This window comes from Myxococcus sp. XM-1-1-1 (assembly GCF_020037095.1).
GTDB lineage: Bacteria > Myxococcota > Myxococcia > Myxococcales > Myxococcaceae > Myxococcus > Myxococcus fulvus.
The window spans coordinates 1-115,343 of the sequence record NZ_JAIQDH010000014.1; the positions used below are offsets into that span (position 1 = coordinate 1).

At 70.6% G+C, this 115,343-nt stretch carries 81 protein-coding genes and 1 riboswitch (1 of these 82 running past the window's edge); of the genes, 35 read left to right on the forward strand and 46 right to left on the reverse strand.

Features of this window, described 5'->3' with window-relative positions; all coding sequences use genetic code 11:
- Positions 1–591: 591 nt before the first annotated feature.
- From K8640_RS24950 to K8640_RS24960, 3 genes are all read right to left on the reverse strand, one after another.
- Entirely contained in the window at positions 592–3,198 is a 2,607-nt protein-coding gene (locus K8640_RS24950; protein WP_223749348.1) for a right-handed parallel beta-helix repeat-containing protein, read from the reverse strand.
- 243 nt (positions 3,199–3,441) lie between these two features.
- The gene (locus tag K8640_RS24955) at positions 3,442–3,882 is read right to left on the reverse strand and encodes a hypothetical protein (RefSeq protein WP_141332580.1); all 441 of its coding nucleotides are present in this window, start codon (positions 3,880–3,882) and stop codon (positions 3,442–3,444) included.
- A gap of 25 nt (positions 3,883–3,907) precedes the next feature.
- A complete protein-coding gene (locus K8640_RS24960; RefSeq protein ID WP_223749349.1) occupies positions 3,908–4,693 on the reverse strand; it encodes an alpha/beta fold hydrolase in 786 nt (261 codons plus the stop codon).
- A gap of 152 nt (positions 4,694–4,845) precedes the next feature.
- On the opposite strand from K8640_RS24960, the gene K8640_RS24965 reads away from it, so the two are divergent.
- Complete coding sequence (locus K8640_RS24965; protein WP_223749350.1) at positions 4,846–5,559, forward strand: site-specific DNA-methyltransferase; 714 nt, start codon at positions 4,846–4,848, stop codon at positions 5,557–5,559.
- Here K8640_RS24965 and K8640_RS24970 read toward each other — a convergent pair.
- From K8640_RS24970 to K8640_RS24980, 3 genes are all read right to left on the reverse strand, one after another.
- Positions 5,538–6,200 (reverse strand): hypothetical protein, encoded by a 663-nt coding sequence (locus tag K8640_RS24970; RefSeq protein ID WP_223749351.1) that lies wholly within the window; start codon positions 6,198–6,200, stop codon positions 5,538–5,540. The two genes, K8640_RS24965 and K8640_RS24970, sit on opposite strands and share 22 nt — an antisense overlap.
- A 66-nt stretch (positions 6,201–6,266) precedes the next feature.
- Positions 6,267–7,169, reverse strand: coding sequence for an alpha/beta fold hydrolase (locus K8640_RS24975; protein WP_223749352.1), 903 nt, complete (start codon positions 7,167–7,169; stop codon positions 6,267–6,269).
- Positions 7,170–7,429: 260 nt separating this feature from the next.
- Positions 7,430–8,329, reverse strand: a complete 900-nt coding sequence (locus K8640_RS24980; RefSeq protein ID WP_223749353.1) for a halocarboxylic acid dehydrogenase DehI family protein — start codon at positions 8,327–8,329, stop codon at positions 7,430–7,432.
- A 505-nt stretch (positions 8,330–8,834) separates the two neighbouring features.
- Here K8640_RS24980 and K8640_RS24985 point away from each other — a divergent pair.
- The 17 genes from K8640_RS24985 to K8640_RS25065 all read left to right on the forward strand — a co-directional run bounded on the left by K8640_RS24985 (position 8,835) and on the right by K8640_RS25065 (position 44,949).
- Positions 8,835–9,152, forward strand: coding sequence for a hypothetical protein (locus K8640_RS24985; protein WP_223749354.1), 318 nt, complete (start codon positions 8,835–8,837; stop codon positions 9,150–9,152).
- A complete protein-coding gene (locus K8640_RS24990) occupies positions 9,149–10,501 on the forward strand; it encodes a HAMP domain-containing sensor histidine kinase (protein WP_223749355.1) in 1,353 nt (450 codons plus the stop codon). The genes K8640_RS24985 and K8640_RS24990 overlap by 4 nt, the downstream gene beginning before the upstream one ends.
- Positions 10,498–11,235 carry a hypothetical protein gene (locus tag K8640_RS24995; RefSeq protein ID WP_223749356.1) on the forward strand — a complete coding sequence of 246 codons (738 nt, stop codon included), beginning with the start codon at positions 10,498–10,500 and terminating at the stop codon, positions 11,233–11,235. The genes K8640_RS24990 and K8640_RS24995 overlap by 4 nt, the downstream gene beginning before the upstream one ends.
- Positions 11,232–12,101: a cyclopropane-fatty-acyl-phospholipid synthase family protein gene (locus K8640_RS25000; protein WP_223749357.1), complete on the forward strand. Its 870-nt coding sequence runs from the start codon at positions 11,232–11,234 to the stop codon at positions 12,099–12,101. Before K8640_RS24995 ends, K8640_RS25000 begins: the two co-directional genes overlap by 4 nt.
- Positions 12,102–12,237: 136 nt before the next feature.
- Positions 12,238–12,459, forward strand: a complete 222-nt coding sequence (locus K8640_RS25005) for a hypothetical protein (RefSeq protein WP_223749358.1) — start codon at positions 12,238–12,240, stop codon at positions 12,457–12,459.
- Positions 12,460–12,526: 67 nt separating this feature from the next.
- Positions 12,527–15,763: a carboxypeptidase regulatory-like domain-containing protein gene (locus K8640_RS25010; protein WP_223749359.1), complete on the forward strand. Its 3,237-nt coding sequence runs from the start codon at positions 12,527–12,529 to the stop codon at positions 15,761–15,763.
- Between the two features lie 246 nt (positions 15,764–16,009).
- Positions 16,010–18,550: a carboxypeptidase regulatory-like domain-containing protein gene (locus tag K8640_RS25015; protein ID WP_223749360.1), complete on the forward strand. Its 2,541-nt coding sequence runs from the start codon at positions 16,010–16,012 to the stop codon at positions 18,548–18,550.
- Between the two features lie 82 nt (positions 18,551–18,632).
- The gene (locus K8640_RS25020; protein WP_223749361.1) at positions 18,633–21,890 is read left to right on the forward strand and encodes a carboxypeptidase regulatory-like domain-containing protein; all 3,258 of its coding nucleotides are present in this window, start codon (positions 18,633–18,635) and stop codon (positions 21,888–21,890) included.
- Positions 21,891–21,978: 88 nt separating this feature from the next.
- On the forward strand, positions 21,979–23,232 hold the full coding sequence (locus tag K8640_RS25025; protein WP_223749362.1) for a DNA repair exonuclease: 1,254 nt from the start codon (positions 21,979–21,981) through the stop codon (positions 23,230–23,232).
- Positions 23,229–26,777, forward strand: coding sequence for an AAA family ATPase (locus K8640_RS25030; RefSeq protein WP_223749363.1), 3,549 nt, complete (start codon positions 23,229–23,231; stop codon positions 26,775–26,777). The genes K8640_RS25025 and K8640_RS25030 overlap by 4 nt, the downstream gene beginning before the upstream one ends.
- Before the next feature lie 110 nt (positions 26,778–26,887).
- Entirely contained in the window at positions 26,888–27,574 is a 687-nt protein-coding gene (locus K8640_RS25035; RefSeq protein WP_223749521.1) for a 1-acyl-sn-glycerol-3-phosphate acyltransferase, read from the forward strand.
- Between the two features lie 60 nt (positions 27,575–27,634).
- Positions 27,635–30,955, forward strand: a complete 3,321-nt coding sequence (locus tag K8640_RS25040; RefSeq protein ID WP_223749364.1) for a carboxypeptidase regulatory-like domain-containing protein — start codon at positions 27,635–27,637, stop codon at positions 30,953–30,955.
- A 42-nt stretch (positions 30,956–30,997) separates the two neighbouring features.
- On the forward strand, positions 30,998–31,822 hold the full coding sequence (locus K8640_RS25045; protein WP_223749365.1) for a phospholipid scramblase-related protein: 825 nt from the start codon (positions 30,998–31,000) through the stop codon (positions 31,820–31,822).
- 100 nt (positions 31,823–31,922) lie between these two features.
- Positions 31,923–34,652, forward strand: coding sequence for a hypothetical protein (locus K8640_RS25050; protein WP_223749366.1), 2,730 nt, complete (start codon positions 31,923–31,925; stop codon positions 34,650–34,652).
- Positions 34,653–34,706: 54 nt separating this feature from the next.
- Positions 34,707–41,237: a HEAT repeat domain-containing protein gene (locus K8640_RS25055; RefSeq protein WP_223749367.1), complete on the forward strand. Its 6,531-nt coding sequence runs from the start codon at positions 34,707–34,709 to the stop codon at positions 41,235–41,237.
- Positions 41,234–43,078 (forward strand): GNAT family N-acetyltransferase, encoded by a 1,845-nt coding sequence (locus tag K8640_RS43220; RefSeq protein WP_223749368.1) that lies wholly within the window; start codon positions 41,234–41,236, stop codon positions 43,076–43,078. The genes K8640_RS25055 and K8640_RS43220 overlap by 4 nt, the downstream gene beginning before the upstream one ends.
- Positions 43,079–43,488: 410 nt before the next feature.
- Positions 43,489–44,949: a reverse transcriptase family protein gene (locus K8640_RS25065; protein ID WP_223749369.1), complete on the forward strand. Its 1,461-nt coding sequence runs from the start codon at positions 43,489–43,491 to the stop codon at positions 44,947–44,949.
- 53 nt (positions 44,950–45,002) lie between these two features.
- Here the strand turns inward: K8640_RS25065 and K8640_RS25070 are convergent, their stop codons facing one another.
- Positions 45,003–45,899: an alpha/beta hydrolase gene (locus K8640_RS25070; RefSeq protein WP_223749370.1), complete on the reverse strand. Its 897-nt coding sequence runs from the start codon at positions 45,897–45,899 to the stop codon at positions 45,003–45,005.
- A 168-nt stretch (positions 45,900–46,067) separates the two neighbouring features.
- Here K8640_RS25070 and K8640_RS43225 point away from each other — a divergent pair, with 168 nt between their 5' ends.
- The gene (locus tag K8640_RS43225) at positions 46,068–47,594 is read left to right on the forward strand and encodes a GMC family oxidoreductase (RefSeq protein ID WP_223749371.1); all 1,527 of its coding nucleotides are present in this window, start codon (positions 46,068–46,070) and stop codon (positions 47,592–47,594) included.
- Positions 47,595–47,649: 55 nt separating this feature from the next.
- Here the strand turns inward: K8640_RS43225 and K8640_RS25080 are convergent, their stop codons facing one another.
- The 5 genes from K8640_RS25080 to K8640_RS25100 all read right to left on the reverse strand — a co-directional run bounded on the left by K8640_RS25080 (position 47,650) and on the right by K8640_RS25100 (position 52,000).
- Complete coding sequence (locus K8640_RS25080) at positions 47,650–47,790, reverse strand: hypothetical protein (RefSeq protein ID WP_223749372.1); 141 nt, start codon at positions 47,788–47,790, stop codon at positions 47,650–47,652.
- Positions 47,791–47,987: 197 nt separating this feature from the next.
- Complete coding sequence (locus K8640_RS25085) at positions 47,988–48,401, reverse strand: hypothetical protein (protein ID WP_143097513.1); 414 nt, start codon at positions 48,399–48,401, stop codon at positions 47,988–47,990.
- A 95-nt stretch (positions 48,402–48,496) separates the two neighbouring features.
- Positions 48,497–49,654 (reverse strand): bestrophin family protein, encoded by a 1,158-nt coding sequence (locus K8640_RS25090; protein ID WP_223749373.1) that lies wholly within the window; start codon positions 49,652–49,654, stop codon positions 48,497–48,499.
- A gap of 154 nt (positions 49,655–49,808) precedes the next feature.
- Positions 49,809–51,440, reverse strand: coding sequence for an apolipoprotein N-acyltransferase (gene lnt, locus K8640_RS25095; RefSeq protein WP_223749374.1), 1,632 nt, complete (start codon positions 51,438–51,440; stop codon positions 49,809–49,811).
- Positions 51,437–52,000, reverse strand: coding sequence for a hypothetical protein (locus K8640_RS25100; RefSeq protein ID WP_267698721.1), 564 nt, complete (start codon positions 51,998–52,000; stop codon positions 51,437–51,439). The genes lnt and K8640_RS25100 overlap by 4 nt, the downstream gene beginning before the upstream one ends.
- Before the next feature lie 190 nt (positions 52,001–52,190).
- On the opposite strand from K8640_RS25100, the gene K8640_RS25105 reads away from it, so the two are divergent.
- The gene (locus K8640_RS25105) at positions 52,191–53,096 is read left to right on the forward strand and encodes a hypothetical protein (protein ID WP_223749376.1); all 906 of its coding nucleotides are present in this window, start codon (positions 52,191–52,193) and stop codon (positions 53,094–53,096) included.
- A gap of 94 nt (positions 53,097–53,190) precedes the next feature.
- Here K8640_RS25105 and K8640_RS25110 read toward each other — a convergent pair whose 3' ends face one another.
- Positions 53,191–54,279 (reverse strand): SGNH/GDSL hydrolase family protein, encoded by a 1,089-nt coding sequence (locus K8640_RS25110; RefSeq protein ID WP_223749377.1) that lies wholly within the window; start codon positions 54,277–54,279, stop codon positions 53,191–53,193.
- A 220-nt stretch (positions 54,280–54,499) separates the two neighbouring features.
- On the opposite strand from K8640_RS25110, the gene K8640_RS25115 reads away from it, so the two are divergent.
- Positions 54,500–55,819, forward strand: coding sequence for a chloride channel protein (locus tag K8640_RS25115; protein ID WP_223749378.1), 1,320 nt, complete (start codon positions 54,500–54,502; stop codon positions 55,817–55,819).
- Here K8640_RS25115 and K8640_RS25120 read toward each other — a convergent pair.
- Complete coding sequence (locus tag K8640_RS25120; RefSeq protein WP_223749379.1) at positions 55,804–57,639, reverse strand: putative metal-binding motif-containing protein; 1,836 nt, start codon at positions 57,637–57,639, stop codon at positions 55,804–55,806. The two genes, K8640_RS25115 and K8640_RS25120, sit on opposite strands and share 16 nt — an antisense overlap.
- Positions 57,640–58,361: 722 nt before the next feature.
- Here K8640_RS25120 and K8640_RS25125 point away from each other — a divergent pair.
- On the forward strand, positions 58,362–58,751 hold the full coding sequence (locus K8640_RS25125) for a hypothetical protein (RefSeq protein ID WP_223749380.1): 390 nt from the start codon (positions 58,362–58,364) through the stop codon (positions 58,749–58,751).
- A 126-nt stretch (positions 58,752–58,877) separates the two neighbouring features.
- Here K8640_RS25125 and K8640_RS25130 read toward each other — a convergent pair whose 3' ends face one another.
- The 4 genes from K8640_RS25130 to K8640_RS25145 all read right to left on the reverse strand — a co-directional run bounded on the left by K8640_RS25130 (position 58,878) and on the right by K8640_RS25145 (position 65,615).
- Positions 58,878–60,986 (reverse strand): putative metal-binding motif-containing protein, encoded by a 2,109-nt coding sequence (locus K8640_RS25130; protein ID WP_223749381.1) that lies wholly within the window; start codon positions 60,984–60,986, stop codon positions 58,878–58,880.
- A gap of 201 nt (positions 60,987–61,187) precedes the next feature.
- On the reverse strand, positions 61,188–63,452 hold the full coding sequence (locus K8640_RS25135) for a membrane dipeptidase (protein ID WP_223749382.1): 2,265 nt from the start codon (positions 63,450–63,452) through the stop codon (positions 61,188–61,190).
- 153 nt (positions 63,453–63,605) lie between these two features.
- Positions 63,606–64,964, reverse strand: a complete 1,359-nt coding sequence (locus tag K8640_RS25140; protein ID WP_223749383.1) for a CapA family protein — start codon at positions 64,962–64,964, stop codon at positions 63,606–63,608.
- A gap of 138 nt (positions 64,965–65,102) precedes the next feature.
- Complete coding sequence (locus tag K8640_RS25145) at positions 65,103–65,615, reverse strand: hypothetical protein (RefSeq protein WP_223749384.1); 513 nt, start codon at positions 65,613–65,615, stop codon at positions 65,103–65,105.
- 391 nt (positions 65,616–66,006) lie between these two features.
- On the opposite strand from K8640_RS25145, the gene K8640_RS25150 reads away from it, so the two are divergent.
- The gene (locus tag K8640_RS25150) at positions 66,007–66,318 is read left to right on the forward strand and encodes a helix-turn-helix transcriptional regulator (protein ID WP_223749385.1); all 312 of its coding nucleotides are present in this window, start codon (positions 66,007–66,009) and stop codon (positions 66,316–66,318) included.
- 226 nt (positions 66,319–66,544) lie between these two features.
- On the opposite strand, the gene K8640_RS42920 is transcribed toward K8640_RS25150, so the two are convergent.
- From K8640_RS42920 to K8640_RS25195, 8 genes are all read right to left on the reverse strand, one after another.
- Positions 66,545–67,978, reverse strand: a complete 1,434-nt coding sequence (locus K8640_RS42920; RefSeq protein ID WP_305070679.1) for an EGF domain-containing protein — start codon at positions 67,976–67,978, stop codon at positions 66,545–66,547.
- Between the two features lie 377 nt (positions 67,979–68,355).
- Positions 68,356–68,910 (reverse strand): MXAN_0125 family MYXO-CTERM protein, encoded by a 555-nt coding sequence (locus K8640_RS25165; RefSeq protein WP_223749386.1) that lies wholly within the window; start codon positions 68,908–68,910, stop codon positions 68,356–68,358.
- A gap of 420 nt (positions 68,911–69,330) precedes the next feature.
- Positions 69,331–70,605, reverse strand: coding sequence for a DUF4215 domain-containing protein (locus K8640_RS25170; protein ID WP_223749387.1), 1,275 nt, complete (start codon positions 70,603–70,605; stop codon positions 69,331–69,333).
- A gap of 164 nt (positions 70,606–70,769) precedes the next feature.
- Positions 70,770–71,408: a uracil phosphoribosyltransferase gene (upp, locus tag K8640_RS25175; RefSeq protein ID WP_141329226.1), complete on the reverse strand. Its 639-nt coding sequence runs from the start codon at positions 71,406–71,408 to the stop codon at positions 70,770–70,772.
- 31 nt (positions 71,409–71,439) lie between these two features.
- On the reverse strand, positions 71,440–72,651 hold the full coding sequence (locus K8640_RS25180) for a URC4/urg3 family protein (RefSeq protein WP_223749388.1): 1,212 nt from the start codon (positions 72,649–72,651) through the stop codon (positions 71,440–71,442).
- Positions 72,644–73,897 carry a GTP cyclohydrolase II gene (locus K8640_RS25185; RefSeq protein WP_223749389.1) on the reverse strand — a complete coding sequence of 418 codons (1,254 nt, stop codon included), beginning with the start codon at positions 73,895–73,897 and terminating at the stop codon, positions 72,644–72,646. Before K8640_RS25185 ends, K8640_RS25180 begins: the two co-directional genes overlap by 8 nt.
- A gap of 49 nt (positions 73,898–73,946) precedes the next feature.
- Entirely contained in the window at positions 73,947–75,431 is a 1,485-nt protein-coding gene (gene mmsA, locus K8640_RS25190) for a CoA-acylating methylmalonate-semialdehyde dehydrogenase (protein ID WP_223749390.1), read from the reverse strand.
- 251 nt (positions 75,432–75,682) lie between these two features.
- A complete protein-coding gene (locus tag K8640_RS25195) occupies positions 75,683–76,093 on the reverse strand; it encodes a hypothetical protein (RefSeq protein ID WP_223749391.1) in 411 nt (136 codons plus the stop codon).
- A gap of 266 nt (positions 76,094–76,359) precedes the next feature.
- Between K8640_RS25195 and K8640_RS25200 the strand changes: the two genes are divergently transcribed.
- The 3 genes from K8640_RS25200 (at position 76,360) to K8640_RS25210 (ending at position 81,710) form a co-directional block, all read left to right on the forward strand.
- Positions 76,360–79,353 (forward strand): serine/threonine-protein kinase, encoded by a 2,994-nt coding sequence (locus K8640_RS25200; RefSeq protein WP_223749392.1) that lies wholly within the window; start codon positions 76,360–76,362, stop codon positions 79,351–79,353.
- A 31-nt stretch (positions 79,354–79,384) separates the two neighbouring features.
- Positions 79,385–80,743, forward strand: coding sequence for a sigma 54-interacting transcriptional regulator (locus K8640_RS25205; protein WP_370640388.1), 1,359 nt, complete (start codon positions 79,385–79,387; stop codon positions 80,741–80,743).
- Positions 80,744–80,807: 64 nt separating this feature from the next.
- Positions 80,808–81,710 (forward strand): hypothetical protein, encoded by a 903-nt coding sequence (locus K8640_RS25210; protein ID WP_223749393.1) that lies wholly within the window; start codon positions 80,808–80,810, stop codon positions 81,708–81,710.
- Between the two features lie 110 nt (positions 81,711–81,820).
- Here K8640_RS25210 and K8640_RS25215 read toward each other — a convergent pair whose 3' ends face one another.
- The 3 genes from K8640_RS25215 to K8640_RS25225 form a co-directional block, all read right to left on the reverse strand.
- The gene (locus K8640_RS25215; protein ID WP_223749394.1) at positions 81,821–83,092 is read right to left on the reverse strand and encodes a hypothetical protein; all 1,272 of its coding nucleotides are present in this window, start codon (positions 83,090–83,092) and stop codon (positions 81,821–81,823) included.
- A 38-nt stretch (positions 83,093–83,130) separates the two neighbouring features.
- Positions 83,131–84,183, reverse strand: coding sequence for a hypothetical protein (locus K8640_RS25220; RefSeq protein WP_223749395.1), 1,053 nt, complete (start codon positions 84,181–84,183; stop codon positions 83,131–83,133).
- Positions 84,184–84,397: 214 nt separating this feature from the next.
- Positions 84,398–84,922, reverse strand: coding sequence for a GNAT family N-acetyltransferase (locus K8640_RS25225; RefSeq protein WP_223749396.1), 525 nt, complete (start codon positions 84,920–84,922; stop codon positions 84,398–84,400).
- Positions 84,923–85,169: 247 nt separating this feature from the next.
- On the opposite strand from K8640_RS25225, the gene K8640_RS25230 reads away from it, so the two are divergent.
- A complete protein-coding gene (locus K8640_RS25230) occupies positions 85,170–85,796 on the forward strand; it encodes a DUF3575 domain-containing protein (protein WP_223749397.1) in 627 nt (208 codons plus the stop codon).
- Between the two features lie 8 nt (positions 85,797–85,804).
- Here K8640_RS25230 and K8640_RS25235 read toward each other — a convergent pair whose 3' ends face one another.
- On the reverse strand, positions 85,805–87,052 hold the full coding sequence (locus K8640_RS25235; RefSeq protein ID WP_223749398.1) for a phosphatidylserine/phosphatidylglycerophosphate/cardiolipin synthase family protein: 1,248 nt from the start codon (positions 87,050–87,052) through the stop codon (positions 85,805–85,807).
- A gap of 151 nt (positions 87,053–87,203) precedes the next feature.
- On the opposite strand from K8640_RS25235, the gene K8640_RS25240 reads away from it, so the two are divergent.
- Together K8640_RS25240 and K8640_RS25245 are read left to right on the forward strand one after the other, a co-directional pair.
- Complete coding sequence (locus tag K8640_RS25240) at positions 87,204–87,932, forward strand: hypothetical protein (RefSeq protein WP_223749399.1); 729 nt, start codon at positions 87,204–87,206, stop codon at positions 87,930–87,932.
- A 176-nt stretch (positions 87,933–88,108) separates the two neighbouring features.
- Positions 88,109–88,279 carry a hypothetical protein gene (locus K8640_RS25245; protein WP_194869373.1) on the forward strand — a complete coding sequence of 57 codons (171 nt, stop codon included), beginning with the start codon at positions 88,109–88,111 and terminating at the stop codon, positions 88,277–88,279.
- Between the two features lie 101 nt (positions 88,280–88,380).
- Here the strand turns inward: K8640_RS25245 and K8640_RS25250 are convergent, their stop codons facing one another.
- The 11 genes from K8640_RS25250 to K8640_RS25300 all read right to left on the reverse strand — a co-directional run bounded on the left by K8640_RS25250 (position 88,381) and on the right by K8640_RS25300 (position 101,726).
- The gene (locus K8640_RS25250; RefSeq protein WP_223749400.1) at positions 88,381–89,604 is read right to left on the reverse strand and encodes an ABC transporter permease; all 1,224 of its coding nucleotides are present in this window, start codon (positions 89,602–89,604) and stop codon (positions 88,381–88,383) included.
- A 12-nt stretch (positions 89,605–89,616) separates the two neighbouring features.
- Positions 89,617–90,843: an ABC transporter permease gene (locus K8640_RS25255; protein ID WP_223749401.1), complete on the reverse strand. Its 1,227-nt coding sequence runs from the start codon at positions 90,841–90,843 to the stop codon at positions 89,617–89,619.
- Between the two features lie 97 nt (positions 90,844–90,940).
- A complete protein-coding gene (locus tag K8640_RS25260; RefSeq protein WP_223749402.1) occupies positions 90,941–92,089 on the reverse strand; it encodes a cysteine desulfurase family protein in 1,149 nt (382 codons plus the stop codon).
- 12 nt (positions 92,090–92,101) lie between these two features.
- On the reverse strand, positions 92,102–94,048 hold the full coding sequence (locus K8640_RS25265) for a lysyl oxidase family protein (RefSeq protein WP_223749403.1): 1,947 nt from the start codon (positions 94,046–94,048) through the stop codon (positions 92,102–92,104).
- A gap of 123 nt (positions 94,049–94,171) precedes the next feature.
- Entirely contained in the window at positions 94,172–94,504 is a 333-nt protein-coding gene (locus K8640_RS25270; RefSeq protein WP_223749404.1) for a hypothetical protein, read from the reverse strand.
- On the reverse strand, positions 94,504–95,700 hold the full coding sequence (locus K8640_RS25275; protein ID WP_223749405.1) for a thiolase family protein: 1,197 nt from the start codon (positions 95,698–95,700) through the stop codon (positions 94,504–94,506). The genes K8640_RS25270 and K8640_RS25275 overlap by 1 nt, the downstream gene beginning before the upstream one ends.
- Positions 95,701–95,724: 24 nt before the next feature.
- Complete coding sequence (locus tag K8640_RS25280) at positions 95,725–96,495, reverse strand: CoA-transferase subunit beta (protein WP_223749406.1); 771 nt, start codon at positions 96,493–96,495, stop codon at positions 95,725–95,727.
- A complete protein-coding gene (locus K8640_RS25285) occupies positions 96,485–97,393 on the reverse strand; it encodes a CoA transferase subunit A (protein WP_223749407.1) in 909 nt (302 codons plus the stop codon). Before K8640_RS25285 ends, K8640_RS25280 begins: the two co-directional genes overlap by 11 nt.
- Positions 97,394–97,404: 11 nt before the next feature.
- Positions 97,405–98,784, reverse strand: coding sequence for an acetyl ornithine aminotransferase family protein (locus K8640_RS25290; RefSeq protein WP_223749408.1), 1,380 nt, complete (start codon positions 98,782–98,784; stop codon positions 97,405–97,407).
- Positions 98,785–98,805: 21 nt separating this feature from the next.
- Entirely contained in the window at positions 98,806–100,365 is a 1,560-nt protein-coding gene (locus K8640_RS25295) for an aldehyde dehydrogenase family protein (protein WP_223749409.1), read from the reverse strand.
- Positions 100,362–101,726 carry an aspartate aminotransferase family protein gene (locus K8640_RS25300; protein ID WP_223749410.1) on the reverse strand — a complete coding sequence of 455 codons (1,365 nt, stop codon included), beginning with the start codon at positions 101,724–101,726 and terminating at the stop codon, positions 100,362–100,364. Before K8640_RS25300 ends, K8640_RS25295 begins: the two co-directional genes overlap by 4 nt.
- A 264-nt stretch (positions 101,727–101,990) precedes the next feature.
- Positions 101,991–102,205: riboswitch (cobalamin riboswitch) on the reverse strand.
- Between the two features lie 181 nt (positions 102,206–102,386).
- Here K8640_RS25300 and K8640_RS25305 point away from each other — a divergent pair.
- On the forward strand, positions 102,387–104,189 hold the full coding sequence (locus K8640_RS25305) for an MDR family MFS transporter (RefSeq protein ID WP_223749411.1): 1,803 nt from the start codon (positions 102,387–102,389) through the stop codon (positions 104,187–104,189).
- Positions 104,190–104,310: 121 nt separating this feature from the next.
- Here the strand turns inward: K8640_RS25305 and K8640_RS43230 are convergent, their stop codons facing one another.
- The 4 genes from K8640_RS43230 to K8640_RS25325 all read right to left on the reverse strand — a co-directional run bounded on the left by K8640_RS43230 (position 104,311) and on the right by K8640_RS25325 (position 109,214).
- Entirely contained in the window at positions 104,311–105,537 is a 1,227-nt protein-coding gene (locus K8640_RS43230) for an adenylate/guanylate cyclase domain-containing protein (protein WP_223749412.1), read from the reverse strand.
- A gap of 141 nt (positions 105,538–105,678) precedes the next feature.
- The gene (locus tag K8640_RS25315) at positions 105,679–106,455 is read right to left on the reverse strand and encodes a hypothetical protein (protein WP_223749413.1); all 777 of its coding nucleotides are present in this window, start codon (positions 106,453–106,455) and stop codon (positions 105,679–105,681) included.
- Positions 106,452–107,570 carry a hypothetical protein gene (locus tag K8640_RS25320; protein WP_223749414.1) on the reverse strand — a complete coding sequence of 373 codons (1,119 nt, stop codon included), beginning with the start codon at positions 107,568–107,570 and terminating at the stop codon, positions 106,452–106,454. The genes K8640_RS25315 and K8640_RS25320 overlap by 4 nt, the downstream gene beginning before the upstream one ends.
- A 144-nt stretch (positions 107,571–107,714) precedes the next feature.
- Entirely contained in the window at positions 107,715–109,214 is a 1,500-nt protein-coding gene (locus tag K8640_RS25325) for a M20/M25/M40 family metallo-hydrolase (protein WP_223749415.1), read from the reverse strand.
- 404 nt (positions 109,215–109,618) lie between these two features.
- On the opposite strand from K8640_RS25325, the gene K8640_RS25330 reads away from it, so the two are divergent.
- From K8640_RS25330 to K8640_RS25345, 4 genes are all read left to right on the forward strand, one after another.
- The gene (locus K8640_RS25330; protein WP_223749416.1) at positions 109,619–110,362 is read left to right on the forward strand and encodes a cyclopropane-fatty-acyl-phospholipid synthase family protein; all 744 of its coding nucleotides are present in this window, start codon (positions 109,619–109,621) and stop codon (positions 110,360–110,362) included.
- 250 nt (positions 110,363–110,612) lie between these two features.
- Positions 110,613–112,952 (forward strand): PAS domain S-box protein, encoded by a 2,340-nt coding sequence (locus K8640_RS25335; RefSeq protein ID WP_223749417.1) that lies wholly within the window; start codon positions 110,613–110,615, stop codon positions 112,950–112,952.
- Between the two features lie 47 nt (positions 112,953–112,999).
- Entirely contained in the window at positions 113,000–114,073 is a 1,074-nt protein-coding gene (locus K8640_RS25340) for an amidohydrolase family protein (RefSeq protein ID WP_141324563.1), read from the forward strand.
- Complete coding sequence (locus K8640_RS25345) at positions 114,070–114,444, forward strand: metal-sulfur cluster assembly factor (protein WP_223749418.1); 375 nt, start codon at positions 114,070–114,072, stop codon at positions 114,442–114,444. Before K8640_RS25340 ends, K8640_RS25345 begins: the two co-directional genes overlap by 4 nt.
- A gap of 32 nt (positions 114,445–114,476) precedes the next feature.
- Here the strand turns inward: K8640_RS25345 and K8640_RS25350 are convergent, their stop codons facing one another.
- Positions 114,477–115,028 (reverse strand): 2-oxoglutarate and iron-dependent oxygenase domain-containing protein, encoded by a 552-nt coding sequence (locus K8640_RS25350; protein WP_223749419.1) that lies wholly within the window; start codon positions 115,026–115,028, stop codon positions 114,477–114,479.
- 176 nt (positions 115,029–115,204) lie between these two features.
- Here K8640_RS25350 and K8640_RS25355 point away from each other — a divergent pair, with 176 nt between their 5' ends.
- Positions 115,205–115,343, forward strand: the start of a protein-coding gene (locus tag K8640_RS25355) for an MFS transporter (RefSeq protein ID WP_370640389.1). 986 nt of this gene lie beyond the right edge of the window; only the first 139 of its 1,125 coding nucleotides appear in the window; its start codon is at positions 115,205–115,207; the stop codon falls past the right edge of the window.

Below are 115,343 nucleotides of genomic sequence, written 5' to 3' on the forward strand. Positions count from 1 at the left end.
AAGTCCTCAGCGCCGCCCAGTGGCTTCCGCTGCTTTCTTCCGGAGGGGCGCGGCTTCTACCTCTTCGCCGCATCCCGTGTCAACTGCTGCTTCGTTGACCGCCCCGCCGCTCCTGCCCGCCTACCGCTCGGGTTTCTTCGTCGGGGGCGCGGCTTCTATCACCGCCGCGTCTCCTGTCAACTCGCTTCGTTGACCGCTGTATTCCGTCGATGTTCCTGCTCCCACCACGAAGTGCTCCGCGCCAGTGCGCGGCTTCGTTGCGGGGGAGCGGCATGTACCACTGATCCTGGAAACGCATCAACTTTTCGTGACAGGGCGCGTCGGATTTCTCCACCCCACCCCGTCCCCCGTTGGATCTCACCCGGGCACGGCTCCAGCCAACCTGCTGGAGGAACTCCCGCTGCGACCGTGAACCACCGGGCGCCGTCCTTGAATCCACGCCTCGGAAACGCTCGACCCTGGGAGCTCGGCGTGAGCCCAACCAAGAGAACGAGCCTTGGGTCGTCTACTTGTCCCACTGGCTCGGACGTCCGTTCCAGCTGCTCCATGCACCTACATGGAGACTGGGAGCCTCCGCTCCCTGTCGATGCATCACCGCACGCGCTGGAGCTGTGAGCCCGTCACGCCGTCCCCGCTCACCGTGAGCGTCAGCTCTCCCACCTGCGCCGCCTGGAAATAGAACGTCGCTTCCTGCTGCGTCCTCTCCAGCACCAGCGACCACCCGTCTCCCGAGGTCGCCAGCGGCGTCGTACAGGTCGCATCCGCGAAGAGGGACACCCCCGCCGCCGCCGGTCCCGTCCCTTCCAACGTCAGCGAGGGGGCCGCCAGTGCGGACAGGTTGCCTCGACTGTCCTGGCTCTGCACCACCAGCCCCTCCGAGCATCGGCCCACCGCGGTCTCTCGCGCCGGGGTCATGAAGAAGAGCTGGGAAGCCGCGCCCGCCACCACGTCCACATCGAAGGTGGCCCCAGGCTGCGTGCCTCGGTCATACCCGGGCCCGCTCACCTTGTTCTGGCTGATGGCGTTGGCGCCCCCCAGGTCGGAGATGCCCGCCTGGTACGGATAGCCGTTCGTCACCGGCCCGCGGTGGGTCACGGTGTTTCGCGACACCTGGAGCCGGGTCGATACCGCCAGTGGCCCTCCGCCCGCCTCTCCCTGAGACAGATTGATGCCGACGTCGTTGTCCTCCACCGTGTTCTCGAAGAGGACGATGTCCTCGCACAGCGCGAACCCGTAGTACGCCCCGCCCGCGACCAGGATGCCCGAGGCCACCGCGGAGTCTCCCGTGTAGGCGTGCCCCGTCACGCGGTTGCCCGTGGCCCGCCCCGTGGCCCCGTCGCTGAACTGGATGCCGTTCCTCGCGATGAAGGGCACGGGCCCACCGCCCTCGACACGGTTGTCCTCCAGGTTCAGCTCCACCTTGCCCGTGCCGACGATGCCCGCCTTCTGGTAACCCACCACGTGGTTGCGCAGCACCTCCACGTGCGTCACCGACTCGGCGTCGCGCGCGTTGCGCACCTCGATGGCCACACCCTCCTGACAGCCCCCCTCCCCTTCCTTCTGGTTCACGTCCCGGACCACGCTGTCGAGGATGGAGCCGCTCGCGCCGTCGAACAGGATGCCGCGCAGCCGGGCCGAGCCCGCGTCACACGTCAGCTCCGACAACCCTCGCGCCGCCACCGTCACGTCCCTCACATGCGCCGTCGTCCCCAGGCTGCTCAACACCGCGCCTCGGAAGCGGCCGTCGCGAGGGTCCACCGCCGTGAGCACGTGACCGCCACCGTCGAGCGTGTACCCGTCCGGAATCCACACCGTCTGCGCCGTGGTGCAGTCCGCCGTCAACGTCACCGTCGAGGCTCCCAACACCGCCGGACACGGCGCATGCTCGTCACACCACAGGTCTTCCCACTCCACCACCAGGACTCGCGTCACACTCAACCCGGAGGCATTCGTGACGGTCAGCGTGATGGTGGGCGTCACATCCCTCGGGGCGCAGGACAGCATCACCCAGTCCGCCGAGCCCGTTCCGGCCCCTCGCACCATGTTCCCCAGGAGCCCCGTGTTCGCCGTCCACGCGAAGGTCAGCGGCTCCCCCTGCGGGTCCGTCGCGGACGCGGACAGCCGCACCAACTGCCCCGCGAAGGCGTCCTCCGAGGACTGCGTCACCTCCGTGAGCGTCGGCGGCTGGGGGTTCGTCACGCACAGATTCAACGAGCGCACCTGCGAGGCCCTCGTCGCGTTGTCGGAAATCCTCACGCTCAACTGGCAATTGTCACACGCGACCTGGGGCGCCTCCATCGGCGTGAAGCGCGTCGTCGGTGAGGTCGCGTCCTCGAACTCGCCCTCGCAGGTGGACGTCCACGCGTAGGAGAGCAGGTCCCCATCGTCATCCACCGCCGTCACCTCCAGCTCCACCGGCGTGCCCACTCGCACCTGGGAGCCCGGCCGGGCGCCCAGCTCCGTCACCACCGGGTCGCGCTCCAGCGAGGCCTCGTGCGCAGCTCCCCACCCACCCCCGAGCGCCACGTCCACGGAGAACCGCAGCGTGGACACCGCCCCCTGCGCCCCCATGACCTTCAAGGTCAACGCATCCGGCCCGCGGCGCAGCGGCGCCGTCCACTCCGCATCCGAGACACCCTTGTCGGCGAACTGTCCCTCCACCGCCTCCCACGCATACGTCAGCGTCTCCGAGGGCTCCGCGCCCCGCGCCACCACCCGGAACCGGATGGACTCTCCCGGAGACACCGCGGCGCGTGAGCCCACCACCGCATCGATGATGGGCGCCGTGCTCCCCAACGAGGGATTCACCCGATGGGGAACCAGCACGAGCAGCGCGGGACGGTGCTTCTCCAGCTCCACGTCCGCCACGCTCACCTCTCCCACCACCCCGTCCGCGGCGTCCAGCACCCGCGCCCTCACCGTGCCCACGCGGCCCGGGGGCAGGCTCCTCATCAGTCCGCCCCAGGAGTCACCCGCGCCTTCGAGGACCGTCGAGACCGGCTCGCCCTGCGTCGGCGTCACCGTCACCTCCACCTTCGCCACCTGGTCCAATGGCAGCGAGCGCGGCAACACCGTCACCACGCGCAGCGAGCCCGTGGCCTCCGGGCTCACCCCCAAGGGCTCCTCGAGATGGCACCCCACGGACAGCACCAGCGCGCCAGCGAGCAGGGCCAGGCGCATCGAGTTCGCTCGGTTCATGGTGACGTCCTCTCAGCGATGTCGGGTGCCACACGATATCGACAAGCACGCGGCCTCCCAAGCAACCGGCCACGCTCCCCGCCAGGACCGCCTGCCCGGCTCCTGCCCCACACCTCCCCACGAGGCAGGTCCTCGTCAGGACGATGACACACACATCCCATGGGGAGCGTCCTCCCAGCGTCCATCCATGGGTGCTGGGAGGAAGGTGCGACAGGTGATGCGCCGGGCTCGGGCCCTCGCGCCTCAGACCTTGCCGCCGATGAAGCCACCGCCGAACGGAGACGGGCCCCGCTGACGCAAGGCCTCGCGCTCGGCCTTCAGCGCGGCGAGCGCCTCGTCTCGCGTCAGGTAGTGGTTCACCGCCGCGCCGTTGATGGCGCCACTGGTGAGCACGAACATGCGCGTCATCTCGTCACCACCGAAGCGGTACGAGCGGTGTGTGTAGCGCTCAAGCACCTCGCGGCGCTCCTTGCCGAAGACCCGGCCCGCGGTGAACTTCACCACCAACCCATCCAGGTTGATGAGCAGGTCCACCTTGCCCGAGCCCGCGTAGCGCGCGAGGTGCACCTCCACCTCACGCCGCCATCGCAGGACATCCTCCTCATTCACCAGGACGCAGTCCGTGAAGTTCGCCGTCACGACATCGTTCGGCGCGTCGTAGTCGAAGGACATGCTCCAGGCCATCGTGATGCCTCCCTCGAAGCCGGAATCAGGCGGGCGCGGAGCCGGCCAGGAAGGCGGACAACACCGCCGCGGTCTCCTGGGGGTGCTCCACGTGCGGATAGTGACCCGGGCCCGGAATGTGAGCCATGCGCGCGCGCCGGATGGGCGCCACCACGGCCTCCCTCAAGAAGGCCGGCGGCAGGAAGGCGTCATCCGTGGACACCACCAACGTCGGCGCCGCGATGCGCGCCAGCCGCTCCTGGATGCCACCCTTCGTCCACGCATCGAAGGCGCCCTCAATCGACGCCGCGCTCACCGCGCCCGCGTCCTTCAACAAGACCTCCAACTGCTCCGGCAGCAGCTTCTTGCACGCGAGCCCCAGGATGGTCTTCTGCTTCTCGCGGTCTCCCGCCGACGTGCGGAACAGCCCCGCCGCGTCCGGAGGCAGCGGCAACCCCGACGCCGGCACCGTGTTGAGCAGCAGCAACGCGTCCACCCGCGCGGGGACCTCCGACGCGACCCACTGCGCCAGCTGCCCACCCATGCTGTGCCCCACCACCGTGAAGCGCTCCGCACCGACCGCGTCCACCACCGTCAGCACATCCCTCGCCAGGCCCTCCAGCGTGTAGCCGCCGGCCGCCTTGCCCGACTGCCCCGTGCCTCGCGCGTCCGGAATCACCAGCCGCAACCCCGTCAGGTCCAGCCGCTCCACCAGCCCGTCCCACACCGCACCCGACACCATCCACCCGTGCACCAACACCACCGTGCGCGGCCCGTCACCGATGACTCGGTAGTGAAGTGAAGTCCCGTCAGTTGCGGAAATCGTGGGCATGTCGTCTCTCCGGACGAAAAGGATAAAGCGGCATTGAATTAATGTACGGGAGCGAAAGCAAGTCAGGACACCCGGGAGCGGCTCAAGATTCCCATGTAGGCATTCGCCGCCGGTACGTGTGAGGTTGGCTCGTGGAGTGATAACGAGAGGGGATGCTCCACACCACGGCCGGGCGAACGGTGCACTGCGAGGACGCGCTCACGTGGCTCGCGGCGCAACCCATCCTGACGGGCTGCTCGGCGGTGGCCTCGCTACCGGATGCGTCCGAGTTCCCCACGCTGTCCCTCACCGAGTGGAAGGCGTGGTTCATCCGCGCGGCCGCGCTCGTCATGTCGCGCGTGCCCGATGACGGCGTGGCCATCTTCTACCAGACCGATGTGAAGGACGAGGGGCTCTGGGTCGACAAGGGTTACCTCGTCTCGCGCGCCGCCGAGGAGTCGGGACTGGGGCTGCTCTGGCACAAGGTCGTCTGCCGCCGCGCCCCCGGCACCGTGACATTCGGTCGGCCCGCGTACTCCCACATGCTGTGCTTCTCTCGCGGCATCCGCGTCGACCTGGGGAAGTCCACCGCCGATGTGCTCCCCGACGCGGGCGAGGTCACGTGGACCCGCGGCATGGGCGTGGAGGCGTGTCAGCTCGCGTGCCGCTTCATCCTCGAGCACACCCCCACGCGCACCGTCGTGGACCCCTTCTGTGGCCATGGCACCGCGCTCGCCGTGGCCAACGCGATGGGCCTCGAGGCCATCGGCGTGGAGCTCAGTCGCAAGCGCGCGCGCAAGGCTCGGAACCTGCGCGCGCGGTGGCACGAGCAGAAGCTCGTGCTCACCCAGGACGACGCGGCGGCTCAGGCCTCGGATTCGGAGTAGGTCCGAGGTGCGCCAGTGGCGCTCAGGGCCACGGGCAGGGCGGACAGCTCGCTCGCCACCACGGACTCCAGCTCCTCGATGAAGGCCCCGAACAACCGCTCCTCCAGCGCCAGCGCGTCGTCCAGTGACGCGCCCACCGCGGAGAGCTTGGCCACGCACGCGTCCTCGATGGTGCGCCGGTGGCCCTGCTCCTCCGTGACGACGCGCCCCAGTTCCTCCTTCACGCTCGGGCTGCGCGTGGCCGCCTTGTAGAGCGGATAGAGCACCATCGCGCGACGCTCGATGGCCGTCGTCGTGAGCAGGTAGTGCAGGTACACGTCCGGCGCGCCCGTGTACGACGTGGCCCACTTCGCCAGCTCGTGGTCCAGCGCCTGGAAATAGCGGCCCGCGCCCTCCGGACACAGGAACGTGGTGATTTCGCTTCCCGCCAGCTCGACGGACAGGCGCTTGAACGCGAAGGCGTGGCGCGTCTCGTCCGCCAGGTGCTCGAGCACGCTCAACGACGGATGCCGGTCCGCCACCGTGCGCGAAATCTTCCTCGCGCCGATGAACTCCATCAGGGACAGGGTGTGCAGCCAGCGAGCCTCGAGCTCGGACGACTGGGTCAGCTGGCGAAGCACCGCCTGGATTCGGTCACGCATGCCGCGCCCTCTAGCGCGTGCACGCTCCGCGCGCGAGCACCAACACACTCGCCCCTCCGCTTCGACTCAGGCCACGGGCGCTTGCGTGCCCCAGAGCTCCTCCGCCACCGTGCGCACCTGCGCATGGTTCACCGGAGAGGCGCCCTCGATGAAACGGAAGAGCGCCATCGCCACCGTGTGCGGCGCGTCCCACATCACGAAGTGCCCCGCGTCCGGCACCTGCATCCACCGCGCACCCGGGATGTCCCAGACCAGGCGCTCGCCGTACTTCGCGGGCAGCAATCCATCCTCCGCGCCCCACATCACCAGCGTCGGCACCGCGAGCTGGCCCAGCTTCGGCGCCAGCTCCTGGGTCTGGTTCGTGTTCAGCGCCACCGCGTTGCGCGACAGCGAGACCCAGCCGACCTCCGTCGTGTAGGGCGCGAGCAGTCCCTCCAGCAGCTCCGCTGACTGCGCCTTCACGAAGCCCTTCTTCTTCAGCCCCAATCGCAGCAGCTTCGTCATCCGCTCGGGTGACAGCTTCCTCGCCATCCCCGGCGTGCCGAGCTGCGACATCAGGGCGAGCGGCCACGCGTCGTAACAGACGCTGTCCATCAAACACAGCCGACTCACGCGCCGCGGGTAGCGCACCGCGAGCTGCTGCGCCACGCCGCCTCCCACGTCGTGCCCCACCACCGCCGCGTCCACCACGCCCAGGCGCTCCATCCAGGCCTCCAGCACCTCCGCCTGTCGCGTCACCGAGCGGTCGAACCTGTCTCTCCGGTCGGAGAAGCCGTACCCCAACAGGTCCGGCACCAACACCCGGTGCGACGCGGCCAGCGCTCGCGCCAGCCCGCTCCACAGATAGCTCCACGTCGGGATGCCGTGCAGCAACACCACCGGCGGCCCCTTGCCCCAGTCCACGTAGCTCACGAAGTGGCCACCCGACTCCATCACCTCTTGCCGCCCCTGCCACTCGCGCCAGTTCATCGCTGCTCCCCCGTCGCCATCGGCTCCGTCATGCACCTCGTCGCGGCTTGCGCCATCCAGAGGCACGACCATCCCTTCCTCGCACCACGACAGCCCATCGCGGTGCTTCCGCCACCACCGGGTCCGTCACTCGCCGCGTCACCAGGCGGCGCGGCCAGTGCCCCTGCCATCACCGCGTCTCCTGAAGGCAGGGGTGGACCCTCGCCGCGGCACCGCGCGTGTCAGCAAGAGACGCCACCTCCGCCGCGCACCGCGCAGGTTCATCGCAGCTCCTCCGCCGCGACCCAGTCCGGCACCAGCCTCGCGGCGCCCGGCATCGGCTGGCGCAGCATGTCCGGCACGTCCTGCACCAGCTGCGAGAGGTTCAGCAGCAACACCGTGCCTCGTCGCTCCAGCGCCTCCGTCACCTTCAGCACCGCGTCCGCGTCCTCGCCCAGCGCCATCACCCGCTGGCGGCTCAGCGTCACCACGTACGGCAGCTCTCGCGCTCGCCGCCTCGCGGACTCACGCAGCACCTCCGCCGCCTGCTGGTACGACGCGTCCCCGATTCGAGGCTTCAGCCGACGCCACGCCGCTTCCAGGTATCCCGGCCAGCACGCCAGCGCCCGGTACTCCCCCGGCACCCCCGGCGGGCCCACCGTCTTCACGATGTCCGCGAACACCGCCTTCACTCCCGGCTCCGTCGGCTTCTCCGCCACCCACTCCATCGCCGCCATCCGCGAGGGCGCGCCCCGCTCCAGCCGCTCACCGACTCCCGGCGACTCCCCGCGCCCCACCCGCTGCCCCTCCAACGCGAGCCGCACCGCCGCCACCATCAACGTCACCCTCGGCAGCATCGTCTCGTAGAGCTCCAGCACGCCGCGCACGTGGAAGCGCTGGCTCGGCCCCAGCTTCGCCGCCTCCCACGCCCCCAGCTCGTCCCACGCCACCGTCGTGTCGAGCGTCTGCTGCCACAGCTCCAACGCCGACTCCTCGAAGGCCCGCGTCTCCACGTTCGGCCCCATCGCCTCCCACATCGCCACGAAGAAGCGCGGCCAGGCCGCCCACGTCCGCAACGACACGTCCACCCCCGTCACCCGCATCGTCCTGCGCAGCTCGTGGTAGACGCGCTCGACGTCGCCCCGCGCCTCCTGCTCGCTCACCTGCTTCACCCTGGCCATGACGACACCCCCCGCCGGCAACGGTGCGGATGGCTCGACGCCCAGCACACCTCCACCCCACGCCCGGCCGCCCGGATGTCCCCGCTCCCCAGGCCCACCCACCCGTCCTCCCCTCGTCACACCGCCGCCCCTCGGGGTGGGGCCCTCGCGGACTACAGAACACTCCCGACGGGCCTCGTTTGACCCCTCGGCGACGGCTCGCTTTGCTGCCTGTCGCGCGACGCCGGATGGCCGCGCGCCTGACTGGTTCGCGGGGGGCAACCAGCATGAGGTCTCGACAGCCGTCGACGCGCACCACCGGAGACCCGTGCGTCTCCATGCCTTCGCGCGACCTCATCGAAACAGCCCCCACGTGCGCCTCCGCCCCGCTTCCCGCGGCGACGGATGCGAGGCCCCGTGCTCCTTCGCGTGCACCGGGCCCAGGCGGACGCCCCACCCGCGGCGCCTTCCGCCCCAGTCCCACCATCGCAACGAGGACGCCACCACGCGCCCGGGGGAGAGCGACATGCAGGCAGACCACGACACCTGGGCACCACGGCGCGTCGACGTGCCGCTCGCCAGCGCGGTGAACGACTACCTGCTGCGCATCCAACAGCTCGGCGCCGTGGAAGGACCCGGCGGCGCGGTGGGGCTCAACCCCGCGCTCGAGCCCGTCCTCGATGCGCTGCATCACCTGCTCGCCGGCGGCGAGGTGGAGGTGCGCGTCACGCGCCGCGGACACGCCTCGCTCGTCCACGAGCTGCGCCAACGCGTCGAGGACGCCACGCGCGAGGTCAACCTGCTCCAGCGAGTGGCGGGCTCGTCCCTGACCACCACCGTATGAGCCCTCGCCCCACCGGTGGCGCCGTCACGGCCGCCTTCCGCCGCTGGACGCTCGCCCAGGACCCTCGCGAGGTGCTGGCCGCCGCCGGCGTGGGCCCCTGGTGGGTGCTCACCACCGTGGTGCTCGCCGTGCTCGCCGTCGTCGCGTGGGCCCCCGGCGCCCAGCGCACCTTCGGCATCCCCTTCGCGCAGGGCCTCCTGTGCGCCGCCCCCATGCTCGTCAGCGGCCTGCTCTTCTCCGCCGTCCACCGCCGACGCAGCCACCTCGAGACGTGGGGTTGGGTGTGGCTGGTGCTCGGCGTGACGAGCCTGCACTTCTTCCTCGCCGCGCTGATGGCCATGTCGGAGCTGCAGGGCGCCACCGTCATCGCCTCGCTCTTCCTCTTCACCACCGCGTTCCACGGCCGGCTCCACCGCGTGACGCCCCGACAGCCCTTCCTCGCGCTGGGCACCACCGTGGCCCTGCTCGCGGCCCTGCCCCTGCGCGACAGCGACGAGCACCTGGGCCTGTTCGGCGTCATCGGCCCCGCCGCCCTCACCGCGGAGCTGTACCTGGGCACCTTCGCCGTGCAGCACGACCGCGCCCGCGCGGAGGCCGAGCGTCTGCGCGCCGCCGTGCAGGCCCAGCTCCTGGAGCAACAGGAGCAGGACGTGGGCCGGCTGTCGCGCGCGCTGGGGGAAATCCTCGGTCACCACCACGAGCTCGACAGCGCCCTCATGTCCGCGGCCACCGCGGCGGACATGCTGTCGTTCATGGGCACCCAGCGCGGCGGCCACGGCCGCGCCGACCATGAGGACCTGCTCAGGACCCTCAACGAGAGCCTCCGCCAGATTCGGGAGATGGTCGCGGAGATTCGCGCCAAGGGCCGGCGCTACGTCGGCTCGGAGCCGGAGCCGGTGGAGCTGCCTGCGCTGCTCGAGGGCGTGCGCGCCAGCGTGGGGCTGCGCTTCCCCGACGTGGACATCCAGCTGTCGGTGGAGCCCGGCCAGCCCCTGCGCGCGATGATGCGCGGCGGCGCCACGACGCTCCGCCGCGTGGTGGAGAACCTGGTGCTCAACGCGTGTGAAGGCGACGGCAAGCGCGGCGCCAGCCGGGTGAGCATCCAGGCCCGCGTGGAGCCGCTCAGCGGACGGCTGGAGGTCGTCATCGCCGACGACGGGCCGGGCTTCCCCAGCGCGCTGCTCGATGTGCCCGCCGAGCAGCTCTACACGTCCAAGCCCGAGGGCACCGGCCTGGGCCTGTACACCAGCGAGTGCCTGCTGCGCGCCAGCGGCGGGACGCTGCACCGACGCAATGCCCCCGACGGCGGAGCCCTGCTGCGCCTGTTCCTACCCAGGGAGTACCGATGAGCGGAGGAGCCCTGTACCAGGAGGCCCTGCGGGTGCTGCGGCGGCTGGAGCTGCCCGACGCGTCGGAGCGCGATGTGCTCGCCGCGCTCGAGGCCGCGCAGCCCGGTCCCCTCCCCCTGTTCTACGAGGCCGGCGCCGAGGCGGGCCTGGAGCGCTCCATGCTCACCGCGCGCGGCGTGGGCCTGTTCCTCAGCTTCTGCGCGGGCAACCTCGCCGATGACCTCATCGACGGCGACTGCACCTACTACGACGAGCCGCTGCGCGTGGGCCCCTGCGCGCAGTTCCTCCTGCAGAACCTGGCGTGGGCCACGCTCGCCGAGCCCCATGCCGGCGTGCCCGTGAATGCACTGGAGGAGGGCGCGCGGATGCTGGCCCTCGCCGCGGGACCCCAGGCGCTCGAGGTGCGCGCGCGGGAGTGGACGGCGCCGCTGTTCCGCCGCGTGGCGGAGGGCATCGCGGGAAGGCAGTGGGCCGCGTACCTGCGCGTGCTGTGGGCGGGCACTCGCTTGGAGGAGCGCGCGGTGCAGGTGGGGCTCGCGCTGGGCGTGGCGGCGCATGTCGCCGAGGACATCCGCTCCAAGGACACGCGCTTCACCTCCATGCCCGTGGAGGACCGGCTCACGGTGGTGACGTGGGCACGACAGGCCGCCGAGTCGCTGCGCGCCCAGGACCTGCGCTGCCTGGACGCGGCGCTGCGACGCATCGAACCCATTCTTCCGGAGGTGGAGCCATGAGGGTCGAACCCCCACGGTCCGAAGCCCGCCACGACGCCGTGGCCGCCTACTACGAAGAGAAGACCGAGCGAATCCTCCGCCGCTATGGCCCCGGTCCGCGCGTGCACTTCCACGTGGGCCTGGTGGATGACGTGCCCCCACCCGGCGAGCCCGAGCCGCTGGTGCGCGAGCGCGTGCATGCGTCCCAGGAGGCGCTGCTCGCGGAGCTGGCGCGCGCGGTGGGGCGCTTCCCCGACGGCGGCGACGTGCTGGACGTGGGCTGCGGCCTGGGCGGCGGCGCGCTGTACTGGGCCTCCGCGCATCGGGCGTGGGTGACGGCGGTGACGAACGTGCCCTCGCACGTGGAGCTGGTGCGCACGTTCGCCGAAATCGAGGGCGTGGGCGCGCGGGTGAAGCCGATGCACTGTGACGCGCTGGCGGTGCCGGGGCGCGCGTGTTTCGACGCGGTGGTGGCGGTGGAGAGCAGCAGCTACCTGCCTCGCGCGGAGTGGTTCCGCCGGGTGCGCGCGCTCTTGCGTCCCGGCGGCGTGCTGGCCATCGCGGACTGCTTCCTGGGGCGACCGGAGTTGGCCGCGCCGTTCGACCGGTACTGGCGCACGCGCATCGGCGCCGTGGATGAGTACCTGTCCGCCGCGCACGCGGCCGGGCTGGAGCTGGAGGTGCGCGACGACGTGTCCGGGCGCGCGGTGGGGTTCTGGTCGCTCACGCTGGAGCTGCTCGCGCATGAGCGCTACTCGACACCGGGACAGCCGCCCTCGCGCGTGCTCGCCCGGAGCGAGTCGCGCCGCGAGCACCTGCGGCTCCAGCAGGCGTTGATGGATGGCGGACTCGAGTACGGCCTGCTCGTGCTGCGTCGCGAGGACTGAGCAACGGTTCTCGCGACGTGGAGACACCCCAGGCGGCCTCCGGGTCCGGGGCGGTCGTGGGGCCGAGCGTCCGCGTCCATCGTGCGCCCCGCCAGGTGCGCCCCCAGCCTTGGGCGAGCCTGAAAGGAGGCACGAAATGAAGACCTTCACGCGATGGATGACGGTGGTGGCGGTGGCGGCGACGCTGATGGCGACGGGCTGCCGGGAGCGCAGCCGTGAGGACAACTCGGGGGCCATGGGCGGCTCGGGTCGCAACCGGGATGCCCTGCAGCACCAGGAGGGCACCGGCGGCAGCGGCAACTACGGCAACGGCCAGCAGATGCAGGGCACCGACGCGGGCAGCGGCCAGATGCGGTAGCGCCTTCCGCGCGAGGTGGGCTCCGGCTGCTATCCTGACGCCGCGACGTCGGTCAGCCGGAGTCTTCATGCGCGGGTGGATTGTGGGGGCATGCATCGCGGTCTTGTTGGTGCTCCTCGCCTGGGGCCGGTGGCGCGCCGAGGAGTCCTCTCCCACGCGTGAGCGCGCCTCCGCGTCGCGCACCCGCTCCGAGCGCGCCAGGCAGGTTCGGACGTCCGCGCCCCTGCCGCCCTCGAGCGCGGGCCTGTCCATCCGCGGCACCGTGGTGGACCGGCTCGGTCGTCCCGTGTCGGGCGCTCGCGTCTCCGCGTCGTGGCCCGAGGACGGGCAGACGCTGTCCACGCTGCCGTGCCCCTGGGAGGGTGGCGCCCACCCGGAGCTCCTCGTGGAGACCACGCGCCAGGACAACGTCACGGACTGTCTGCCGAGGACCCGGGACACCGTCCTCTCGCTGCTCCTGGCGCGCGAGGGCGAGTCCCCCGTCCATGCGGAGACCGTCTCCGCCGAGGACGGCACCTTCGTGTTGGAGGGACTGCCCGCGGGACCGCAGACGCTGCTCGCGCTCTCCGAGCAGGGCGCGGCCTCGCGACCCGGCGTGCCCGCAGGGAGCGAGGACGTGGAGCTGTTGGTCGAGCATCGCCCGCGGGTGTCAGGGCAGGTGGTGGACGAGGACGGCGCGCCCCTGGCCGAGGTCTCCATCCTGGTGGTGAGCCACCAGAACACGCGCTTCTTCGATACGAGCACCGATGCGCAGGGACGCTTCGAGGTGGGACCGCTCCCCGCGGACAGCCACGTCGTGCTCGCGACGAAGGAGGGCTGGCCTCCCGTGCTCGCCGACCAGCTCTATCTGGACAAGCACCTGGAGATTCGGATGTCGCGGCCACGCGCGCTCACCGGTCGGGTGCTGTCCTCGGGCGCCCCCGCGAAGGACGTGGAGGTGGTCGCGACCCGTGAGGAGGGGGAGCTTCCGCTGAAGCTGCGCACGGACCCGGAGGGGCGCTTCGCGTTCGAGCTGGACCCGGGCGTGTATGTGCTCACCGCGGAGCGGGAAGGGCGCCATGCGCTCGCGCGCGTGACGGTGGAGAAGACGCCTCCTGCCGAGGTGGTGATGAACCTGGGAGAGGCCTTCCATGTCGAGGGCTCGGTCTTCGGCGCGACTCAACGCGAACCGGTGGCAGGGGCTGTCGTGACAGCGACCTCCCAGCTGATTCCCCATCGCGAGCTGAAGGGCACCACGGGCACCGATGGACGCTATCGACTGGGCCCCGTGGAGCCGGGCCCGTGGGACTTTCTCGTCGAGGCTCGCGGATACATCGACCTGCCCCATGGACAGGAGCTCAAGCTGACTCCGGGTTCGAGCCGTCATGACTTCACGCTGGAGCGCGCCGCCTCCATCTCCGGACGCGTGGTGGACGAAGCGGGCCATCCCATCGCGGGCATCCACTTGAACCTGGAGCAGGCCGGGCTCGAGGACCCGGTGGACTACGTGACGCAGGAGACCGCGCTCACCGATTCAGACGGTGCGTTCGTGTTGGATGCATCGGCCCCCGGTGAGTACGAGCTCATCCCGCAGACCTATCGCTTCGTCACCCAGCGATTGAAGATGACGGCTCCCGCTCGGGATGTGCTCGTCACGTTGCGCGCCGGTGGCGAAGTGGAGGGGACGCTGTCCGATGCCCGGGGCCTGCCGCTCTCCGGGTTCACCGTGTACGTCGCTCCGCTGGAGACCGAAGAGCCGGGTGAGATACTGACCGCGCGGGGCCTGACGTCCGAGGGACGCTTCTCGCGCAAGGGCGTTCCTCCGGGGCGCTATCGCATCGTGGCCCAGCAGGTGACGGACGGCGTGAACCAGGAGGTCTCCACCGAGGTGGAGGTCCGTCAGGGCGAGGTGACGAAGGTGGACCTGCGGCTCGCCGAGCAGCGCAACCTGGAGGGCATCGTCGTCGATGGCGCGGGGGCTCCCATCCGCAGGGCCTTCGTCCGGGCCCACTCGCTCGCGCCGAACCCCCAGGGCGGCCTGGTGCTCATCCATTCGCGCCATCGCCATGGGCCACCGAACGGGGTCGAGACCGACGCGGACGGACGCTTCCTGATTCGAGGGATGGGGCGGGAGAAGCACTCGCTCACCGCCCTGCACCTGGCCTACGCGCTGAGCCCGGAGCAATCCACGGGGGTGCTCCTCGAGGACGGCCTGGTCGTCGCCCCTGCCGACGTGAAGCAGGTGCGGCTGGTGATGAAGCGGTATGCCCACGTGCGGGGACGCGTCGTCGGACCGGAGGGCGCACCCGTCACCGAGTTCAACGTCGATTCCATTCGGGTGACGTCCGAGGATGGCACCTTCTCGGTGCCCAATCGTGAGGGTCCCGGTATCACCACCTTCGCCTTCGAGGCGGAGGGCTTGCTCTCGGTGCTGCGCGACGTGAAGGGCGGCTTGGACGGGCCGGATGTCGACCTGGGGGAGATTCGGCTGGGGGCGGGACGGAGGCTGCGGGGCGTGGTGGTCGATGCACGGACGGGAGCGCCCCTGCCTCGCGCCAACGTGCAGGTGCACGTCAACGAGCGGACCGCCATCCACAGCCTGACGGACGAAGCGGGGCGCTTCGCGCTGGGGCCCGTCACCACGGGGACGCTCACGCTCCTCGTGAGCCAGCGCGGAAACTACCGCGAGGAGCGCGTGACGGTGGAGGCCTCGCAGCAGGAGGTGACGGTGCGGCTGCAGCCCGGCGCGCGCCTGCTCACGAAGGCGGTGGACCTCCGAGGTGCGCCGCTCGACGGAACCGTCACCGTCCAGGGGCCCGAGGGATTTTCGGACTGGGCGACCCTGGACAAGGGCCGCATGGAGATGGGAGGGCTCACGCCGGGGCGCTACCTGCTGAAGGCGGAAGGGGCGCGCAAGAAGGACAGCGCCCTCAACTACCTGCCGCAAGCCGTGGAGGTCCCCGACAGTGGGGAGGTGTCCGTGCTCCTCCAACCCGTGACCGGGGGCTCCACGCTGACGGTCCGTGCCCCCTTCCACGAGAACACGTACCTGCGATTGGTCCACGGCACCCCGCCGCTGCCCGAGCGTTCCGAGGACCTCCAGCGGTGGATGAGCCTGGGACAGGAAGGGCAGCTTGGAGGGGACGACACGGAGCACGTCTTCACCTTCACCCATGTGCCCACGGGGAAGACGACCCTCTTCTTCATGGGGCCCGAGGACGACCGGTACCACGCGGAGGTGCTGGACGTTCCCGCGAGCGGCACGATGTCTCACACGGTGCGGCCCGTCTGGCGGACGTTCGGGGTCGCCGCGAGCCAGCCGTGAGGAAGTCATGACGGAGTCGTGAGGAAGTCGCGGGGGCACCGGTCGTAATCCTGACGCCTGGACGTCGGACCACCGGAGCCCGTCATGCGTGGATGGATTGTGGGAGGCATCGCCGCCGGGGTGCTCGTGCTCCTCGCTGGGGTGCTGTGGGGGGATGACGCGCCGTCGGAGACTCGGCGGGAAGCGGACGTTGCCCAACGCGTGTCCGCACCGGAGTCAGGTGCCCTTGCACGCAGGTCTCCTCCCTTGCCCCGCCCGCGCACCGGGCTTTCCATCCGGGGCATCGTCGTGGACATTTCGGGCAGGCCCATCGCGGGGGCGCTCGTGTCTGCGTCGTGGCCCGAGGAGGGAGAGACGCTCTCGGCGTTCTCCTGCTCGGCGGAGTCCCTGTCACGCAAGAGGGCCTTGTCGCGCGAGCCCTCGCACGGACAGGGCTTCCTGGGCTGCAGTTCCGCCTCCGACGACGACCTCCTCGACATGCTCCTCGCGCGGCAAGGCGAGTCACCCGTCCACGCAGAGACGTTGTCGGCCGAGGATGGCACCTTCGTCCTGGAGGGATTGCCCTCGGGCCCCCAAGCGGTGCTCGCGCTCTCGGAGCAAGGGGCCGCTCTGCGTACGGGCGTGCCCGCGGGCAGTCAAGGCGTGGAGCTGGCCCTCGAGTCCCGGGAGAAACTCTCAGGACAGGTCGTGGGTGATGACGACCAGCCCCTGGAAGGAGTCTCCGTGCTGATGGTGAGCGCACAGACCACCCGATTCTTCGACGCGCGCACCGATGCGCGGGGACGATTCGAGATGGGTCCCCTGCCAGACGGCAAGTACCACTTGCTCGCCACGAAAGAGGGCTGGCGCCCCAGGTTCATCTCGGAGTTCTTTCCCTCCCCGGGCCTCGAGCTCCGGATGTACCCACCGCGCACGCTCACGGGCCGCGTGGTGTTGCAGGGCGTGCCCGTGGAGGGTGTGGAGGTCATCGCGAGCCCGAAGGACTGGAGACGGGACGGGGGCCGCTCGGAGGCGCGAACGGATGCGGAGGGGCGCTTCGCGTTCGAGCTGAGCGCGGACACGTATGTGCTCACCGCGGAACAGGCGGGACTCGCCGCGCTCGCTCGGGTGAGCCTGGACGCGGAGTCGCCGCCCGAGGTTGTCCTGAACCTGGGCGACGCCCTGTACGTGGAGGGAACCATCGTCGGCGAGGCTCGGGGAGAGCCCGTGGTGGGCGCACGCGTGAAGGCGACACCTGAACAGAGTCCCCAACAGACGTTGGAGATCACCACCGGCGCGGATGGACGCTACCGCCTGGGCCCCGTGGAGCCGGGCCGCTGGCGCTTCGCCATCGATGCCCCCGGGTACATCGACTCGTACGACAGCGACCCGAGCGTCGAGCTGGCGCACGGCATGGGCCCCATGAACTTCGCGCTGATGGACGCCATCTCCATCGCGGGACGCGTGGTGGACAAGGAAGGACGTCCCCTGGCGGGAGCCTATCTCTCCCTGGAGGACTCACCGGACTACCTGTTACACATGGATTGGAGCACGTACACGGACTCCGAGGGCGCTTTCGTCCTGGATGTGGCCGCACCCCATGACTTCGTGCTGACCGCGCGCAGCGACCACTTCGTCACGCAGCATCTGAAGACGAGAGCGCCCGCGAAGGACCTGCTCGTGACGATGAGCACGGGGGGCTCGGTGCAAGGAACCCTGACCGATACGCGTGGGCTCCCGCTCGCCCAGTACACCGTCTACCTGGTCCCCCTCGAATTCAGCGACCCCGCTCAACCTCTGGCGAATGAAGACACGGACCCGCTCGGCCGCTTCTCACATGAGGCGGTCGCACCTGGACGCTACCAGTTGCGGGCAGAGGCGCTGACACCGAGCGCGGACCTGGCGACCTGGACCGAAGTGGAGGTGCGAGAGGGCGAGGTGACGAAGGTGGAGCTACGACTCCCTGAGCCTCGCACCCTGGAAGGAGTCGTCGTCGATTCCAGCGGGACTCCGTTGCGCGGCGTCTTCGTGCGCGCCGAGGCACCCGCCGGGCGAGGCCTCAACAAGATGAATCTCAAGTGGGGTTGCGGCGTGAGCATCCCGGAGGGAGTCGCCTCCGATGCAGATGGACGCTTCATCCTCCGAGGACTGGGCCTCGAGACCTACTCTCTCAGCGCAACCCTCGCGGGCCATGAACTGCGCGCTGAGCGTTCGACAGGGGTCACCGCGAAAGACAACGAGGCCCATGTCGGAGCAGACGCGACGCAGGTGCGGCTGGTGATGAAGCGGCGCACCCATGTCCGAGGCCGGCTCGTCGGTCCCGAAGGTGCGCCGATTCGTGAGTTCGAGGTCAATCGCATGCCCGTGACTTCACCCGATGGAACCTTCTCCCTGGAGAATCATGAGCACGTGAAGGTCGCGCCCTTCATCTTCAGCGTGAAGGGCCTGCCCTCCGTGGAGCGCGGTGTGCTGGGTGGCTGGGACGGGCCGGACGTCGACCTCGGGGAGATACGGCTGGAGACCGGCCGAGCGCTTCGGGGCGTGGTGCTCGACGCGGAGACAGGAGCGCCCGTCAAGGGCGTTGAGGTCATGCTCTTGAGTGAATGGCTCGAGGACGATGAATACTCTCGCCATTCCAGGATGCTCGCCCACTCCAGGTCGGACAAGGACGGACGCTTCAATCTGGACCATGTCCCCTCCGGGCCGCTGACGCTCCGATTGAGCGTTCACGACAAGGTCCTCACGCAGGCCGTGCAGGTGGATGCCTCGCAGCATGAAGTGACGGTCCGCATCTCCCCCGGCGGGTGACGGCCACGCGCGACTTGCCCAGAGGCTCGTGGGGCTCCGGCTGCTATCCTGAGGCTTCGACGTCAGCAGCCGGAGCTCGTGCATGCGCAGGTGGTTCTTGGGGGGCAGCATCCTCGTCATCGGAGTCCTCGTGCTCCTCGTGTGGCGGCCGTGGAGCGGTGAGCCCTCGGCTCCTCCTCGCGCGCCCACGGGACAGGCTCGCGCCGCGCACGACGCGCTGCCTCGCACGTCCGCTCCCCTGCCCCCGTCCAGCGCCGGGCTCATCATCCGCGGCACCGTCTTGGACACATCGGGCAAGCCCGTCGCCGGTGCGCGTGTCTCCGCGTCCTGGCCCGAGGACGGTGAGACGCTGTCCGCGACGCTCTGCCCCAAGGAGCTGCTCTCCCGTCACGATGCGCTGAGCCAGGAGCCCTGGGCGACTCGGATGCTCGTCGACTGCATGCCCGCCTCCGAGAGCATCCTCGTCTCCCTGCTGCTCGCTCGTCAGGGCGAGGCCCCCGTGCACGCGGAGACGCTGTCCTCCGAGGATGGCTCCTTCGTCCTCGAGGGTCTGCCCGAAGGCCCCCAGACACTGCTCGCGCTCTCCTCCCAGGGCGCGGGGACTCGCATGGGGGTACCCGCCGGGAGCAGCGGCGTCTCGCTGGTGCTCGACGACCCGCTGTTCATGTCCGGTCGCGTCCTCGATGAGGACAGCGCCCCCGTGCCCGGCGTCGCCATCACGCTCGCGAGCTGGCGCAACACCCGCTTCTTCGACACGACCACCGATGCACGGGGCCACTTCAAGCTCGGCCCCCTTCCCTTCGACTCCTACGTCGTCCTCGCCGCGAAGCAGGACTGGAGTCCGACACTCGATTGGCTCCAGCTCCGCGAGGAGCCTCACGAAATCCGCCTGAGCCGTCGACATACGCTCACCGGCCGGGTCCTCTCGAATGGCGCTCCCGTGAAGGACGTGGAGGTGCTCGCCTCCCGCGAGAAGGTCATGGAGGACAGGCCGCCGCTGCGCGCGAAGACGGACGCGCAAGGCCGCTTCACCTTCGAGCCCGGCAGCGGTCACTACCGGCTCACCGCCGAACACGAAGGCCAGTACGCACGCGCCCTGGTGGAGCTGGGCAAGACGCCTTCGTCCCCCGTGACACTGAACCTCGGTGAGGCGCTCGGTGTCGAGGGCCGCGTCCTCGACGACCAGGGCGCCCCCGTGGCCAAGGCCCGCGTGAAGCTCCGCTCCACGGACCGCTCACGCGTCGAGGAGATGGAGACGCTCACCGGCCCGGACGGCCGCTACCGCGCGGGGCCCGTCGCTCCCGGAGGCTGGGACTTCACCATCGAGGCCGACGGCTACGTGGACATGTTCCAGGCCGAGGAGCGCGTCATGTCCTCCAACATGCGCTCCCAGGACTTCACCCTCACGCGCGCCACGTCCGTCACCGGCCGCGTCGTCGACGGCGCGGGACGTCCGCTCGCGGGCATCAAGCTCGACCTGCACCGCATCGTCGAGTACGCCGGGGACTTCGAGCCCCAGGAGAGCACCTTCTCGGCCGAGGACGGCTCCTTCGTGCTCGATGCCACCGAGCCCGGTGACTACAAGGTGCTCACCTTCAGCGAGCGCTTCGTCCCGTTCACCCTGTCGACGCCCGCCCCCGCCAAGGACGTGCTCCTGACGCTGAGCGCCGGTGGCACCGTCGAAGGCACCGTGACGGACTCACGAGGGCAACCCATGCCGCGCTTCCATGTGGTCCTGGGGCGGGTGGACGCGGGCGATGAGGCCCAAGAACCGCTGGAGACGATGGGCACGGATGACCAGGGCGTCTTCCGTCGCCAGGGCATCGCCCCCGGGCGCTACCGCATCTTCGCGAGGCGGTCGTCCCCCAGCGTGGACCGCAAGGCCGAGGCCGAGGTGGAGGTGCGCGACGGCGCCGTGGCGAAGGTGACGATGCGACTGCCCGAGGAGCGCTCCGTGGAGGTGCTCGTCGTCGACACCTCCGGACAGCCCGTGGAGAAGGCCCTGGTGCAAGCCAAGCCGCTGGTCCCCACTTCCGAGGAGCAATACTCGGAGATGCATCGGCTCGCCTCGGGCGTCGGCACGGACGCGAACGGACGCGCGGTGCTCCGACACCTGGAGGCCACCGGGTACAGGCTCGCCGCCACGAAGCACGGCTACACCCTGCTGCCGGAGCGCTCCACGCCCTCCTCCAGCCCGGCGGCGACGGGCTCCGAGGACCTCTTCATCCAGGCGGACACGCAGCAGGCCCGGTTCGTGATGAAGCGGCACTCGCACGTCAAAGGTCGCCTCCTCGGCCCCGACGGCGCGCCCATCCCCCGCTTCCGCGTGAACTCGGAGCAGTTGGAGTCCGAGGACGGGACCTTCTCGCTCCCCAACCACTCCTCGGCGGGACGCGCCCAGTTCGTCTTCAGCGCGGAGGGGCTGCCCACCGTGTCTCGCGCCGTGCAAGGCGGCGAAGCGTCTGCCGACGTCGACCTGGGGGACATCCGGCTCGAGGCGGGCCGCGCGCTCACGGGCGTCGTGCTGGACGCGACGACGGGAGAGCCCGCGGAGAACGTCCTGGTGGCGCTCGACAGCGAGCTGCGCGACGAGGGCATCAACTTTCCCCGGCAGCTCGTCCTGAAAACCACGGACCGCGACGGCCGCTTCGACCTGGGCAAGCTGGAGGCCCGTCCCCTCACGCTCCGGCTGTTCCTGCATGAGCGCTACCGCGAGCAGCGCGTCTCAATCAACGCCACGCAGACCGAGGTGACGGTGCGCATGGACCCCGGCGCTCGGCTGAACGTGACGGCGCGCGATGCGCAGGGGAAGAAGATCGACGGCTTCGTCAGCTATCAGGGCCCGGGCGCCGAGGGCGCCATCGTCCTGGAGAACGGCGCCGGGAAGGCGAGCGCGCTCAACCCCGGGAAGTACACGCTGCGGATGGAGCCTCGCGGTCGGCAGAGCCGTTCCCTGGCCTACCTGCCACAACAGGTGAACGTGCCCTCGAGCGGCGAAGTGTCCGTGCAGTTCAAGCCCGCAGCGGGCGGCGCCACGGTGCGGCTGAGCGTGCCCACGGACCAAGGCGTGGACATGGCGCTGGTGCCCGGCAGCGTGCCTCCGCCCACGAGCCCCGCCGCGCTCCGCCAGGTCATGTTCCAGGGCATCTCCGGCACCTACGAGGTGGGGGACACCGAAGTGGTGTTCGCCCATATCCCGCAGGGCAGGGTCACCGTCTTCTTCCTCACGCCCGACGCGCTCGGTCGCTTCCACACCGAGGAGCTGGACATCCCCGCGAGTGGCACGATGTCTCGCACGCTACAGCTCGCGTGGCGGAGGCTCGACGTCACCCAGGAGTAGCCGCCTCGCGACTGTCGGACATCGCGCGTGCGTCTGCGGGCTGGAAACGAGTGCCGCGCCGTGCTTCAGGTACGGTGCGGGGCCCGCCATGCACTTCAAGTTCGTCCACGCCGCCGACCTGCACCTGGACACTCCCTTCCGCGGCATCGCCGCCCACGGTCCGCTGCTGACCCGGTTCCAGGAGTCTACCTTCCGCGCCCTGGCGCGCATCGTCGACTTGTGTCTGCGCGAGCGCGTCGCCTTCCTCCTGCTCGCCGGCGATTTGTTCGAGGTGAAGGACCGCTCCGTGCGCGCGCGGCTCGTCCTGCGCCGCGAGCTGGAGCGGCTGCACGTCGCGGGCATCGAGGCATTCATCGTCCACGGGAATCATGATCCGCTCAGCGGCGACACGGGGACGCTCGGGCTGCCGTCCTCGGTGAAGGTCTTCGGCCCGGACTGGGAGGAGGCCGAGGTGCGGCGCGAGGGCCGCCGGCTGTGCCGCGTGCAGGGTGTCTCGTATCCCGACGTGGAGGTGCGTGATGATTTGTCCTCGCGCTTCCGTCGCACCGGCGAGGGCTTCAGCGTGGGCCTGCTGCACGCGAACCTGGGCGGCGCCGAGGGCCATGCGAACTACGCCCCCTGCACTCCCGCGGGGCTGGGCTCGCGCGGGCTGGACTACTGGGCGCTGGGACACGTGCACACGCGCGGCGAGCTGACGCTCCCCGGCGGCGGGCTCGCGGTGTACCCGGGCAATCCGCAGGGCCGGCACGTGCTGGAGACCGGTGAGCGCGGCTGCGTGCTGGTGGAGGTGGAGGACGGCGGGACGCGGCGGCGCTTCGTACCCGTGGACACGGTGCGCTGGCATCGGGTGGAGGTGCCGCTCACGGGCGTGGCCACGCTGGATGGGTTGATGGGCACGCTGAGCGAGGCCGTGGACGCGGCATGTACCCAGGAGCTGGACGGGCACGCGGTGCGCGTGGTGCTCACGGGACGCGGGCCGCTGCACCGGGAGCTGGCGCGTCCGGGGGCGCTCTCGCAGCTGGAGGAGGGGCTTCGCGCGAAGCTGGCGGCGGGACATCCTCCGGTGCTGCTGGAGTCGCTGCGGGATTCGAGCCGTCCCGAGCTGGACTGGGATGCGCTCACGGCGGAGGGCGGCTTCGCTCGGACGCTGTTGGAGGAGGCTCGCGCGCTGGAGGAGGACCCGGGGGCGTTGACGCGCCTGTGGGAGGAGGAGGCGCTCGGCAGCCTGGGACAGAAGCTGAAGCGCCTGGGCGTGGAGGTGCTGGAGACGCCTCGCAAGGAGTGGGTGTCCCGCGCGAGCCTGCTGGGCGTCGAGGCGCTGCACGAGGAGGACGGGGCATGAAGCCAGGCTTGCGCATCGACTCGCTGCGGGTGCGACGCTTCGGGCACTTCTCCGAGCTGTCGCTGGAGCTGGGCCCCGGGCTGCACCTGATGTACGGGCCCAACGAGGCCGGCAAGAGCACGCTGCTCGCCTTCCTTCGCGCCATGCTGTTCGGCTTCGAGAAGCGCGGGCATCCGGAGCGGTATGCGCCCTCGGAGGAGGACACGCCCTTCGGCGGTGAGCTGCGGCTCCTCACGGCGACGGGGCCGTTGACGGTGCGGCGCATGGCGACGCCTCGCGGACGGAAGGCCGAGAGCCTGACGGTGCTCGGGGCCGATGGCGAGCCGGTGTCCGAGGAGCGCCTGAAGGACGCGCGGGGACATGTCACGCGGGAGCTGTACTTCGATGTCTTCGCCTTCCGGCTGGAGGAGCTCGCGGGCTTCGAGCAGCTCACGGAGGCTCGGGGTGCCTCCGATGCGCTGGTGGCCGCGAGCATGCGCGGGGCCCGGCGACTGCCGGAGGCGATGTCCGCGCTGAGCAAGAGCGCCGAGCGGCTCTACAAGCCGAGCGGGACGAACCCCGAGCTGAACGTGAAGCTCCGTGAGCTGGAGGAGGTCCAGGAGCAGCTCCGCGAGCAGGGGAACCGGCCCGCGCTCTACTTCGCGAAGCGCGAGCGATTGGAGGCGCTGGGCGGGGAGCTGCTCGGGCTGGAGACTCGGGTCCTGGAGGACGGGCGTGAGCTGGAGCGGCTGGAGCGCCTGGCCTCGGCGCTGAGTGAAGTCACGGCGCTGGCGGAGGCCCGGGCGGAGCTGGAGGGCCTGCCGTCCCTGGAGACCTTCCCCGAGGGTGGCGAGGCGCGGCTGGAGGATGCGCTCCAGCGCAGTCGCAGCTATCGCGGTGAGGTGGCCCGGCTCGCGGAGAAGCTGTCGTCCACCGAGGCGGAGTTGACGCGGTTGTCCACGCCTTCGCCGGTGCAGGGGCGGGAGGAGGCGCTGCGCTCGGCGCTGGCTTCGTATGCGGAGCACTCGGAGCGGATTCGCGCGCTGCCGGCCCGGCGTGCGGCGCTGCGGGTGAAGCGGCGTCAGGTGGAGATGTCGCTGGAGGAGCTGGGGCTCGGCGTCGATGGCGTGGGGTTGATGGGGCTCGACTTGAGCGCGGGGGCTCGCGCGGGGCTGGAGTCGCTGTCGACGCGACTGGAGGCGGAGGAGACGGGACGGCGGGAGTCGTTCGCCGCCTGGGGGCGGGCTCGCTCCGAGCGGGAGCGGTTGGATGGGGTGCTCGCGCGGTTGGAGGCGGAGCTCGCGGAGCTGCCGGATGTGCGGCCCTCGCATGTGCGGCAACAGCAGGCGGGCTCACGTCGGATGCGCGATGTGCGCGGTGAGCTGGAGCGGCTGGGGGAGAAGAAGGAGGAGACCCGGCGACAGCTCGAGGGCTCTCGCAGTTCCGGCGTGGGGCCTGGGGCGCCGAACGTCGCGGTGATTCCGGTGTGGTGGGTGCCGGCGGCCGCGGCCATCGTGGTGGCGCTGGCCGTGGGCGCGTGGTTGATGGGTGGCTCGGCGGCGGGGGCGATGTGCCTCGCGGGTGGGCTGCTGCTCACGGGATTGGTGGAGCTGGCTCGGCGGCGCGTGGAGTCGGCTCGCGATGTGGAGCGCGCGGCGCAGGCGGCGCGGCTGCGGGAGCGACAGCAGACGGAGGAGCGGCTCCGCGCGACGCTCGCGGGACTGGCGGCTCGCGAGGAGGTGCTGCATCGGGAGCTGCTCACGGCGTCGATGGAAGCGGGGCTCGCGCCGCTGGCGACGCTCGCGGACATCACCGTGCGCGAGGGCATGCTGGCGGATCTGCTGGAGAAGGCGGGACGGCGCGAGGTGCTGCTGCGCGAGCGGGACGTGCTGCGTGCCAGCCATGATGTGGCCTCGCGTGATGAGCGACAGGCGGGCGAGACACTGCGTGGACATGAGGGGCGGCTCGCGACGCTGAACGCCGAGCTCGCGGTGTGCCTGGCGTCACGGAAGTTCCCCTCGGGATTGCCCGCGCCCGCGGCGCTGACGCTGTGGCGGGAGGCCTCCGCGCTCCGACAGCGATGGCAGGACGTGAGCGCCGAGGAGGCCGCCGTCAACGCGGATGAGGACACCTGCGCGGCGGTGGTGAACCGGCTCCATGAGCTGACGAGGGGACTGTTCACGAACGCGTCCGGGCGCACCCAGGCGGGGTCCGTCTCGTCGGGCCTCGAGGCGCCGACCGGGTCCTTGTCCCTGAATACGCCCGTGGCACTCGCCGCGAGCGGCACGGAGCGCCCCCACGCGCTGACGGGTCCGGCGTCGCCAGACGGAACTCCGACCCACGAAGGCGCCCTTCACTTCACCAGGACGGCGGACTCACACACGTCCTTGCGAAACGCTTCGGGCTCGTCGAGCCGCGATGCGTTTACCGAGGCCTCGTCGCCCGTGACCCTCACGGCGTCCAGCACGACGGGCCTCCGCGCGGCTCGCATCCCTCCGGCGCTCGACGGAGGTGCTTCGTTCCACGACGAGGACCTCCTCTCCTCCAGGACCACGGAGGCACTCGTCGCGAGCGTGAACTCGGCCCTCGACGCGGACCGTGAACGCGAGACCGAGCGGCGCGCCGTGGACGAGCGTCGTCGCGAGCTGCGCGAGGAGAAGGCGCGCCTCGATACGCTCCGTCAGGCCGAGGACGCAGCCCTCGCCGCCCTGCTCCACGAAGGTGGCGGTGGTGACGAGGAGACCTTCCGTCGTCGGGCCGTGCAGGCCCGCCGCCACGCCGGGCTCGTCCGGCAGACCCGCGAGCTGGCCCAGCGCATCGAGGCGCGCACCGGGCTCTCCGACGCGCAGGTCCGCGAGGCCCTCCGCTCCCTCGGCGGCGCGGACGGGCTGCGCGTCACGCTGGAACAGGTGCGCTCGCGTCACTCGGAGGCACAGTCGAAGCTCAAGGACGTCCTCACCGAGCAGGGCGCCACGCAGAACCAGCTCGAACAGTGGGAGAACGACGACCTGCTCTCACGCCTGCGCATCCAGGAGGAGACCCTCCGCGCCAAGGTCGCCGAGCTCGCCACCCGCTACGCCGAGGACAAGCTGGCCCTCGCCCTGCTCAACCGCGCCCGCCATCGCTTCGAGGAGGAGCAGCAGCCCCGCGTGGTGCAGCTCGCCTCCGAGCACTTCGCGCTGCTCACCGAGGGCCGCTACCGCCGCGTGTTCATCCCCGCCGGTGACGAGCGCGAGCTGCGCGTCAGCGACGGTCAGCGCGACTGGCCCGCCGCCCAGCTCTCGCGCGGCACCCGTGAGCAGCTCTACCTCGCCTTCCGGCTCGCCGTGGTCCGCGACTTCGGGGAGACCCGGGGGGCGCTGCCGCTCATCGTGGATGACATCCTGGTGAACTTCGACCCCACGCGGGCCCGAGGCGCCATCCACCTGCTCGCCCGGCTCGCCGAGCAACAACAGGTCATTGCCTTCACCTGCCACCCCTGGCTGCGCACCCTGTTCGAGGCCGAGGGCGCGCGCCTGCTCGTGCTCGACGCCCACGACGCCTCCACCGCGCGCAGAGCGGGATGACGGGCGCGCCCAACTCCCTGCTTTCCCCCTCGCGAGCCTGTGGCACACTGCGCGCCATTCGACTCCTGTTCTCCATCGTCTTCTGGACGTTCCTCGGAATCTCCAGCCTGTTGCTCTTCCTCGGGGCCGTCGTGGTGTGGGCGCTCACCACGCCCTTCGACCGGAACGGGCTCGTGCTGCACCTGTATTCGTGCTTCTGGGCGCAGCTCTACTTCTACGTGAATCCGCTGTGGCACCTGAAGGTGGACGGCCGCGAGCACCTGCCGTGGAAGGGCGCCGCAGTGCTCGTGTCCAACCACGAGTCGCTCGGCGACATCCTGGTGCTCTTCGGCCTGTACCGCCCCTTCAAGTGGGTCTCCAAGGCCGCCAACTTCAAGCTGCCCCTCATCGGCTGGAACATGCACCTCAACCGCTACGTGCCGCTGGTGCGTGGCGACAAGGCGAGCATCCTGAAGATGCTGGCCCAGTCCGAGGCGTGGCTCGCGCGCGGCGTCCCCATCCTCATGTTCCCCGAGGGCACGCGCTCCGAGGACGGCCAGCTCAAGCCCTTCAAGGACGGCGCCTTCGCGCTCGCCCTCAAGACGCAGTGCCCCATCATCCCCATCGTCCTCACCGGCACCGCGCGCACCCTTCCCAAGCACGGCCTGGTGCTGGAGACCTCCGCGCACTGCCACGTGCAGGTGATGCCTCCGGTGGACCCCTCGGGCTTCCAGGACGTCGCCGCGCTGCGTGACCACGTCCGCGACCTCATCGTCGCCGAGAAGGCCCGCCTGGAAGCGCTCTCCACCCGCGCCTGAGCCCCTGGCGACTTCCTGCCGGAAGCCCTGCTACCGTGGGCCTCCAACGGGGAGGGAACCATGCGAAGGCCCTTGGTGCTGGCGCTCACGCTCGCGGTGCTCGCCCTGGGCGCGGCCTTCGTCCTCGTCCAGGAGTCGCCCCCCGAGCCCTCCACCTCGCCGGCCTCCGTCACCCCCTCCTACAGCGCGCCGCTGGCCCAGGTGCGCGGGACGCTGAGCCTGCGCGGCCGCGTGCTCGCCGCCGACAAGAGCCCCGCCCCAGGCGTGGAGCTCTCCGTCTCGCGCGCCCTCCCCGGCGAGTCGCTCTCGCTGCGCCCCTGTGGAACCGACGTCGACCCCCCGCTCTCCGCGGCGGAGTGCGAGGACCCGGACATGCTCGCCACCCTGCGCGACCTCATCCAGGCGGGCCGCGGCGACACGCCCGTGGTGGCGCGCGTCACCACGGACGCGGAGGGCGCCTTCGAGGTGCGGAACCTCCCCGAGGGCACCGTCGCGCTGTGGGCCGTGGGCGCGAAGGGCGCCGCGTTGGCGACGGAGGTGACGACAGGGACGGAGGACGTGGAGCTGGTGCTCGAGCCGAGCGTCGTCTTCACCGGCCGCGTCGTGGACGAGGCCCTGCGCCCCGTGGCGGGCTCGAAGCTGACGCTCTTCCACACCGCACACTCGCGCTTCTTCCAGACGACCAGCAACGGCGACGGCCGCTTCACGCTGGGCCCGCTGCCCGCGAGCACCTACGGACTCCAGGTGGACGACGACCAGCGGGTCGGTCCGTGCATGCGGGCGATTTCGCCCGATGAGCTGGAGGCGGAGGACATCGTGCTCCACCGGCCCCGCAACATCGTGGGCCAGGTGCTCCTCGACGAGCAGCCCGTCGCCAACGTCCAGGTGGAGGTCGTCGACACCCGCGTCACCGCCGAGACGGACGCGCGCGGGCGCTTCGTCCTGGAGGGATTGCCTCCGGGCGACTACGTGCTGAAGGCCCGTCACGGACAGCACCAGGGCCAGACGGAGACGACCCTCGACGAGGAGCAGACCGAGGCGGAGGTGACGGTGCGCCTGGGCACGCTCGTGCGGGTGACGGGCGTGGTGCGCGACACCGCGGGCCAGCCCATCGAGGGCGCCACGGTGCTCGCCAACTCACGCGGCACCGTCTACACCGACACGGAAGCCGTCACGGGAGCCGACGGGCGCTTCGAGCTGGAAGAGGCGACGCTGGGAACCCACCACTTCACGGTGTCGGCCAAGGGCTTCCTTCCCACCGAGACCACCGAGGTGGAGGTCACGCATCGCACGCCCCCCGTGGAGCTCACGATGGAGCGCGCCTTCGTCATCGAGGGCATCGTGGTCGACCCGGCGGGCACACCGCTGCCGGACATCACCCTCTCCGCCATGAAGTGGCTGCGTCAGCCCAAGGGCCGACGCGACGGCAAGCCCCATGACCTGGAGCATGGAGACCCGGACGCGCCCTTCGCGGATGGGCCGGTCATCGACGCGCTGACGGATGACGCGGGGCGCTTCGTGCTCAACCTCCCCTCGCCCGGCCTCCACCGGCTCACGCCCGATGCACAGGGGTTCCTCGCGACCACCCTGGAAGTGGAGGCGCCCGCCCAGGACGTCCGCGTCGTGATGCAGCCGGGCGCGCGCGTGGTGGGCGCCGTGGTGGACCTGAAGGACACCCCGATTCCGAACGTGGCCATCACGCTGACGCCCGCGGGCCAGGAGGAGCCCGTGCCCATCTGGGTGCGCAGCGACGCGCAGGGCGCCTTCCGACTGGAGGGCGCGCCAGCGGGCCGGTTCGTCCTGCGCGCCTCGCTCGAGCACAGCGGCGTGGGGGAGGCCACCGTCGACGTGACGCTGACGGCCACCGAGACGCAGACGGTGACGGTGCGGATGGACGGAGGCCTGTCCATCTCCGGGCTCGTCGTGAACGAGGCCGGCACGCCCCAGCCCGGCGCGAGCGTCTTCGCCCATCCGCTGACCGAGCCTGACTCGGGCCGGCGACGGTTCGGACACCACGCGCCCCTGCCCCCTCCCGCGCAGGCCCAGTCCAACGAGCACGGGCGCTTCACGCTCGAGCACCTGTCGCCGGGGCGCTACCGCGTGGACCTGACGATGGCGGGCTACACGCTGCGCGGCGCGGACGAGGCGACAGACGTCGACGACCCCCGGCGCATCTCGGGCGTGCAGGCGCAGGCGGGCGTGACGGACCTGAGGCTGGTGGTGCGCTACGTGGGCGGAGTCCGCGGGCGCCTGGTGCGAGAGGACGGCACACCCGTCACCCGCTTCAACATCGACGACGTGCCATACCGTGATGCCAACGGCGCCTTCCAGGTGTCCCTGGAGCAGCCGGGCACCACCTGGCTGACCCTCGATGCCCCGGGGCTCACGCGCGTGGTGCGCCAGGTGGAGGTCCCCCGGGGCCAGGACCTGGACCTGGGCGACGTGGTGCTCAAGGCCGGACGCCGGCTGCGCGGCCGCGTGCTGGACGCGCGGACCTCCGCGCCGGTGGTGGGCGTGGAGGTGGACGTGAAGTCGCCTGGCGCCGGGGCGCGCCGGGACGAGGATTCGGAGGACCTGGACGAGGGACCGCCCTCGCTCGCGTCGGCCATCACCCGCGCGGATGGCACCTTCGAGCTCCCACCCCTCGAGCCCGGGCCGCTCGTGTTGACGCTCACCCATCCGGACTACCTGCCGCTCAGCGAGCAGGTGGGCGACAGCAGCGCGCCGCTGGAGCTGCGCATGTCCTCCGGCGCGCGCCTGGAGGGCACCGTGAAGGACCGCGAGGGCCGCCCCGTGGACACCCACGTCCAGGTGGTGAACCTGCTCTCCCCCGAGGACGCCCTGGACGTGGAGCGGGGCAACGGGACGTTCCGCGTCTCGGGCCTGCCGCCCGGCGAGTACGCCGTCGCGCCCGGGGAGGACATGAGCTTCCAGGGCGACTCCGTGCGCTTCCTCCCCCAGCGCGTGCGCCTGGGCCCGAGCGAGCGCAAGGTGCTCCACTTCCAGGAGATGGCGGGCGCGACGACGCTGAAGCTCAACCTCCCCGCGCGGGGGACGATGATGATGAACGAGCGCGTGGCCATCCTGAACACCTACCTGTTCCCCGGCGACGTGCCGTTGCCCAAGTCCCTGCTGGAGCTGGAGCAGCTGGGCCGGAGGCTGGCGGTCCAGTCCTGGCCCCACACCGACACCACGTTCGAGGAGCTGCCCGCCGGGCACTACACGTTCTTCTTCAGCAGCCTGAACTTCGACACGCGCCGGGAGCAGGTGCATCGGGGCGAGGTGGACCTGCCCGCGAGCGGCGCCGTCACGCTCGACGTCCAGCCCACCTGGCACCCCCTGGAGCCCATCGAGGTGGCGGAGGATTCGGAGTCCGAGTGAGGCGTTTGCGTCCGCGCGGGATGCCGCTTAAGCCCTGCTTCCATGGGTGACAAGCCAGGGTGGGGCACCGACTCGGAGCTGGAGCTGGACTGGGGCGCTCGAAAGGCACGCTCCGAGCCCCGGGACGCGCCGTCCACCCCTCCCGAGGAGCCCGCGCAGGCGCTCGCGGGCAAGGGGGCTCCGGGAGACCCGCGCTACATGAGCCTGGAGCTGCGGCTGTCGCTGGAGGCCGTGCTGACGTCGGCCACGCTGCGCATGCGCCAGTTCCGCGAGACGCTGGAGATCCTCATCGGCTGGGAGGGGAAGAACAAGTACGAGGTCTGTGGCGAGGATGGCCGGGGCACCGTGTACGTGGGCGAGACGGGCGAGGGCTGGATGTCGCGGCTGGCGCGGAACTTCTGGCCCTTCTACCGCGCCCGGCTGGAGTGCATGACGTTGGGCGGCACGCTGGCGATGGCGGTGGAGCTGCCCTGGCACCTCTTCTTCGCCCGCGCGGAGGTGACGGCGTGGGACGGCCGGCCCATGGGGGACATCGTCCAGCGCTTCCGCTTGTTCGGCCGGGGCTTCGACATCGTGTCGCCCACCGGCGCGGTGCTGGCCACGGTGGAGGGGCCCTTCTGGAAGCCGTGGACGTTCCGCATCCTCCAGCGCGGCGAGCAGGTGGCCGTCATCCGCAAGAAGTGGAGCGGCCTGCTGCAGGAGACCTTCAGCGACGCGGACAACTTCAGCCTGGAGTTCCAGCCCTCGTGCACCGACGGCCGGCTGCGTCAACTGGTGCTGGCCGCCGCGCTGCTGGTGGACCTGACCTACTTCGACAACCGCAAGAATCGCTCGCTGTTCGGCACCGGCGTGGACATCGTGGATTGAGGGCTTCCTGCGAGTCGCGGAACATCCGAAAGCGAGAAGACCTGGACGCGGGCGTGCGCACACTGCCAGCAGTGGCGGCATGTGCTAAGTCCCCTGGCCCATGTCGACGAGCGACGCGCTGAACGCAGCAGACCTCGAGCGGTTGGCCCAGGCGGAGTCACCGGACCTGGCCGATGCCGTGCTTGCCCTCCTGGAGCAGGAGGAGCCGGAGCCGGAGGAAGGCAAGGCCCCGCCGAAGGACGCCTTCACCTTCGAGAAGCTGCTGCGCTCGCTCGCCCAGGCGCAGGCCCGCTACGACAGCGACTCACGGCGTGAGGCCTCCGCGGACGCGTGGCAGCGCTTCCTGGCCCAGAAGGACGTGCCCCAGCCCGCGCGGCTGGCGCTGGCGGATCTGCTGGTGTCGCTGTACCGCAAGAACACCCACGCGTCGCGGGCGGTGCTGCTCAAGCTGGCGGCCACCGCGGACCTGAAGTTCGGCCTGTGGGGCGGGCTCAAGCGCATCTACAAGCTGGCCGAGGCCGACCACGACGCGGAGCTGTTCGGCGTGCTCGCGTGGCGCTTCGACGTGGAGCGCCGGCAGTCCTACAAGCACGAGGTCTCCGGCGGGACGCTCCAGTACCTGCGCCGCCGCGCGTGGCGCTACCTGCGTCACCTGGGCGCCGCCGTCCCGGAGCTGTACCCGCAGTTCGCCGTGGAGGTGCTGCGCCACTACCAGGAGGACACGTCCTGGTACTCGGTCTGGGTGGCGAACCACATCTGGGCGCACGGCACGGGCAACTACACGGGCGGCTCGTTCGGCATCCAGCCGCCGGGCGACATGGTGAAGCAGCGCGCGTTCACGGAGGCGTGGAAGCGCTCGCCGGACGCGCTGATGCGGCTGCTCGACACGTGCATGTCGGACCCCGCCGCGCGCTTCGCCATCCAGGGCCTGCGCAAGGACTTCCCGGAGAGCCTGCGCAAGGTGACGCCCGCGTGGCTGGACCGGCTGGCGCGTCGCCCCCTGGCCAGCGCCCACGACTTCCTGGTGGAGACGCTGCAGGGCTCCCCTGAGTTCCACCAGAGCAAGCTGCGCGAGCTGGGCCTGCACGACGCGGTCATCGCGCTGCTGATGTCACCCAGTGGCAAGGCGCGCACGTACGCCATCGAGTACGCCCGGGCGCACGCGCAGGACCTGTCCGCCGAGCGGCTGGTGGAGCTGGTGGCCAAGGGCGAGAACGACGTGAAGTCCTTCGCGGCCGCCACGTTGGAGAAGCGAAACCCGCGCGAGCTGGGGATGGAGCTGCTGGGGCGGCTGTTGCCCTACAAGGCCACGGCGGCGTTCGCGGCGAAGTCGCTGGAGCAGTCGTTCGACCGGGCGGAGCTGACGTCGGGCTTCCTGCGGGACATGTACCTGGGCACCTCCGAGCAGCTCAACTGGGCCAAGGGGTACGTGCAGTCCAAGTACGCGGCCGGGGAGATGCCGGTGGCGTTCTGGAAGGAGCTGTTGGAGGACCCGCGGCTGACGAAGAAGCCTTACCCGGTGGAGGGCCTGGTGGTGAAGGCGCTGTCGTCGTACGCGCCGGCGGCCATCGGTCCGGAGTGGCTCCTGGACAAGGCGGCGCACCCGCGCATCGGCTCGCAGGTGGCCACGTGGCTGCAGCGCGCGGACAGCCTGCCGGGGCTGGACGTGGAGAAGGTGAAGGGCCTGGTCTTCAGCGCGAAGCACCGGCACGTGGCGCTGGCGCTCCTGGGCAACCGCAAGCTGTTCACCGCGCGGCAGCTCACGGTGCCCTGGCTGCTGGCGCTGGCGCGGCGCGCGGACCCGACGCTGCACGACTTCGCGCACCGCTACCTGCTCGAGTACGTGGCGCCCGCGGACTTCAGCGACACGGGGGACGCGGCGGCGGGCCTGGAGCGCCTGTTCGAGCTGGCGCTGGGCGCCAAGCAGCCGGTGCCGGTGCGCGCGTTCGCCCAGACGTACCTGCGCTGCCACCACCCCCTCATCGGGCCGGAGCAGCCGGAGTCGAAGTCGTACGAAATCAAGCCCAAGGCGCCGCGCAAGGCGTACACGCCGGAGAAGCTGTGGCCCGCGCTGTTCGACGCGCGCGACGACGTGCGCCGCTTCGCGCTCGCCGTCACCCGCGCGGAGCTGCGCGCGTGGGGCTGGCACACGCGGGTGTACGAGCTGGCGGACGCCGAGGCGAAGGAGATCCGCAACCTGGCCTACGACGCGCTCCTGCGCGCGGGTGAGGAGGGCGCGGACGCCCGCTACGTGCTGCACCCCGAGGAGCTGGACCCGGTGAAGGTCTTCTCCCTCACGGAGAGCACCAAGCGCAGCACGCGCGAGGTGGCGGTGGAGCTCATCCGCCGGCACTACGCCAGGCTGGGCGGCGCCGAGCGGCTGACGTGGCTGATGCAGAGCGCGGACCGCGAGGTGGGCCTGTTCGCGGTGCGCCTGCTCTGGGAGAAGCACCGCCCCACGCACCTGCCGGAGGGGTGGAAGCCCGCGGGCGCGAAGGAGGCTCCCGCCACGGGGGGCGGCGCGCCGTTCGCGGACGTGCCGGCCCTGCGCGAGTTCCTGCGCAAGATGCTCTTCGGCCTGCCCCCGGGCCGCGCCAAGGAGGCGCGCGAGGGCGAGGTGCAGAAGCGCCTGTCGGCCAGCGTCGCCAAGCGCCGGGTCATCGAGCTGGTGCGGGATCTGGGCCTGGAGGACGAGAGCTTCGCCCGGGTCATCGCGCCGGTGCTCGGGGAGTTCACCGGCTCCATGGCGAAGGGTGAGTGGCAGAGCTGCCTGGCGTCCCTGGTCCAGTTGCGCACCGCGCATCCGAGCGCGCAGCTCGGGGGCTTCTGAGCGTCGGCATTCCCAGCGTCACGGGTGCCCGACGGGCGCCCCGGAAAGAACTTCATGTCCGTCCTCGCCATCGGCAACATCGAAAAGCTCCGCGCGCTCGCGGCGAACCCCCGCGTGCTGCTGCTCGGCGGCGCCCGCGCGTCCGCGCCCAGCCGCCTCACCGCGTACGAGCTGGCCTCCAACAAGGTGCTGTGGAGCAGTGAGCTCCCCTCCGCCGTGAGCGCCCTGGCCCTGTCGGGCGAGCGCTTCGCCGCGGCCCTGTCCGACGGAACGCTGTGCCTGGGCACCGTCTCCGACGGGCAGGTGCAGACGCGCCTCACCGACGCGCACCCGGGCGGCGTCACCGCGCTCGTCTCCAGCCCCGACGGCAAGGTGCTGTTCAGCGCGGGCGCGGACGGCGTGGTGCGCGGGTGGGAGTGGGACGGCGCGCGCAAGGTGCACGAGTGGAAGGCGTCGCCGCAGTCCCTGCGCGCGGTGGCGGTGGACCCGTCCGGGACGTTCGTCGCGTGTGGTGGTGACGACGGGGTGGTGCGCTCGTTCACCCAGGCCACGGGTGAGCGCCGCGACATGGCGGGCCACGAGGGCGCGGTGCGCGCGCTGGCCTTCACGCCGCGCGACGGCCGGCTCGCCTCCGGTGGCGACGACGGCAAGGTGCGCTTCTGGTACCTGGTGGGCGCGGTGGAGTTCGAGGTGCGCGGCGACAAGGACTCCGGTCACGCCGGGGCGGTGCTCGCGCTGGTGTTCCCGCCCACGCCCGCCGCGCAGGACGACGAGGAGCCGGGGGACCGCGTCTGGTCCGCGGGCAGCGACGGCAAGGTGAAGGTGTGGCGGCTGGATGAGCGCCGCAAGCCGCGCACGCTGGACTGCGGCAGCAAGCCGGTGAACGCGCTGGTGTTCGTGGCGCCCGGCAACCCGCGTGAGGCGCGCACATCGCTGGGCGCCATCTTCACGGCGGGCGAGGACCGGCGCGTCTTCCGCTTCGGCATCGAGACGGACGGCAAGCCGGCCAACGGGCAGGCCGTGTCGCGGCACGGGCTCGACGTGCTGACGGAGTCGCTGAAGGCGGGGCGCCCCAAGCGCGAGGCCGCCGTGCGCGAGGCCGTGGCGCTGGAGGAGACGGAGGCGCTCGACTTCGTGCTCCAGGTGCTCTCCACGGACAAGGAGGCGGAGGTGCGCCGCCTCGCCGCCCGCGAGCTGGGCGAGAAGGGCCGCGTCGCCGCCCGTCCGAAGCTGCGCGAGCGCCTGGACGACGACCATCCCCAGGTGCGCGAGGAGGCCCTCAAGGCCCTCGACACGCTGGAGACGGAGTCGCCGCTGGCCGCGCCCCGCGCCGCGCTGGAGTCGCGCTTCGTGGACATGCGCGTGGCGGGTCTCAAGCGCCTGGCGAAGCTGGGCCGCGCGTCCCCGCTGGTCCCCGCGCTCATCGCCAGCAAGCTGGGTGAGTCGGACGCCACCGTGGGGCTGGCCGCGCTGGACGCCCTCTCCGAGGTCTCCGCGCCCGCCGACACCGAGCCCCTGCGCGCCGCCTTCGAGCGGGGCCAGCCGCGCCTGCGCGTGGAGGTGCTGGTGCGCATCGCCGGGGCGGGCCTGTTGGGCCACGCCCAGTTGCAGCCGCTGGTCGCCCGCGCGCTGGATGACGCCGACGCGGACGTGCGCCGCGTGGCCTTCACCATCCGCGTGCTGGAGCGCCGCGCCCTGGCGCACGCGCTGGAGGGCCGCGACGAGGACTTCGCGCGCTCCACCAAGGACGTGGCCCGCCGGCTCGCGCAGCGCTCGCGGCAGGGACAGACGGCCGCGCTCACGGACGCCGACGTGCAGGCCGCGCGCGACGCGATGCCCGCGCAGGGCGCCGTGGGGGCCTCGCTGACGGAGAGCGACCTGGAGCCGCTGGTGGCCGCCATGGCCTGCCGCACGCCGGACACCGCCGTCCGGGGCGCGCGCGGCCTCGCGCAGCTGGGCGATGCCCGGGCGCTGGGCGCGCTGTTGCAGCTCTCCCGTGAGCCGGACCCCGCCATCCGCCGTCAGGCCGCCGCCGCCCTCCAGGCGCTCCAGGACGCTCGCGCCCGTGAGCGGCTGGTGTGGATGCTGGACGACGAGAACGCGGACGTGCGCGCGGCCTCGCTCGACGCCGTGGTGGCGCTGGACGCGGAGGCGCCGCTGGCCTCCGCCGAGGCGGCCCTGCGCTCCGGTCACGAGGACGTGCGCGTGCGCGGCCTGGACCGGCTGGTGAAGCTGGGCGCCACGGCGCAAGGTGCCGAGCCGCTGCTCGGTGACGCGCTCGAGGACGAGTCCGCCAAGGTGCGCGGCGAGGCGTTCCGCACGCTGTGGGCGTGGAACGAGAAGGTGCCGGAGAAGGCGCTGGACCGCGCGCTCGCGGGCCGCTTCCCGGACCTGCGTGGCCGCGCGGTGGAGGTGCTCGCGCAGCGCGGCGCCGAGGGCTGGGCCCAGGAGCGGCTGAAGAAGTCCGTGGAGGACCGCGACGTGGGCGTCGCCACCGCCGCGTACGAGGCGTGGGTGAAGCTGGTGGGCAAGGAGAAGCCCGAGCCGCACCTGGCCGCGCTCGCGTCGACGCACCCCGCCCTGCGCGTGCTGGCCGCGAAGGGCTCCGTGCACGCGCCCGCCGAGCCCCTGCGCTCGCCGCTGCTCAAGCGCGTGCAGGATGAGGAACTGGACGTCGCCGTCGCCGCGCTGGAGGCGCTCGACAAGCTGATTCCGGGCGAGAACGGGCCGCTGCTCGCGGGCCTGTCCTCCGCCTCGCTGCCGGTGCGCGTGCGCGCGTCCGAGCTGCTCGCGCCCCGTGGCGCCGAGGACATCATCGAGCCGATGCGCAACCTGATGGACAAGGAGCTGGAGCGGCAGTACCCGCCCGCGTTCCTCATCCCGCTGCGCATCCGGGGTGCCCGCGCGCTCGCGACGCTGGGTTCGCGTCGGCTCCTGTCCTGGTTCGCCACCACGCTGCTGACGAGCGAGCTGGGGGACTTGCAGGAGCAGGGCGCGCGCGGCCTCGCCACCGCCAGCCGTCGGGGCGACGAGGGCTACCTGCTGGACGCGCTCAGCCACGCCAACGTGGCGGTGCGCTCGTGGGGCGCGGACGGCCTGTCGCGCCTGGGTGATGCGCGTGCGCTGCCGGTGCTCACCGGCAACCTGCGCCATGACCACCTGCCCATCCGGCTGGGCGCCATCCTCTCCTTCGCGGCCCTGGGCTCCGAGGGCGACGGTGGCCTGCTGCACGGATTGGAGGACCGCGCGCGCGAGGTGCAGGAGATGGTGTTCGCCATCGTCCTCGCGCGGGACCTGCGCGCCACCCGTCGCGGTGAGCCGCCCGACCTGCTCGCCAGCGCGCTGTCCAGCGGACGTCCCGAGGTGCGCTACGCCGCGGCCCGCGCGCTGGAGCTGCGCACGGAGACGGACGCGTACCGCGCGAACCTGGTCGAGGGACTGCTGCCGCCGAAGCCCGACAAGGTCGGCGACATGAAGGACTGGCCCTCCGAGGAGGACCGCGCCAGGCGCATGGTCGGGCTCGCCGAGGCCCTCTCCAGCGGTCAGCCCGAGCAGCGCTACGCGGCGGCCCAGGTGCTGCTGCTTCGCAACAAGCCGCTCGACTACTTCCGCGAGGCCTTGAAGGTCGCCCGGCCGAGCTCGCTGGACGCCCCGTGGAAGCCGGAGACGGCGCCCAACGTGTCGCCCGTGCAGGCCACGCCCGCGAAGAGCTGGCTGCGCCGGCTGTTCTCCGCCACGAAGCCCGGCACGCCGGAGACCTCCTCGCCCGAGGCGGCCACGAACGCCGAGCGTCAGCACCTGCGCCGCCTGGCCTTCGGCGCGTACGTGGGTCTGCTGCGCCAGGTGTCCGCCGGTGACGACGAGGGCCACCGCGTCCGTCGCGACGCCGTGGACCGCGTGGTGAAGCTCACCCAGGAGGGCTACGCGGGCACGCCCGCCGCCGTGGCCGCGCTGCTGCGCGCCCTGGAGGACCCGCACCAGCTGGTGCGCAAGGCCGCGCTCACCGGCCTCAAGGAGCTGTTCCCCGCGGGCAGCGACGAGCCGCTCTCGCTGGCCCTGGCCTCGCTGTCGCCCGACGTGGCGCGCATCGCGCTGGACGAGCTGGCCGAGCGTGGGGACGCCGCGAAGCCGCGCATCACCGCCGCGCTCAACTCGCCGCTGTCGGACGTGCGCCGCTACGCGTTCGAGCTGCTCGAGAAGCTCAGCCCTCCCGGCAGCCTGGAGCCGCTGCTGGCCGCGCTGGGCAGCGAGCACGCGGACCTGCGCGTCGGCGTCATCGAGCGGCTGGCCGGCGCCAACGATTCGCGCGTCACCGAGGCGCTGGGTCGGGCCATGTCCAGCGAGCACGAGGACCTGCGCCTGCGCGCGTCCGAGCTGCTCGCGTGGCGCGGCGACGAGCGCGCGGTGGAGGTGCTCGCCTCGTTCCTGCGCTCGGAGACGCCCGCCGTCGCCAGGCGCGCGGTGGAGGCGCTCGCCCGACTGGCCACGCCCTCCGCCGTGAGCGCCCTGGCCGCGCGGCTGAATGTGTCCACGGACCCGCACGAGCGGCTGCGGCTGGTGGACGCGCTGGGACAGACGCGCCGCCCCGAGGCGCTGGACGTGCTCGCGCGCCGCGTGCTGGAGGACGACACCAGCGCGGTGCGCGTCGCGTGTGTCCCCGCGGCGATGCAGGTGGCGGGCGCGGACGTGAAGAAGCGCGACGCGACGCTGGCGCTGCGCTTCCTGCGGCAGGCGGTGAAGAGCCTGGACGTGGCGGTGCGACAGGTGGCCCTGCGCCAGCTGGAGCACGGCGCCGAGGCCGGCCAGTCCGAGGTCCTGGTGAGCCTCTTCAACGACCGGGACGTCACGGTGCGCGCCGAGGCCGTGTCGCTGTACTCCAAGCGCGTCATCGAGCACGCCGCCCCCGTGGGCCCGCTCGAGGACGTGCTGCGCGGTGGGGCTCGCGAGCTGATGCTGCCCGCCGCCGAGGGTGTCGCGCACCTGCGCGGCGTGAGCGCGCTGCGCCCCCTGCTGCTGTACTCGCGCGCCGGTGAGGACGGTCAGCGCGAGCGCGCCCTGCTCGCCCTGGGCACGCTGGGTGACGCGCGGGCGCTGAGCGAGCTGGAGACGGTGGCCGCCGGTGGCACGCCCGAGGCGCCCACCGAGCCGAGCATGGTGTGGGCGGCGGTGGAGGGCCTGGGTCGTCTCGCGGGCCGGCTGCCGGACGGCGAGGAGCGCCGCCGCGTCGAGGAGAAGGTGGAGGCCGCCGCGGTGGAGGGCGCCGACGTCTCGCTCCAGCAGGCGGGCGTGAAGGGCCTGCGCGCCATCGGCGGCGAGCGCGCCCGGGTGAAGGTCGAGGCGCTGCTGCTCGACACGGACACCCACCTGCTCGTGCGAATCACGGCGGCGCAGGAGCTGGGCAAGCTCAAGGACGTGGAGGCGGAGACCACGCTCGCCACCATCCTGGACGACTCCACGGAGCTGCTCCGAAAGGAGGCGCGCAAGGCGCTGGACGAGCTGTTCCCGAAGGAGCGCACCCGCGTCGAGTTCCTCGCCGTGGCCAGCCGCTACCAGGACATCTCCGAGCCGGCCGTCACGTACCTGTCCCGCGAGGGCGACCCGGCGCTGCTGGTGCCCCGGCTCGCCACGCTGACCAACGAGGAGCTGCGGCTGAGCCTGCGTCGGGGACTCGCGCGGCGCGGCGCGCTGCCGGTGCCCGAGACGGTGACGCTGCTGGAGCACGACAAGGCGGAGGCCCGCCAGGAGGCGGCCCTGCTGATTGGCACGTGGACCGGCGAGGCGCGCGCCTCCGGACAGGTGGACCTGGCGGCGCTGTCCCGCGCGCTGGTCACCTCCGAGCGGCGCACCGCGAAGGACTGGGCGGCCACGCCTCCCGGCCCGAAGAAGACCGCGCTCGCCTCCGCGTGGGAGCGCATCCTGTGGGCCGGCTCGCGGCTGGGCACGGCGGGGCTCGCCGACTCCGCGCGCGACATCCTCAAGGCCGGTGAGCATGGCGCTCCCGCGACCGTGCGTCAGGAGGCGGCCCGCGTGCTGTCCCGCCTGGGCACGGCCGGCGCCACGCTGAAGCTCCAGGGCCAGGACACCTCGGCGCCCGTGCTGTCCAACGACAAGGAGCGCGCCGCCTCCGCGGACGTGCTCAAGGGCGTGCTGACGGACCCGGATGCCCGGGTGCGCTCGGCGGCCGCGGATGCACTGGCGCGACTGGCCCCCGAGAAGGCCGCGGCCTGGGCGCTGGAGGTGAAGCCGTTCGACCCGGTGGCCCTGGGGCCCACGGGCGCGAAGGTCCCCGCCGAGGCCCTGGCCACGTCCGAGGGCCGTCGCCTGGCCGAGCCTTCGCTGCTGGGTCAGGGGAACCTCGCGCCGCTGGCCGCGTTGGCGCAGAGCGCGAAGCCCGAGGTGAAGCAGGAAGCCTGGGCCGGCATGGGCCGGCTGGGCGGTGACGAGGCGGCGAAGCTGCTGCACACGGCCGCCTTCGACAAGTCTCAGTCCGTGGAGCTGCGCAAGGCCGCCTGGCGCGCCCACAAACGTGCACGTCGCGCCGCCGAGCGCGCGAAGAACCACCGGAAGGAAGGGAACCCGTCGTGACGACCGCCACCCGTCACCCCGTCGAGCTTCGCTACGCCACCGCGAGCGACGTGGAGTCCCACGCGGACGCCTCGCGCGTGCTCCTGGCCCTGGAGGGCTCGCGCGGCACCGTCGGCGTGCGAGGCCGCCTCAAGGACGCGTCCCTGTTCCGCGACGCGCTCACCGCCACGTTCGGCATCCTCGCGAGCGACCTGCGCTACCGGGGCAAGGACCGCACCGCGTACCTCGCGTACCTCATGAAGAAGGGGAAGCGGGCGAGCGCGCAGATCTGGGAGGCCCAGAAGGCCTTCCTCGACAACGCGCTCGACGGTGAGCAGAAGCAGGACGCCGTGCTGGACCCGGTGCTCACCGTGGACCCGGACAGCGTCTCGCTGGAGGTGTTCTCCCGCGACGAGAGCGCCTACGCGCGCCTGTCCCTGGACAACAGCCTCTTCGAGGGCCGCGAGGCCGCGCACGGCTCCACCTTCCTGGACGTCCCGTCGGACCTGCTCTCGCGCATGGACCGGCTGCGCACCTACCTGCCGGTGTCGCTGGAGGCCCACGTCGCGCTGCCCGCCAAGCAGGCCCGTGAGCCGCGCAACGTGCAGGTGCCGCACGCGTGGCTGCGCGGCTTCCTCCAGGTGCAGTCCGCCGCGACGCTGCCCGCCAACACGTGCGAGCTGGCGCCCATCGACCTGTACAACCTCCTCTTCGCGCTGCGCACCCGCAAGGCGAAGAAGGCCCCGCGCGCGCTGCGCTTCGAGCTGGTCCCCGGCGCTCCGCCCCGACTGGTGCTGGAGCCGTGGGAGCTGGTGCTCGAGTGCCACGGCGGCAAGTACACCGGCACCGCGCCCGCGGTGGTGCGCACGTTCGGCCGCCAGCGGCTGGTCGCGCTCGCGCGCCTGTTGCCGCATGCGAAGTCGGTGCGCCTGCAGCTCATGGGTCCGGGCCTGCCGGTGTTCTGGGTCATCGACATGGGCCAGGCCACGCTGACCATGGGCCTCACGGGCTGGACGGAGAGCGGCTGGTCCTCCGCCGCGGCCTTCGACGTGCTCATGCCCCGGGCGGTGCCGGAAGGGCTGGCCGAGAAGCTGCGCGGGAAGCTGCGCGCCGACGGTCCGCAGACCTTCGAGCCCCTGGTCGCCGCCGCCGGTGGCGCGACGAAGGAACAGGTGCGCGCCGCGTTGCAGCTCGAGTGCCTGCGCGGCCGCGTCCTCTTCGACGTGGCCCAGGGCAAGTACCGTCCGCGCGAGCTGATGGCCACGCCCGTGGACGAGTCGGTCATCCGCTTCGGCAGCGAGCGCGAGGCCCGCGCCCACCGCCTGCTCGGCGACGGCGGCCCGGGTGCCGGCGAGGTCAAGCTCACCAAGGTGCACGACATGGTGGGCGAGGGCACGCGCATCCACGGCGAGGTGGTGGACCGCGAGGCCGTGCGCAGCTTCTTCCCCAGCTTCACGCTGGATTTGGAAGGCCGCGTGAAGGACGCGTCCTGCGGGTGTCCGCACTTCCGCCGCTCCGGCATGCGCGAGGGTCCGTGCGAGCACCAGCTCGCGCTGCGCCTGGTCTACGCGCGCCGCCGCGCCGAGGAGGAGGCGCTCCGGCAGACCCCCGAGGGCCGCAAGCACATCCGCGCCGAGACGCGCTCGTACGTGCGCCGCGACGCGGAGAGCGGACAGGAGATGGTGTACCGCGTTTCCCTGGATGGCCAGGTGGTCGCCGTGGAGTGGGGCCTTCGCACCGGCGAAGCGCGTCACCAGCGGCTCTGGTTCGACACGGACGTGGAGGCGCGCACCGCGTATTTCACGCGCCTGGAGAAGCTTTCGGCCGACGGCTACATCGACGCGGCCTCGTCATTGGTGTAAACCCTCAACCACGGCTCGGTCGCCTTCAAAAGCGGCCGACAGGGAAGGTGCGACGGAAGACACGATGAAGCGCGCTTCACGCGCGAGCAGCCGAGAGAGGTCTGGAGTGCATCAGCCTGAGCGCCTCGAGCGCGGGAGCGGCGTTGCGCCGCTCCGGTTTGAATGCAGGACACTCTCCGCAAGGTAGCCTGTTCTTGGCTCTCTCCCTCCCATGCACTACGGCCGGGGTGGGCAGCGGAGCCAACGACGCGACCGCCGTTTGCCCACCCCGGCCGTAGTGCATGGGAGGGGAGAGCCGGTGAGGCTACCGTGCCCCAGGTGAGATGGTGGTGCTTTCCTGGCCTCCCTCGACTGCTCGCGAATGACAGCCGCTTCGTCCGAAGCCGCCGCGCCCCCTCGAAGGTGCTGACATGACCGCCAGGCTGGAGTCGTTCGTCCCCGCTGCCGCGCCGCAAGCCGTCGCGACGCCAGCGCCCCAGGCCCCGTCCGCCAACACGCTCGCCCAACGCGAGGCCCGTCGCGCCGCGCACGAGGCACTGCTCACCCGCTGGAAGGCCATCGTCGAGGCTGGCGGCGCCGAGGAATGGGCGCAGGCCCAGCTGGTCTCTCGCGGCCTCGCCGTGGGCGAGCTCGACTTCTCCAGCGCCTCGGAAAAGGAGAAGACGGCCTGGAAGGAGAAGAAGAAGGCCGAGGCGGCCGAGCGTCGCGCGCTGGGGCGCCAGGCCCACGAGGCCTGGAAGGCCACCCACGTGGGACACCTGGGCGCCGGGGTCCACTGGGAGGAGGAAGGCGGCTCCGACAAGTTCGACATCGCGCACCGTGAGGAGCGTGCTCGCGCGAACGGGCTTCCCGAGCTGGGCTCCGCGGAGGCGCTGGCCAAGGCGCTGGGGCTGAGCGTCTCCAAGCTGCGCTGGTTCGCGTTCCACCGCGAGGTGGACACCGGCTCGCACTACATCAGCTGGGGCATCCCCAAGCGCGACGGCGGGACGCGGACGATTACGTCCCCCAAGCCGGAGCTGAAGGAAGCGCAGCGCTGGGTGCTGTCCAACGTGGTGGAGCGACTGCCCGTGCACGGCGCGGCGCACGGCTTCATCGCGGGGCGCTCCATCCTCACCAACGCGCTCGCGCACCACAGCGCGGATGTCGTGGTGAAGGTGGACCTGAAGGACTTCTTCCCCTCCGTCACGTGGCGCCGGGTGAAGGGCCTGTTGCGCAAGGGCGGCCTGCCGGAGAACACGTCCACGCTGCTGGCGCTGATGTCCACGGAGGCCCCGCGCGAGGCGGTGCAGTTCCGCGGCAAGACGCTCTACGTGGCCAAGGGTCCGCGCTCGCTGCCGCAGGGTGCGCCTACGTCTCCGGGCATCACCAACGCCCTGTGCCTCAAGCTCGACAAGCGCCTGTCCGCGCTGTCGAAGAAGCTGGGCTTCGTCTACACGCGCTACGCGGACGACCTGACGTTCTCGTGGACGAAGACGAAGCAGCCCAAGGCGCGGCGCGCGCAGGGTGCGCCGGTGGCCGTGCTGCTCGCGCGCGTGAAGGACGTGGTGGAGTCCGAGGGCTTCCGCGTGCACCCGGAGAAGACGCGGGTGAGCCGCAAGGGCACGCGTCAGCAGGTGACGGGCTTGGTGGTGAACAGGGTCCGTGACGGCGTGGCCTCCGCCCGCGTGCCGCGCGATGTCGTGCGCCGGCTGCGCGCGGCCATCCACAACCGACAGAAGGGCAAGCCCGGCCGCGAGGGTGAGTCCCTCGAGCAGCTCAAGGGCATGGCCGCCTTCGTCTACATGACGGACGAGACCAAGGGCCGCGCCTTCCTGAAGAGCCTGGAGCAGCTCGAGGCCCGCGAGAAGGAAGCGGCGCCCAAGGCGCCCTGAAGTGCTGGGGTCGCGGGCTCGGCGGTAGGTGATTCACCTCCGGGCCCGTCGGCTCAAGGCGCGGGATTCGCCGCGCTCCCCTCCCCGCCTGCGAGCAGCGCCGCGTCGAAGAAGGCGCGCAGCCGGCGGGGATATTCCGTCGGCTCCACGGTGGCGAAGCCGCCATGCCCCGCGCCCTGGATGCGCCACGTCCGCGCGTACTCGCGCACGTGGGCGAACAGCTCATCCGCGAGTGGCTGACCGGACTCCTCCGTCCCCATCACGATGAACAGGGGCCTGGGCCGGATGTGGTCCACCGCGTCGATGGTGCGCACCTCTTCCAGCTGGATGCCGCGCCGCCAGAACGGCACCAGCGCGCCCGTCTGGGTGATGGCACCGAAGCGCCGGAAGTCATACGCGGCCGCGAGCCACAGCGTGTTGAACGGGGACAGCAGCACCACCGCGCGCACGTCCGTGTCCTTCGCGGCCACCTCCGCCACCGCGGCGGAGCCAATCGAGAACCCCAGCGCGCCCACCTTCCCCGGGTCCACGTCGGGCCGGGCCCGCACGAACTCCAGCGCGGCCCGCACATCCCGCCGCTCCAAATCCCCCCACGTGGACGTCTCGCCCTGACTTGCGCCATGCGCGCGCAGGTCGAACAGGAGCACGCCGTAGCCCGCGTCCCGCAGGATGCGCGCCTCCGGCAGCACGTCCGCGCGTGTCTGTGAAAGGCCGTGCGTCATCACCACCGCGGCGCGGTTCCTCGAGGGCACGTACCACCCGCGCAATTCCAGCCCGTCCGAGGTGAACAGGCGCACGTCCTGCGCATCCGCGAAGTCGGCGGGGCGCTCCGGCGCCACCCGGGGATAGTGGAAGTACGCCTCCGAGTGCCGCAGCGCCCGACCGAAGAGCGCCAGGGTCGCGAGCACCCCCAACGCCACCACCGCCGCCACGACTCGCCGCCACTTCATGCAACACCTTCCCCGGGCATCCCCCGGCTGCTCGCCCGAGCCCCACGCGAGTCACTCGCGACACAGGCGGGCGTCCAATGGTCAAGCTCGCGCGCGACAGCTTACACTGCGCCGAATCAACTCGCGGTGAGTCACGCCGCGCATCCCCTTTGCACTCGCCGGGTCGCTGTGAGCACGTCCAAGAAGACTTTCGATGCGGTGGTGGTGGGCTCCGGCGCGTGTGGTGGCTGGGCGGCCAAGCAGCTCACCGAGGCGGGGCTGAACGTCCTGGTGCTGGAGGCGGGGCGCAGCAACCAGGCGGACAAGCTGCTGTGGGTGATGCACCGGGTCCGCCAGAAGCTCTTCCGCTACCAGGCGGAGACGGACAGCGCGCGCAAGCAGCGCCAGTCGGTGCAGTCCACCACCTTCGCGTGGCCCTTCCATCCGCACGCCTTCGTGGATGACGTCGACAACCCGTACACCACGCCGAAGGACGCGCCCTTCACGTGGATTCGCGCGCGACAGGTGGGCGGACGCACCTCGGTGAAGGCGCACGGCCGGCAGTTCTACCGGCTGTCGGACTTCAACTTCAAAGCAGGCGGGCGCGACGGCCAGGGCCCGGACTGGCCGCTGACGCTGGCGGACCTGGCGCCGCACTACGAGACGGTGGAGCGGTGGATGGGCCTCCACGGCAACACGGACGGGCTGGACACGCTGCCCGACTCCATCTTCGCCGCGTCCATCGCGATGAACCCGGCCGAGCAGCGCCTGAAGGAGCGCGTGGAGCGCCGCTGGCCCGAGCGCCGCGTCGTCGTGCGCCGCACCGCGGGCGCCCCCGTCACCATCCCCGCCGCGCTCAAGACGGGCCGGCTCACCCTGCGCACGCACGCGGTGGTGGACCAGGTGCTGCACGACCCGAAGACGAACAAGGTCACGGGCGTGCGGTACATCGACTCGGACACCGGCAAGGCGCACGAGGCCCACGGCCGCGTGGTGATTCTGGCCGCGGGGACCATCGAGACGACGCGCCTCATGCTGCACTCGAAGAGCGCCGCGTTCCCGGAGGGCCTCGCCAACTCGTCGGGGCAACTGGGCCGCAACCTGATGGACCACACGTACCTGCTCGGCATCGAGGCGAAGATGAACCTGCCCGCCTCCGAGCAGCGCGCCGAGCAGAGCTGGGCGTACATCCCCCAGTTCCGCAACGTCACCTCCCCCGCGGACGGCTTCTCACGCGGCTATGGCGTGCAGGTGTTCACCTTCGGGGACTCGTGCCACTTCGTGCCCTTCGGGGAGATGGTGCCGCGCGAGCACAACCGCGTGACGCTGAGCCCCACCGTGAAGGACCGCTGGGGGATTCCCGCGGCGCACATCGAGTGCCGTCACTCGGACAACGAGCTGCGCATGTGCGCGGACGCCGTGGCCGCCTGCCAGGAGATGATGAAGGAGGCGGGCTTCACGGTGGAGAAGGTGAACGACACCCTCTCCACGCCGGGCATGGCCATCCACGAAGTGGGCACCGCGCGCATGGGGACCAGCCCGAGCACCTCGGTCCTCAACGCGTGGAACCAGAGCTGGGACGTGCCCAACCTCTTCGTGATGGACGGCTCGGCGTTCCCCTCGCAGGGACCGCAGAACCCCACGCTGACGATGATGGCCCTGGCCGTGCGAGCCAGCGCGCACCTGATCGGCGAGCTCAAGGCCGGCAGGCTCTGACGCGCACGGAGGACACGGCCACGCGTTGGAAGGTGGCCGTGTCTCCTCACGGGCCTCAGTCCTTGGGGCCCTGGCTCTCGGGCTTCTTCGGCTTCTCGCGCAGGCTGAGCCGCGAGCTCCACATCGCCGGTGTCATCACCACGATGAGAAGCGTCAGCAGCACCGTCCCAATCATCAGCTCCCAAATCATGTCCATGGCTTCGCTCTTCTGGATTCTTCAGACCGACTGACTGCCATGCCGGAGAGAGCGAACGACTCGCGCACCCGGCTCCTCAGGGACACTCCGAGGGCGGCACGACGTCCGTGGACACCACGGACGCGCGCAACCCGGGCACGAGGCGGCCATCGCGTGACTCCCGAGGGAGGACACGACGTCACCGCGCGCCGGAGCGCTCAGATGAGGAGCGTGCGGACGCGGAGGAAGACAGGGGGTCCCTGGGCGGGAGGCACCTGCCACCAGGAGAGTGAGCGCTGGGGCACCCACTCCGGCGGACGAGGAGACACCCAGGCGACCGGGAGCAGCACGGGGGGCGCCACGACGAAGGGCGCGCCACTGGAGCCACCCGCCTCGGTGGGCGCGGGCAAGTCCCAGTGCGGCTCCTCGCAGCAGTTCCAGCTCAGCGCCGGCCCGTCGGGCGAGGAGGAGGCCTTGTGGCCGCCTTCCTTCTCGTGCTCGTGGCAGCGGCACTTGGTGGCGCGGGTCGCGACCTGCTTCTCGCAGTAGTGCCCCAGGCCCGCGACGCCGCTGGCCAGGACCTGCCAGCCGACGAGCAACACGAGCGTGAGGATGCGGGACAGTCCGGACACGGTGCTCCGGGTATACGCCGCGCGTGGGTCCGCCGCAACGCGAGGACCCGGGGTGCGACGTTGCGCCCTCACAGGCCCCATTCGGGCAGCTCGTTTCAGTACAAGAGGCCCTTCTGCGGCTGCACGGGCTGGGGCAGCTCCGTCTCGCCCAGCATCTGCCGCAGGTTGATTTCGATGGTCCGGCTCAGGGCCGTCATCGGCGTGTCGCTGACGTCGTCCTCGAAGGGCGTCTCGATGTCGCGGCCCACCGCGTCCAGGCCGATGAAGAGGAACGCGATGATGGCGGTGACGATGGGCGTGAGCCAGCCCAGCTCCTCGACCACGCCGAGCGGCAGCAGGACAAGGTAGGCGCGCGTCATCACGAACAGGAGGATGTCGTACTGCCGGGGCAGCGGCGTGTTCTTGATGCGCTCGCAGGCGCCCAGCAGGTTCGTCATCTCGGACAGCGTGCGGTCCATCGTGACGTGGAGGAAGACGACCTTCTGCGGGTCCGACACCTGGCCGTAGATGCGCCGCAGGCGGGTGGCCATCCACAGGATGATGGCGGAGGGGACGTTCTGCTCCTCGCGCAGGGCCTCGATGACGGAGGGGCGGAAGAAGCGGACGATTTCGGGCAACGGGTCCTGGCGGCGCAGGTGACAGCGCAAGGCGTGCACGAAACCCATCTGCGCGTAGATGAGCTCACGAGAGTCCTCGGTGATGCTCTCCACCATCTTGGTGATGACACCCCGCTGCTCCTCGGGCGGGCTGTCGAGGACGGCGATGTTCTCCAGGGAGACCTTGGCGTCGGTGGGCATGCGCGCCTGACCGAACCTGTCGCGCACGGCACCGTCGCTCGCGCGGGCGCCCGATACGGCGGTCAGGGCGGCGGGACGGTCCACGGCGCTGCGCAAGAGGGGCGAGGGCACCGCCGCCAGCTCGAGTTCGGAGAGGGGCTGCTCATCCTGCGTGCTCCCGGGCCGCGGCAGCAGCGTGAGCACCTGTCGGGCGAAGGAGCGCGACCAGTTCACCACGCCCCCCCACAGCGTGCGCGCCTCCCACCAGCGGTCGTAGGCGGAGTTGTTGCGGAAGGCGAGCAGCACGCCGAGCGCCGCCGCGAGCACCGTGACGGGAAGCGCGGGCACCGCCATCCAGGACGCGTCGTACACGCGGTAGCCCACGATGATGGCGAACGCGAAGAGGACGTGCACGGTGACGGGGAGGCCCGTGTAACGCAGGATGATGCGCCAGGACAGGCTCCGACCGACAATCATCGCGAGAGGACTCCGAGGACGAGGTTGCGCCGCGCGGAGCGTGTAGTGACGACGCCCCGTGCCGACAACGGGCGCCGTCGGCCTGCCACCCGGATGTGTCACGCAGCGGCGCGGACCCCGGCCCCGAGTGTCCTCAAGCGAGCAGAGTCCGCCGTCAGCGCCGGGAGCCGCGAGCCCCCAGCACCGCGCCGCCGAGCAGCGCCACCGCGCACACCAGGGCGACGGGACCCAGCCAGTGTCCCCAGGCGAGCGCCAGCGTGGACAGGCCGGGCGACGCGGGCACCCGCATCACCTGGGTGCCCCGCTGTGCGTCGCCGATTTCGGAGAGCACCTCCCCCGTCGCATCGATGAGCGCGGACACGCCCGAGTTCGTCACGCGCACCTGCGGCCTGCGCGTCTCGATGCTGCGGAAGATGGCGTGCGTCAGGTGCATCCGGGGACCGGGCGTGCCGGTGAACCATGAATCATTGCTCAGCGTGAGCAGCAGGTCCGCGCCCTGGCGCACCTGCTCGGCGACGTAGGAGGGGAAGACGGTGTCGTAGCAGATGAGCGGCGCGACGTTCAGCACGCGTCCGTCCCGCCGACGCAGGGGCAGCGTCCGGGGCCCCGGGCCCGGCGTCCAGCGCCCCGTCCACGGCAGCCACTCGCGCAAGGTGGGCGAGTCGATGGACTCGGGCACCCACTCCGTCAACGGGAAGAGCTTCGACTTGCGATACACCGCGCGCTCGGGCGCACCGCCTTCACGAGACGCGGGCGCGAGGAACATGGCGGCGTTGAACTCGCGGCCGTCCTCCACGTCGTACGAGCCGAACACGAGCGGCACGTTCCGCGCGGCGACGTAGCCGGAGATCTCCGCGTCCAGCTCCGCGCCCGCCTCGCTCTTGGGCACACCGAAGGGCGTCGGGTACACCGTCTCCGGCCACACGAGCACATCGAGCGGCGCCTCACGCAGGAGCGCGTCCGACAGCGCGTAGTGCGTGTCGAGCACCCTGCGCACCACCTCGTACGCGCCCATCTCCGCCTTGAGCTTCTCGTAGTTCGTGATGTTCGCCTGCACCGCGCCCACCACGAGCGCCGGCGTCACGTCCGTCGCCGCGCGCACCTGGGCCAGCCGCAGGGCCCCATAGCCCGTGAGCCCCACGAGCAGCACCACCGCCGCGCCCAGGGGACGCAGCGCGCGCGCCACGCCTCGGGCGCGGAAGACCCGCACCGCGCCGAGCAGACACTCGTTGACCGCCAGGAGCGCGAGCGTGAGCCCCGCCGCGCCCGCCACATCGCCGAACTGTCGCAGTCGCTCCGAGTAGACGAAGCCCTGTCCCAGCGTGTCCGAGAACAGCTTGGGCGCGAGCCACTCGACGCCCACGTACACGAGCATGCTCGTCACGGCGGGCAGCCACGCGGCGCGCTCGCCCACGGCACGGCGGGCCAGGTGACGCGCGAGCGCGGTGAGCACGAGCTGGGGCTGGAACACGGGCGCCAGCAGCAGCATGGCGCCCCAGCACAGCCACAGGGGCGCGCCCGAATAGCCCTGGAGCGCGGCGGGGAACCACTGGAACACCGTGGCGCTGAACGTGACGCTGAGCCCCGCGCCGAGCGCCAGGGCCTCCTTCGACGAGCGCGCGCGGTCCACGGCCGCGAACCAGAACGTCAGGGCCACCCAGCCCAGCGCGGTCCACGGCGAGACGAGCGACGAGAACGCCCACAGCGCCACGGTGGTGAGCGCGACGGCGACCAGCGCGTCGGCCAGGTGTCTTCCGGGCGAGGGCTCCAGACGGCCGAGCTTCAAGGCGCGTCCTTGGACTCGTCGGACTTCGGCAGCTCCAGCATGCGCACGGGCATGCCCGGGGGCGCCAGCTCCTCGGGCACCACGCGGTTCTCCGGAATGGGGATGGGCTGGCCATTCGCGTCCACCGGCTTGTGGTCCGGATGGAACATGAGGATGGCCTCGACGCGCTCACCCTCGTCCGTGGACTGGTAGTGGCGCACGTAGCCGGGCGGCAGCTCGAAGTCCTCCGGCACGACGAGCCCGCGCTTGAGGGGCTTGGTGCCACGCTTGTACAGCTGCAGCCCCGTGGGCTGTTCCGAGGGCATGTCGGGCTCCGGCGCGGGCGGCGGCGCTTCTTCGAGGGGCGCGGCCATGGCGACAGGCACCTGGGGAACGGCTCGCGGCGCGGCGCGAGGCACCGGGGCGCGCGCCACCACGGGCGCGGGCTCGGCGACGGGGGCGGGGGCCTCGACGAAGGGCGGCGGGTCCTCGACCTCCACCGCCGAGGAGCTCCACCACAGGCTCACCGCGATGGTCAGCACGGTGAAGACGAGCGCGCCGCCCACCAGCCACTTCGCCACGCCACCTCCCGAGGAGGGGCGCGAGGCGGCCACGTGGGTGACACCGTCACGGTCGACACGGCGTTCAGGAGATGGTTGCTGCGGCCGCATGCTCGCCGGGAGACCTCCGCGCTGCGTATGCTACGGACAGCCTCTCGCCGAGGCAATGTGGCCACTTGCGGCCTCCCGGCGACCCCGCGCCCCTCGCACCATGAGCCTCTCCTCCGTCGACGCCCTCCCCTCCCCCACGCCCACCGCCGAGCCCGAGCGCTTCACGCTCCACGCCTGGACGACGGCGCAACGCGGCGTGGCCGTGACGGCGCGTCTGGTGATGATGACCTGCCTGCTGGTCTTCACCACCTGGCTGATGTCGGACATCCTCCAGGGCACGCAGACGCTCACCGCGCAGCCGCTCCTCCTCGGCCTCGCCTTCGGCTGTGGGCTCCCGGTGGTGCTCGTCGCGGGGATGCGCGCCCGGGCCCGCGCCACGCTCGAGATGGGCGCCACGGGCCTCACGCTCACGCTGCGAGACGGCGCGCGGCTGGAGGTTCCGCTCGAGGTCGTGGACGCGGTGCGCCCGTGGAGACTGCCGCTGCCGGGCCCGGGGCTCGTCGTGCGCATGAAGTCGGGACGCGCGCTGGGGCACGGCCTGGAGGTCGAGGACGCGCTGCCGCTGCTCGTCGCGCTCGGCCGCCGCGAGGGCTCGCTGGGCGAGGCCGCGTCGCATCCGCTGGTGCGCTATGGACGGGCGCGGCGGGAGCTGTGGAAGAAGCGCTGGTACCACCTGCTGCTCAAGCTGGTGGTGTTCCCGCTGGTGCCCGCGGGCATCTTCTTCCGGGCGCACCAGTACATCGCCTTCGGCGGTCCGTTCGGCGAGTACCAGATGTCGGGGCTCACCGCGTACCTGCGCTCGTTCGGTCGCTACTACGCGCCCATCGCGCTCAGCCTCCTGCTCATCGCCGTCTTCTGGCGCGCGGTGGCGGAAGGACTGTCGCTGGCGGCGGCGAAGTGGTTTCCCTCGTGGACGCGCGGCGTGCGCCGAGGGGTCGAGTGGTGCTGCCGCCTCGTGTACTACGGCGGCATCATGGCCTTCACCGCGCTGCGCTTCCTGTCGTGAGGGCCGGGCTGGAACGACGAGGGCCCCCGACGCTCGGACGAGCATCGGAGGCCCTGGGATGCAGCGGTTCACCCGCGAGGAGCGGGCGCTGACCTCACGGCGTCGCGGGGTTGAAGCGCGAGCCTTCCCAGCCCATGCGCTCGTGGCCGGTCTTGTTCCACTCGGGGTTCTTGCCGTTGACCACCTGGGTGTCGGTGAACTGGGGCGCGCCCGTGCCGGAGCCCGAGCCCGAGAAGATGCTCACGCTGATGGTGGTGCCGAAGTACGTCGGGTGGGTGTTGTCCGACTGGATGTAGTCGTAGCTGGTGCTGGAGTTGACGAAGTGGGTGTTCGCGTCGCGCAGCGTGGAGCGCAGGGCGCCGGTGATGCGGGCCACGTAGGCGGCCTCGGTCTCACCCGCGATGTAGCGGATGGCGGCCGAGTCCACCTGGCCGTCGCCGTTGCTGTCGTAGTCCGCGGCCATCATCTCCGCGAAGGAGTCCGCGCACTGGAAGCCGTACTTCGCCGCCAGGTTGCACGTGCGCCAGTTGCTGCGCGCCAGCAGGGGCAGGAACTTCACCTGCTTGTTCACCGTGGCGCCCGTGGACGCGTCACGGCAGGACGTCTGCACGTTGTCCGCGTCGAAGCCGGGGTAGTAGATGTTGGAGACAATCTTGACCTTGGCCGACGTCGCGTACTGGTTGATGGCCTGCATGGCCCGCTCCGTGTACGTGGTGCAGGCCGCCAGCGCCGCCTCCAGGCCGCTGTAGTCACAGGTGCCGGACTGACCCGAGAACGCGCTGCGCGCCTGCAGGTAGTCATTGCCGCACATCTCGAACATCACGGCGCGCGTGTTGGCCGTCTGCATGTACGAGCGCTCGGAGACAATCTTGTTGTTGTAGATGTCGTCCGCCTTCGCGCCGGACTTGGTGCGGCGGATGACCTCGATGTCCGCGTTCCACGTCTTGGCCAGGTACTCACCCTGCACCACGGGCGCCGCGCGGCGCGCGACGGCCGTCAGGCCACCGTTGTAGCCCGCATAGATGGAGTCGCCGTACGCCACGACGCGATACTTCGTCGTGGACGTGGACCGGTCGATGGTCCACGAGGTGTTCTGGTTGATGGTGCTCGCCAGGGCGCTACCACTCACCGCTGCGGTGGCCACGGCAACCGCGAAGGACAGCCCATTGCGACGGAAGAACATGCCCGCTCTCTTCTCTTCCCACGGGGGGATGTAGGGGGAACCCGAACCGTACACGCCGTCGATTCGCGAATCACCCGCAAACTGGAATAACGCGTTCAGTCAGAATTCGAGGAATGCGTGAAACTTTGTCCCACGAGGGCTTGGGGTGTCTGATTCCTGACGCGGCGCGACGTTTGACGCGGTGTTTCACGATGTTTCAATACAGCGGGAGAAGGCACAGGTGAGGTGGAAGACGGGAGCGAGGGTGTTGGGGCAGTGGTTGGCGCTGGGGGCGCTGGTGGGGGTGGTGTGCGGCGTGGCGTCGGCGGCGTTCCTGTGGCTCTTGGAGGAGGCGACGCGGCTTCGGGAGGCGAACGGGGGGCTGGTGTACGCGCTGCCGTTGGCGGGGTGGGTGTTGGGGGCGGTGTATGCGCGGTGGGGCGGGCCGGTGCGAGGGGGGAACAACCTGGTGTTGGAGACGGTGCACACGGGGGATGCGCAGGTGCCGTTGCGGATGGCGCCGATGGTGTTGGTGGGGACGGTGCTGACGCACCTGTTCGGCGGGAGCGCGGGGCGGGAGGGGACGGCGGTGCAGATGGGCGGGAGCCTGGCGGACTGGGTGGCGCACCGGTTCCGGGCGGGGGCGGACTTGCGGCGGGAGCTGTTGGCCGCGGGGATTGCGGGGGGATTCGGGTCGGTGTTTGGGACGCCGGTGGCGGGGGCGGTGTTCGGGTTGGAGGTCGTGGTGGTGGGGCGGCTCGGGTACGAGGCGCTGCTGCCGGCGCTGGTGGCGTCGGTGGTGGGGGATGTGGTGACGCGGGGGCTGGGGATTCAGCACACGGTGTATCCGGTGCCTGGGGCGTTGCCGCTGACTGTGGTTGTGATTGGGAAGTGGTTGGTGTTCGCGGTGGGGGTGGCGGCGGTGGCGGTGGTGTTCGTGGAGGGGTTGCACCGGTTGAAGGCGGTGATGGAGCGGCGGGTGCCGTGGTTGCCGTTGCGGATGGCGATGGGTGGGACGGCGGTGGTGATGTTGTGGCTGTGGGTGGGGACGGATGCGTATCTGGGGTTGGGGGTGCCGGGAATCGTTCGGGCGTTCGAGGACCCGGGGCTCCCTGTCTCCGCATTCGCGTGGAAGCTGGCGTTCACGGTGGTGACGCTGGGGACGGGGTTCCTGGGCGGGGAGGTGACGCCGCTGTTCTTCATCGGGGCGAGCCTGGGGAACGTGCTCGCGAGGATGCTGGGCTTGCCGGTGGACCTGGGGGCGGCCGTGGGCATGGCGGCGCTGTTCGCCGCGGCGGCGAATACGCCCCTGGCGCTGTCCATCATGGCCGTGGAGCTGGTGGGGGCAGGGGTGCTGCCCCATGTGATGATTGTGTCGACGGTGGCGTATGTGTTGACGGGCCACCGGGGGATTTACCCGGCGCAGCGGATTGGACGGCGGAAGGATGGGGGACCGGGGTTTGGACGGTGGGTTCCGCTGCGGGAGATGGAGAGCACGGTCCCCGGGCCTGTCACTGAGCGACCCGGGGACGGTGGGCCTGGGGGTCAGGGCTCCGGGTAGTGGAAGACGCGGCCGTCCTCACCGACGATCCAGATTTCTCCAGTCGGAGTGATGGCGAGGTCGTTGAGGGCCACGTTTGCTGTCGCCGACTGAATGTCGAGGGGCTTGGCCCAGCCGTATGGCGTCAATCGGTGGACCCTGGACCGAGAAGTGCCGTCTCCGCCAACGACGTAGCACTGCCCCGTCAATAGGGACTGAGTGTCATTGCGCATCACCACGCCGCTGAAGCGGCCTGCGACTCCAGCAGGCCCATCCACCTTGTTCCAGGCCGTCCCACCATCCCAGCGCCACACCGCCGCGTTGTCTCCCACTGCGCAGGCACTCGTATCGGACCCCATCCACACGGACCGGACGGTGCCACCAACGTTGTTGGGATTGGCCGTATGTTCGATGGGCGTAGACACGTTGCTTTGCGCGTCCACGTTATAGGAGAGGAATCTCTGGACATTCGACCCCGCTGGCTCTGCGCCGACCGCAAGCACGAAGTCAGGCGCCAGTGCATGCAAGCCATAGTAGGAAGAGTCGCTGTTGTTCAACGACGTGAATCGCTCCGCGACTGGAGCACCTGGCCGCCACCGGGTCAACCGACCCGAGGTGTCGCTCAAGTAGAGCGTCGTCACACCACCCTCCTCAAACCCCACCATCCCGGTGATGTTATCCGTACTCGTTGGCAACTGGCCGGGATCACAGCTAAAACTAGAGGCCCCGGTGTGAATTGCAAGCCAGCCCCCCTCGCCGCCCAGAAACACAACACCACCTGCATTCACCCAGGACGCCGTCCAGTTACGGTCGCCACAGTTATTGGGGTTCAGCGCAGCGCTTCCATCCGTCGGAGGAACCGTGGTGTCACCAAAGCTGAAGCCCTCGAACTTCTGGGCGCCGGGCCTATGCAATGCCAGTTTGCCCCCGCGCCCCGCAACCCAGACATGACCGCCCGTCCCCACTGACACCGTCTTCCAATCCTGGCTCGAGGATGTCACATGGTGGTCTGTCACATTCTTCAGCGTGCCACCACACACCTGCGCAGCGTTATCCACGACACCATCGCAGTTGTTATCAATCGCGTCGCACACCTCAGCAAGGCCTGTACGCGCAGCTGGGTCCAGGTCGTCGCAATCATCATCGTTGGGCACAGTCCCTGGGTCCGGCGGCTCCAGTCCACACTTTATGGTGGACTGCGTACCCCAGTCCCCCTGTCCATCACCATCCCGGTCTGGATAGTAGTAACGTCCAGCCGCTTGGCTACAAACGACGGCTGTGCCATCATTTGAACAAACCGTCACACCCTGGCACTCGGCGTTGCACGCCACGCCCCGAGGCGCAAAGCCGTTGTCGACGACGTCGTCACAATCGTTATCGATATTGTCACACACCTCCGGGTTGCCAGGAAATATCTTCTCCGCGTCCGGACCCGTATCCGTGCAGTCGAACAGTTGCCCCTCGACATGATGTTTGTACTTCGCACCGGGGGAGGTGCACGACGAGACGAAATCTGGCCCGCGCGGCACGCCGTCACCGTCTTCGTCCAGATACCATTTCTTGTCGAAACCCTCGTCGGAGACGCCGTTACAGTTGTTGTCCTTATCGTCGCAGAGTTCTACCTGAGCGGGACTCCGCCCACTGTCACGGTCGTCGCAGTCCGAACCGCCCTTCTCTCCACCTAGAATCGCAACATACCCATCACCATCCTCATCCGGAGCAATGAGCGTTACCTCAAGCGTCGCTTGCGACCCGTTTCCTGGTGAATGAACGAGTAATACCTTTTCATCCACGATCTTTCCCGTGCAGTTCTGCTCCCGCGCGCGAATGGTTACCTGCATTTGGGGGCTCCACCCCGTCCCTCGAAGGAGCATGACCTGCCGTGGCGATGTTCCGTTTGCCAGCTTCGTCCCTTCGATGGTCTCCGTCGTGTACCTTGATGGGGTCGCAGAATCCGCTGTCTGCAGCTCAATGCATCCAGTCTTGAAGCTCGGCGTGTAGTTGATTGTGATCGGGACGCCCCTGCCCGCCTGGAGTTCCTCAAGACTCGGAACTGAACAGCCCCCAAGCACGACCAAGCAAGCCCCCCACCAGAATCCGCGGTGGCTCATCGTGCACCTCTTTCCGCCACGACGTCTTCAGTAGCCCCCAGCAAGAGCCACGTCGTGAGCGCGCCCACAGCCGCAGCCGCGGCTGTGCCGAAGAGCACGTTTGCTGTCGTTGCGCTGCCCTGGGCCCGTGAGTGGTGTCTCTCCAAGTCTGCGTAGGCCAGTGCGGCACGCGCATCCTCCACCTGACTGCGAGAGGACAGTCCGAACACCGCCCCTGCTCCTCCCGCGGCCACGCCAGCCCCTAACAGGACCATGCTCACGAGTGGCACTCGCCGCCCCGCGAACCGAAGGCCCTGCCCTTCCACTTCTGGGGAGGAGCTGCCAGCCCACGCAGGAGGCTGGGACGATCCAGAGGTATCGTCCTGGGGCATCAAGCCTGAGCCAGGGGTCTTCGTCCCATCCTCGCGACGGGCCCCCTCAACCAAGGCGCCTCCATCCTCACGGAGAGGGGATTGACGACCTCCACGCGCGAGCTCGTCACGCACCAATTGGCGCTGCGTCTCGAACTCGAGCGACACCTTGGGAGAGACCCGCAAGGGAAGCTGTGCGTCGGGCCGGGTCAGGAGGGCCGAGCGGAAGTCCGCCCGTGCCTCCTCCCATTTCCCCATGTCCGCGCGGATGATGCCTCGCAGCAACGCGAGGGAAACCACCTCGCCCTCGTCCAGCGGCAGTCGGGCGGCGAACTGGAGCCGCTCCAGGGCCACCTCGTATTCGAGGTCTTCGTAGAGGCGTTTGGCCTCGGCGAGATGGCGTTGGACCTCGGCACCAGCCCTGGCGGCGTGCAGTGGCAGCACCACGGACACGCAAAGGACAACTGCAAGGCACTCCCCCCACAGGCATGACTTGGTCATGCCTGCACCTTAAACCCAGACCTGCAAATCCCAAAAGTCAGGACAGGGTCATCCACACCCCAACAGGCCATGCTCCAGACAACGCGCCAGAGCATGGCTAGGTACTTCGGGCAGCGGCTACGGCTCCGGGTAGTGGAAGACGCGACCGTCCTCACCGACGATCCAGATTTCTCCAGTCGCCGTGATGGCGAGGTCGTTGAGGGCCACGTTCGCTGTGGATGACTGGATTTCGAGGGGCTTGGCCCAGCCGTATGTCGTCAATCGGTGGACCTTGGACCGAGAAGAGTTGTCTCCGCCCACAATGTAGCACTGGCCTGTCAGCAGGCTCTGCGCATCATTGCGCATCACCACCCCGCTGAAGCGACCTGCGACTCCAGCAGGCCCATCCACTTTGTTCCAGGTCGTCCCACCATCCCAGCGCCACACCGCAGCATTGTCGCCCACCGCACAAGCGCTCGTGGCAGACCCCATCCATACAGCTCGGGCATTGCCATTGACGTTATCGGGATTGACTGTGTGCGGGTTGGCGGCAGAGGTCTGATTCTGGAGTTGCACATTGTGAGAGTAAAACTTCTGGACGGTGCCCCCCGTTGTCGTTCCTCCTACAGCAAGAACGAACTCTGGTGCCAGAGCATGCACCCCATAGTAGGCGAAATCCCCGTTGTTCAATTCCGTGAATCGCTCTGCGACGGGAAGACTCGGGCGCCACCGGTACAGTCGCGCTGAGGAGTCGGCCAGATAGATGATCGGCCCGTTCGCATCTCCCTCAAACCCTATCATCCCCGTGATTCTGCTCTGTCCAGGCGTCTCTGCTGGCACACAATCGTACGCGGCGGTCCCGCGAGCACCTGGGTGGATGGCCACAGTGCCACCATCACCTCCCAGGAATACCACGCCATTGGCGTTCACCCAGGAAGCTGTCCAGTTCTTATTTTGACAGTTGTTCTCATTGAGAACAAGGCTGCCGTCCGACGGAGGTGCCGGGGCATTTGAATAGTAACTGAAGCTCTCGAACTTCTGCTCACCTGGCCTACGCAAGGCCAACTTGCCGCCGTCTCCCGCGACCCAGACATGACCGTTCGCGCCTACCGACACGGTCTTCCAATGATGACCAGCCAAGGTCACGAAGTAGCTCTCCACGTTCTTCAGCGTGCCTCCACACGCCTGCGCCGTGTTGTCCACGGTCCCATCACAATCATTGTCGATGGCGTCGCACACCTCAGCCAGCCCCGCCCGAGCAGCGACATCCGCGTCATCACAATCATTGTCATTAGGCACGGTCCCTGGATCCGCTGGCTCCGTTCCACACTTCAAAATACGCGCAGAGCCCTTCGCTCCCTGCCCATCACCATCCCGGTCTGGATGGTAGTAACGCCCAGGCTCCTTACTACAAACGACCGCCGTGCCATCACCCGAGCAGACAGTCAACCCCTGGCACTCAGGGTTGCAAGTCACGCCCCGAGGCGCGAACCCGTTGTCGACGATGTCGTCACAATCGTTATCGACATCGTCACACGTCTCCGGGTTGCCAGGGAACATCTTCTCCGCGTCCGCCCCGGTATCCTTGCAGTCGAACCGTTGCCCCTCGACGTGGTGTTTGTACTTCTCACCAGGAGAGGTGCATGACGAGACGAAATCAGGCCCACGCGGCACGCCGTCACCGTCTTCGTCCAGATACCACTTCTTGTCAAAGCCCTCGTCCTCGGTGCCGTCACAATTGTTGTCCTTGTCGTCGCAGACCTCGGCAAACTTGATGTTCTGTTCCCGGTCACGGTCTTCGCAGTCAGTCCCGCCGCTCGCGATGGGCAAGAAGCCATCATCATCTTGATCAGGCGTATTGAACTGCATCACGAACGGATTCGGAGAGACGCCTTCTCCAGGCAAGGTCAATGGTTCGCTCTTCGTATCCACCAGCTTGCCGTTCTGGTCGCACGGCTCCTCGTGCACCGAGACCGTCACCTGGATGCGATTACTCCACCCCTCCTTCTGGAGTATCGCAACATTCACGAAGGGGCCTCCGTCCTCGTCATCCCGGTCCGCCCTGGGAGCGACAGGAGGCGCCACAAGCGTCCGGCTGGAATCGGCAAGATCCTCGGCCTGGATTCTGAAACAGCCTTTGTGGAACCCCTTGGTGTACTTGATGATGACCTGCTGTCCCGCCTGCTCCTTATCTTTGGAGCACGCGAGGAGCAGCAACGGGAACAGGAATAGGGCTATGCGACGCATGGGTCCGCACTCTACCGCACCCCTCCGCCCCCTGGCGCTCTCCTCGTACTCCACGCCCCCTTGCCGTCAGCCTCCCGGCAAAAGTCCCACCCTGCCGTCCTGGCTCCCCCTCCACCCAGCATTCCAAGGCTCCGAGCGCCACATCCCCGCACCCAGGGACACCAGGGGCCCCTCGGCCCCCAGCATCCCCAAGGCTCTCGCCTACTTACACGTGAAGGACCACCGACACGTGCCCGACAGGCACTCGCGGCCGGACCCACAGGCCGCCCCTCGGCCCTTCTTGTTCTGGCACTTGCCCGAGTTCAACCCCCAGCCACAGTACTGGGTCGCACCACAGTGCGAGTCGCTGTCGCACAGGCAACTGCCCGTCGGATTCAGGTAACAGTCCGCACTGCAACGGTCCGTCCTGCACTCCCTATCCGACTTGCACGTCTCCCCGTACCCCTTCGAGTCCGGCGTGAAGCACCACCCCACCGCGTTCGCACACCCGCCACACGCCCCCGACTGGCACTGCCCATCCCGACTGCACGACACCCAGTCCGCCTTCTTCGGCACACAGTCGTTGTCCGCCGGATTCCCCGGCGTATCCTTCTGGCAGTACCCCACCCCGCCACAGTCCTCGTCCCCGTTGCACACACACCGGCCCTTGATGAGGCTGCACACCACCGACGAGCACTGCTCTGTCAGGCACTCGTCGTCGAACCGGCACTGCTCGTTCATGTCCTTGCTGTCCGGCGCGTAGTGCTTCCCACACACCGTCGGATACGCCGCCTCCCGGTCCTCCGGCTTCACCCACGCCGCCACCCCCGACGTGTCGATGTCGTTCGCCGGGTCCGCCATCCCCACCCGCGGCAACGACGCCCGCTCCCACATCCGGATGAACGTCTCCGACGAGCCCGTCAGCCCCGCCGTGTTCACCCCCAGGTTCCTCAGGTCCTTCACCATGTCCGGCAACAACCCCACGTGCGCCAGACCCGCCTCGTCGAACGCCGTCCCCAACCGCCCAGGCCCCTGCAGCTCCTGCTGACGCGCCTGCGCGTCCGCCTCCGCCTCGAACCCCGCCGAGCACGCCCCGTTCTCTCCAAACCGCGGCCGCGTCTGCTGGATGAACCCGTTGAAGTCCGCGCCGAACGCCATGGGCACCTTCAACCCCTGCCGGCCGAACTCGTACGCCTGCGCGAACGAGCGCGTCGACCCCTGGCAGTTGTTCTCCACGCCGGACTTCGTATACGTCCGCGTCTCGTCATGCGCCGTGCGCAGACCGAACATGCCGCCCGTGCGCCGCAACATCTGCACCACCCACGCCGGCGTCGTCTTCTCGTTCTCCGCCAGCTTCCCGTTCATCACCTCGCGGAAGTGTCCGTGGCTCACGTACAGCGGGTAGTACTTGTTCGTCTCCGCCACCGAGTACGCATCCTGGATGCCCTTCTCCGACAGGTGCGCCAGGTCGATGAGCATCCCCTTGTCCATCATCGCCTGCACCAGCGCCCGCCCCTCCCCCGTCAGGCCCTTCGTGTTCTTGCAGTTCCCATCCACGTCGAACCCCAACGTCTTCCCGCCCACCGTCAGCCCACAGTCCGAGTCGATGTGACAGTTCTCCAGGAACTGCGCCGCCTGGAAGATGGCGTTGTGCGGCGCCGCACCACCGAACCGGTTGTCCAGCTGGTGCACCGGCTGCAACGTGCGCACCCCCAACCCGTGGAAGCGCTCCAGCTCCGCCCGCCAGTCCTTCGCGCCGAACAGCTTGCTCGTCTCGATGGACAGCACCATCGCCAGCTTCCCCTCGCCGATGATGCGCCGAGCGTCCGCCGGCGTCAGCGCCAGGTCCACCCAGTCCCGCGTCGCCGCGAAGTCGCGCGCCTTCTGCAGCTGCACCTCCACGTCCGTCATCTCGTCGCACGCCCGCGTGCGGTTCTGCGGCGGCAGCGCGTCACACAGGAAGCCGTTGCTCACCGCCGACACCACCACCAGCGACATGCCGCCCTGGTGCGCCTGGCGCAGCCACCCCTCCCACGACTGCTGGTGCGCAATCGTGTCCCAGCGCGGCCACTCGCTGTTCGGGTTGCGCCGCCCGTCGTGCAGGCCCGTGTCGCCCTGCGTGCCCTCAATCTTGCCCAGGAACTCCGAGCCCACCGCGCCCGCCACGCCGAACAGCTGCGACAACACCGGCACCCCGCGCAGGTCGATGTTGCTCGAGTTCGGACACAGGTTCAGCAGGTGGCTCAAGTCCATCCGCACCCGCGCGTGGTCGCTCTCCGGCCACCCTCCGTCACACCGCGTGAGCGCGTCCGTCACCGTGCCGTGGAACCAACCGCCACCAAACGCCTCCTCGGCGAACATGTGGTGGTGCAGCTCCGCGAAGCCCGGCACGCCTGCCAGCCTCGCCGTCTTCTCTGTTTCAACCTCGGCGAGCGCCTGGGGGCTCTCGCCCTCCTCGACGGGCACGCAGGACAACGCGGATGCCATGACCAAGGTGGTACACCATCGCAGCAGACGCGGACGGGACATGGGGGACTCCCTTCAGGTGGAAACCCCCACTTAGCGACACCTCCCACCCTGACTTCAAGCCAGTCGGCGCCATGCCGTGACTGACGCAACGCTGATGCACCGCGTCGCGATTCAGGGGCCCGCGGGCTCCGCCACCACGGTGGGCGCATACACGGGCGGCACGTACGCCGGTGGGACGTACGCGGTGGCGCGCTGGCGCAGCGCGGGGGAGGCGACGGCGAAGCCCTCGGGCAGCATTCGGAGGATTCGCTCCCGGCGATGACGGGAGCCATCCAGCCGACGCTCGAGCTCCGCGCACTCCTCCTTCGTCTCCTGGTCCTGCGGTGCGGGCCGCGCGGCCAGCGTCGCCAGGCGCTCGGTCACCGCCTCCAGCTCCCGGTCGATGAGCACCGGCTGGATGTTGCGCGTCTCCTTGCGCTTGCGGCCCACGGCGTTGTTCTCAATCCACACCGGCAGCACCGCGACGTCGCCCAGCACCACCGGCGCCTTGGGGCTCGGACGCGTCAGGGAGACTCGCAGCAGCATGGAGTCTCGCTTGTCGCCCGCCACGCCCTTCTTCGGTTTGGGCGCGTGGAGATAGAAGCGGTCCTGGTTCGCCACCAGGTTGCCGAGCGAGAACGCGATGAGCCCTCGCCGTCCGTCCGCGGTGGTGTAGCCCTCCAGCGGCTGGAGCACGTGGGGATGATGCCCCACGACGGCCAGCGCCCCCGCGTCCAGCAGCGCCTGCCCCAGCTTGCGGTCGTCCGGGTGCGGGCTGTCCGCGTACTCGACGCCCCAATGCACCAGGACGATGAGCGCGTCACAGCGCGCCGAGAGCTCGCGCACCTTCTGCGTCACCTCGTCCGTCGTCAGGCCCCGGTGGAAGCGGTGCTGCGGGTAGGGCACGAAGGCCACGTGCGGCGCCTCGGCCTCCTTCGGGTTGCTGAAGCCGTTGAGCCAGCGCGTGAAGGACAGGAAGCCCACCTTCATGCCTCGCACGTCCATGAAGACGGGCTCCCACGCGGCGTCCCTCGTCGCGCCCGTCCCCGTGTGACGCAGGCCCACCGCATCCAGGTGCCGCAGCGTCTCCACCAGGCCCGTGGGGAGCTGGTCCCTGGCGTGGTTGTTCCCCGTGGACACCACCTTCACGCCGGCGCGCGCCATCGCGCGGGCCATGGAGGACGGCGCGTTGAAGAGCAGCTCGCGCGTCACCGCCTTCTTGTTGTCCGTGACGGGCGTCTCCAGGTTCAAGACGCCGATGTCCGCGGTGCGCAGCACGTCCGCGATGGGGCCGAAGACGTGGTCCCAGCCGTCGTTGTTGAGCGACGGCGCGGGCCCCCCCCCGGGAGGCTCGGCGCCGTTGCGCGCGTGCAGCCGCGCCACCGTCTTCACCTCCCCATGCGGAATCACATCCCCGCCGAACACGAGCTCGACGTGGGTGGGCGCGGTGGCGAACAGCATGGGGACCAACAACAAGACAGGCGAAGGCACGCCCGACAGCTTAGTCCAGCCCCACCACCCGCGCGGAATCCCCCCCACCCACCGGCTCGGCGCGGTGTTTCATCCCGTGTCTCTCTTGGAGGATGAGAGGAAGTCCATTCCGACTCGGCGAGTGTCACCCGCGCCTCGTCAGAGCAGCTTGGTGACGGTCAACGTCACCACGCCCGCGACATCCGTGACGCCCTCGGGGGTCCAGCACGCCGTCAGGTCCGTCTGAAGCAGCGTCAGCGTGCGCACCACCGTCGCATCCAGGAAGCGCCCTTCCTTCACCTTGCCTGTGAGCACGATGACCATCTCTCCCGCAGGCCGGGCGTTGATGAGTGACGTGCCTTCGACCTTGCTCCACGTTCCATCATTCCAGTCGATGCGCATCGAGAAGGTCGACGACCCCAGCGAACAGCTCAGCACCCCCGAGCCCACCACCTGGATGCTCGCGGAGATGACGCCCAGCGGGAGTCCCACGCACGGGCCCAGCGTGGATTGCCCCGTGAAGGTCACGGTCCGGGGCGTCTGCGTGACGCCCGGCTCGTAGTGCGTCGCCTCCGTGCCCGGACACGTGAGCTGCACGAGCTGCGCTCGCGCGGACGTCGAGAGGAGGACCACCGACAACAAACACATCCACAGGCCACGATTCGCGCGCATGTGCATCGACTCCCGTCAGGCCCGTCCGGAGAGAACGGGCCTGACGGTCCTAGGCGCGTCTCGCACCGCAATCCCATCAATCCGGCAGCGCGGCCGCATCTCTCCGCGCTGCGGGCCGTCCACGGGTCTCACGCTGAACATCCCCCCTGGAGGAAGGTGCGACTCATCAGAAGTCCTCGCCTCGCAAGAGACAGAGTTCGTCCGTCCCAGCGTTTCGGCTTTGTGCCGCTCAGCGGGCAGGCGCGCTGGCGAAGCCAATCTATTGACCACAAACCCGGATTATACTCAATAGATTGATGAAAACCCGCGCCGAAAGCTCCTAGACTGGTTCCACCCGAACTGAAATCAGCGGCCCAAAATCATGCCTCGCCAGAATCTGACCCAGGAGACGATGCCTTTCGCCGTGGCCCGTTCGGTGATCGCCCTGGGAGCGAACATCAGGCGCGCCCGGCTTCGTCGAGGCATGAAGCAAGCAGACCTCGCGAAGAAGACGGGGCTCGCACTCGGCACTCTCAAGCGCCTCGAAGAGGGAAGCCCCACCACCGCTATCAGCGCCTACTTCGTGGTGTTGTGGGCCCTGGGGCTCGAGCGTGAGTTCGTGAATCTCGCATCCCCTGACCGGGACGAGGAAGGCAAGACACTCGAAGCCGCTCGCCAGCCCACGCGGGCTCGTGCATCCAGCCGGCTGGACGACGATTTCTGAATCCCTTCCCGCCCCATCTGTCCCGTGACGAAGCGAGCCGACTCATCACCCAGATGAAGACCACCGTGTCCACGCGGTGGCGCGCCGTGGTGACGGAGTGTGGAGGCACGGAGGCCGACCTGAACGCCATCTCCCGCGCCTTCGACTACGAGGGCTTCGAGTACACCCCCTGAGCCCCTCCAGCGCGCAGGCACCGTGCCCACGCGCCGGAAGTAGTGTCACCCGCTCAGTGCGAGCCCGCGACCACGATGGACCCGACGTAGGCATGGTGCTTCGGGTGGCACTCGTCGCCGACGTCCTGGCGCTTCAGCGCCCCCGTGAAGACCTGGTCCGCCTGCCCGGCCCGCTTCACCGTCACCGAGTAGTGCACCGGCGTCGCCTCACTCGCCGCCGGGTGGAAGTTGGCCGCCTTCAGGCACACGTCGTACGTCCCCGCCGGCGGCATCGTCCCCTCGTACCAGGCCACGTTCTCCGGCCCCATCCCGCTCGCCACGTCCCCCTCGAACCGCCCCTGGTCCGTGCTCGGCCCAGGCCCCGGGTTCCCATACGAGACAATCTTCCCCGTCGGCGTCCTCACCACCAGGTCCGCGTCGCCGTCCCGCCCCCACGTCGCCGTGAACCGCAGCGGCTCACCACCACCACCGCCACCCCCCACGCACACCCCCGACGAGCACGTCTTCCCCGCCCCACAGACGTTGCCGCAGCAGCCGCAGTTGTTCGGGTCCGAGGACAAGTCCGTGCACACCTGGCCGCACTGGACCCTCGGCGACGGACAGCTCGGCGGATTGCACTGGAAGCCCCCCGGCGTGTTCACACACTGCTCACCCGGCCCACAGTTGTCCGTCCCCAGCGCGCACTCGTCGATGTCCACACACGTGAAGCCATTGCCCGTGTAGCCCGGCCGGCACGTACACGTGTAGCTGCCCGGCGTGTTCGTGCAGTACGCGTTCGGCGAGCACTGCGCCGTGCCGTTGGTGCACTCGTTCACGTCGTGACACACGCTCGGCTGGCCCTGACACGTGTAGCCCGGCTCCACCTGGCACGTGGCGCCACAGCCATCGCCCGCCACCCGGCCTCCGTCATCACACTGCTCGCCCGTCCCCACCATCCCGTCCCCACACATCCCGCCCGTCGCGCCCCCCGTCGCCTCCACCGCGTCCACCTGGTACAGCGACAGCAACGCGCCACGCAGCGTCACGTAACGGTAGGCAGCAGGCTGGAGGTACGGCACCAGCGCGGAGTGCGTCCCCACGCCCACGTCGAGCAGCTGCGCCTGCCCCGTGGCGATGACGCTCATGTCCGCGCGCCGGAACTCCACCTGCACCACCACCCCCAGCGACAACCCCCGGTAGTAGATGCGCAAGGGCCCCGTGCCCTCCTCACCCTGCCCCATGTCCAGCGTCAGCGCGCCGCCCAACAGGCTCAGGAAGTTCGCCGTCTGCCCATCCGGCGCCCCCACCGCGTTCTGCGGATTGGCCACCAGCGTGACGCCACTCTGGACCACCGCGTTCGCGTAGTTTGGGGCCAGGGCCTGCTCCCGTGTCACCACATCCTCCGTCGGGAACGTGTCCTCCTCGAGCGCGACGCCACAACCACCCACGACGAATGCGAACACCGCGCTCAACCAGCGCGACGCCGAGACACCACGATTGACCTTCATGTTCTGCTCCATTCCGCTCGTCTGGCTGGACGGAAAAGCCCGCGTGCAGGGAGATGACGGTGGGGACTTCCGTCTCACTCCAAGAAACGCACGACGGCTTTTTCTTGCGGCGATTTTCCGCGAGCAGCCCCCCGCGCCGTGCGCGAGCGGACATGCCAGCCGCCACACCCCGCCCTGGCGAAAGACAGTCGACACACCCCTCGCCCCCACGTCACGTTCCGAGACACGAACACCCACCATGTCTCTCTTTTCGAGAACACGGCAGACACATGTTTCTCGAAACACGATGATGGGGTTCGCGCCAGACCCACGGGTCCACCCGGAGACCCCACCCAGGTGGACCTCTCCCCTCAATCAAAGACAGACACGAAACCGGCTCAGCGCGCGACGCGGCGCCGGCGGAGCACCGCGCCCAGGAGGGCCAGCACGCCTCCGAGCAGCAGCCCTCCGCCCGTGGACGTGGAGGAACAGCCGCCCGACGGCGTGTCCCGCGACACACAGGCCACGTTCGCGGAGACCACGACGTCGTGCTCCTGGCCGTCCACGGAGACGACGTAGTGCTCCTCCTCGAAGCGCTCCTCGACCTGCCCCTTCTGGAGCGGGTCCGCGCGCTGGTCGTTGGCGAAGTAGAAGGAGGCCTCCTCGTTCGGCAGGAGCTCCTCGTCGCACACCGTCGCGCCCTCGCAGCCCGCCAGCGGCCAGCCCACCAGCGTCACGGGCTCGTCACACGCGTTGCGGACCCGGCTGGTGCCGCACGTGGCGTAGGTGGAGATGATGAGGCACGGCTTCTCCGACACCACGCTCTGTCGCTCGGTGACGCAGTCACACGGCTCGCTCTCGGCCCGGGCCGGCCCCGCCGAACCCACCACCGCCGTCGCCAACACCCACCCCAGCCGCATGGACAGGCCCCGGGGAATGAACGTCGTTCGCATCCTCGATACCTCCGCCTCGAATGTCGGCCCCTGCGCGGGCACGCATCCTGGCCCCTGACAGGGAGCGGAGCCAGACATCGTTGCCCAGGGCAACCTTCTCCACCCAGACACCGTGTCCCCTGACTCGGCGAGGGACCGCCCGGTGGTCCTCGGGCGAGCCCAGGCACCTCACGTCACGGCGAGGCAGACCAGGTGAAGGTCCCGGATGCGGGCCTCGCTGTCCTCGGTGCACTCGGACGAGGCCGGCGGGGGCGCCCAGGGCGGCGTCCGGGTTGCGCACGGCGACGGTGGTCCCATCCTCCACCTCGTTCGCGGAGGGGTGCGCCGACAACGCCTGCGCGCCCTGCTCGAGCGAAGCCCGGGCTGGGACATGGCCAACACTCACCATGCCCGGCCCGGCGCCCCCGCGGGGCGACAGCCTCAGGGGATGCCGAAGGACGCCACCGCGGGGTCGCCCCAGTCGCAGCCCCAGGTGGAGGGCAGCTGCGTGAGCGCGCCGGTGTAGACGACCTCCGGCCTGCCCGCGCGTCGGACGCGGACGGTGTAGCCCACGGGATTCGAGGGGCTCGGCTGGGGAGAGAAGCCCACCGCCATCAAACAGACGCGGTAGCCGCCCACGGGCGGAATCCGGCCATTCGCCCAGAAGACGCTCTCCGGGCCGGTGCCCGTCACCTCGTCCCGGTCCAGCTCGCCGTACTCGGTCTGCGCGTCCGGTCCGCGGTTGTTGTAGTGGATGAGCTTGTCGCCCGGCGTGCGGACATACAGGTCCGCGTCTCCGGGCCGGCTCCAGGTCGCTGAAATCTGCAGGAGCGACGTGCCCACGCACGCGCCCGCCTGACAGGCCGCGCCCCCACCACAGGCATTCCCGCAGCCGCCGCAGTGCTCGCTCGAGCTGCTCGGGTCCACGCAGGCCGAGCCACACGGGAGGTTCGGCGGCAGGCACGCGGGCGTCTGGCACTGGAAGCCGCCCGGCGTGTTGACGCAGACCTGCTCCGGCGCGCAGGTGTCCGTGCCCAGGGCGCACTCGTCCACGTCCGCGCAGACGCTCGGCTCGCCCGAGCAGGTATAGCCGGCCTCCGGCCAGCAGACGCTGCTGCAGCCATCTCCGGAGCTCTGGTTGCCGTCGTCACAGCGCTCCTCGGAGCCGTCGATGACGCCGTCGCCACACACCGGGTTGCGCAGGCCCCGCACCGCGTCCACCAGGATGGGCGCCTCGGCCGCCCCGCGCAGCAGCACATAGCGATAGGGGATGGTCTGCCCGTTCCACACGGTCCACTCGAAGGTGCCCTCACCCCGCGGCACCACGTACAGCGTGCTCCCGTACAGGTAGCTGCCGTCCACCGCCAGGAACAGCACCGTCGACTGCGACGACACCTCGCGAGGGCCCCGGTAGTAGACGGTCAGCATCCCCGTCGCCTCCTGCCCCTCGCCCAGGTCCAGCATCAGCCCCGCCGTGGTGTCCATGGGCAGCGTCGCGGCGATGCCGTCCGGCGGGCCCACCGCCGCGCCCGGGTTCAGCACCGACGACGACGTGCCCGAGACGGCCACCGCGTCCGCGTGGTTCGGCTCCGGCGGGGCCAGGGCCGCCCGCGAGACCTCCTCCCGCGGCGCTTCGTCCACCGGCTGCTCGACGTCACAGGCGCCCACCAGACATGCCAGCGCCACCCAGCCCCAGCCGCATCGTCCGCGCATCATCGTGTCCCTCGTCCCCCCGAGGCGGGCTGGAGCCCGGGATGGGCTCACGGCCCCCAGGAGGGATGCGAGGCTATTCGGGACGTCGAGGGCGCGACAATCCCAGACACGGACGCCCCTGAGTTCAAGAAGAACCCGGGGTCATCCATGACAGGCATTGGCGCACGTCACGTCTTGGTGCCGAAGAGCCGGTCGCCCGCGTCGCCCAGGCCCGGGAGGATGTAGCCGTGCTCGTTGAGCTTCTCGTCCACCGCGGCGGTGTAGACGTGCACGTCCGGGTGGTGCTCGCGCAGGTTGGCCAGGCCCTCCGGACAGGCCAACAGGCACACGAAGCGCAGGGAGCCGGGCTTGCTGCGCTTGACGCGCTGGAGCGCCGCCACCGCGGAGTTGCCCGTGGCGAGCATCGGGTCACACACCACCACGTCGCGGTCCGCCAGCTGCCCGGGCACGCGGTAGTAGTACTCCACCGGCGTCAGCGTCTCCGGGTCGCGGTACAGGCCGATGTGGCCCACGCGCGCGGAGGGCACCAGTTGGAGCATGCCGTCGAGGATGCCCTGGCCCGCGCGCATGATGGCGACGAGCACCAGCTTCTTGCCCTCCAGCATCGGCGCGCGCATGGGCGCCATGGGCGTCTGGATGTCCTCGTCGCGGACCTTCAGGTCGCGCAGCGCCTCGTACGCCAGGAGCAGCGAAATCTCCTGGAGCAGCGAGCGGAAGGTCGCGGTGCTCGTCTCCGTGCGCCGCATCATCGTCAGCTTGTGCTTCACCAGTGGATGGTCCACCACGGTGCAGTTGGGGAACTCCATTGCGTCCCTCCCTCGTCGAATCTGCGGGTTGTCAGAACACCGTTCCGTCGCTGTCCACGCGGATGGGCGGCACACCGCCGGGGCGCGCCTCGGCGGCCACCTTGCGCCCCGCCGTCCACGTGCCTCCCTGCAGCACCTTGCCCAGGGGCAGCTCCTCCGCGCTCAGCCCCAGCCGGCCGCGCACCAGCGCCGCCACCCGGTCCAACAGCGCCACCGTCAGCGCGCGCCACTCGACGATGGGCTCCTCGCTCGGGTGCAGGGCCTCGCGGGTCAGCCGCGCGTCCCGGGGCACCAGCACGCCCAGGTCCACGAAGAGGCCGCCGTTGCGGTACTCGGGCAGGCCGGTGAGCCCGTCCAGCTCCAACACGCGGAGCCCCGCCTCCTCCAGCGGCTCCACCAGCGAGTACGTCAGCCACTGGGACAGCTTGTGGAAGGGCACCAGCGCGTCCACGCCCTCCACCGGGCCCAGCGCCGAGTGCGGCCACACGTCGCCCAGGTTGACCGCGTCCACCATCACCCGCCCCGGCCAGATGGGGCCCAGCTGCTCCAGCACGTGCCCCAACAGCTCCGAGGCGCGCACGCTGCGCCCCTGCGCCACCACCAGGTCGAACAGCGTCCCGGGCCTGGGCAGCACGCGCCCCAGGCCGTGCATCAGGTGCAGCCGGCCCTCGAGCCCGTCCAGCGGGTTCGCCCCGGTGACCTGGAGCCCTTGCGCGAGCGCGTCGAGCGACAGCCGGCTCAGCGCCTCCGAGTCCGCCCGCAGCGGCCGGTCCGGGTCCGAGGAGAAGACGCCGTCCATGAACATGCGGAAGCTGGCCACCGCCAGGCCTTCCGAGCGCGCCCACGTGCCGCCGCCCTGCTCGCGGTAGCGCCACTTCGGGCCGCTGCCCGCGTCCAGCAGCACGCTCACCACGGCCAGGTCCAGCTTCGCCCGCGCGCGCTCCTCGGGGGACACGCCCTTCAGCCGCGCCTCCAGCTCCTCCACGCGCTTGACGCCGCCCGCGTCGAAGTGACGCCAGCGGCTGTGCAGCGGGATGTCCAGCGTGGGGTACGCCTCGCGCGTGACGGCCAGCACCGTGTCCACCACGGCCGGCAGTCGCGAGGGCTCCACGCGGAAGTGCGTGAGCTTCCCGGCGAGCCCCAGGTCCAGCAGCTGATGGCAGCGCTCGCGGATGGCCGCGGGGGTGCGCAGCCACGCGACGGCCGGGGACACGTCCGTCCTCGCCACGGGCCGCTCAGACATCGAGGCCCCGTCCCTTCACCTGCGCAAGTCCCGCCGCGTCCGCCACGGGGCCCTTGGTGAAGTAGCCCGCCGCCTTCTTCGCCTCCATCTCCACCTTCGCGTCGGCGGGGATGAGCTCCTCGGGGATGGGCACGCGCTCGAGGATTTCGATGCCCGAGCGGACGATGGCGTCGTGCTTCATGTCGCTCATCGACACGAAGCGGTGGATGCGGGTGATGCCCAGCCAGTGGAGCACGTCCGGCATCAGCTCCTGGAAGCGCATGTCCTGCACGCCCGCCACGCACTCGGTGCGGTGGAAGTACGTGGCCGCGGAGTCGCCGCCCTCCTGGCGCTTGCGCGCGTTGTAGACCAGGAACTTGGTCACCTCGCCCAGCGCGCGGCCCTCCTTGCGCAGGTAGACGATGATGCCCGCGCCGCCCGCCTGCGACGTGCGCACGCACTCCTCGATGCCGTGCGCCAGGTACGGCCGGCAGGTGCAGATGTCGCTGCCGAACACGTCCGAGCCGTTGCACTCGTCATGCACGCGCACCGCCAGCGGGATGTCCTTGTTCGCCACCGAGCGGATGTCACCGAAGGCATACAGCGTGAGCCCGCCGATGGGCGGCAGGAAGACGTGCAGGTCCGGGCGGGTAATCAGCTCCGGGAACATGCCGCCCGTCTGCTCGAAGAGGCCGCGGCGCAGCGCGCTCTCCGTCAGGCCGAAGCGCCGAGCGATTCCCGGCAGGTGCCACACCGGGTCCACCGCGGCCTTCACCACCTTGATGTCGCCGTTGGCGGTGAGCAGGTCCCCGTCCGGGACCAGCCGGCCCGCCTCCACCGCGTCGCGCAGCTCCGGCAGGTTGATGTGCGCGCGGGTGACGGCGATGGTGGGACGGAAGTCGACGCCCTGCTCGTAGAAGGGGCGGAAGGCCTGCGGCGCCACCGCGCCCCACGGGTCCAGGGAGACGATGCGGTCGGGGTTGCTCCAGGACGGATGGGGCCCAATCTCCGCGGCGGGCGAGGTGTCCTTCAGGTCCGCGCGGTGGTCCTGCGGCAGCATGCCCGCGGCCACGGCGAGCGCGCGGTAGACGGCGTAGGAGCCCGCGTGCGTGCCGATGACGTTGCGGTGGCCGGGCTCGGTGAGCGTGGCCACCACGGGCCCCCGGCGCAGCGGATCCACCTCGCCCCAGCGGATGGGCACGCTGGGCGTGTCGCCATCCGGATGGGAGGTGAGACGGATGGAGTTGACGGGCTTCTTGTCTGCCATGGGAGCGCCCTCCTTGCGGGCGCGACTGGAGCTCGTGCGGGAGGAACGCTCAGCTCATCCACGAGCCGTCGGTGCGAGCCGACCACTTGCGGGTGACCTTCTTGAGCTGCGTCCAGAAGTCGAGGCTGGAGACGCCGGTGATGTCGCCGTGGCCGAAGCGCGACTCGCCGGTGCCGCCGAAGGAGAACGGCTCGCGCGGGACGGGCACGCCCACGTTGACGCCCACCATGCCCGCGCGCACGCCCTCCACCGCCGCCTGCGCCACCGCGCCGCTGGTGGTGAAGATGGACGCGGCGTTGCCGTAGGTGGACGCGTTCTCCACCGCGAGCGCCGCCGACAGCGTGGGCACGCGGATGATGGACAGCACCGGGCCGAACAGCTCGCGCCTGGCGGCCTCCATGTCCGGGCGCACGTGGTCCAGGATGGACGGGCCCAGCCAGTTGCCGCCGGCCCACTGCTCGCCCGCCGGACGCTTGCCGCGCCCGTCCAGCGTGAGGCGCGCGCCCTCGGACGCCGCGCGGGCGATGGCCGCCTCCAGCCGCTCCACCGCGCCCTTGTCGATGATGGCGCCCATGCCGGGGCCCACCTCGAGCCGGGCGGCGCGCCGGGCGATGTCCTGGAGCAAGGGCTCGAGGTCGCCCACCGCCAGGAGCACGCTGCCCGCCATGCAGCGCTGGCCCGCGCAGCCGGTGAACGAGTCCACCACGGCCTGCGCGGTGAGGTCCGGGTCCGCGTCCGGCGCGACGATGAGGTGGTTCTTCGCGCCGCCCAGCGCGAGCACGCGCTTGCCGCGCTCACCTCCGCGCGCGTAGAGCTGCCGCGCCACGGCCGACGAGCCCACGAAGGCCAGCGCCTTGACGTCCGGGTGCTCCACCAGCGCGTCCACCGTCTCGCGCCCGCCGTGCACGACGGAGAAGACGCCGGGGGGATAGCCCGCCTCGCGCATCAGTTCGCCCAGCGCGCACGCGGTGAGGGGCACCTTCTCCGACGGCTTGAGGATGAAGGCGTTGCCCAGCGTCACCGCGATGGGGAACAGCCACATGGGCACCATCGCCGGGAAGTTGAACGGGGTGATGCCCGCGACGATGCCCAAGGGCTCGCGGCGCAGCTCACACGTGACGCCCCGGCTCACCTCCAGGTGCGCGCCGCTGTCCAGGTTCTGCAGGGACAGCGCGAACTCGCACACCTCCAGGCCCTTGAGCACGCCGGCGCGCGCCTCCGCCACCGTCTTGCCCGCCTCGCTCGCGGCGAGGTTCGACAGCCGGTCCAGCTCCCGCTCCAGCAGGCTCCGGAAGCGGAACAGGGGCTGGGTGCGCTCGCGCGGGGAGAGGCTCCTCCACAGCGCGGCGGCGGGACGCGCGGCCTCCACCGCCTGCGCGACACCGTCCGCGGGCGTGAGGGGAACCCGGCCGATGACGGTGCCGGTGTAGGGGCTGCGGACATCCAGCAGCGTCGCGCCCGGCGGCAGCAGCCACTCGCCTCCCACCAGGTTTCGACACGGAACGACGCTCTCGGGAAGCTCGACGAACGACAAGCGCACACCCCAGACATGGCAACGAGGACGTGCGCTTCATCGTAGCCGCGAACACAGACATCACCGCAACCCACCCCCGGGGCCGCCCGCCAGAATGCCGGGCGACTGTCCTGCACCCCAGCACTCCACCTGTCGGGAAGAGGACCGCCTCCCGCAAAGGCATCCCATGGGGTCTTCAATGCATGGCGTCATGGGCCGCGCCGCGTCATTCATTGACGGGTGCGGGCGGACTCAGGCGACAGTGTTGTCTTTCAAGCGCTCGCGCCGGGACCCAACCACGCACGCAGGCGGGTGAGGACGGCGGAGTCCTCCGCGTCATGGGGGAGGCCCAGGCGGCGCGCCTCGGCATACAGCGCGAGCGCGTACTCGAAGCGCTCGGTGGCCCTCTGGGAGTCGCCCTGCTCCAGGTGCAGCTCGCCGTCCTCGGCCACCAGTCGCGCGAGCACCTTCACGCGCAGCGGGTCGCCCAGCAGGCGCGCGGTGGACGCGGCGTCCACCATCAGCAGGGCCGCGTACTCCATCCCCAACGTGTCGAGCGCCGTCGAGCGGATGAGCGCCGCCGCGTCGGCGAAGCGCTTCTCGTGGCGGGCCTTGAGCAGTCGCGCCAGCGCGGCGGCGAACTGCTCGATGAGACGCTCGACGTAGTCCTTGCGGATGGACATGGCCCACCCAGGCTCGCGCCTTCCCTCGCGTGGGCACAAGGACCTGGGCGCCGTCGACGTGGGGTCTTGGAGGGACCTTCGCGCAGGTGCGACCTTCCCACATCGCGGCCTGTGCTCCGACCTCACCCGAGGGCACGAGGTCCCGGCGGACACCTCGCGCCCGGTCGGCGCGTCTGTCCTGGAGCAGCCAGGCGACTGACGCGAGGCGGCGAGAACCTGGGAGTCCCAAAGAGCTTGGGTACACTCGGGGGAAGGGTGCGCCAGGAATGACCAAGAACGACACAGGCGACAGGGGCGAGGGCTCCGCCGGCACGGGCGGCGAGGACGAGGGGACGATGTCCCTGGGCACGGGCGACAAGCTCGAAGGGACGATGTCCCTGGGCACGGGCGGCGAGCCCGAAGGGACGATGTCCCTGGGCACGGGCGACAAGCTCGAGGGGACGGCGTCCCTGGGCGCGGAGGGCCCGGGCGCGGGCTCCCACGGGACGGGGGCCCGAGGTGCGGGCTCGCGCTCCTATGGCACTGGAGATCGGGATGTGGGCTCGAGCTCCCACGGTGACGATTCCGCCACGGGGCCGGACGAGGCGCGCCGCCGGGCGCCGCCGTTCTCCCAGGTGGGCCGGTATGTGCTGTTGCGCCGACTGGGCCAGGGCGGCATGGGCGTGGTGTACGCGGCCTATGACCCGGACCTGGACCGGAAGGTGGCGCTCAAGCTGCTGCATCCGGACGGACGCCACGACGAGTCCGAGGAGGCGCGGGCGCGGCTCTTGCGCGAGGCGCAGGCCATGGCGCGCGTCTCCCACCCGCACGTCATCCCGGTGTTCGACGTGGGCATGTGGGGCGACCAGGTCTTCGTCGCGATGGAGCTGGTGGACGGCGGCACGCTGGCGTCGTGGCTGAAGGAGTCGCCGCGCTCGTGGCGCGAAATCCTCACGCGCTACGTGGACGCGGGCCGGGGCCTGGAGGCCGCGCACGCGGCGGGGCTGGTGCACCGCGACTTCAAGCCGGCCAACGTGCTCATCAGCCGCGCGGGCCGCGTGTACGTGATGGACTTCGGCCTGGCGCGTCCCATCGGCGAGCTGCGCGAGGAGGACCCGCTCCCCGAGGAGACCCGCGAGACGCTCGCCTCCGGTCGGCGCATGCTGGACACCACGCTCACCGGACATGGCGCGCTGGTGGGCACGCCCAACTACATGTCCCCGGAGCAGTTCCGGGGCGCGACGCTGGACGGGCGCACGGACCAGTTCAGCTTCTGCGCCGCGCTGTACGGCGCGCTCTATGGCGCGCGCCCCTTCGACCCGGGGAGCGTGCGCGCCTACGTCATCTCCAGCATGGTCGAGGCCGGCGGGCGCACCGAGTCGCTCGCCACGCCCCGGGGCGCCCTGGCGACCTCCTCCACGCGGCCGCCTCCGCTCGCGGTGCGCGAGCCGCCGCGCGACTCGAAGGTGCCCGGCTGGGTGCGCGACGCCGTGCTGCGCGGCCTGTCGCTGGAGGCCGACCAGCGCTTCCCCTCGATGTCCGCGCTGCTGGAGGCGCTGTCCCAGGAGCACCACCGGCTGCAGCGCCGTCGGTGGGCGACGGCGGCGGGCGCGCTGGGCACCACGCTCGCGCTGACGGCGGGCGCGGTGTGGCACCAGTCACGCACGTGCGTGGACGCGGGCGCGCAGATGGACGAGGCGTGGTCGTCCTCCACGCGCGACAAGCTGGCCACCGCGTTCGAGGCCACGGGCCGCCCCTTCGCGAAGACGATGGCCGAGCGCGTGACGCACGCCCTGGAAGACTACGCCCAGGCGTGGAAGCAGCAGCGCGTGCAGGCGTGCGAGGCCACCCAGGTGCAGGGCGTGAAGCCCGAGGAGCAGTTGGACCGGCAGCTCGTGTGCCTGGAGCGTCGGCGCAAGGACTTCCGCGCCACGGTGGAGCTGCTGTCGAGCGCGGACGCGGCGATGGTGGAGAAGTCGCTGGACGCGGCGCTCGCCCTGCCCTCGCTGTGGGAGTGCGAGGACGCGGAGGCGCTGGCCTCGGCGCAGCGACGGCCCTCGGACCCGCTGCGCCGCGCGGACATCGAGCTGTTGGAGGAGAAGCTCTCCCACGTGCGCGCGCTCATGGACGCGGGCAGACACCCCCAGGCCCTGGAGGCCATCCAACCGCTGATGGCCCCCGTCGAGGCCACCGGCTACCTGCCGCTGCGCTCCGAGGCGCGGTACCTGAACGGCTGGCTGCTGGAGCAGACGGGCGATTCCGCCGAGGCCGCGAAGCTGCTGTCGCGCGCGGTGTTCGACGCGGAGGCCGGCCACGCGGACCGGCTGAAGGTGACGGCGCTCAACAAGCTGCTCTTCGTGGAGGATGGACTCGAGCACTTCGAGCCCGCGGCGCGCTGGGGCGAGCTGGCCGAGGCCACCCTGGAGCGCATGGGCGGAGACGCCGTGCTGCTGGGCGACGTGCGCGTCAATCAAGCCAACCTGGCCATCACCCAGGAGCAGTACGACGTGGCCAAGGCGCGCGTGGAGGAGGCCCGCGCGCTCTACGCGAGGGCGCTGCCGGAGGAGCACCCCAAGCGCGCGCGCACCACGTTCCTGCTCGCGCACGTGGTGAACTCGCTCGGTGACTCGGCGCTCGCGCTGAGGCTGATGGAGGACGCGCTCCAGAAGACCACCGCCGCCATGGGCCCGCAGCACCCCGACGTGGCCCGGCGCCACGGCCTGTTGTCCATGACGCTGCGCGAGCAGGGGCAGGACGACAAGGCCCTGCCCCACGCGCAGGCGGCGGCGGACATCCTCCAGGCCATCTACGGCGCGGACAACCTGAAGCTGGCGGAGGCGCTCGACGAGCTGGGCATGTGTCAGCTCGGCCTGCGCCGCTTCGAGGACGCGCTGAAGACGTATGAGCGCGCGCTCGCGATGAAGCAGAAGGTGCTGCCCGCGGGCGACGACAAGCTGCAGTTCTCCCTGGACGGCGTGGGCCAGGCGCTGCTCGGGCTGGGCCGCGCGGACGAGGCCGTGAAGCCGCTGCGCGAGGCCGTGGGCTTCCCGGACGCGCCCCCGGACGCGCTGGCGGAGTCCGGCTTCGCGCTGGCGAAGGCGCTGGCCCGGACGGGGCAGGTGCCCCAGGCGCGCGAGGAGGCCGCGCGGGCCAAGGGGTGGTTCACCCAGGCGGAGCTGCCCGAGCGCGCGGGGGAGGTGGACGGCTTCCTCGCCTCCCTGCCCGAGGAGAAGAAGGCCGCGCGGCCGGTGCGCGCGCTGGTGCGCCCCCGGAAGCGGTGACACGCGTGGAAGGTGGCACCCCCGCCGGGGCGTGCTAGCGTCCGCCCTCGTGTCGCTGCCGCCGGACGAGGAAGAGGCGAACCTGGATGCCACGGCCACGCTGACGCGCGGACGGGCGGGTCAGGTGAAGATGGTGCTCCGGATCCTCTCGGGTCCGGACTCCGGCAAGGTGCATCCGCTCCGACAGGGCACGCACGTGGTGGGCAAGGCGCCCACGTGCGACATCGTCCTGGCGGACAAGGCCGTGTCCCGACAGCACCTGAGGCTGGAGGTGCATGACGAGCACGTGGTGGCCACGGACCTGGAATCGCACAACGGCTCGTTCTGCGAGCGGCTGCGCTTCACGTCCCTGGAGCTGCGCCCCGGCACCGTCATCACCCTGGGCACCACCGAGCTGAAGCTGATGCCCGAGGACACGCGCGAGCGCGCCGTCCTGCTGTCGGACAAGGACCACTTCGGGGCGCTCGTCGGGCAGAGCCGCAAGATGCGCGAGGCCTTCACGCTGCTGGAGCGGCTGGCCCCCGGCGGCGCGGACGTGCTCATCCAGGGCGAGACGGGCACGGGCAAGGACCTGTGCGCGGAGGCCATCCACCAGCAGAGCCCGCGCAAGAAGGGCCCGTTCGTCATCGTGGACCTGGCGGGCGTGCCGCCCACGCTCATCGAGAGCGAGCTGTTCGGCCACGTGAAGGGCGCGTTCACCAGCGCGCAGACGGACCGCGCGGGCGCCTTCGAGCGCGCCCAGGGCGGCACGGTGTTCCTGGACGAGGTGGGCGAGCTGCCCCTGGAGCTGCAGCCGCGCCTCTTGCGCGTGCTGGAGCGCCGGCAGGTCAAGCGCGTGGGTGCCAACGACTACATCTCCGTGAACATGCGCGTGGTGGCCGCCACGCACGTGAACCTGGAGCAGGCGGTGCAGCAGGGGAAGTTCCGGCGGGACTTGTTCCACCGGCTCGCGGTGCTGCGCGTGAGCCTGCCGCCCCTGCGCGAGCGCCCCGAGGACATCCCGGCGCTCATCGACCACATGCTCAAGCAGACGGGCCGGGCGCCCAGCGCGCTGTCGGTCCAGACGCGCGCGCTGCTGGCCCAGTACCCCTGGCCCGGCAACGTGCGCGAGCTGCGCAACGTGGTGGAGCAGGTGGTCAACCTGGGCGAGGAGGCCCTGCCGGAGCTGGAGTCCTCCGGCGAGGAGGGGGGCGCCAAGGTCGAGCTGGACCTCCCCTTCAAGGAAGCCAAGGAGCGCCTCATCGAGGGCTTCGAGCGCGACTACCTGAAAAATCTACTGGAGCGCTGCGAGGGGAACATCTCCCGGGCCGCCCGCGAGGCGGACATCGACCGTGTCTACTTGAAGAAACTGCTGCGCAAGCACGACCTGGATACGGGGCGGGACTCTTAACGCGGAGGGACTTTCGGGTTAGAGTGGGATGACCACGTACCCCTTTTGTCCCTGGAGGCCCCCCGTGCGCATCCCCCTCTCTCCGACCCTGGTGAGGACCCTCGAGCAGCCACGCGTCGACGTGACGCCGGCGCCGGGGGCCGCAGCATCCGGGACGGGCACGGCGGCGGCCCCCGAGGTGACGCCGGTGGAGGCGCCCACGGATGCGTACGGCGCGCAGGAGGCGCAGCTGAGCGAGTGGGTGCAGCGCTTCGGTGCGCTGGCCAGCGCGGTGGGCACGGCGTCCGCCACCCAGCCCCAGCAGGTGGCCTGCGTGAGTGACTTGTCGTCCATGAAGGTGCCCCAGCTGGGCGGGCCCGCGGACGGCGCTTCGGTGCTCCAGCAGACCAAGGACTCCAACTGCGGGTCCGCGGTGGCGGTGATGCTGGGCAAGGACAAGGGCACCACGGGCGCGAAGCCGTCGACGGAGACGATGGACTCGCTCGAGTCGCGCTTCACCAACGGCGACGGGACGACGCCGCACGAGCTGTCGAACATGATTGCGCACGAGGGCGCGGCGGTGACGCAGGCCTCCGGCTCCTTCGACAAGAAGCTGATGGATGAAGCCCTGGCGCGCGACGGCAAGGCCGCGGTGCTGGTGGACTCCAACAAGGTGGACCCGAACGCGAAGGACGCGGGCAAGGGCCGCGCGCACTGGGTCACTGTCGATGGCAAGGACGCGCAGGGCAACTACACGGTGAAGGACCCGGGGACCGGCAAGAGCGTGAAGATGGACGCCGGGGCGCTCGAGGACGCGGTGGGCACCGCCTGGAGCGAGCACAACGGCGGCGGCATGCTCGTCGTCGAGAAGGCCGAGGGCACCACCGAGGCCGAGCGCGCGCAGCGCGGCGGCGAGATTGCCACGGCGCTGGGCAACTCCGATGGCGGCGGCTCCCGCAAGGGCGCCTTCGCCCGCGAGTCCTCCTGAGCGGAGGGCTTCAGCCGGGCCGCGCGTCATGCTCGCCGCGAATGCTGGCGGACGGACGCGCGGAGCGGGACCTGCGTCTCGGGCCGACCGGGTGTCGGCGCGACGCCTGCCTAGACGTGGAGGTACTCCACGGCCTGGAGCCGGAGGAGCTGCTTCGCGAGCTCCTGCACGCGCTCCACCTCCGCGTCACCCAGTGGCTTTCGCAACGCGAGCTTCAAATCCGTGGAGGCGCGGAACAGGAGGTTGCGCACCTGCGCGTTGCTGAGCAGCGGGTTGAGCGTGCGCAGGTGCCCCACGAGCGAGCCCAGCTGCTGCAGCGTCAGCCCGGCCACCATCACCTGCGTGGCGCTGCCCTCGTCGGCGAAGCGCGCGACGGCGAGCTGGAGCGGGGACAGGAGCAGTGAGCGGGTGAAGGCCGGCTCGCACGACAGCTGGAGCCGGGCGCACTCGGACACCATCGGGCCGGCGTCGTGGCCCTCGATGACGGGCTGGATGCGGGCCGCGTCGTAGCGCGTGAGCACCGCCTCGTACGCCGCGCGGGCCTGCTTGCCCGGCTCCGAGCGCTGGAACACGTCGAAGGCGAGGTGGATCTCCTCGCGCAACAGCTCGAGCAGGTACGCGTCATCCACGTTCGCCGGCACACCGAGCACCTCGGTCAGGAAGGCCCGGTCATCGGCCGTCCCGGCGGCCACGGCCCAGAACTCGAGCGTGACGGAGCTCTCGCTCATCATGATGGGCACCGTGACGACGCCCTGGTGACGCCCCGGGGCCTGGACGAACTGGGAGAGCTTGGCCTCCAGGTCCGCGTAGCCCCGCATCAGCCGGTCCATCACGGCGGCGCGCACCCTCGCGCGGCCCTCCCGCGAGGCCGGCGTCTCCTCGCGCGGCGCGCGCTCCGCGAGGTCCCGCTCGCGCGGAGCCTGGGCCGAAGTGGACTCACGCGCGGGCTGCTGCAGCGTCGGAGGCGCCTGCTGCTCGGCGCGCGTGGACGGCTGCGGCTGCGTCGCAGGCGTGGGCGTCGCCACCTGCGCGGGCTTCGCCGCCATGCCCGTGGAGGTGCCCGTCGGGGGCGCGGTGCCGAGCGCCTCCGCGCCGCCCTGGGTGAAGCCCTCGAGCCCGCCGGAGCCGCCGCGCTGGGCGCCGGCATCCATCCCGTCGCGGTGGACGCCGCCCTGCGCGCCCTGCTGCGCCTGCTCACCCTCGGCGGGGCGGGCCCCGGTCTTCCCACCCGTCGCGGGCTTGCCTCCGGTGCCCTTCGCCTGGGTGGACTTGTCCGACTTCTTCGCCTCCGCGGGCTTCGCCTGCTCTCGCGCCGCCTCCTCCCTCGCGGACCGAGGGGGGACTCCGGGGCGGGGGGCATTCGGCGGGAGGCGGACGCTCATGGAGGGGACACGGCCGGCGCGCGCGGCGCCGGTGGGACTCAGGTGAGGTTCTTCAAGCGGACGACCAGGTTGCTGTCACCACTGCCCAGCGTGCTCGCGTCGTCGGTGGGGATGACATAACCCTGGTCCGCGCCGACGTGCTTGCGGAAGAAGTCTACCACCGCCGGGTCCTTCACCTCCGAGGTGGTGGTCTTCTTGATGCCATACACCGACCCGTCCTCACCTCGGGCCTTCACGGCGTCGGGCGCGGAGGAGAGCAGGTTCTCCAGGGTCCCGGACGTCCGGCCGCCGCTGGCGGGCTGCATCGTCATCGCGGTGTTGTGCCCCTCGATGTAGCTGACGTCGTAGTAGGTCTTCCCGAAGCCACCGTCGAACTTCACCTCACCGAGCGTGGCGTTCTTGCCGTCGCCCGACGTGCTGCGGAAGTTGCCCGACCACCCCTCGGGGAACTTCACCGTGCGGTTCTCGCCCGGCTGGAGGGTGACCGGGTCCACCGCCTTCTCCCCCGCGTTGGGCGTGAACTGGATGGTCATCGGCTTGTCGCCGTCGTTGTGCAGCGACAGCGTGTTGCCGTCCTTCTTCGCGCCCTGCGAGTCGGAGACCTTCTGCTTCGCGCCGACCGCCTCCGCGGGCTGTCCGGGGGACGGGGCCGCGGCCTTGCCCGAAGGCGACGGCGCCTCGGCGCCGATGCTCGGGACCTGCGGGGACGGGGCCGCGGCGGAGGTCTCGGCGCAGCCCGCGAGCGCGCCCGGCCCCTGCGCGCCACCCAGCGGAGGCACGCCCGTGCCGCCCTGCCCCTGCGCGCCGCTCAGCGGGGGCACGCCCGTGCCGCCCTGGCCCTGCGCGCCACCGAGCACCTGCGCCAGCTCATTGAGGACCTCGAGCTGCGAGGCGAGCACCTTCACCAGCTTCTGGAGTCCCTCCGCGCTCTTGAGGCCACCGGTCTCGAAGCCGTCTTTCTGGAAGAGGGACGGGGCCGAGGGCGCGTTCATCGGCGTCGGCCGCGCCGCCTGCGACACCGACTCGGCGCGGGACGACAGCGAGGGGGCGACGGGGGAGGCGACGGAGCGGGAGATGGGGGAGAGCGCCATGACGAGGTCCTCGGGGGCTGGGCTGCGAGGGCTGAGCCAGGTCAGCCGATGCAGCTCCCTTGAGCACGGGGTGTGCCAGGGTCCACAGCTCACCAAGCCCCTGGAATCACGGCGGAAGTCCGCGATTCCACGGGCCGAGGAGGGCGCGCTCCTGGTGACCGCCGTCGAGGGTCTGATGACCGTTGTCATCAGGGCGGCGGCCACCGGAGCACGGCTACTTCAGGCGCAGCACGTACGCCTCGAGGAACACCGTGGGCAGGTCCATGTCGCCCTCGGGCTCGCGCACGTAGCCGCGGGACATGTACATGCGCGCGACGCCGACGGCGCCCCGACGCACGTGCAGGCACACCGCGTCCACGCCCCAGCGCCGGGCCAGGGCCTCGGCGGCATCGAGCAGCGGCCGGGCCAGGCCGGTGCCATGCACCTTCACCGCGGTGGCCAGCCCCCGCAGGTCCGCCGCGCGAGGCAGCCACGCCTCCGAGCCCGGCGCGCCGGGAGGAAAGAGGGCCACGGTGCCGACGACCTCGCCATCGAGCTCCGCCACCAGGAGCGAGGCAACCTTCCGCCGAGCCGCCACGTCGCGCAGCTCGCGCTTGCGCTCCTCCGTGTAGACCACCTCCGGCAGCTTCTTCGCGTACTGGGTGGTGAAGGCCTCGACCAGCAGCTCTCCCACCGCCACATCATCCTCGGGCCGTATCTCTCGGATGACGGCCCGCCCCACCACGTCCTGGGTGCTCATGCCCGCAGCCATTACCACGCGTGGCGCGTCACTGTCTGGCGCGCGTCCGACGACGCACCGCGCGCACGAGGCGGACGCCCCGGAGCCGACACCGTCGGTCTGACGTGAGCAGCGCCACCTGGAAGACGCGGTGCCTCGCGAAGCGCGCTTCGCGTTTGTGCACCGACTTGCTCACTTCGCGCGTCCCGGGGGTTGTCATCCCGCCGGGTTGCGCCCGGCACACCCTTTGCCCTGGGGCCACGCCACCATGAACTTGAGCTCGTTGCGTCACGGCCTCCTGAGCGGACTCGTCGCCCTGCCCCTCCTCGCCCGAGCCCAGGGGGACACCAGCCCCCCACCGCACCCCTCCGAGCCCGCGCCCTCCAACCTCGAGTCCCGGAACTGGGCGGTGAACGTCGGGGCGCGAGGCCACTCCTGGAGCTTCGACCGGACACGGGCCGAGCTCCCCCTCCTCATGGTGAGCATGGAGCATCAGCCCTTCCGGCACCTGTCGTTCTTCGGCGGCACCCACTTCGGCCCGGACATCAACCTCGTGGGCGCGCAGGTGGGCAGCCGCGTCTTCTTCGGCGAGACGTTCCAGGAAGGTGTCTTCGTCGCGGCGCAGGCGAGCTACACCCTGTTCACCGTGGGCGACGACACGTTCGGCAGGCGCAGCTCCTTCGGAGGGCTCGTGGGTTACTCCCATCCACTGAGCACCCGGTGGCACCTGTCGCTCGGCGTGGGCGTCCAGTCCACGCGGACACGCAGGACGACCTATCCACCTCCGATCCTGCTCTGCCCCTTCGGGATGTGCAGCCCCGCCGCCGCGCCGCGGACCGAATCGTGGGAGGCCGAGGAGCCACTCCTCCAGTTGGGCACGTCGTTCCGGTTCTGAGGTGTGCCTCAGAGATAGTCGCCGATGAGCCACGGCAGCTTCTCGCCCAGCCGCTGCAGCAGTCCCCGGCGGCGCCAGCCGTCCCAGTGGATTTCGCGCGAGTGGAGCATGTCCTTCTCGAACGCCGCGGCGAGCGACGCGGCCAGCGCCGGGTCCTCCACCACCAGCGAGCACTCGTCCGAGGTGCTCAGCGCCAGCGGGTCCAGGTTCGTCGAGCCCACCACGGACAGGTCCTCGTCCACGAGCATCGTCTTGGAGTGCATCATCGACAGCTCGTACTCCCAGATGCGCACCCCGCCCTCGAGCAGCCTCGCGTAGGACGCGCGCTGCGCGGCGTGCACCGGCGCGATGTCGTGATGTCGCCCGGGCACGAGCACCCGCACGTCCACGCCCTGCTTCACCTTCTCCAGCAGCATGTCGCCGATGGCGTCGGAGGGGATGAAGTACGAGTTTGAAATCCAGAGGCGTCGCCTCGCGGCGGCGATGGTGAGCAGCGTCATGCGGCGCGCGTCGGAGAGGAAGCGGTTCTGCGTGCTCGCGACGAAGCCCGCGCGGGCCTCACCTCGGGAGGCGAGCTCCGGGAAGGCCTCGGGTGGAAGGAAGTCTCCGCCCGCCTCCTGCCAGTTCTGCGCGAAGGCCACCTGCATCTCGCGCACGGCGGGGCCCTCGGCGCGCACGCTCATGTCGCGCCAGTACTCCGGCCCCTCCGCGTCGCCGAGCCAGCTGCGCCAGATGCCGAAGCCTCCGGTGACGCCGACCTCGCCGTCGCGCACCACGAGCTTGCGGTGCAGGCGTGTCTTGATGCGCGCGGCGTCGAGCGAGGGCATGGCGCCCTGGATGGGACGGAAGATGCGCACCTCGCAGCCCGCGTTCGCGAGCGCGATGCCCACGGAGTCGAAGTTGACGCTGCCCAGCGGGTCCACGAGCACGCGGCACGCGACCCCGGGCTGTCGCTCGCGCAGCGCGCGCACCAGTCGCTCCGAGGGCTCACCCGGGCGCCAGATGTAGCTGGCGATGTGGATGCTGGAGCGCGCGGCGCGAATCTCCTCGTCGAGCACATCGAAGACGCGGCCGTTCTCCACCAGCTCCACGTGGTGGCCGGGCGTGAGCGCGACGCCGAGCGACTGGAAGAAGGCCAGCGAGCGCGTCTCATCCGCTGCGGTGGGCAGCGCGCGCAGCCGGAGGTCGTGCCGATGATTCGGAGCAGGGCACCCGGCGACGAGCAACGCGACGAGCACGGAGCAGGCCAGCTTCACCTTGGGAAGCTAATGGCGCTCCCCTGTCGCGGCACCTGTCTGGTGACACCGAGCGCACGCGCACGGCGTCCACCGGACAACACCCGGGCGCGAGGACAGTGTGTGACGCACGTCACTCGGCCCCGGGGCGAGGTGGAGCGGGTGCATCCACGTGAGCACCCTCCCGTTCTTCCTCACGGCCCGAGCGCGCATGTCACGACATCTCGTCCTCTTGAGCACCTGGCTCCTCGTGGGCGCGAGCCTCGTCGCGCCCCGTGAGTCCCGCGCCGATGTCCCGCTGAGAGCCTCTCGGCTGGAGCCCACCACCCCGCCTCCGCTCGGCGCGAGCAGCACGTACCAGCCCACCCGTCCCGAGGACGCGCCCCTCTCCACGGGCGCCTGGGTCGCGCACGGCGGCCTCGCGCTGCTCCCGCTCACCGGCATCTGGGGCGCAACCCGCGTCGGCGGGGACACACGCCTGGGCGCCACGAGCGCGCAGACGGCCACGGGGATGCTCGGGGGCTACCTGCCCTCGCGCCTGCTCTTCTTCCGCCCCGCCACGCCGGGCAGCGGACGCTTCATGGACCTGGAGGTCGCGGCCGTCGGCGGAGGCCTCCTGCTCACCCCGCCCCTCGCCGCGCTCGGGACCTGGGGCCTGGGCGAGCTCGCGTTCGGCCGCAGCGAGGACAGGGCCGACGCCTACGTCGGAGCCCTCGCTGGCGCCGCCGCGGGCACCCTCCTGGCCGCCGCCGTCGACGGCCTGCTGACGAAGCTCTCCGAGCCCAGCACCCGCCTCCAGGCCGTGCGCCAGCTCATCGCCCTGGCCTTCGTCGGCTCCGGCGCGACGCTCGGCTACCAGTGGGCCGGCGGCGGTCCCCGCTCGCACCAACCCACGCGATAGTTACAAGCGCGCCGCAATCCCTCTCCAATCCAGGATGTCTCACCGGCGCGCGTTGTGCGTGTCTCACCAGCAAAGCCACACGCGCAGAGATGTTCTCAATTTCTTAGTTGTCATTAATTACGCCCAGCGCCATTCTTGCCGGGCCGTACGGACACGCTGTCTGGAGACACACCCCAATGAAGGCTCTCAAGCACCTCCGCGTTGCCGTCGTCTTCACCGCCGCCGCCGCTGTCTTCGGTGTCACCACGGGTTTCACCACCGAGCCCGCCCCGAAGTCCGAGTGCGCGCCGTTCTGTTACAAGCACCCCATCACCGGCCAGCTCATCTGCACGGCGCCCTGCCCGTAGTCCCCACGCCCTCGCGCGTGGAATAGGAAGGGGCCCGGTCCGCGGAAACGCTCGCGGGCGGGCCCCTTTTCACCAGACACGGCTCGGCGCCAGGTGGCGCATTACTCCGTGCGCATCGCCTCCACCGGGTCCAGCTTCGCGGCGCGAGCGGCCGGATAGATTCCGAAGCCCAGGCCCACGCCGCTGCTCATCGCCAGCGACAGGCCAATGGCCCAGCCCGGCACCTCGGTGGGCAGGCCCAGCACCCAGCGCGCCAGGTGCGCCAGCCCCACCCCCAGCGCCACGCCGAGCAGGCCGCCCGCCAGGGACAGCACCACCGCCTCCGTGGCGAACTGCGCCAGGATGCGCCGCTTCTTCGCGCCCAGCGCCTTGCGGATGCCAATCTCCCGCGTCCGCTCCGTCACGGCCACCAGCATGATGTTCAGGATGCCGATGCCGCCCACCAGCAGCGACAAGAGGCACACGCCGAAGCTGGCCACCGAAATCACCTGCGAGATGTTGTTGAACATCTCCGTGGAGCTCTCGTTGGAGAACACGAAGAAATCATCCGGCTCCAGCGGCTTGAGGTTGTGACGCCGGCGCATCAGCACCGTCACCTCGTCCTGCGCGCGCTTGACGACCTCCGCGGACGTCGCCTGGATGCTCACCCGGAAGTCGCGCACGCCGAACAGCGGACGGAAGGCCGTCAGCGGCGTCATCACCTGGTTGTCCTGGCCGCTGCCGCCCAGGAAGCCGCCCTTGCGCTTGAGCACGCCCACCACGATGAAGTTGCGCCCCTTCAGGCGGAACGACTGGCCCAGCGGGTCCAGCGAGGGCCACAGCGTCTCCGCCAGGTCCGGGCCGATGACCGCCACCCGCCTGCCATCCAGGTACTCCGTCTGCGTGAAGGCGCGCCCGTGCGCCACCACCACGGAGTTCGTCTGGAAGTACTCCGGCGTCCCCGACCACACGCTCACGTTCGCCCGCGACTCGCGCAGCTGCGTGGACGCCTTCAGGCCACCGGACGAGTCCTCCCCCGCGGCCGTCAGCACCGAAGGCAGCTCGCGGATGGCCTCCAGGTCCTCATGCGTGAAGCGCGGCCGGCGCGACAGCTCCGCCAGCGACAGGTTGCCCGCGCCGAAGGGCAGCCGCTGCACCTGGAAGCAGTTGGCGCCCAGCTCCGACAGGTTCTCGTTCACCTGGATTCGCAGGCCCTCGATGAGACCCATCATCGACACCACCGTGGTGGCGCCGATGACGATGCCCAGCAGCGTCAGGAAGGAGCGCAGCGGGTTGGAGACGAACGTCCCGAACGCCAGCCGCAAGGTGTCCAGCAAGGCCATCATGGGCAGTCGTCCTCAGTCGTGGCGGAGCGCTTCCACCGGGTCCAGGTTCGCCGCGCGCGCCGCGGGCCAGATGCCGAACAGCAGGCCCACCATCGCCGCGAACCCCACGCCGCCCGCCACCGTCAACGGCTCCACCGTCGCGGCCAGCGGCGTGATGAACGACACCGTCTTCGCCAGCCCCAACCCCACCACCGTCCCCAGCGTCCCGCCCACCGCGGACACGCTGGCCGCCTCCATCAGGAACTGGATGATGATGGTGCGCTTCTTGGCCCCCAGCGCGCGGCGCACGCCGATCTCCCGCGTCCGCTCGCGCACCGACACCAGCATGATGTTCATGATGCCGATGCCTCCCACCAGCAGGGTAATCAGCCCCACGCCCGTGGCCGCGCCGTAGAGCGCGCCGGTGAGCTGCGCGTACATGTTGGCCAGCTGCTCCGGCCGGTTGATGGCGAAGTCGTCCTTCGCCTCCGGCGGCGTCCTGCGCTCACGCCGCAGCGCCACGGTGAGCTGGTCCTGCACCTTGAGCACGTTGTCCGGCGAGTCCACCGACACCGCGATGTTGGGCGAGTTGCGCTTGCCGAAGTCCGCCTGGAAGGTGCGGAAGGGCACCACCACCACCGTGTCCTGGTTCTCCCCCAGGATGGTGCCCTTGGCCTCCAGCGAGCCCACCACGCGGTAGGGCTTGGAGCCCAGGATGATGCGGTGGCCCACCGGGTCCAGGCCCGGGAACAGCGTGCGCGCCAGCTCCGCGCCGATGACCGCCACCTGCGCCCGGTTGTCCACGTCCGCCTCCGTCAGGAAGCGGCCCTTGTCCACCGTGAACGAGGAGATGATGGCGTAGTCCGCCGTGGTCCCCAGCGCCGTCACCGACGCCATGCGCCGCTCCAGGAAGCGCGCCTCCACCCGGTCGTAGTAGAGCGGAGCGGCGGCCACCACGTGCTCGGAGGCCTGGAGGATGGGCTCCACCAGGTCCGCCGACAGGTTCTTCCGGTTGCGGTACTCCCACCAGTCTCCACGCATGGTCCAGGGGAACTTGGACACCTGGAGCGTGTTCGCGCCGATTTGCGCGAGCTGGTCCGCGAAGGACTGGTTGATTCCCTGGATGATGCCGACGATGGCCAGCAGCGTGCACACGCCCACGCCAATGCCCACCGTCGTCAGCACCGTGCGCAGCCGGTTGGCCCGCAGGGAGAACAGCGCGATGCGCCCTCCCTCCCACACGTCGACCCTGAAGCTCACGTGAAACCCTCTCGCGCCGGTGGGTGGCGCCGCACCGTTGGCCTGCCCCGGTAGAACGCCCTACGCCGGACGAGGTCGGGTGATTGCACGGAAGTTTTCAGCCCGCCACCTGCTTCCACCCGCGCGCGAGCACAACCACCGCCCGCGCGACTTCTTCCTGGGTGGTGTCCGGTCCGAGGGACAAGCGCACCGCCCCCAGGGCGTCCGCTTCCGGGATTCCCATGGCCCGGAGCACGGGCGACGCCGTCTCGCCCCCGTCATGGCACGCCGAGCCGGTGGACGCGGCCACCTCCGGCGTCGCCGCCAGCACCGCCCCACCCCGAACCCCGGGAAAGCGGACGTTGAGCGTGTTGGGCAGCCGCTCGGCGTCCTGCCCGCTCAGGGCCAGCCCCGGCACCGCGTCTCGCAGTCCGGTCCACAGCCGCTCGCGCAGCGCGAGCAGCGCCTGGGTGCCCTGGGCGAGCCGCCGGCCCGCCAGCTCACACGCGACGCCCAGCCCCACGGCGTATGGGACGTTCTCCGTGCCGGGCCTCAGCCCCCGCTCCTGCCCGCCGCCGAGCGTGACGGCCCGGAGCGGCGTGCCCTGTCGCACGTACAGCGCGCCCACGCCCTTGGGGGCACGCAGCTTGTGGCCCACCAGCGTGAGCAGGTCCACGCCGAGCGCCGTCACGTCCACCGGCACCTTGCCCACCGACTGCGCCGCGTCCGTGTGCACGCTGGCACCATGACGACGCGCGAGGGCCGCGAGGTCCGCCACCGGCTGCAGCACGCCCGTTTCGTTATTGGAGTGCATCAGTGACACGAGGGCGGTTTCGCCGCCCGCCGCGTCCAGCGCCTCGCGGGCGTCCTCCACGCGCACGCGCCCTTGTGCGTCCACGGGCAGCCACGTCACGCGCCAGCCGCGCCACTCGAGCGCGTCGCAGGGCAGCTTCGTGGCGGGGTGCTCGATGACGGAGGTGAGCAGGTGGCGCCGGTCCGCGCGGGCCTCGGCGGTGCCTCGGATGGCCAGGTTGTTGGCCTCCGTGCCGCCGGAGGTGAAGAACACCTCGTCGGGCCTCGCGCCGATGAGCGCGGCGACCTTGCGGCGGGCCTCCTCCAGCGCCGCGTGGGCACGGCGGCCGTACGCATGTCCGCTGGAGGGGTTGCCGAAGTGCTCGCGCAGGTACGGCAGCATGGCGTCCACCACCTCCGGGTCCACGGGGGTGGTGGCGTTGTGGTCCAGGTACAGCGGGCGCTCGGGGCTCATGGCCCCGCAGCATTACGGCAGCACCGTCACCGTGTCTCCCTGCAGGCGCACCGGGAAGGACACGGTGTTGGGGTGCACCGTCGCCTCCTCGACGATGTCGCGCGTGTCCACGCTGACCTGGAAGGTGTAGGTGCCGTCCGGCACGTCCGTGACGTCCACCCACTGGCACGGCACGTCGAGCGTGTAGATGTCCGACCAGCCCGCGGAGATGCCCATCGGCTCGTAGTAGTTCCAGGGCTCGGCGTCCGAGCAGTAGCTCTGCACGTCCACCAGCGCGTAGCCCTGCTTGCGGCCGGACATCACCTGGTGGCCCTGGGCGTCGCGCAGCTCGTACGCGGCGAAGTTCGCCAGGTGGTGATGGCCATGGCACTCGTCGAAGACATACAGGTCCGGGTTCTCCTCGATGGGCGGGAAGATGGCGGCCTTGTTGCCCAGGTTCATGATGGAGGTGCTGAAGCGAAGCAGCTTGCGGCGGCCCGGCGCAATCACGCACTGCTCCCGCACCTCGCAGGAGTCGGCGGCGAAGGTCTTCCACGTCACGTGCGCGGTGCGCTCGAGCACGTCCTGGTCCACCGTGAGGTCGGGCTTGCCGTTCACCGGGTCCAGGTTCAGGCCGCAGGACCTGGCGGCCATCAGGTGCGGAGGCTCCGCCGGCGACTTCGGCACGCGCCCTCCGGAGAAGACGGACACGTCCCCGAGGGGATGCTCCAGCAGGTCCCCGGTCGGCACGGAGGCGACCACCAGGTCATCACGGCCATCGCCGTCGAGGTCCCCGGGCACCGCGACGCTGTAGCGCCGATAGTTCTCATAGCCGTTGGGGATGGTGTCCGCGCGAGGCCATGCCCAGACGGGGTGGAGCGACTGCGAGAGGTCCTCCTTGGGCGAGAAGAAGTAGAGCCGCCCCAGGGAGCCCATCACGAAGTCCTGGCGGTGACCGTCGCCGTCCAGGTCGCCCACGGCCTGGAAGCTGCCCAGCAGCGGGAAGGCCGGGTCCCCCTGCGTGGACCAGATGGCGGTCGACGCGTACGTCCCATCGGGCTCGGACAGGTGCACGGAGTACGGCCCGTTGTCCGCGGAGGCGACGGCCTCCCGGTGCCCGTCCCCGTTCATGTCCGGGAGCCGATAGCCCAGGCCCTCGAAGGGCTCCTGGCGCACGGGCTCGGCGGACAGCAGGCCCTGACACGCGAAGGTGCTGCCCGGCTTGCACCCCAGGAAGTACGCGCGACCTCCCGTCTCCGTGGTCATGAGCACGTCGTCGGCGCCGTCCCCGTTCAAGTCCTCCACCACCTCGATGGCGTAGTAGCCCGGGCGGGAGTGCACCAGGGTGAAGGGGCCCTGCTCCGAGCCCGGGGTCGCCCGGTAGAAGCTCTGTTCGTTGGCGCGGCTCACGATGAGGTCGTCGCGTCCGTCCCCATCCAGGTCCGCGAAGAGGCTGCTGAGGAAGAGGCCATTGCCCGGCGCGCGGAAGGCGGGCGCGGCCAGCATCGCCTTCAGGTCCGCCTGCCCCAGGAAGACCTGGCTGCCATAGCGCCCCTGGACGAGCAGGTCCGCGAACCCATCCCCGTTCACCTCGCCCGTCCTCACGCGCAGCTGCGTCCCGGAGGTCTGGGGATGCGTGTTCGTCCAGCTCATCCGCGCGGACGCGGCCTCGGTGGAGAAGTAGGGAGGCTGCCCCTTGAAGAGGTACACGCCCCCGGGATGGCGCGTGGGGGCGAGCAGCACCTGACAGGGCAATGAGCCGACCACCAGGTCCTTCTGGCCATCGCCATCGAAGTCCGCGAGCGCCACCGAGCCGCCGAAGCACTCCCCCGCCTCGGTCATGGTGCCCTTCACCTGCCACAGCGGCGTCTCGGACAGCTCGGGGCCCGGCTCGGGCTCGGGCCTGGGGTCCGGGTCGTCACACCCCCCCAGGACAGCCAACAGCATGGAGGCCGATACGACGAAGGACAGACGCAACATGGTCGCTCCTCTCGAACGCTCCGGCGCAAGGCGCCCCCCGCCGGGAGTCGTGAGGCGCAAGAGGCTATGTCCGCCGTCGCGGCCCCGTTTGCGATGCTTGCCGGATGAAGGGCATCTGGCGCCCTACGTCTGCTCGCGAGGGCACAGCGTCAGCGCGTGGACATCCGAGCCCACGAGCACGCGCGAGTCATCCCAGCTCCACACCCCTTCGGTGCGGGCTGGCGCCGCGCCACCGAAGGTGGGCAGCACCGTCCACGGCAGGTCCACCAGGTGGCGGCCCCAGCGGCGCAGCACGTCCGCCAGCGCGTCGAGCGACTCGAGCGTGCCGGACTCCTCGTGCCCGTGTGGGCAATCGAAGTGGTAGTGCCAGGGCATCGCCTCCGTCGCGGGGTAGATGTGCAGCGTGGCGGACAAGTGCTCCTCCCGGGCTTCGTGACGCAGGTCTTCGATTCGCATCAGCGCTCCACCGTCAGCGCCAGCCCCTGCCCCACGCCGACACACAGCGAGGCGAGGCCCCTTCGCGCGCCCTGACGCCCCAGCTCGTGCACCAGCGTGGTGACGATGCGCGCCCCGCTGGAGCCCAGCGGATGCCCCAGCGCGATGGCGCCGCCGTTGACGTTGACCTTCTCCGACGGGAGCCTCAGCTCGCGCATGCACGCCAGGGCCTGCGCGGCGAAGGCCTCGTTGAGCTCCACCAGGTCCACGGAGTCCACGCTCCACCCCGCGCGCTCCAGCGCCGCGCGCGACGCGCCCACCGGCCCCATGCCCATGGTGCGCGGGTCCACGCCCACGCTCGCGCTGCTCACGAAGCGCGCCAGCGGCGTGGCGCCCGAGGACTTCAGCGCCGCCTCGCTCATGAGCAGCACCGCCGACGCGCCATCGTTCAGCGTGGAGGAGTTGCCCGCCGTCACGCTGCCTCCCGCGCGGAACGCGGCCTTCAAGCCGGACAGCCGCTCCAACGACGTGTCCGCGCGAGGCCCCTCGTCCACCTGGACACGCACGGGAGCCCCCTTCGCCTGGGGCACGTCCACGGCGATGAGCTCGCGAGCAAAGCGGCCCTCCGCCTGCGCGGCCACGGCCTTGCGGTGCGAGGCGAGCGCGAAGCCGTCCTGCGCCTCGCGGGCGATGCCCCACTGCTCGGCCACGTTCTCCGCCGTCTCGCCCATCTGCTCCAGCGGGAACAGGGCGGCGAGCCTCGGGTTCGGATAGCGCCAGCCCAGGGCGGTGTCCCACGCCTCCCACCTGCCGGAGGGGAAGCCGTCCTCGGGCTTGGGCATGGACCACGGTGCGCGCGTCATCGACTCCACGCCGCCGGCGAGCACGATGTCCGCCTCACCCAGCCGAATCATGCGGCAGCCCTGGATGATGGCCTCCAGGCCGCTGGCGCACAGGCGGTTGACGGTGACGCCGGGCACCGAGTGCGGCAGGCCCGCGAGCAGCAGCGACATGCGCGCCACGTTGCGGTTGTCCTCGCCCGCCTGGTTCGCGCAGCCGAGGAACACCTCGTCGACGCGCGCGCCATCCAATGCGTTGCGCTCGAGCACCGCGCGCAGCACGTGCGCGGCGAGGTCATCCGGCCGCACGCCCTTGAGCGCGCCTCGGAATCGACCGATGGGGGTACGGACCGCGTCGACGATGAAGGCCTCTGCCATGGGAAGGGGCTCCTGGGGATGCGTTCAGAGATAGAGGCGCTGCGGGTCCAGTCGCTCGCGCAGGAGCGACAGCACGGACAGGTCGGGCTCGCCCGTGGTGCGCACGGAGTCGGCGACGCGCAGCGGCCAGCCACAGGCGGCGCGCACCTGCTCGGGTGTCACGCCGGGATAGACCTCGGACAGCACGGCCTCGCCGGTGGCGTCGAAGTCGAGCACGCCCAGGTCCGTGATGATGCGCGTGGGGCCACCGCCGGGCAGGCCCAGCTCCGCGCGCGTCCTGCCGTTCATCCGGTGGCCCGGGCTCGTGATGAAGTCGCACTTCTCAACGAAGGTCCGCGGGCCCATGCGCATGACGATGAGCAGCCGCCGCGCGTGCACCGCGATTTCACACGCGCCGCCGCTGCCGGGCAGGCGCACCTTGGGGTTCGCGTAGTCGCCGATGACGGTGGTGTTGATGTTCCCCCACCGGTCCACCTGCGCGCCGCCCAGGAAGCCCACCTCGATGAGCCCGCGCTGGAGCAGGCACTGGAAGATGTCCGCCTGCCCCACCACGGCCAGCGAGTCCGTGACGAGCGACGGGTCGCCGATGGACACGGGCAGCCGCTCGGGAATCGCGCCCACGGCGCCAGACTCGTAGATCATGAACAGGCCCGGCGCATGCGTGGCCCGCGCCAGGTTGCACGCGAGGTTGGGCAGGCCGATGCCCACGAAGACCACGTCACCGTCGTGGAGTTCCTGGGCCGCGCGCCACGCCATCCGCTCGGACGCGGTGGAGACGTTGTTCTCAGTACCCATAGTCCACCCCCTCGCAGACGCGAGCCTTCGCGCGCAGCTTGTCGAGCAACCCCGTCTCCAGCTTCGCCAGGTAGCCCTGACGGTCCTTCACGCCGTAAACGAACTCCTCCAGCCAGGCGCGGTACGTCTCCGGCTTGCGGGAGATGTCCTCCCACTTCACGTAGAAGTCGTTGTCCCGGTCATGGAAGCCCTGCACGAAGCTGGGGTGACAGCCCCAGGGCTCGTGCACCACGTGGCTCACGATGATGCCGGGCACCAGCGTGCGGTTGGGGTCCTTGCGGATGACCTCGGTGGGGACGATCTGTTCGGCCACGACGATGACCTTGCGCGCGGCGAAGGCCACCTCCTTCTGCGAGCCGAGCAGGCCCCACACCTGCGCGTTGCCCTCCATGTCCGCGCGCTGGCAGTGGATGATGGCCACGTCCGGGTGGAGCGCGGGCACGGTGGCCAGCTCCCGCTCCGTGTACGGACAGCGCACCGTCTTGATGGCCGGGTTCACCCGCGCGATGTCCGCGCCCTGGTAGTTGCTCAGCGGCCAGAACGGCAGCCCCGCGCTCGCGGCGAGGAAGCGCGAGAGCAGCCCGAAGTGCGAGTACTCCTCCAGCTCCAGCCGCTCGGAGGAGGACGCCTCGCCGCGGCGGCGGAGCGCGTGCAGGCTGCCCACGCCGGGGTTGCCCGCCCAGCTGAAGACCAGCTTCTTCACCGCGCCCGCCTCGATGAGCTGGTCGTAGACCAGGTCCGGGGTGAGCCGGATGGCGGTGAGGTCCTTCACGCCCTGGCGGATGATTTCGTGGCCCGCGGCGAAGCAGATGAGGTGCGTGAAGCCGTCGATGACGATGGAGCTGCCGTCCTTGACGCTGGCCGAGATGGCCTCGCGCATGGAGCAGCGCTTGTCCACGGCCCCTGGCTTCACAGCTTCACCCCCGCCGTGGCCCGGGCGGGCGCGGCCCTGGACAGGTCGAGCGACAGCTCGCCCAGGCACGCGTCGAGGATGCGCAGCATGACGGCCACCTCGTGCTCACCGACGACGAGCGGCGGCGCGAAGCGGATGGTGGACTTGCCACACGACAAGAGCAGCAGGCCCTTGCGGAACGCGAGCTGCTCCAGCTCGCCCACGTAGGCGCTCGCGGGCTCGCGCGTCGCGGGGTCCACGAACTCCGCGCCCACCATGAGGCCCACGCCGCGCACGTCGCCGATGACGGGGTGGCGTGACTGCAGCTCCCGCAGCCCAAGTTGGAGCAGCGCACCGGTGGCGCGCACGGAGTCGAGCAGCCCCTCCACCACGTCCAGCGTGGCGAGCGCCGCCGCGCAGCACACGGGGTTGCCGCCATAGGTGCTGCCGTGCGAGCCGCGCGGCCACGTCATCACCGACTCCTTGGCGATGATGGCGCCCAGCGGCATGCCGGAGGCGATGCCCTTGGCGGACAGCAGGATGTCCGGCATCACGCCGAAGTGCTCCGCCGCGAACATGTGCCCGGTGCGGCCGATGCCCGACTGCACCTCGTCGAACACGAGCAGGATGCCGTGCGTGTCGCAGATGCGCCGCAGCTCCTTCAGGAAGCTCGTCGGGGGCACCACGTAGCCGCCCTCGCCCAGGATGGGCTCCACGAAGATGGCGGCCACCTCGCGCGGGTCCACGTGGTTGACGAACCACTCGCGCTCCAGCGCCAGGGCCGGGTTGCACGCGTCGCCGCACGTCTGGGGCGCGCAGCCGTTGGGACAGCGGTACGGATTCGCGTACGGGACGTGGATGACGCCGGGCAGGAGCGGCCCGAAGAAGGCGCGCTGGGCCACCTTCGATGAGTTGAGCGAGATGGCGCCGTAGGTCCGCCCATGGAAGCCGCCCTTGAAGGCGACGATGTACTGGCGGCGCGTGTGGTGCCGCGCGAGCTTGATGGCGCCCTCGACCGCCTCCGTGCCGGAGTTGGTGAGGAAGACCTTCTTGGGTCCCATCTCGGGCAGGTAGCCGGCGAGCCTGGCGCAGAGCTTCGAGAAGGCGTCGTAGTAGAAGTCCGTGCCGCAGATGTGCAGGAAGCGGCCCGCGGCCTCCTGGACGGCCTTCACCACGTGCGGATGCGCGTGGCCCGTGGAGGCCACGGCGATGCCCGCCATGAAGTCGAGGAAGCGGTTGCCGTCGACGTCGTGGACCCAGGGGCCCTCGCCGCGCTCGACGACGAGCGGGTACTCCTTGATGTACGAGGGCGAGCTGAAGCGCTGGTCCAGTTCGATGATGGCGCGCGCCTTCGGCCCCGGCAGGGCGGTCTTCACTTCGGGATGGAGCATGGTCATGGGGGTCTCCTGTCGAGGGCGTCAGCCCATCCGTGTCTGCGCCTGCTCGCGCATGAATTGAGCGACGTAGTAGGGGCCGCAGCCGCCCTTGCCGGACCCGCCGCTGCCCTTCCAACCGCAGAAGGACTGCACGCCGGGCCACGCGCCCGTCGTCGCGCCCGTGCGGCGGTTGGCGTAGAGGACGCCCGCCTCGGCCTGGGCCATGAAGCGCTCCACGTCCTCGGCATCGCGGCTGAAGATGCCGGCGGTGAGGCCGTAGTCGCAGTCATTGGCCCGCAGGAGCGCCTCGTCCAACGTCGAGAAGCGCGTCACGCCGACGAAGGGCAGGAACAGCTCGTCGCGCATGAGGCGATGTCCGTGCGAGAGCGCCACCACCGTGGGCTCCACGAAGTGGCCCTCCTCGAGCGCGGCCTCCAGACGGGGACGTCCACCTCCCGCAATCACCGCGCCGTCCTGGCGGGCCTCGTCCACCGCGCGCTCGAAGCGCTTCACCGCCGCCGCGTTGATGACGGGGCCGGTGAAGACGGACGCGAGCGACGGGTCACCCACCCGCGCGTCACGCGCCTTCGCGGCGAGGCCGTCGGTGAACGCGTTGTACAGCGACTCGTGCACGTAGATGCGCGACAGGGCGCTGCACTTCTGACCGGACATGCCGAAGGCGGAGCGGAAGCAGCCCTCGATGGCGGCCTCCAGGTCCGCGTCGCGACAGACGATGGCGGGGTTCTTCCCGCCCAGCTCCAGGAGGCACGGCCGCACGCGGCCCGTGGACATCCGCCGGTGCAGCTCCATGCCCACCGCCTTGCTGCCGGTGAAGGACACGCCGTCGATGCCGGGGTGGCGCACCAGCGCCGCGCCCACCGCCTCGCCCTCGCCGTGCGCGACCTGGAAGACGCCCGGAGGCAGGCCCGCGTCGACGAGCGCCTGGTACAGGCCCTCCGCGCACCAGGGCGTCTCCTCGCTGGGCTTGAGGATGACGCTGTTGCCGCCGAGCAGCGCGCCGCCGCTCATCCCCGCCGCGAGCGCGAGCGGGAAGTTGAACGGCGAGATGATGACGAAGACGCCGTAGGGCCGCAGCACGCTGCGCGTGTCCTCGTTGGGGGACAGCCGCGCCATGGGCCGCGAGTAGCCCTCCGCCTGCTCGAGCTGACCCGCGTAGTAGCGCAGCAGGTCCGCGGACTCCTCCACGTCACCGAGCGACTCGAGCCGGCTCTTGCCCACCTCCAGCGTCATGCGCGCGGACAGCTCCATGCGCCGCTCGGAGATGAGGTCCGCGGCGCGGCGGAGGATGCGCACGCGCTCCTGCCACGGCGTCGCGCCCCAGCCGCGCTGGGCCTCGCGCGCCACGCGCACCACGCGGTCCACCTCGGCCACGGGCGTGCGGTGGACGGACACGAGCAGCTCGTCCGGCCGCGCGGGGTTGCGGCTCTGAAGCAGGTCTCCACTCCGGAACGCCTCGCCGCCGAGCCACGACGGCAGCTCTCCGCCCAGCGTCGAGCGCACGGCGGCGAGCGCCTCGTCGAACTGCGCGTGCAGCGCGGACAGGTCCGCCTCCAGCACCGAGTAGGTGATGCGGAAACTCATGACGCCTCCTGGAAGAAGTGGTGGATGCCGCGGGCGAGCGTGTCGACCAGTTCGTCGACCTCCGCCTCGGTGATGACCAACGGGGGGCCGACCATGAGCAGGTCCCCGTTCGTCCCGTCCGCGTGGCCCGTGTTGGACCAGAGGACCAGCCCCCGCTCGAACAGCGCCGACAGCAGTCGCTCGATGACCTTGCGCGCGCGTGGGAAGGGGCGCTTGCTCGCGGTGTCCTCGACCAGCTCGATGCCGGCCATCAGCCCCACGCCCTGCACGGAGCCGACATGCGGCAGCGCGCCCAGCGCCTCACGCAGGCGGCGCTGGAGGTGCGCGCCCACGCGCCCGGCGTGGGCCACCAGGTCGTGCCGCTCGTAGTAGTCGAGCACCGCCAGCCCCGCCGCCGTCATCGCGGGCGCCTGGAGGTACGTCTGCGCGTGCATGAAGCCGCCCGAGCCCCGGCGCAGCTCCTCCAGGTGCTCCTCGCGGATGAGCAGCGCGCTCAAGGGCGCGTAGCCCCCGCTGATGCCCTTGCCGAGCACCAGCACGTCCGGGGTGAAGTGGAACAGGTCGCTGGCGAAGAAGCGGCCGGTGCGCCCGCAGCCGCACATGACCTCGTCGGCGATGGTGAGGATGCCGTGCTCGCGGCACACGGCGCTCACGCGCTCGAAGTACCCGGGCGGTGGAGGCGACGCGCCCGCGGACGAGCCGATGACGGGCTCCGCGATGAAGGCGGCGATGGTGTCCGGGCCCTCGCGGCGAATCGTCTCCTCGAGCAGCCGCGCGTAGTGCTCGGCGCCGTCGCGCGCGTAGTCCTCCAGCCCGGAGCGGTACGGGTACGGCGCGGGCGTGGTGACGACCTCCGCCAGCAGGGGGCCGAAGAAGGTCTTGTAGTGGGGCCGCCCCGACAGCGAGAGCGCGTACAGCGTGTTGCCGTGGTAGCCGGGCACGCGCGCGATGACCTTGCCGCGCTGGGGCTGGCCGCGCTCGACCCAGAGCTGGCGGACGAACTTCACCGCGGCCTCCACCGCCTCGGAGCCCGAGCCGAGGAACGCGGCGCGCGTGAGCCCCTGGGGCGCGAGGGCGCACAGGCGCGTGGCGAGCGCCTCGGTGACGTCGGTGGTGAAGTGGGTGCCGTTGACGTAGGCGACGCGCAGCAGCTGCTCATGGATGCGGTCCGCCACCTCGCGGTTGCCGTGACCCACGCTGGCCACGAGCGCACCGGCGGAGGCGTCGAGGTAGCGCTTGCCGCTCGCGTCGAAGAGGTGGACGCCCTGGCCGTGCGTCACCACGGGGAAGTCGCGCGCGAGATTGCGCAGCAGCACGTTCCCCTGGGGGTAGCGCACCGTGTGCCTGGCTTCGTCCCGCATCGTCCGTCCTCCACGCAGCGCGGACGACCGGAGGTCGCCCGACAGGGCTCCCGCGTGGAAGAAGGGCAGTCACGATGCGCGCGTGAGCGCACACCAGGCCCCGACTGGAGCCCACGGACCGACCTTCGCCCCCACGGGCGACTGGAGACACGGGGGATGGAGGTCGGAGAAGTCGAGCGTGCGTGAGGGCCCGTCGAGGCACGAGCGCCGCTCGAACCTTCCGGCCGTCCCACGCGGCTCCAGGTCGAAACCGTCCGTGGATTTCTCCCACGGTCGGATGCGGGCAGGTCTTCGGGCTCGTGAGCGCTTCGGCCTTGGGGGCCGGCTTCCTACGACTCGTCGCTTCCCAGCTCCCCAGGGGAACCAGTGCGGATGACGAGGCTCGTTCTCACTTACCGCTGCGGGGCAGCCCCGGATTCGAACCGGGTTCCCTTTTAAGCTCGGACCGAGGTCCGAGCACCAACATGGGGCGGTATGTACTGTTCGCCTCTTCGGACTGTCAAGCGAAGCGCCGGTGCGCGCTCGACGCGCGGGGACGTGACGTCTGCCGGTGCGCGGGGATGTTCGACGAGCAACCTGCCGTGCATGAGCGCTGGCGCATCCCGCGCGCAGGCGTCACCTTCATCGGTGGCGCTCCGCGTCGGAGGACGCCTCCAGACCATGGCTCCGTCCGCCGCGAACACCGCCGCCGCGCCCTTCACGTTCACCCGTGCACAGAGGGTGTTCACGATGTCGGGCGCGCTGCTCGGGCTGCTGCTCGCGGCGCTGGACCAGACGATTGTCGCCACGGCGGGTCCCTCCATCCAGGCGGACCTGGGCATCTCTCCCGCGCTCTATCCATGGCTGACGACGTCGTACCTGGTCGCGTCGACGATGATGGTGCCCGTGTGGGGGAAGCTGTCGGACCTGCTGGGCCGGCGCGTGGTGCTGGCGGCGGGAATCGTCGTGTTCCTGCTGGGCAGCTTCCTGTGCGGCGTGTCGCGCTCGACGCTGACGCTCATCCTGTACCGCGCGGTGCAGGGGGTGGGCAGCGCGGCGCTCTTCACCGCGTCGCTGTCGGTGGTGGCGGACCTCTATCCGCCGCGCGAGCGAGGCAAGTACCAGGGCCTGTTCGGCGCGATGTTCGGCCTGTCGAGCGTGGTGGGGCCGCTGGCGGGAGGCTTCATCACGGACCGGCTGGGGTGGCACTGGGTGTTCTTCATCAACCTGCCGGTGGGCGCGGTGGCGCTCGCGCTCGTGCTCTCGCGCATGCCGGCGCTCAAGCCGCCGGGGGCCTCGCGCGGGAGGCTGGATGTGACGGGCGCGGTGCTGCTGGCGCTGGCGGTGGTGCCGCTCCTGCTCGCGCTCAGCCTGGGACGTGGCGCGGAGCAGGTGGCGCACGGTGGCGGCTGGGCGTGGAGCTCGTGGCAGGTGCTGGGGTTGTTCGCGCTCGCGGCGGTGGGGACGGTGTTGTTCCTGCGCGAGGAGAGGCGCGCGCAGGAGCCGCTGCTGGACCTGAAGCTGTTCCAGGACCGGACGTTCGCGCTGGGGAACGCGGCGGTGTTCGTCATCGGCGCGGTGTTCCTGTCGGGCGTGGTGTTCCTGCCGCTGTTCATGGTGAACGTGGTGGGGCTGTCGGCCACGCACGCGGGGCTGACGTTGACGCCGCTGACGTTGGGCGTGGTGGCGGGCAACATCCTCAGCGGTCAGCTGGTGTCGCGCATCGGCCGGTACAAGGGGCTGATGCTGGGCTCGCTGGTGGTGTTGATGGTGGGCTTCACGGTGATGGGGTTCACGCTGACGCCCACGTCGACGCAGACGGAGGTCACGGTGAAGATGGTCCTGGTGGGCGTGGGCCTGGGACCGTCGATTCCGCTCTACACGCTGGCCATCCAGAACGCGGTGTCACCCCAGCGCATCGGCGTGGCCACGGCGATGGCCACGTTCTTCCGTCAGCTCGGGATGACGCTGGGCGTGGCGCTGCTCGGCGCGGTGTTCGCGACGACGCTGTCGCATCAGCTGGGCACCCGCGTGGCGAGCGCCACGGAGGGACTGCCGCCGAAGCTGCGCGCCGAGCTGGCGTCCGCGGTGCCCGGTGTCGACGGGAGCGAGGCGGGCCCCGCGCAGTCGGCCTTCCAGGCGGAGAAGGTGAAGGAGCGCGTGCGCGCGGAGCTGGAGGCCGAGCGGCAGGCCCTTCAGCGCCCGGAGGTACGGGAGCAACGTGCGAAGGAAACGGCGCCCTCCGATGCGCGCGAGCAGCCTGCCGCGGCGTCAGCGCTCTCCGCTGTGGACGCGAAGGAACAGCGGGCGCTGGAGGCGGTCGACCGGACGGCGCTGGCGCTGAAGGAGTCCTTCACGCGGGCGGTGGAGGCGGTGTACCGCTGCGCCATCTTCGTCGCGCTGCTCGCGTTCCTGGTGACACTGCGGCTGCCCGAACAACCCCTGCAACGCGGGCGCGCGCGGGCACCGGCACCCACGGAATGAGCTCGGCGGCGCGCAACGCGCACGGAGGCGGACCGGGCCTTGCGCCGGTGCACACGACAGTGCGCGAGGGCACCGTGGCGGTGTGCCGGGCATCACCACCACGGACGGGACAGCGCCGGGCTCACGCGGCGGTGAGCGCGGAGGACTCCGAGTCGAGCGTGTAGATGCGCACGGGGTGGGGCACGCCCTTGACGGGGTGGTGCCCCAGGTCCTTCACGTCGCCACGGTAGTGGGAGACGAAGGACTCGGAGAGGAGCACGGGCTCGTTGAGCCCCGCGCACAGGCCCGCGATGCGGCTGGCCAGGTTCACCGCCGGGCCGATGACGGTGAAGTCGAGCCGGTCCGACGCGCCGATGTTCCCGTACATCACGTCGCCGACGTGGAGCGACGCGCCGAACTCGTAGGTGGGCAGGCCCCTGCGGCGGCGCGAGGCGTTGTCCTGCTCGCTGGCACGCACCGCCTCGTGCACGGTGCGCGCGGCGGCGGCGCAGCGGTCCTCCACGAGGGCGTGGTCGTCGATGCGGAAGATGGCCAGCACGGCGTCGCCCATGAACTTGAGCACCTCCGCGCCGTGCGAGTGGAAGGCGCCGACCATCGTCTCGAAGTAGGCGTTGAGCAGCTCGAGCAATGCGTCGCGGGGCAGCGCATCCGACAGCGCGGTGAAGCTGCGCAAGTCGCTCAGGCAGATGACGGCGGAGGTCGTCTCGCCGTCGCCGCGCCGAATCTGTCCCTGGAGGACGCGGCGCCCCGCGTCGCGGCCCAGGTACGTGTCGAGCAGCACGCCCGTCATGTCCTTGCGCGCGAAGACCTCCAGCACCAGCTCCAGGATGGGCTGCAGCTCGTGGAGCAGGGCACGGTGCGCGTCCGTGAAGCCCCCGGGCTCGGAGGTGGCCCAGGAGACGCCGTGGCGCGAGTCATCGCTGAAGCACACCGGCAGCGCGAGGTACTCGGTGAGCCCCTCGGCGCGCAGCTCGGTGAACATGGGGAAGTCGCCGTCCGGGAGCGGCTGCTCCAGGCGGCGGTGGATGACGGGCAGCCCCTCGCGCAGGGCCTTGAAGGGGCTCTTCGAGAACGCGGGCAGGTGCTGGAGGCCGTGGGGGTGGACCTCGGCGGTGGCGCCATGTCCGACGCGCCAGCGGAAGCTCCGGGCGTGCAGGAGCGGGTGCAGCGTGAAGAGGACGATGGAGGCGCGCGACACGGGCACACCGCACGCGGTCAGCCGTTCACACAGGCCCGACAGCAGCGGCACGGGATTGGGCAGACGCCTTGCTTCCACGGCGAGCCAGCCCACCACGGAGGAGAAGGCATGGTCGCGAAGGCTTCGCGAGTCTCCGGCATTCACTTTCACGAGGCACTCACCACCCCCCGGCGGGCCGAGCCGGGCCGGGCGCGAAGCAACCATGACGAACCCGGAGCGTCAACGGAGACCTCGGAGAGCGAGCGGGCGGGTGCCTGTCCCCGCCGCCCCTCCCCCGAGTGTGCGTGGACCTCACAGCTCGTCGAACAGGTCGACGACGGCCTGCGCCAACAACTCCTGCTCGTCGGAGGAATGCTGCGACGCGTACGTGAGGACATCCTGAACGCCCGCCGCGTCCCTGCTCCAGAAGAGCGTCTTCAGCCGCGCTCGCAGCCGCTCACCCTCGTCACCCGCCGAGTCGATCGCCTCGCGCGTGGACTGCGCGCCCACCAGCTTGACGTAGACGAACATGTCGAAGCTGTCCTTGGACTTCTCGGGACGATGCTCACGCTTGGCGCGCTCCTTCATCGTGAGGAAGCCCACCGCGTCGGGCAACAGAATCGCCAGGGACTTTCCGCCCACGGTGAGCGACACCTGCTGGCTCCGACGCAGGGCGACGCGAGAGTCCAGCAGCGGCGTCATCTGCGTGGGGAGCGCGTCGACCTCCACATCCCCTGGCGCGAAGAGGTCCAGGTCCATGCGCTGACCACTGGGCAGGTCCTTCGACCAACGATAACCCTTCGAGCGTCGGGAGAAGCCTCGTTCCGAGAAGACCTCGGGGAGCCGGCCCGCCATGAACTCCGAGCCGTCCATGTCGAACAGCAGGTCGGGCTCGAACGAGAACCCCCGCTCCACGGCCACGCCCGTGTCCGTCTCGACGGCGATGACCCCCGAGCCTCCGCGGCGCTTCGACTCCAACGCGAGCACCTGTCCACCGATGAGCATCACGGGCGTCGACAGCGCTCCCAGGTCGAGCAACAGCTCCCGGAGCTCGCCCAGGATTTCGTCGAACCGCTCCTCGTCGGTCACTCGAAGTCCTCGACGAGCGGCAACGACCTCGCGAAGCGACGCAGCAGCTCGTCCGCCTGTTCCTCACCACGCCCGCCGCTGTGCTGGAAGTCCACGGCCAGTTGGGGGAGCGCCACGCCCGGGCCATGCGGGAGGGCGCGCGGACTGGAATAGATGCCTCCCACCTCCGTCTCCGCGGAGGGCTCCGCGCGGAGAATCCAGAAGTTGTGCGGCGTCATCCGGCGCAGCTCGAAGGCGCGGATGGCCGCCTCCTGCGAACCGGAGAGATAGAGCCCGTGGGGCAGCCCCGAGACGAACCGCTCCTCGGGTTCAAGGGCACTCGCCAGGGAGAAGATGGAGCGAATCCCCTGGGAGCTCAGCCTCCGATACCCCGCCTCGAGCGCCTGGGACGTCGTGGAGGGCGCGTTGAACCCCTCCTTCGAGATGGCCGTGGGACGTCCGTGCTTCATCCATGTCTTGAGCAGACCCACGGGCTCGCGAAGGCGCACGCCGCCACCGACGTCCACCAGTCCCTCCTGGGTGAGTCGCTTGATGACCCCATGCGCATACGCGTAGCTCGTCTGGGTCTGGTCCGAGAGGGCGCGCACCGTCCAGCGACGGCCGGGGGACTCGAGCAGCGCGCGCACGATGCGACTGCCCTTGCCGTGGAACACCGGCTCGCGAGGGACGCGGTTCGAGGAGCCGCGCCCCTGAATCCGGATGAAGGTGCTCCCGGTGCGCAGGAAGAACGTGCCGCGTTGATCCACCAGCGCGAGCTCTTCGTTCGCGCAGGCCTCGACCACGCGAGGCGACGCGGAGTCGGTGACGAGCATCGGCACACGGAAGGTCGGCAGCTTGTCGAAGTCCGTTTCCCGGTGACGAAGCTGCTCGCGGAGCGACAGCAGCTTGTCCTTCTGGGCCACCACCTGCGCGGGGAACAGGGGCGCGCGGTAGCTCAACAGCACCGGGACCCTGGCCTCCGGAAGTCGGACCTCCGCGAGGTCATAAGCCGACTCCCCTCCCGGACCGGTCCGCGGGATGATCAACCCCTCCTGACGCACCAGCTCCACGCCCGCCGGAAGCGTCGGCGGGTCCTTCCAGAACTCTTCCCTGAAGTGGGGTCTATCGGGCTTCATTCAATTTTGTCGATACTGCTACGATTCCTAGCAATCAGCCAGTCCGCTGATAGCCATCTCGTGATTATCGACAAAATTGAGTCACCGGCCCTGGAGCCCCTCAGGCGCCACGGAGGGGCTCGGAATCCCGAGCCCCTCCCCTGCTCAGTGCCCAGACGAGGCCTTCGCAGGGGCGGCCACGGGAGCCCCGCCACCCGGGGGCGCAGCCGGAGCCTCCGGCCGCGCGAGCGTGTCCGGGGACTCGGCCATCGCATACGTCACCCACGCGGTGGCGGCCGTGCTGCGCGCCAGGTCCTGCGGGTCCACCTTGTCCAACGTGTCCGCGTGCGTGTGGTGCACATCGAAGTAGCGGCTCGCGTCCACCTCCACGCCGAAGAACGGCACGCGCGCGGGGAGCAGCGGGCTGATGTCCGCGCCCCCGGCCTCGCGCGGGGAGAACTGCGCCGCGCCGAGCGCCACCAGCGGCGACAGCCACGGCTCCAGCAGCTCCTTGCCACCCGGCCCAGAGCGCAGGCTCACCGCCACCGGCCGCCCGCCACCCGAGTCCATCTCCATGGCGGCCACGTGCTTGGACAGCTCCGCCGCGTGCGCCTCCGCGTACGCGCGGCCACCGCGCAGGCCGTTCTCCTCGTTCATGTACAGCACCACCCGCACCGTGCGCCGGGGCGCCTGGGGCAGCTTCGCGATGAGCCGCGCGGCCTCCATCACCATCACCACGCCCGCGCCGTCGTCATGCGCGCCCGTCCCCACGTCCCACGAGTCCAGGTGCGCGCTGATGAGGACGATTTCCTGCGGCTTCTCGCGGCCCCGAATCTCCGCGACCACGTTGTGCGAGTCCGCGTCCGGGAGCTCCGAGCACCCGAGCACCATCTTCACGCGAACCGGGCCCTTCGCGAGCAGGCGGTGCAGCTGGTCCGCCTCCTCCGTCGTCACCGACGCGGCGGGGATGCGAGGCCCCTCGTCATCGAAGCGGGTGGAGCCCGTGTGCGGCGTGCGCAGCGACGCCGTGGCCAGCGAGCGCACCAGCGAGCCCACCGCGCCCGCCTTCGCCGCGAGCGCCGGGCCTCGGCCGCGCAGCCCCGCGAAGCGGCCGTAGTCCGCGGGCGACGACATGGTGTGGTTGAAGAAGACGATCTTCCCCTTCACCGAGTCACCCAGCGTGGCGAGCGCCTCCAGCGACGTCACCTCCACCACCTCGGCGGTGAGGCCCTCGGGGGCCGTGGGCGGGCTGCCACCCAGCGCGAGGATGAACAGCGGATGGCCGCGCGTGGTGGCGGAAGGGAGAATCTCCGCGCGCTCCTCGCCGCGCACCCAGCGAGGCACCTTCACGGGCTCGGTCCATGCCTTCACGCCGTCGGCCTTGAAGCTCTTGAGGGCCCACTGCACCGCGGCGGCGGCGCCCTCGGAGCCCGACAGGCGCGGGCCAATCCCATCCGTCAGCTCCGCGAGCCGCGCGTAGGAGTGTCCTTCCGTCAGCGCGGGGCCCACCAGCTTCTCCGCCACGGCCAGCGGCGGCGCATACGCCTTCTTCGCGGGCGCGGCGGACTTCGCGGGGGCCTGGGGCTTCGCGGGAGCGGCGGGGGCGGCGCCCGACACGAGCTGCAGCGCCAGGGATGACGACAGGATGAGCGTGGAGACGGGCAAGAGGACCTCCGGAAGAGGCGCCCACTCTCCGCCCGGCCCTCAGGGCTCGCAAGCCAGATGCGCTCGACGCACCGTGCGAGTCACGGACGCTTGCCTGGTGAAGCTGGAGAGGATTTCGGAGAATCCCAGGGGCCACCGCGCGCCGAGAGGGGGAACGCGGCGCGCGGGGCTCAACTGGGACTTCATACGGCGGTATCGCTTTTGGGGGAGGCGATAGCCGCCGCTGCGTCTCACTCTTTGGGAGGAAACGTGGCGGGCATGTTGAAGATCATTCGCAACGCCGTCAAGCCCGGCACCTCACTCAGCGTACAAGCGGACAATCTTTTCCCAGGAAGTGGTTCAATTTTACAGCCACAGCGCCATCCACGGGTGGGCAACTGTGGTCTTCAGCGAAGAACGAGCCCATGACGACAGACGAAGCCTTCTTCACCCTCTACAGCGACCTGCCACGGTTGGGCCCTGGCAGTGATGCCTGCACACGTGAGGCATTGGGACGCCTCCCCTCCCTGCCACCCGCCCCCCGCGTCGTGGACCTGGGCTGCGGCAACGGAAGACAGACGCTGGCGCTCGCAGAAGCCTTGCGGACCCACATCCTCGCGGTGGATCTCCACCCACCCTTCCTCCAGCAGTTGGAGCAGGACGCCCGCGCGCGAGGACTGCAAGCCTTCATCCAGACACGCTGTCAGGACATGGGTGCGCTCGACCTCCCCCACCAATCCGTGGACCTGCTCTGGTCCGAGGGCGCCATCTACCATCTGGGCTTCGGCCCCGGCCTCACGCGCTGGCGGCCTCTGCTCGCACCCGGCGGCCTCGCCGCCATCACCGAGTGCACCTGGCTCACCGACACCCGCCCCGCCGAGGCCGTGGAGTTCTGGACCGAGGGCTACCCCACCATGGGCACCGTCGAGGAGAACCGCGCCGCCGCGCTCGCCGCGGGCATGGAGGTGCTGGACACCTTCACCCTCCCGCCCTCCGCGTGGTGGGACGACTACTACACCCCGCTGCTCGAGCGCGCCCGGCGCCTCGCCCCCACCGCCGACGAGCCCCTCCGCCAGGTCATCGCCGGCGCCCACCGCGAGACGGACCTCTACCGTCACCATGGCCACGCCTACGGCTACGTCTTCTATCTGTTGCGCCGCCCCACTTGAGCGCTCGCGCGGTTCCAGGAATGCGACAGGAATTGAGCCCCACCGTCAGGGCTCGGCCCTGTGGTTGCCCTGCACCCGGGCACCCACTCACTCCCCTGGGTCAAAGAAATACGGACATGCATTTTTTCCAGAAATGGTGTCTATGTCGCTGAAGGCACGTTAGTCCCCGTCACGCACCCCAGCGACGCCATGACCTCCCCCCAGGGCCGTGGTGTGTCGAGCCTCAGGACGTCGAAGGAACGCAATGTTGATGGAGCAGTGGGCTCACCGATTCTTCGAGCTCTCGACCGAGCTGTTCGCGGTGCTGGGCTCGCAGGGACGGATTCTGGAAGCCAACCCGGCCTGGAACGTGACGGTGGGTTGGTCTCCCACGGAGCTGCGGCTGGAGGGCTATCGGGGCTTCATCCATCCCGAGGACCTCGCCCAGGTGGACTCCCGGTTGGAGTCGCTGGCGCGGAGGATGGGCACCACCCGCTTCTCCTGCCGGTGGCGCTGTCGGGACGGCACGTGGGCGTGGCTGGTGTGGAGCGTGGCCTGCTCCGCGGTGGGCGGCCCGCTGTACTGCACGGTGCGCAGGCTGGAGTCGCCTCCCGCGCTCGAGCCCGGCCCCACCACCTCCGAGCCCGGCGGTCCGCTGCCGCCGTGGGCGATGAGCGACAGCCTGCCCCTGGGCCTCTACGTGGTGGAGGTGCGCACGGGCGCGGTGCTCTACGCCAACCGCCGCTTCTGCCAGCTGTGGGGCATCGAGTCGCTGGAGAGCGCCATCCGCAAGGGGCAGGTGACCCACGAGGATGTGCTCGGCCACTGCCTGCGCGCGGGTGAGGCCGCGAGCGTGCTGCGCCTGGTCTCCCCGACGGAGGCAGACACCCCGCCTCCGCTGCACGCGGACGAGGCGCAGCTGACCAACGGCCGCACCCTGCGCCGGCTATCCACGCCCATGGGCGCCAGCGGCGACGAGTCCCGCTACCGGCTGTTCGCCTTCGAGGACGTCACCGAGCGCAAGCGCACCGAGGAGGCCCTGCACCGCTCCGAGGAGAGCTTCCGCAAGCTCATCGAGACGGCGCCCGAGGTCATCTTCGTCCACCGCGACCAGCGCTTCGTGTACGTGAACCCCACGCTGCTGCGCGCGCTGCGGTACGAGCACGCCAGCGAGCTCATCGGCCGGTCCATCTGGACCATCGTCCACCCGGACGACCTGGACATGGTGCGCCAGCGCGTGCACGCGGTGGTGGCCCGGGGCGAGCTGGCCCCGCTGCGCGAGATCCGCTACCTGCGCCGCGACGGCACCTGGTTCGACGCGGAGAGCGCGGGGCTGCCCGTGGACTTCGACGGCGTGGGCGCTGTCGTCGTGATGGCGCGCGACATCACCGAGCGCAAGCGCATGCAGGCCCAGCTGCTCCAATCGGACCGGATGGTGCTCGCGGGCACGCTGGCCGCGGGCGTGGGCCACGAAATCAACAACCCGCTCACCTACGTCATGGCCAACCTGGAGTCGGCCCTGGACGCGATGCACCGGCTGGGCGGCGAGCTGGGGAGGATGCTGCCCGACGGCGCACTGGCGCCGAGCTGGTCCATGACCCTGAAGGACACGGTGGAGCTGCTCAAGGAGGCGCACGAAGGCGCCACCCGCGTGCGCAACATCGTCCGGGACCTGAAGTACATCTCCCGCCAGGACGAGGAGCGGCGCGAGCTGCTCGACGTGCGCGAGTCGCTGGAGTTCTCGCTCAAGCTGGCCTCCAGCGAGCTGCGCCCGCGCGCCCAGGTCATCAAGAAGTACGAGGACGTGCCGCTGGTGCACGCGGACGCGTCTCGGCTGGGGCAGGTGTTCCTGAACCTGGTCGTCAACGCGGCGCAGGCCATCCCCGAGGGGGACCCGACGAACCAGCACGTGACGCTCTGGGTGCGCCCGGGGCCCCACGGGGGCGTGGCGGTGGACGTGAGCGACTCGGGCAGCGGCATGCCGCCCAGCGTGCTCGCGCGCATCTTCGACCCGTTCTTCACGACCAAGGCGGTGGGCTCGGGCACGGGCCTGGGGTTGTCCATCTGCCACGGCATCATGCGCGGCCTGGGCGGCGACATCACGGTGCGCAGCGAGCCGGGCCAAGGGACGACCTTCACCGTGCTGCTGCCCCCCGCGCCCGCGGACGCGGCGCCTCGCGAGGTGCCCGTGCTGCTGCCGCCCTCGTCCGAGCGCGCCGGCCGGATGCTGGTCATCGACGACGAGCCCGCGGTGGGTCGCTCGCTGGCGCGCATCATCGGCAAGCGCCACCAGGTGACGGTGGTGAGCAGCGGCGAGGAGGCGTTGGCGAAGCTGGACTCGGGCGCTCCCTTCGACGCCATCTTCTGTGACCTGATGATGCCAGGCATCACCGGCATGGACGTCTACGAGCGGGTGCGCGAGCGGGAGCCGGGGTTGAGCCTGCGCTTCATCTTCATCACCGGCGGCTCGTACACGGCCCGGGCGCGGCAGTTCCTGGAGCGCATCCCCAACCCGCGCATCGAGAAGCCGTTCGACGCGCAGATGATTCAGCAGCTGGTCGGAGAGGTATTGGCCGTCGGGGTTGACGGTGATGTCTCCGGCCTGGAGTGAAACCACCGCGCCGGATGTCCCGGCGCGCCCCTGAAGGGAGTTCCCTGGTGATTGGCGGCGGATTCGTCATCGATGCGGTTACGCACGCGTACAACCTGCACCCGTCCAACTGGCGTGCCGGGAAGTACGCCGAATCCCTGGCCCAGCTCATCTTCGGCCTGCACTCGGGGCTGTCCGGCGACACGCACCGTGTCGTGAAGCCGGAGCAGTTCATGAAGGACTGGTCCGTGGACGAGCTGGCCCACATCCTCTTCGTGGAGAGCGACGTCGACCTCGCGGTGCACCACGTGCTGCCGCTGCAGACGCTCTACACGGACGGGCTGTGCTCGTACGAGAAGACGCTCGACATCAAGCGGCGCTTCCCGGACCGCTTCCTGGTGTACGCGGGCGTGGACCCGCTGCGGGGCACGGCGGCGCTGGAGGACCTGGAGAAGCAGGTGGAGGAGCTCAAGCCCACGGGCCTGAAGCTCTATCCGGCGGCGTGGCTGGGGGACTCGTTCAAGCACACGGGCTGGCGGATGGATGACCCGCGCATCGCGTTCCCGCTGTTCGAGCGGGCGCAGAAGCTGGGCATCAAGAACATCGCGGTGCACAAGGGCCTGCCGATGGGGGCGGTGCCCATCGAGGCGTACAAGGTCGACGACATCGGCGGCGCGGCGGATGCGTTCCCGGACCTGAACTTCGAAATCGTCCACGGCGGCATGGCGTTCCTGGACGAGACGGGCATGCAGCTGTCGCTGTTCCCCAACGTGTACGTGAACCTGGAGGTCACGGGGGCGCTCTTGGTGAAGCGCGAGCGCTGGTTCGCCGAGTCGCTGGCGCAGCTGCTCAAGTGGGCGGGCCCCGCGAAAATCATGTGGGGCTCCGGCACGGTGTTCAGCCACCCGCAGCCGGCGCTGGAGAAGTTCTGGAACGACTTCCAGCTGCCCGAGGAGCTCACCCAGGTGTGCGGCATGCAGGTGACGCCCGAGGTGAAGCGGATGATTCTCTGCGACAACTACGCGCGCTACGCGGGCGTGGACGTGGAGGCGGTGAAGAAGCGCATCGCGAACGACGAGTTCGCGCGCAAGAAGGCGAAGGGGAACATCCAGCCGTACAGCTACCAGGGAGGGCGGCCGTGACGCCCGTGGAGAGCGCGCTGCGCGAGCGCATCCAGGAGATTCCGGACCCGTGCAGCCTGGCCACGGGCGTGCCGCTGGGCATCGGGGAGATGGGGCTCATCGAGAGCGTGGTTCATCAGGAAGGGAAGGTGACGGTGCGTCTGCACATCACCTCGCCCATGTGCATGATGGCCGCGTACTTCATGCGGGAGATCGAGCAGCGGCTCACGGGCCAGGAGGGTGTCGAGTCCGTGCACGTGGAGTTCGACCACGACCTGAAGTGGACGCCGCAGGACATCCATCCGGAGGCCCGGGAGCGGCTGGCGGCGAAGCGAATCACGATGCTCGGGGGAAGGATGATTCCCCGCGGTGAGGCGCCGACGTCGCGCTGAAGCGGCTGTTCGTCTGGGTTGGAGCGGGCTCGTCATCCGGGTGGGTGACGGGCCCTTTGCTTTGGGATGGGTATGGCGCGATGGATGGTGGTGGTGTTGTGGCTCGTGATGGGCTGTGCCTCCGAGGACCACGGGCTGCTGCGGTACGAGCGGAGCACCACGCCGCGCAGCTCCGGCAAATCCACGGGCCACAGGTTCGCGCCGTGCAACGGCCAGCCCGCCTTCACGCGCGGATGCTCGGGCCCCAGCTCCGTGCCCAGGTAGAGCCCCTCCTTGCGGTCAGGCTTGCCCGACGTGAGCTCTCCACCCAACGGAAACCACCCTCGCCACGCGGCGCCACCCCGCGCCATGTCCATCGCCTCCTTCGCCTCACGCGGCAGCGCGAAGAAGCGGTGACTCAGCTCCTCCAGGCGCGCGAGGAGCGCGTCGGGCACACCGTGCCCCGAGACGTAGAAGAAGCCCGTGTCACGACACGCCTGCTCGATGTCTCGCGCCACCTGCCGCCGAGCCTCGGCGCGGGACGCGTCGAACAGCGGGGACATCTCGATGACAGGCAGACTTCCGGACGAGGGGACTCCAGCCATGCTCGGAGCCTATACCGGCCCGCACTCGGACCGTGTGTGGCACCTCCAGAGCAAGCGAGCATGACGGCGCTGGACCCGACCTGCCCCCGGGTGGAGAGTGCGCCGCGTCCGCCATGTCCACGTCAGCACCTTCCGAATCGCCGCACGCCACGCTCAGCCCCGGACTCGTGTGGCTCATGGCCGCCGCCTCCGGCGCGACCGCCGCCAACCTCTATTACAACCAGCCCCTGCTCGGAGACATCGGCCGGGACCTCGGGGCCTCGGGCGGGATGCTCGGCCTGGTGCCCACGCTCACCCAGGTGGGCTACGCGGCGG

Coding starts and splice junctions, on each gene's coding strand:
- K8640_RS24950 (WP_223749348.1), bottom strand. CDS start 3,198: ATGAACCGAGCGAACTCGATGCGCCTGGCCCTGCTCGCTGGCGCGCTG.
- K8640_RS24955 (WP_141332580.1), bottom strand. CDS start 3,882: ATGGCCTGGAGCATGTCCTTCGACTACGACGCGCCGAACGATGTCGTG.
- K8640_RS24960 (WP_223749349.1), bottom strand. CDS start 4,693: ATGCCCACGATTTCCGCAACTGACGGGACTTCACTTCACTACCGAGTC.
- K8640_RS24965 (WP_223749350.1), top strand. CDS start 4,846: ATGCTCCACACCACGGCCGGGCGAACGGTGCACTGCGAGGACGCGCTC.
- K8640_RS24970 (WP_223749351.1), bottom strand. CDS start 6,200: ATGCGTGACCGAATCCAGGCGGTGCTTCGCCAGCTGACCCAGTCGTCC.
- K8640_RS24975 (WP_223749352.1), bottom strand. CDS start 7,169: ATGAACTGGCGCGAGTGGCAGGGGCGGCAAGAGGTGATGGAGTCGGGT.
- K8640_RS24980 (WP_223749353.1), bottom strand. CDS start 8,329: ATGGCCAGGGTGAAGCAGGTGAGCGAGCAGGAGGCGCGGGGCGACGTC.
- K8640_RS24985 (WP_223749354.1), top strand. CDS start 8,835: ATGCAGGCAGACCACGACACCTGGGCACCACGGCGCGTCGACGTGCCG.
- K8640_RS24990 (WP_223749355.1), top strand. CDS start 9,149: ATGAGCCCTCGCCCCACCGGTGGCGCCGTCACGGCCGCCTTCCGCCGC.
- K8640_RS24995 (WP_223749356.1), top strand. CDS start 10,498: ATGAGCGGAGGAGCCCTGTACCAGGAGGCCCTGCGGGTGCTGCGGCGG.
- K8640_RS25000 (WP_223749357.1), top strand. CDS start 11,232: ATGAGGGTCGAACCCCCACGGTCCGAAGCCCGCCACGACGCCGTGGCC.
- K8640_RS25005 (WP_223749358.1), top strand. CDS start 12,238: ATGAAGACCTTCACGCGATGGATGACGGTGGTGGCGGTGGCGGCGACG.
- K8640_RS25010 (WP_223749359.1), top strand. CDS start 12,527: ATGCGCGGGTGGATTGTGGGGGCATGCATCGCGGTCTTGTTGGTGCTC.
- K8640_RS25020 (WP_223749361.1), top strand. CDS start 18,633: ATGCGCAGGTGGTTCTTGGGGGGCAGCATCCTCGTCATCGGAGTCCTC.
- K8640_RS25025 (WP_223749362.1), top strand. CDS start 21,979: ATGCACTTCAAGTTCGTCCACGCCGCCGACCTGCACCTGGACACTCCC.
- K8640_RS25030 (WP_223749363.1), top strand. CDS start 23,229: ATGAAGCCAGGCTTGCGCATCGACTCGCTGCGGGTGCGACGCTTCGGG.
- K8640_RS25040 (WP_223749364.1), top strand. CDS start 27,635: ATGCGAAGGCCCTTGGTGCTGGCGCTCACGCTCGCGGTGCTCGCCCTG.
- K8640_RS25045 (WP_223749365.1), top strand. CDS start 30,998: ATGGGTGACAAGCCAGGGTGGGGCACCGACTCGGAGCTGGAGCTGGAC.
- K8640_RS25050 (WP_223749366.1), top strand. CDS start 31,923: ATGTCGACGAGCGACGCGCTGAACGCAGCAGACCTCGAGCGGTTGGCC.
- K8640_RS25055 (WP_223749367.1), top strand. CDS start 34,707: ATGTCCGTCCTCGCCATCGGCAACATCGAAAAGCTCCGCGCGCTCGCG.
- K8640_RS25065 (WP_223749369.1), top strand. CDS start 43,489: ATGACCGCCAGGCTGGAGTCGTTCGTCCCCGCTGCCGCGCCGCAAGCC.
- K8640_RS25070 (WP_223749370.1), bottom strand. CDS start 45,899: ATGAAGTGGCGGCGAGTCGTGGCGGCGGTGGTGGCGTTGGGGGTGCTC.
- K8640_RS25080 (WP_223749372.1), bottom strand. CDS start 47,790: ATGGACATGATTTGGGAGCTGATGATTGGGACGGTGCTGCTGACGCTT.
- K8640_RS25090 (WP_223749373.1), bottom strand. CDS start 49,654: ATGATTGTCGGTCGGAGCCTGTCCTGGCGCATCATCCTGCGTTACACG.
- K8640_RS25105 (WP_223749376.1), top strand. CDS start 52,191: ATGAGCCTCTCCTCCGTCGACGCCCTCCCCTCCCCCACGCCCACCGCC.
- K8640_RS25110 (WP_223749377.1), bottom strand. CDS start 54,279: ATGTTCTTCCGTCGCAATGGGCTGTCCTTCGCGGTTGCCGTGGCCACC.
- K8640_RS25120 (WP_223749379.1), bottom strand. CDS start 57,639: ATGCAGGTAACCATTCGCGCGCGGGAGCAGAACTGCACGGGAAAGATC.
- K8640_RS25130 (WP_223749381.1), bottom strand. CDS start 60,986: ATGCGTCGCATAGCCCTATTCCTGTTCCCGTTGCTGCTCCTCGCGTGC.
- K8640_RS25135 (WP_223749382.1), bottom strand. CDS start 63,452: ATGGCATCCGCGTTGTCCTGCGTGCCCGTCGAGGAGGGCGAGAGCCCC.
- K8640_RS25145 (WP_223749384.1), bottom strand. CDS start 65,615: ATGCGCGCGAATCGTGGCCTGTGGATGTGTTTGTTGTCGGTGGTCCTC.
- K8640_RS25150 (WP_223749385.1), top strand. CDS start 66,007: ATGCCTTTCGCCGTGGCCCGTTCGGTGATCGCCCTGGGAGCGAACATC.
- K8640_RS42920 (WP_305070679.1), bottom strand. CDS start 67,978: ATGAAGGTCAATCGTGGTGTCTCGGCGTCGCGCTGGTTGAGCGCGGTG.
- K8640_RS25165 (WP_223749386.1), bottom strand. CDS start 68,910: ATGCGAACGACGTTCATTCCCCGGGGCCTGTCCATGCGGCTGGGGTGG.
- K8640_RS25170 (WP_223749387.1), bottom strand. CDS start 70,605: ATGATGCGCGGACGATGCGGCTGGGGCTGGGTGGCGCTGGCATGTCTG.
- upp (WP_141329226.1), bottom strand. CDS start 71,408: ATGGAGTTCCCCAACTGCACCGTGGTGGACCATCCACTGGTGAAGCAC.
- K8640_RS25180 (WP_223749388.1), bottom strand. CDS start 72,651: ATGTCTGAGCGGCCCGTGGCGAGGACGGACGTGTCCCCGGCCGTCGCG.
- K8640_RS25185 (WP_223749389.1), bottom strand. CDS start 73,897: ATGGCAGACAAGAAGCCCGTCAACTCCATCCGTCTCACCTCCCATCCG.
- K8640_RS25195 (WP_223749391.1), bottom strand. CDS start 76,093: ATGTCCATCCGCAAGGACTACGTCGAGCGTCTCATCGAGCAGTTCGCC.
- K8640_RS25200 (WP_223749392.1), top strand. CDS start 76,360: ATGACCAAGAACGACACAGGCGACAGGGGCGAGGGCTCCGCCGGCACG.
- K8640_RS25215 (WP_223749394.1), bottom strand. CDS start 83,092: ATGAGCGTCCGCCTCCCGCCGAATGCCCCCCGCCCCGGAGTCCCCCCT.
- K8640_RS25220 (WP_223749395.1), bottom strand. CDS start 84,183: ATGGCGCTCTCCCCCATCTCCCGCTCCGTCGCCTCCCCCGTCGCCCCC.
- K8640_RS25225 (WP_223749396.1), bottom strand. CDS start 84,922: ATGAGCACCCAGGACGTGGTGGGGCGGGCCGTCATCCGAGAGATACGG.
- K8640_RS25230 (WP_223749397.1), top strand. CDS start 85,170: ATGAACTTGAGCTCGTTGCGTCACGGCCTCCTGAGCGGACTCGTCGCC.
- K8640_RS25245 (WP_194869373.1), top strand. CDS start 88,109: ATGAAGGCTCTCAAGCACCTCCGCGTTGCCGTCGTCTTCACCGCCGCC.
- K8640_RS25250 (WP_223749400.1), bottom strand. CDS start 89,604: ATGATGGCCTTGCTGGACACCTTGCGGCTGGCGTTCGGGACGTTCGTC.
- K8640_RS25260 (WP_223749402.1), bottom strand. CDS start 92,089: ATGAGCCCCGAGCGCCCGCTGTACCTGGACCACAACGCCACCACCCCC.
- K8640_RS25265 (WP_223749403.1), bottom strand. CDS start 94,048: ATGTTGCGTCTGTCCTTCGTCGTATCGGCCTCCATGCTGTTGGCTGTC.
- K8640_RS25270 (WP_223749404.1), bottom strand. CDS start 94,504: ATGCGAATCGAAGACCTGCGTCACGAAGCCCGGGAGGAGCACTTGTCC.
- K8640_RS25275 (WP_223749405.1), bottom strand. CDS start 95,700: ATGGCAGAGGCCTTCATCGTCGACGCGGTCCGTACCCCCATCGGTCGA.
- K8640_RS25280 (WP_223749406.1), bottom strand. CDS start 96,495: ATGGGTACTGAGAACAACGTCTCCACCGCGTCCGAGCGGATGGCGTGG.
- K8640_RS25290 (WP_223749408.1), bottom strand. CDS start 98,784: ATGACCATGCTCCATCCCGAAGTGAAGACCGCCCTGCCGGGGCCGAAG.
- K8640_RS25295 (WP_223749409.1), bottom strand. CDS start 100,365: ATGAGTTTCCGCATCACCTACTCGGTGCTGGAGGCGGACCTGTCCGCG.
- K8640_RS25300 (WP_223749410.1), bottom strand. CDS start 101,726: ATGCGGGACGAAGCCAGGCACACGGTGCGCTACCCCCAGGGGAACGTG.
- K8640_RS25305 (WP_223749411.1), top strand. CDS start 102,387: ATGGCTCCGTCCGCCGCGAACACCGCCGCCGCGCCCTTCACGTTCACC.
- K8640_RS25320 (WP_223749414.1), bottom strand. CDS start 107,570: ATGAAGCCCGATAGACCCCACTTCAGGGAAGAGTTCTGGAAGGACCCG.
- K8640_RS25330 (WP_223749416.1), top strand. CDS start 109,619: ATGACGACAGACGAAGCCTTCTTCACCCTCTACAGCGACCTGCCACGG.
- K8640_RS25335 (WP_223749417.1), top strand. CDS start 110,613: ATGGAGCAGTGGGCTCACCGATTCTTCGAGCTCTCGACCGAGCTGTTC.
- K8640_RS25350 (WP_223749419.1), bottom strand. CDS start 115,028: ATGGCTGGAGTCCCCTCGTCCGGAAGTCTGCCTGTCATCGAGATGTCC.